Genomic DNA, 115,343 nt, shown 5'->3' with positions numbered 1-115,343 from the left:
CGACGATCAGGGTCGGCACGGACAGCCCGCGGACCTCGTCGGTGAGGTCGAAGTCGACGGCCATCGCGGCGCCGATCTTGTCGAGAAGGCGGGGGAAGTCCTCCGGGCGGGGAGCCAGCCGCTGGTAGGACTCGTACATCGGGGTTTCCTTCATGAACTCGGCGGCCGCCCCGGTGACCTGGCCCTGCTGGGCGAGGATCTCCGCGTGGGTGGCGTTGCGGCGGATCCCGGCCGAGGCGGACACCAGCTTGCCGACCTTGTGCGGGTGGGCGAGGGCCAGGTGCAGGCCGACGCCGCCGCCGAGGGAGTAGCCGACCACGTCCGGCTTCTCCAGACCCAGGTGGTCGATGAGGGCGGCGATGTCGTCGGCCATGGTGCGGATGTCGAACGGCCGGTCCACGTCGGCGGTCCGCCCGTGCCCTTGCAGATCGGGCAGGATGACCCGCCGGTTCGCGGTGAACGCGGGCAGGATCGGCGCGAACATCTCGCCCGATCCGAGCCCGCCGTGCAGCAGCACCAGCGGGCGCCCCTCACCCTGGATCTCGTAGTAGAGGTTGATCCCGTTGACGTCCGCGTAGCTCATTACGGCTCCTCATGTCTTTCCGTGAATTGCTGACATCGGGTAGACCGGGCCGGTCCCGGAAACTCATCGCTGCCGGGCGAAGATATCCGCGATAGGTTCGGGCCGTGAGCGAACTCGTCACCGATGTCCCGATCGAGAAGCGGCTGGAGCGATTCCGGCCCGAACTCGTCGGCTACTGCTACCGGATGCTGGGTTCGGCCTTCGAGGCCGAGGACGCCGTGCAGGAGACGATGATCCGGGCCTGGCGTGCCCGGGACACCTTCGAGGGCCGGTCGTCGTTGCGGTCCTGGGTGTACCGGATCGCCACCAACGTGTGCCTCACCATGGTCGACAGCGCCCAGCGGCGGGTCCGGCCGATGGATCTCGGGCCGGCCGGATCCGGGTATGCCACCCATCCGGGTGACATCCATCCGGAGAAGATCTGGGTGGGCCCGGTCCCCGACGAGCGGATCCTGCCGGAGGGCTCCGACCCGGCCCGGCTGATCGCCGAACGCGAGTCGATCCGGCTGGCGTTCGTCGCCGCGTTGCAGCACCTGCCGCCCCGGCAGCGGGCCGTGCTCCTCCTGCGGGAGGTGCTGGCCTGGTCGGCGCAGGAGGTCGCCGACCTGCTGGAGATGACGGTCGCCGGCGTGAACAGCGCGCTCCAGCGGGCCCGGGCCACGATCTCCGCCGCCACGCCTTCGGCGGGCGACGCCTTCCAGCCCCTCGACGAGGTCCAGCGGGCGCTTCTCGCGCGCTATGTGAAGGCCTTCGAGGCGTACGACCTGAGCGCTCTCACCTCGTTGTTGCACGAGGACGCCACCCTGTCGATGCCGCCGCTGGCGCTGTGGCTGCGCGGCCACGAGGACATCACCGCGTGGATGAGCGGCACCGGCCGCGGCTGCCGCGGGTCGCGCCTGGTCCCGGTGGTGGCCAGCGGCATGCCCGCGTTCGGCCAGTACCGGCCGAGCGAGAGCGGCGCCGGCCACGACCCGTGGGCGCTGATCGTCCTGGAGATCTCAGACGGGCGGATCACCGGGGTCAACAACTTCCTCGACACGGCCCGGCTGTTCCCGCTGTTCGGGCTCCCCGCCCACCTGGACGAGCAGGTCGTCGAGCCCCAGCAGGGCGACCAGCGACCGTAGCGGCGGCCCGGCGCCGTCCACCCGCAGCCGCCGGCCGTGCCGCCGCGCGGTCAGCCGCAGCCGGGCCAGCGCCTCCACCAGCACCACGTCCGGCTCACCCGGCCCGGTGACCTCGCAGACCACGAGGCCACCGGGCCGCCCCCGTAACGAGTCGGCCAGCGCCGCGCAGAGTGGGGGGATCTCCGTACGCGCCAGCCTTGTTCGCACCGGGAACCGGATCACGGAGTCCGCCATGCCGGTTAGGACCGGCCGCGGCTCCGGAACTCATCGGTCAGTGCATCGCCAGTGGGCGGCGCGGCAGGACGGCGGTCGGTGCGGCCGGCACGTCCACGCTGATCGTGCCCTCCACGGCGATGGCGTGCCACAGGCAGAACATGGCCACCGTCCACACCTTGCGCGACCGGTCGGCGCCGCCCGCCCGGTGCTCGGCCAGCAGGCCACGGGCGTACTCCAGGTCCAGGTACTCGGACGCGCCGGAGGTGGCCAGCAGGTGGTCCACCCAGTCGCCGATGGGGCCGCGCAGCCACAGCCGGGTCGGGGTGGGGAAGCCCAGCTTGCGGGCCTCCCGGACGGACTCGGGCACGATGCCCTTCATCGCCTCGCGGAGCGCGTGCTTGGTGGTCGCGGTGCCGTGCGGCAGCTTCAGCTCGGTGGGCAGGCCGGCCGCGGCCGCGTACACCTGCTGGTCCAGGAACGGCACCCGCAGCTCCAGGCTGTGCGCCATCGACATCCGGTCGGCCTTGGCCAGGATGTCGCCGGGCAGCCAGGTGTGCAGGTCGACGTACTGCATCGAGGCCACGTCGTCGACGTCGGCGGTCTCCGCGTACAGCTGGGCGGTGATCGCCGTGTGCGGCTGCGCGGTGAACCGCATCAGCTGCGCCTTCTCCTCCGGGGTGAAGATCCGCGCGTTGCCGTAGTAGCGCTGCTCGATCGGGGTGGTGCCGCGCTCCAGGAAGGAACGGCCCCGCACGCCCTCGGGCAGCACGTCGGCCAGGTGCCGCAGGCCCCGCTTCACCCCGGGCGGCAGCTTGTCCACCCCGGCCAGCGACAGCGGCTCCCGGTAGATGGTGTAGCCGCCGAACAGCTCGTCGGAGCCCTCCCCGGACAGCACCACGGTCACGAACCGTGACGCGGTCCGGGCCAGGAAGTACAGCGGGATCAGCGACGGGTCGGCCACCGGGTCGTCGAGCAGCTGCACGATCCGCGGCAGATGGGCCAGCACGTCCTCGTCGGTCACCACCGTCGGGGTGAGCCGGATGCCGAGCTGGTCGGCGGTGTCCTGGGCGATCTCGATCTCCGAGTAGCCCTGGGCCGCGAACCCGGCGGTGAACGCGTGCAGGTCCGGCTTCTCCCGGGACGCCAGCGCCGCGATCGCCGACGAGTCGACGCCACTGGACAGGAACGTGCCGACCGGCACGTCGGCGTGCAGATGCTTGCGGACGCTGGCCGTCAGCGCGTCCTGGATCGCCTGGTACGCGGCCTCCGGCTGCATCCGCAGCGGCCGCAGCGACGGCTTGAACCAGCGGTGCATGCGGATCCCGCCGCCCGGCGTCCAGACGATCCGGTGACCCGGCGGCAGCCGGCGGATGTGCCGGTGCAGGCTCAGCGGGTCCGGCACGTACTGGAAGGTCAGGTAGTGGGCCAGCGACTCGGTGTCCAGGGCCGCGCCGGCCGGGGGCGCGAACGGGTCCAGGGCCTTGCGCTCGCTGGCCAGGTGCAGGCCGTCGGCGGTCTCCAGCAGGTACAGCGGCTTGATGCCGAACGCGTCGCGGGCCGCGTGCAGGGTGCCGGTGTGGTGGTCGTACGCCACGAACGCGAACATCCCCCGCAGGCGGGGCAGCGCCGCCTCACCCCAGTAGTGGAACGCCGCCGCCAGCACCTCGCTGTCGCCCTCGGTGGCGAACACCGCGCCGTGCGCCCGGATCAGCTCGGCCCGCAGCTCCCGGTAGTTGTAGATCTCCCCGTTGAACACCACGGTCCACCGGTCGGCGTAGCGCAGCGGCTGCACCGAGTGCTCGCGGTCGATGATCGCGAGGCGGTTGAAGCCGAACACGTACCCCTCACCGTGCACGACCTGCGTGTCGTCCGGGCCGCGGTGGTGCATCGTCGCGAGCGCGGCGGAGAACGCCGTCAGGAACGTGCCGTCCAGCGGCCCGGCGCCCGGCCGGCTGCTGACGAAAGCGCTCAGGCCACACATCGAGGAACCTCCTTGGAGAAGCGAGGAGCCGACGGTAGGCCGCGACCTGTGAAGAACCTGTGCGGAAGCTGCCAGGAACCCGCACGGCACGAATCCGGGATCCGATCTTCATCGGTTTCTCGCATTTCTTGGCCGCGTGGACCCGCTGCATCACAATGCGAACCGTGACAGCGCGCATCCTGGTGGCCGACGACGACCCGAAACACGCCCAGCTGATCCGCCTCTACCTGGAGCGGGAGGGTCATCAGGTGCTGACCGTCGGTGATGGCCGGGCGGCGCTGGAACAGGCCCGGGCCCGCCGTCCGGACCTGCTGGTGCTGGACTGGATGATGCCCGAGGTGGACGGCCTCGACGTGTGCCGGATCCTGCGCGCCGACCCGGACCCGGCTCTCGCCGACGTGGCGATCCTGCTGGTCACCGCCCGTTCCGGGGAGAACGACATGCTGCTCGGCCTGGACATCGGCGCCGACGACTACCTGAGCAAGCCGGTCAGCCCGCGCGAGCTGACCGCCCGCATCCGGGCGCTGCTGCGCCGCACCCGCGGCGCCGAGGCCACCGAGGTGCTGCGCGTCGGCGAGCTCGAGGTGGACACCCCCCGCTTCGAGGTCCGCGTCGCCGGCGCCCCGGTGCGGCTGACCGCCAAGGAGTTCGGCATCCTCGAACTGCTGGCCCGCGAACCCGGCCGGGTCTTCACCCGCGGGCAGATCCTGGACAAGACGTTCGGCTTCGAGAACGAGGTCTCCGAGCGCACCGTCGACGCGCACGTGGTCAACCTGCGCCGCAAGATCGAGGTCAACCCGGCCGAGCCCCGGTACGTGCAGACCGTCTACGGCCGCGGCTACCGGATGGCCGAGCAGTGAGTTTCCGCCTGCGGATCTTCCTGCTGGTGCTGGTGGTGGCCGGCACCGCGATCGGGGCGACCGCCTGGCTCACCCTGAGCCTCACCTCCCGCGCCGTGACGAACGCCGAGGAGGCCCGCGACCGGCACCAGGCCGAGATCGTCGACGAGATCCGCCGGTACGGCATCGTGCACGGACAGTGGACCGGCATCGACCAGGTCGTCGGGCGCCTCGCCGCCGGCACCGGCCTGCACATCCGGGTGGAGACCCGCGACACCGAGGTGCTCGTCGACTCCGACACCCTGGAGAACCGGACATCCGGGCCGGTGCAGCGGCTGCCCGCCAACGTCGAGCCGGTGCCGGTCCTGACCGACGACATCGTCCGGGCCGCCGACCGGATCGGCTCGGTGACGCTCAGCAAGAGGGAAATGGCGGCGCTCGGGCCACAGGCGTACCGGATCCCGCCGCTGCCGAGACTGCCGGCGAACCTGCTCGGCCCGGAACCCGCCGGCAGTACCCCGGAGGTGCGGGCGCTGTTCCAGGTGGCCCGGTACAGGGCCGCGCTGGAGGCCGCCCACTGCATGGCCGAGAGCACCGGCACGATCGGCGTCATCGACAGCGATCAGCCGCCCTACCTCAGCGAACAGCGGCTCACCGCGTCCCCGTCGTGTGCGGCGGCCGGGAGCACCCGGATCGGCGGCAACCGGGAGTGGCTCAACGAGGCGTGGTCACTGCTGGCCGGGTGCCGCCTCGCCGCGTCCAACTACGACCAGTGCCTCATCGAGGGGTTCGCCGGTGCGGCCGCGAGTTCGTCGGTCGTACCGGTGCGGGTCTTCTTCGGCGTGCGGCAGGGCACCGAGCTGGACGGATTGCAGCGGCCCGGTGTGTTCGGCGCCGTCGCCCTGCTGCTGGCCGCCGCCGCCGGCACCGCCTGGATAGCCCGTCGGGTCAGCCGGCCGGTGCGGCTGCTCACCGGCGCCTCCCTGCAACTGGCCGCCGGCCGCCTCGACGTGCGGGTGCCCGCCCGCGGCCAGGACGAACTGGCCCGGCTGTCCGGCGCGTTCAACGCCATGGCCGAGGCGTTGCAGCGCAGTGAGGAACGCCAGCGGCGGCTGGTCGCCGACGTCGCGCACGAGCTGCGGACACCGCTGTCGAACCTGCGCGGCTACCTGGAGGGCCTCGCCGACGGGGTGGTCGAGCCGTCCCCGGAGCTGTTCGCCTCCCTGCACGAGGAGACGCTGCTCCAGCGGCGCATCCTCGACGACCTGCAGATGCTGGCGCTCGCCGAGGCGGGCGCCCTCGGCTACGACCCGGTCCCGGTGGACCTGCCCGAACTGGTCGAGGCCGCCGTCACCGCGCACCGGGCGGTGGCGCAGAACGCCGGCGTCGAACTGGTCGCCGACGTCCCCGGGCCGCTGGAGGTGTTCGTCGACCCGGACCGCACCCGCCAGGTGCTCAGCAACCTGCTCACCAACGCCATCCGCTACACCGACGCCGGCGGCCGGGTCGAGATGCGGGTCACCCGCGACGGCCCCGAGGCGGTCCTGACCGTCCGCGACACCGGCGTCGGCATGAGCGCCGACGAGGTGTCCCGCGTCTTCGACCGGTTCTGGCGCGCCGACCCGGCCCGGCAGCGCGCCACCGGCGGCTCCGGGCTCGGCCTGACCATCGTCCGCCGGATCGTCGCCGACCAGGGCGGCGAGGTCACCGCGAGCAGCGAGCCCGGGCTGGGGACCACCTTCACCGTACGGCTGCCGGCGGTCACCGGGATCAGTGTGGACCCACCGCCGTCACCGTGATCGCCGCGGTGCCGGCCTCGTCCGAGGCGGCCAGGTCGACGGTGGCGTCGATGCCCCAGTCGTGGTCGCCCTCCGGGTCCTCGAACACCTGCCGCACCGTCCACACCGCCGGGCCCTGCTCGATGTGCAGGAACGCCGGACCGCGCGCGGCCGGGCCGGTGCCCAGCTCGTCGTACTCCTCGTAGTAGTCCTGGATCGCCTGCTGCCAGCGCTCCGACGTCCAGCCGGTCTCCGCGTCCATCTCGCCGAGCAGATCCCAGCGGCGCAGCGCTGCCAGCTCCACCCGCCGGAACATGGCGTTGCGCACCAGCACCCGGAAGGCGCGGGAGTTGCGGGTGACCGCCGGCGGCTTGTCGTCGATCCGCACCTCCTCGGGCTCGGCGCCCGGGTTCTGCAGTCGCGCCCACTCGTCCAGCAGACTCGAGTCGACCTGCCGGACCAGCTCGCCCAGCCACTCGATCAGGTCGGTCAGCTCCTCGGTGCGGGCGTCCTCCGGCACCGTCTGCCGCAGCGCCCGGTACGCGTCCGCCAGGTACCGCAGCACCAGGCCCTCCGACCGGGACAGGCCGTAGAACGAGATGTACTCGGTGAACGTCATGGCCCGCTCGTACATGTCCCGGACCACCGACTTGGGCCGCAGCTCGTAGTCGGCCACCCACGGATGCCCGCGCCGGTACGTCTCGTACGCCGCCTCCAGGAGCTCCCGAAGCGGCATCGGCCAGGACACCTCCTCGAGCAGCTCCATCCGCTGCTCGTACTCGATGCCCTCGGCCTTCATGGCGTTGACCGCCTCGCCGCGCGCCTTCTGCCGCTGCGCCGACACCACCTGCCGCGGATCCTCCAGCGTCGACTCGATCACCGACACCACGTCCAGCGGGTACTCCGGCGCCTCCCGGTCCAGCAGCTCCAGGCAGGCCAGCGCGAACGGCGACAGCGCCTGGTTCAGCGCGAAGTCCAGCTGGAGATCCTCGACAAGGCGATAGGAGCCCTCATCGGTACGCTCGATGACGCCCCCGGCGATCAGGGCCCGGGCGATCCCGATCGTCCGCCGGATCAACTTCCGCTGCGACGGCCGCTCCTCGTGGTTCTCCGTCAGAAGATGCTTCAGAGCGGGGTACGGGTCACCGCCGCGGTTCATCACGTTCAGCAGCATCGCGTGGCTGACCTGGAACGACGAGGTCAGCGGCTCCGGCTCGGCCTCCACCAGCCGGTCGAAGGTGGGCCGGCCCCAGCCGATCTGCCCCTCCGGCGGCTTCTTGCGCACCACCTTGCGCCGCTTCTTCGGGTCGTCACCGGCCTTCGCCAGCGCCCGCTCGTTGTCGATCACGTGCTCCGGCGCCTGCACGATCACCGTGCCCATGGTGTCGAACCCGGCCCGGCCCGCCCGGCCCGCGATCTGGTGGAACTCGCGCGCCTTCAGCAGACGGGTCTTCACGCCGTCGTACTTCGACAGGCCGGTGAACAGCACCGTACGGATCGGGACGTTGATGCCGACGCCCAGCGTGTCGGTGCCGCAGATGACCTTCAGCAGGCCGGCCTGGGCCAGCGTCTCCACCAGGCGGCGGTACTTCGGCAGCATCCCGGCGTGGTGCACGCCGATCCCGTGCCGGACCAGCCGCGACAGGGTTCGCCCGAAACCGGCGGTGAACCGGAAGTTGCCGATCGCCGTGGCGATCGCGTCCTTCTCCGCCCGCGTGCACATGTTGATGCTCATCAGCGACTGCGCCCGCTCCAGCGCCGCCGCCTGGGTGAAGTGCACGATGTAGACCGGCGACTGTTTGGTCGACAGCAGTTCCTCGATCGTCTCGTGCAGCGGCGTCATCGCGTACTCGAAGGTCAGCGGAACCGGCCGCTCCGCGTTCGCCACCACGGCGGTCTCCCGCCCGGTACGCCGGGTCAGGTCCTCCACGAACCGTGTGGTGTCGCCGAGCGTCGCCGACATCAGGACGAACTGCGCCTGCGGCAGCTCCAGCAGCGGCACCTGCCAGGCCCAGCCCCGGTCCGGCTCGGCGTAGAAGTGGAACTCGTCCATCACCACCTGGCCGACGTCGGCGTCCGCGCCCTCCCGCAACGCCAGGTTCGCCAGGATCTCCGCGGTGCAGGCGATGATCGGGGCGTCCGCGTTCACACTCGCGTCACCGGTCAGCATGCCCACGTTCTGCGCGCCGAACGTCGCGCACAGGGCGAAGAACTTCTCACTCACCAGCGCCTTGATCGGCGCCGTGTAGAAGGTCGTCCGGTTGCTCGCCAGCGCCGCGAAATGCGCGCCGGTCGCCACCAGGCTCTTCCCCGAGCCGGTCGGCGTGTTCAGGATGACGTTCGCGCCGGTCGCGATCTCGATCAGCGCCTCCTCCTGGTGCGGGTACAGGGTCAGGCCCTGCTCCGTCACCCACGATTGAAAGGCGTCGAAGACGGCGTCAGGTTCGGAGGATCCCGGGATGCGATCGGTCAGCGTCATGATCGGTCAAGTGTGTCAGCTCGCCCCGAACGCGGCGTACAGGGGACCGGACACCACCCCGGGTTTCCGGTTGCGATCGGGTTGTAGAGTCGGCGGGCGTGACGCTTCCGATCTCCGACGGGGACCGCGAACGGGTGGCCGATGAACTGCAGCAGGCTTGCGGTGACGGGCGGATCACCCTCGAGGAGTTCAGCGTACGGGTGAGCGCGGCCTGGGCGGCCGGGACCGACGTCGAGCTGTCCCGTGCCACCGAAGGGCTCGCCCCGGTGCCGGTCGTCGGTGCGGCCCGCACCGTCGACAAGGTCGTCACCATTCTCAGCCAGCGCAGACGGCGCGGCCGATGGCGGCTGCGGTCCGGTCGGCTGGGAAGTTTCACCCTGTTCGGCTCGACCCACCTCGACCTGCGCGACGTCGTCACCGGCGCCGACGTCATCGAGATCGACGGCGTGTGCCTGTTCGGCGAGCTGAAGGTCACCGTCCCGGAGGGCGTCGAGGTCGATCTCGACGGCGCCAGCGTCCTCAGCTCCGAGGAGGTTCGGCTCGCGGCCGTGCCCCGGCTGCCCGGCACCCCGGAGATCCGGGTCCGGGTGAACGCCTGGTTCAGCTCCGTCGAGATCCGCTCCCGAGGTCCGGCCAAGGACTCCTTCTGGTCCCGCCTGCGCGGCGACTGACCACGCGCCCGGCCGCCCGTGGGGGCGTTCAGCGGGTGAGGGCCTCCAGGTGGGTCTCGGGGCCCGGGAAGATCAGGCCGGTGTGGCCGTCGTCCCAGCGGACCTCGTACGGGGGTGTGCCGTCCTGGTGCCGCAGTTCGGTGATGATGCCGGCCTTGTTGCCGTCGCCGACGTGCTTGCCCTTCACCACGATGCGGTCACCCACGTGCGCGATCATCGTCGCCTCCCTTCGATGGCCTTCCAGCAGGATGCACCCGCCGGAGGTCGCGGGCACCGGGTTGGGCGGAATTCGTCACCACATGCGCAGGGAGCCCGGCCCTGTCGGGACCCTGTTGGCGAATCCGCCTCGCCGCCGTCAGGCGGCGAGGCGGATGATGCGGACGGTCCGACGCCCAGAGAGTTCTCTGTCATCGAGAGGGTCTGCTGGGACTGGCATGATCTTGTGGCTTCAGGACGACGGTCGTCTTGAGGAGGAAGGAAGCATGGGAACGTTCGGCACCGGCCCGTTCTCCAGCGATGGCGCCCTGGACTTCCTGGAAGAACTTGCCGAACGGCCCCCTAGGCAGCGGGCGGAAGCGCTGGAGCGCATGTTCCTGCTGGTGAAGGAACGGCCGGACCTGCTAGGGCAGGAATTCTTCGCGAACGAAGTCGTGGCTGCTGCGGCGATCGTTGCGGCGACCCTGCCTGGCGGACGACAGTTTGACGAGCGCCTCAACACCTTGGTTGAGAACGACATTGCTTCCGATGGCCGGTTGAGCGCGCCTGTACCGGAGTTGGCCAGTGTCGCGCTCGAAGCCCTCATGTTCGTTAGTGGTCCTCAAGGCCCGTGGCTTCAGGGTTGGAAGAACGACACGGACGCCGGTGAGGCGCGCGACACGATCGCCGCGCTGTCGCAGGTGCTTTCTCTTGGTGGCGGCAAGCTGGACGACCTTGACGTCATCTGGAACGAAGCCGCCGATTACGGCGCTGACGGTGAGGTACCGGACGGCACCCCGTCAGGCATTGAGCAGCTTGCGTCTTTGCTGCGCGTCCATAACTGTGCGATGGGAGGCGGCCTGGGCTTCGCTCTGGAGGTCAACGAGCCGTTTCGTGTCAGACGCGCGATCAACGCCATGCGTTACTTCGAGCTCGCTGAGACTGCCGAGTTTCTGGAAAACGTGCTGGACCGCAGCCTGAACGGTGAATCTCCCGAGTCGTTGCCGTCCGACGACGACTTCTATGACCTCATTGACGATGAGACCGTGAGAAGGGCATTCAAGGCAAAAGTGGCTCAGATTCCGGCTGACTTCGGTCGCGGCTAGGGCGCCGAAGTCCGGGCAAGCTGGCCGGGCGCAGGGCTGCGAAGTGGGACATGCGGGTCCGTCCGTGAGGTCGGCCGTCGAGCCAGGCTCCGATGCGGTTGAGGTTGATCGCAGCGCCGGCCAGCTGGTGTTGCGGGGAGGTCTTGGCCAGGCTGCGGTAGCGCGACCGGCGGAGGTTGAAGCTGCGGACACCCTGCGAGATGGTGGCCTCGATGCCGGCCCGGGGTTGGTAGCGGCGTTTCCACTCGGCGGTGGACTGGTCAGCTCGGGCCGACTGGAGCGCTTCGTGCTCCTCCCGTGGGCGCAGGGTGAGGTTGCGGGAACGGGAAGTGGTGCACTGACTGCGGACCGGGCAGGGCTCGCACTGGGTCTTCAGGAATCGGATCCGGCTGACGGGTGTTCCTCGCTGGCTGGTTGCCTCTCGCCAGTTCGTCGTGGTCTGGCCGCCGGGACAGGTGGCGGTGCGGGTGTCCCAGTCGATGGTGAAGGCGGACGGGTTGAACCCGCTGTCGGCTCTGCGCGCCGTGGATGCTTGCACCGGCCCGATGAGCGTGACGTCGTGGTCACGGCGCGCGGACACCAGATGCGGCGCGTTGACGTAGCCGGCGTCGGCCAGATGCACCGAGGGCAACAGGTCCCGTTGGGCAAGGTCGCGGTGAACCTCAGCGATCATGCTGGTGTCCGGGGTCGTTGCGACGGTGGTGGCCACGTGCGTGATCAGGTGGACCTCGCCGGAGTCGCAGGTTTCGGTGAGGTGGACCTTGTAGCCGGACCAGGAGGTGTCCCGCTTGACGGCGTTGCGCGCATCGGTGTCGTAGGGGCTGGCCAGGCGCACCGCACCCGGCGGGCAGTCTTTCGGGTGCCGCCACACGATCCGCTCCTGCCCGTCGTCGGTGGAGGCGATGGCGTACTCCTGGACCCAGGTCTGCCGCAGAACCTCTACGGCCTCCACCTGGCGCAGGTGCGCCGGTGCGTCGCGGGCGAACACCGCCGTCATCAGTCGGGAGCCGTCTGCACCGACCTGCTCGGCAAGCGCGATCCGCTTGCGGGTTCCCGGTGCGGGCAGGTGGTACTGCTCAGGGCGGTCGCTGTAGCGGTCGAACCACCCGGCGTCTGCCAGCGCCGCCACCCAGGTCGGCGCCAGCACCGAGAGCGCGTTCAACGCTGCCCGCATGGTCTCGATGCAGCGCTCCAGCCGGTTGACCTCGCGTACCGCCGTGATGACGTGGGTCGAGTCGGTGCGCTGCTTCCCTCTGGCCTTCACCAGGCCGGACGCTCGGGCCGCGTCGACGACAGCAGTGAACACGGCCTGCTCCAGGCCGCCGTTGATCAGCCGGGAGCGGAACTCCGAGAGCACCGAGTAGTCGAAGCCCGGGTCGGTCAGCTCCAGGCCGAGGGCGTACTTCCAGTCGATGCGAGCCCGTACAGCGTCCGCGGCCTGCCGGTCCGCCAGGCCTTCCGCAAACTGCAACACCGACACCAAGGCCAACCGGGCAGGAGACAGCGCCGGTTTGCCCCGCGAAGGGAAGGCATCGCGGAACATGTCGTCAGTGAAGATCGGCCCCAAGGCGTCTCGAACCCGCATCGCGGCAGTCCCGGACGGGAACGCGGTCCGGGCCACCCGAGCAGTCAGCTCCGGAACCTCACACAGGCCCATCGAACGCAGCGACACCCCAACCTCCACGACGAACGCCCCAGCATGATCAGGAGAGATCATGCCGGGGCGAGCATCTACTTCGGAATTCGCCAACAGAGTCCTGTCGGGGCCGGGCTCCTCGCCGAGGGGTGGGACGGGTGGGTCAGATGAGCCAGCGGTTCTTGCGGACGAAGGGGAGCTTCGCCCACCAGCGGCCGAGGCCCCAGGTGTGCCCGGCGTAGGCCAGCGCCAGCACCACGGCGACGACACCGTAGACGACGTGGTAGTCGACCAGCGGGTTGCTCGAGCGGGTGGCCTCACCGGCGGCGGTCTCCTGGGCGAGCGGCCACTCGGCCAGCCACATGAAGGCCATCATCAGGCCGGCCGAGACGGCGGCGATCCGCAGGCCGATGCCGAGGATCAGAGCGGCCCCGACCCCGAGCAGGCCCAGCATGAACATCCAGTCGGCCCAGGCGGCGCCGGCGATGGTGTGGAAGAAGTCCTGGAACGGTCCGACCTCGACGCCGGAGAGGAAGCCCTTGGTGGGCGAGCCGCCGTTGATCCAGGCGCGCTCGGCCGGCGTCGCGTAGCCGAGCCCGAAAGTCTTGTCCAGAAAGGCCCACAGGAAGACGAAGCCGGTGGCGATGCGGAGGACCGCCAGCGCCCGCGCGGCGCCGTGGGTGAGCATCGAGCCGGGTGCTTCGGCGTGTTCCAGCGGGGCTGTAGTGGCGCGACCGATGGTGGCCATCTGGTCCTCCTTGAGACGTTGTCTGCACCTATGACTCTCCTCCGCCCTCGATGTCGCCGCCGGTGCCGAACATCCCCTTCCACGGCCGCGGAGGGCCCGCCCGTTTCGGGACGTTCGGCCCGTCGGCCGGGACGGGCCGGAAGGCGGGCGATCCGAGGACCATCGCCCACTATCGGGGTGTACGGGGACGGAGCACGATCGGGGGCCTAACACACCCGGGAGGTGTCCTCGTGGCCATCGTGGTGACGCTCATCGTCCTGCTGTTCGTGGTCCTGATCCTGGCCGGGCCGCTGCTGGAGTCGATCATCGACCGGATCTGGCCGCCCGGCGGCCACCGGCGGCACGGCGCCGCCCGCCACTGAAGACGGCAACGGGACGCGCCCCGAGGGGCGCGTCCCGTTGCGTATCGAGCGGCGTCAGACGGCGACCGGCTCACGGGCCGGCACCGGGATGACCACGACCGGGCAGCAGGCCATGCGTACGCAGGACTCGCTCACCGAGCCCAGGACGGTGTGCCGCACCCGGCTGTGGCCGTGACTGCCCAGGACCAGCATGTCGGCGCCACGGGCGGCGGCGGACAGCACCTCGGCGGGGGAGCCCTCGACGGCCTCGCCGGTCACCGGCAGGTGCGAGCCGCGTTCCCGGACCAGTTCCCGGATCTCGGCGTCGATCATCCAGACGGCGCGTTCCCGCTCCTCGGCGGGGGATTCGGCCGGGGCCGGGCCGTAGTCGAGCCCGTCCCAGGACCAGGCGGTCACCGCCCGAACGGCGCCCCCGCGTGCGGCGGCCTCGGTGGCGGCCCAGCGCAGGGCTCGGCGGCCGCCTTCGGAGCCGTCGACGCCCACCACGATCAGATATCCGGTGCTCATCATTGCCTCCTCGGTGGGATTCCTTGCCCCGGATACGCCGGTCTACGCACGGCGTACCCCGGTAATTTGATCTTGAAGGTGACGTGGAGCCGGCGGTCAGGCGGCCTGCCGGTCGAGGTAGACCGGGCTGTCGGCGTGGCGCAGCAGCTGGAGGCCGGTGGAGCCGAGCAGGGTGCCGGCGAGGGTGCCGTGACCACGGCTTCCGACGACGACCAGCTGGGCGCCGTGCGAGACGCCGGACAGCACGGCCGCGGCGCTGTCGTACGAGAGCAGCGCCTCCACCTGGACGCTGGGGAACAGCTCCCGCCACGGGGCGAGCTGCTCCTCCAGGCGCAGGCGCTCGGCGGCGTCCTCCTCGGGGGTGAGCACGTTCGCCGCGGCGATGCCCATGAAGAGCGTCAGCACCGGCAGGCAGGTGCGGATCACGGCGAGCGGGGCGCCCCGGGCGGCGGCCAGTTCGAAGGCGGTCCGCAGGGCGTGTTCGGACTGCGCGGAGTCGTCGAAACCGACCGCGACCGGGCCGTCGGTGACGTCGCCGCGGCCGCGGACCACGACGACCGGGACCCCGGCGTGCATGGCGACCCGCTGGCTGACCGAGCCGAGCACGAGGCTGGCGAAGCCACCCCGGCCGCGGCTGCCGAGCACCAGCAGGTCGGCGTCGCCCGCCTGGGACAGCAGGCGGGCGGCCGGGTTGCCGACCAGGATGTCGATCTTGACGGGCAGGTCCGGGACGACCTCGCGGGCCAGCGCGGCGCCGGTGCGCGCCACCCCCTCGGCGATCCGCCGGGACGCCGCGAAGTCGCCGCCGTCGAGGTCGTAGCGGGCCTCGCCGTGTTGCCAGTCGATGACGTGGGTGACCCGGAGAGTGGCCGCACGCCGTGCGGCCTCCCGGGCCGCCCAGCGGATCGCCGCCAGGCTCGACGAGGTGCCGTCGGTGGCGACGACGATGGTTGCGGTCCGCATGGCTCCTCCTCGGTGGGTTCCTTCCTCTCCATCCCACTCCGGTCGGCCGACGCCGGTCAGGGGAATCGGTCCCCTCCGGCCGGGACCTTCGCTGCAACCGAACGGCGTCGTGAACGCGTCTCCCGTACGAGGGGCGCCCGGTGTGTCGAAACGGATCTTTCGGGCTTCACCTGCTGATCATTGCTTTGAGTGACGAGGATGTTACGTAGGGAGGTGGTAACCGATGATGATTCTCCTGGTGGCGACACTCGGTCTGATCGCCGCCGCGATTCTCGCCCTGTGGCCCTCACCGGGTGACCGTGCCCACCGGACACCGGCCGCCGCGATCGCGGAACCCGCGGAGACCGCCAGGCCGACCTGCCTCGAGGGCGTCCTCGCCGCCCAGCTGGTAGGCGGTGACATCACCCGCCCGCAGTACCTGCGGGCCATCGAACGGCTGGCCGCCCGGGACGAGGAGCGGCACCCGCTCGCCGTTCCGCGGGACGACCGCCTGGCATGAGACCGGGGTCCCGGGGTATCGAAGAACCGGCCGCCACTGCCGGAGTCCAGCCGCTCAGCGAGCGCGGCGGTCCGGTGGTCCCGGGCGCTGAGCGAGCCGGAGAAGGGCGGGCGGGATGGCGGAGATCATGCTGATCCGGCACGGGCAGACCGAGTGGAGCGCCGACGGCAGGCACACGTCGTACACCGATCTGCCGTTGACCGCGGAGGGCGAGCGGCAGGCGCTCGCCGCCGGGGAACGGATCGCCGGGCGGAATTTCGCCGCGGTGCTCGCCAGCCCACGGCAGCGGGCGCTGCGCACCGCCGAACTGGCCGGGCTCACCGTGACCGAGGTGATCGACGATCTGGCCGAGTGGGACTACGGCGAGTACGAGGGCGTCACCACGGCCGGCATCCGGGCCCGGCGGCCGGGGTGGTCGCTGTGGACCGACGGATGCCCGGGCGGCGAGTCCCCGGACCGGGTCGGCGCGCGGCTGGACCGGGTTCTGGCCCGCGCCGGCGAGTTCGGCGGCGACGTGGCCCTGGTGGCACACGGGCACTGTCTGCGGGTGGCCGGCGCCCGCTGGATCGGGCTGCCGCCGGCCGGCGGCGGGCTGCTGCGCCTGGACACCGGCACGATCTCGGTCCTCGGGTTCGAACACGACGCCGACCCGGTGCTGCTCTCCTGGAACGCGGGCCGCTGACCCCGGCTCACCGGGCCGTGATCAGGCGGGCCATCTCGGTGCGGGAACGGACCCCCAGGCGGGCGAAGACGTTGCGCAGATGGTGGTCCACCGTCCGCGGGCTCAGGTGCAGCTCCTGCGCCACCTCCCGGTTGGTGGCGCCGCCGGCCACCAGCGACGCGATCCGTTCCTGCTGGGCGGTCAGCGCCGGGCCGGTGGGCGCCGGCGCCTCCACCCGTTCACCGGCGGCGCGCAGCTCGCGTACGCTCTGCGCCGCCCACGGCCCGGCGTCCATCAGGCGGAACGTCTCGGCGGCCCGGCGCAGATGGGTGCGTGCCGCCACGTGCCGCCGCTGCCGGCGCAGCAGCCGGCCGTAGAGCAGCTCGGTGTGCGCTCGCGGGAAACCGGCCTCCCCGTCGTGGGCGAGCGCCGCGTCGAAGTGCCCGGCCGCGGCCTCGCCGTCGTCGGCCCGCAGCGCCCGGCACCGGTCCCGCAGCGCCAGCCAGCCCGGCTGCCCGGTCCGCCCCGACCAGCGGTCGAAGGCCACCGCGACCGGCTCCACCGGCTCCCGCAGGCCGATCTGCGCGGCCGCCTCCAGCAGGTGCGGCACCACCGCCACCCGCAGCAGCGCCGACCCCGGCCCGGGCGGTCCGGTCACCACGGCCAGCAGCCGTTCGGCGGCCGCCGGGCACCTGCCGTCGACCAGGTCGAGCAGGGCCAGCGCCCACTCGCACAGCGGCCGGGACGGGCCGTCACCGACCGCCGCGATCCGGGTCAGCGCCGTTTCCCGGTCACCGACCAGGGCGGCCAGCACCGCCAGCACGGCCAGATGGGCGCCGGCCAGGACCGGCTGCCCGGTGCCGCGGGCCACCGCCGCGCCGTCCAGGGCGGCCTCGTTCGCGGCCGGGTAGTCGCCGGCCGCCATCCCGGAGAGCGCCGCCAGCTCCAGCGCCTGCGGAACCAGCACGGCCGCCCCGGCCTCGCGGGCCAGCACCGCCGCGCGCCCGGCCAGCGCACCGGCCCGGCGCGGGTCGCCGACCAGGATGCCGGCGGTCGCGGCGCGCAGCAGCGGGCCCGGTTCGGCGACCCGGTCGGCCAGCGCCACCGCCTCCCGCAGGCGTACGAACGCGCCCGGCTCGTCACCGTCGGCGATCCGTGCCAGCCCGGCGACATGGTGGAAGGCCAGTGCCACGGCGGGCGGCTCGTCACCGCGCTGCCCGGCGGCGACCCGGCGGGCCAGCGCCGAGTAGCGGCTCTGCTCCCCGGACCGGCAGGCCGACTCACCGGCCAGGGCGAGCGCCTCCAGGGCCGTGCCCGGATCGGTCTCGGCCAGTTCGGCGGCCACGTCCAGCAGCACGTCCCGGGCGCCCGGCCGGCCCTCCGGCAGGCTCATCTCGGCGGTCAGACCGCGGGCCCGGACCCGGGCGCCGCCGCCGGCCGGCGGGATCCGGCGGATCAGCTGGCCGGCCTCGTGCGGGCGGCCGGCCAGCCACGCCGAGCGGGCCGCGTCCAGCAGCAGGCCGGCCCTTCCGGCGGGGGTGGGGGAGAGCGCCGCGGCGTACCGGCGGGCCTCGGCGGCCACCGCCGGATCCGCCGAGCGGGCCGCCTCGGCCAGTTCGCTCGCCAGCCGGTCGTCCGGCCCGGAGGCGGCAGCGGCACGATGCAGCAGCGCGGGCAGGGTCGCGCCACGCGCCTGGAGAACCCCGGCCACCGCGGCGTGGACGGTCCGCCTCCGGGCCGCGGGCATTTCCGTGTACGCCACCGCGCGCATCAACGGACTCCGGAACCGCACGCCCGCCGCCGTGACGCTGACCAGCCCCGCCCGCTCGGCCGGCGCGAAGTCCCCGAGCGCCGGCCCGGTCGCCTCGCCGGACGGGAACGCGGCGGCCAGCAACGTGTCCGGGGAGGCGTCCGGGGCCGCGGCCGCGAGGTGCAGCAGGTGGCGGGTCCGGGGCGGCAGAGCGTTCAGTTCGGCGGCGAGGCGGCGGCGCAGCGGGCTGTCCGGGGGCAGCGACTCCGGCGGCGGGGCGTACCCGCGGCGCTGTTGCGGGGTGAGGGCGGCGGCCAGGTCGACCAGGGCGGCCGGGTTGCCGGCGGCCAGCTCGGTCAGCGTGCCGGCGACGTCCTCGGCCAGGTCGGGGGCGTGACCGGCGAGGATCGCGCGGGACTCCACCGGGTCCAGCGGGGTGAGGCGGTGCACCGGCGGGCCGGGCGGTTCGGCGCCGGCCGGGAACGACCAGAGCATGGCGACGCGCTCCGGGCCGAGGCGGCGGGCGGCGAACGTGAGCGCCTGCCAGGATGCCCGGTCCAGCAGGTGGGCGTCGTCGATCAGGCACAGCAGGGGGCGGGTGCGCGTCGCCGTACGCAGAAGGGCGAGGGTGGCGAGTCCGAGGGTGACCGGATCGCCGGGGCCGGCGCCGCAGAGAGCGTGCGCCAGCGCTTCGCGCGGCGTGGGAGCGAGCTCGGCGAGCCGGTCGCCGATTCCGGTGAGCAGGCCGCGCAGGCCGGCGTACGCGTATTCGCGCTCGTCGGGATGACCGCACGCGGTGAGGACCGTCCAGCCGGGTTCGGACGTGAACGTGCCCAGCAGGGTGGACCGGCCCTCGCCGGGCGCGCCGGAGACGACGAGGACGCCGCCCCGGCCGGACGCGGCGGCCGACAGGAGGCGGCCGATCTCGGTGTGCGCGGCCGGCCGAACTTTCTGCACTGCCGGTGCATCAAACATGCGGCGAGTGTTCCGTGCCGGGGGTCCGTGCGGAAGACCATTTCGGCTGATGAAATTTCCGGGATGTTGCCGGGCGATGACGCGACGCAGGTGATTTCGCCGATGCGCGACCGTCGGTGAGCTGTTGAAACTGACGCTCGTCGATCAGATCCCCCAGTTAGGAGAGTCGACGTGCACCAGAGAACCGTTCCCGGCCGGGCACGCCGGGCGCTGCTCACCGCGGCGGCCACGGTAGCCCTCGTCGTCGGTCCGGGCGCCGCTGTGGCCCAGGCCGCCGACAACCCGTACGAGCGGGGCCCCGCGCCCACGCTCTCCGCGCTCCAGGCCTCCCGCGGGCCGTACGCGGTCAGCCAGACCTCCGTCTCCAGCCTGTCCGTGACCGGTTTCGGCGGCGGCGAGATCTACTATCCGACCACGACCGCCGACGGCACCTTCGGAGCCATCGCCATCTCGCCCGGCTTCACCGCCTACTGGTCGAGCATCTCCTGGCTCGGACCCCGTCTGGCCTCGCACGGCTTCGTGGTCATCGGCATCGAGACCAACACCACCGCCGACCAGCCCGCCTCCCGCGGCACACAACTGCTGGCCGCGCTCGACTACCTGACCCAGCGCAGCTCGGTGCGCTCCCGTATCGACGCCAGCCGGCTCGCCGTGGCCGGGCACTCGATGGGCGGCGGCGGCAGCCTCGAGGCGGCCAGCGACCGGCCGTCCCTGCAGGCCGCCGTGCCGCTGGCCCCGTGGAACACGGACAAGACCTGGAGCGAGCTGCGGGTGCCGACGCTCATCATCGGTGGGGAGAGCGACAGCATCGCGTCCGTGTCGAGCCACTCGATCCCGTTCTACAACAGCATCCCGGCCTCGGCGGAGAAGGCGTACCTGGAGCTCAACAACGCCAGCCACTTCTTCCCGCAGAGCACCAACACGCCGACCGCGGTGCAGATGGTCTCCTGGCTGAAACGGTTCGTCGACGACGACACCCGCTACACCCAGTTCATCTGCCCCGGCCCGAGCAGCACGTCCATCTCCGACTACCGCAGTTCCTGCCCGATCGGCTGATCGTCCGGCCCGGTGGGAGCGGAGCCGCCGGCTCCGCTCCCACCGGGTTTCTCCACGCGTGCACACACCCACCCGGCTGCCGGATTATGCTCACGCGGCTCGCCCGCACCGACCGCCGCTGTGGAGGACGCCCTGACCGCCGATCCCGTCCGCGACCGGCTCCGTGCACTGGCGTGCAATCCCGCACTCCCGGCCGAGACGCTGCTCCTGCTGGCCGGTGACGAACGGGTCGGCCCGCGGCACGTCACCGCCCGCCGGGAATGGACCGACGAGGCGTTCGACGCGCTCGCCACCCACCCCGACCCGGCCGTCCGTGAAGCCCTCGCCCAGAGCCCCGGCGCGACCGGCGAACAGCGCGCCCGGCTCGCCGGCGACCTCAGCATCGAGGTGCTGCACGCCCTCCTGGAAGGCCCGCGCACCCGCTGGGCCGCTCCGCTTCCGCACTGGGTCCACCGCCGGCTCGCCGAACACCCCGAGCGGCTGGTACGGGACATGCTGACCTTCCTGCCCGGCACACCCCCCGACGTGCTGAACCGGCTCACCCGCGACCCGTACCCCCGGATCGCCGAAGCCGCCCGGGAACTGCTCGAACGCAAACCGTTCCAGGAACCGACGATGGGTCGTGAACAGGCCGTCGCCTACGCCTCCGGCGACTCGCCGTGGAACCGGGCCCAGGCCGCCGCCGACCCGGAACTGCCGGAAACGTGGGTGCGGCGGCTGGCGGCCGATCCGTCGCCGCGGGTCCGGCTCGCCGTGTCCGTGCGGCCGGAACTCGACGAGGACGAGCGGGCGGCCATCGACTGCCCGGTTCCGGCGGACGCCCCGGTACCGGGGTGGGTGGTCGCCGCCGGGCCCTCCGAGCTGCGGCGCTGCGCCCTTTCGCGGCATCCCCTGCTCCGGCGCGGCGCCGCCGGACATCCGGACCTGCCCGGCGATCTGATCGCCCCGCTGGCGGGGGACGGGGATCCTCTCGTGCGGTTGGCGCTCTGCTCGCATCAGGCGGCGGCGCCCGGTGAGCTGGTGCTCCGCACCTACCTGGAAACCGGCGAGGAGGAGTTGCTCGCGCACCCGGCGTTCCCGCGCACCGGCCTGGCCGCCCACGCGACCCCCTCCGGACAGGCCGGTCCGGCCGCACATGCGAACCCCCCTTCGGGGCGGGACGGTCCGGCCGGCTACGTGGACGACCCTTCCGGGCGGGACGGTCCGGCCGCGTATGCGGACCCCCTTCCGGGGCGGGACGGTCTGGCCGGCTACGTGGACCACGCTTCCGCACGGGTCAGGGCCCTGGCGCGCCTCGACCCGGAGGCGCCGGCCGCTCTGATCGACCGGCTCAGCCTCGATCCCGATCCGTACGTCCGCGCCTTCCTGGCCGACGACCCGCGCCTGTCAGCGGCCCGGGTCGTCGAGCTGCTGGCGGACCCGGAGATCCACGGGCGGGCCGCCGCCAACCCCAACCTCCCGCACTCCCAGATCCTCCGCATCCTCGCCGAGGCCGACCTCTGACCTCTGACCTCCGGCCGCCCGGCGGCTCCCGCGTCCGCGCTGCCGCCGCCCCCGTGCCGCCGCCCCCGTGCCGCCGGTCCCGTGCCGCCGGTCCCGTGCCGCCGGTGGGTCCGTACCGTGATCGGTGTTTCCGACTCTTCGGTTAGTAGGTCTCGGCGGCCGGCCAGCGGTCACCGAAGGTGATGGCGAAGGCGTTCAGTACAGGCTTCCAGCGGATCGTCCATCGGGCGCGGCCGGTCCCGGTCGGGTCCAGGCTGCGGGTCACAAGGTACAGGCACTTCAGCGCGGCCTGCTCGCTCGGGAAATGTCCCCGAGCACGCACGGCCCGCCGGTAGCGGGCGTTCAGCGACTCGATCGCATTCGTGGAGCAGATCACTTTCCGGATCTCGATGTCGTAGTCGAGGAAGGGGATGAACTCGTTCCAGGCGTTACGCCACAGCCGGATCATCGCCCGGTATTTGCTGCCCCATTTCTCTTCCAGGTCGTCCAGGGCAGCCGCTGCCGCGACGGCGTTGACGGCGGTGTAGATCGGCCGGATGTCTCGCTTGATCGCATCGGCGTCGGTTCGCGATGTCAGCCGGAACGTATTCCTGATCAGGTGGATGATGCAGGTCTGCACAATGGCCTGGGGCCAGACCGCTTCGACGGTGTCCGGTAGGCCTTTCAGCCCGTCGCAGACAACGAAGAACACGTCGGCGACGCCGCGGTTCTTCAGATCGACCAGGACGCTGAGCCAGAACCTGGCGCCCTCACCGCCGGTGCCGGCCCACAGGCCCAGGACGTCCTTGCGGCCTTCAACGGTGACGCCGATGGCCGCGTAGACCGGCCGGTTCGCGACCTGGCCGTCCCTGACCTTGACCATGATGGCGTCAATGAACACGGCCGCGTACACGCGGTCCAGTGGCCGCGACGACCATTCCGTCATCTCCGCGACGACCTTGTCGGTGATCCGCGAGATCGTTTCCTTCGATACCGACGCGCCGTAGATCTCGGCGAAATGCGCGGAGATCTCCCCCGTCGTCATGCCTTTCGCATACAGCGACAGCACGATCTCGTCGACCTCGGTCAACCGTCGCTGCCGTTTCTTGACGATCTGCGGCTCGAACGTTCCCTCCCGGTCCCGCGGAACGTCGATCCGGACTTCACCGGCGGCGTCCGAGATCACCGTCTTGCCGCGGCTGCCGTTGCGCACATTCGTCGACTCACGGCCCGGCTCGGCCTGGTTCTTCTCGTGACCGAGATGGTCGGTCATCTCCTCGTTCAGCGCGGTCTCGAGCACGTTCTTGGTGAACAGCTTCAACAGCCCGTTCGGTCCGGTCAGCTCCAGCCCGCGGGCCTTTGCCTCGGCCACCATCGCCGCCGCGGCAGCCTGCTCCGGCGACAGTTGCCGCCCGTCACCCTCACTCTTCTTCCGTGGACTCACAACATTCGATGTCATCACTCACAGTGCCCATCCCGCCGGACCTCAGCCCGGCGTGTCGGGCCGGAAACACCGCTCCTGGCACAGTCCCCCGCCGGTCCCGCCGCCGATCTTGGACGCTTCGCCACCGAATCCGGTCGGCGATCGTCCAAGATCGCGGCCGTTCGGGGCCTTTGCCGGTGCGGCTGTCTGCTGCTCGGGCGGTTGGTGCTCATCGCGTTGCTCCCGTCCGCGATCTTGGACGTTTTGCCACCGAATCTGGTGGGTGATCGTCCAAGATCGCGGCCGTTGGGGGCCTTTGCCGGTGCGGCTGTCTGCTGCTCGGGCGGTTGGTGCTCATCGCGTTGCTCCCGTCCGCGATCTTGGACGCTTCGCCACCGAATCCGGTCGGCGATCGTCCAAGATCGCGGCCGTTCGGGGCCTTTGCCGGTGCGGGCTGTCTGCTGCTCGGGCGGTTGGTGCACATCGCGTTGCTCCCGTCCGCGATCTTGGACGTTTTGCCACCGAATCCGGTGGGTGATCGTCCTAGATCGCGGCCGTTGGGGGCCTTTGCTGGTGTGGCTGTCTGCTGCTCGGGCGGCTGTCTGCTGCGCGGGCGGCTGGTCATGATTGCGTTGCTTCCGCCCGCGATCTTGGATGTTTTGCCACCGGAATCGGTGGGTGATCGTCCAAGATCGGCTGGTTCGGTGGTGGAGGAGGTGCGGTGAGCGCCGTGCGGGTGAGGGTGGGTTGGTTGCGGTGGAGGGTGGGTTGGTCTCGGTGGAGGGTGGGTTGGTTGTGGGGGAGGGCGGGTGCCGGCGGTGGGGGCGGCTGGGTGATGGTTCGGGGGTGCGTTCGGGGAGGGGGAATCAGGCGGGGACGGGAGTGAGGGCCGGGGACGGGGTGCGGGTGTCGAGGCGGAAGCTGAGCAGGGTCAGGAGCAGTCCGGCGAGGGACAGGGCGACACCCATCCATGCGGACGCCAGGTAGCCCCAGCCCGCGGCGATGACCGCACCACCGAGGGCGGCGCCGGTGGCGTTGGCGATGTTCAGGGAGGACTGGTTGACCGCGGCGCCCATCAGCTGGGCGCCCGGGGCCACCGCGATGAGGCGGGACTGCAGCGCCGGGACGATGAAGAGGCTTGCCGCGCCGACCAGGAAGGCGGCCGGGAACAGGCCGGCCGGGTGCACCGCGGTCAGGCCGAACATGGTGACCGAGCCGATCAGGCCGGCGAACCCGATCAGGACGGCGCGCCGCAGATCGCGGTCGGCGGCGACCCCGCCGAGGGCGATGCCGACGGTCATCCCCAGGCCCATGCAGGCGAGGACCCACGGGACGGCCGCCTCGGACAGGCCGGCCACGTGCGTGGTGATCGGTGCGACGTAGCTGTTCACCGCGAAGAATCCGCTGGTTCCGACGGCGACGGCCGCGGCGACCAGCCACACCTGCGGGTTGCGGAAGGCACGCAACTCGGCGCGGGGCGAACTGCCGGGGTCGGCCGCCACGGTGGGCACGGTGATCAGGACGGCGAGCAGGCTGAGGGCGAAGACGGCGGCGACGGCGAGGTACGCGGCCCGCCAACCGTGGTTCTGCCCGAGCACGGTGATCAGCGGGACGCCGGCGAGGTTGGCCGCGGTCAGCCCGCCGATCACGATGGAGACCCCGCGTCCCTGGTTTCCGGGTCCCAGGATGGCGGCGGCGAGCAGACCGGCCGCCCCGAAGTAGGCGCCGTGTGCCAGGGCCGCGCCGAACCGGGCGGCCAGGACCAGCTCGAACGTGGGCGCCAGCGCGGACGCCGTGGTGAAGACGACGAAGACGGCGAGCAGGCCGAGCACCAGCCGCCGGCGGGGCTGCCGGGCGGTGATCACGGCGATCGTCGGCGCGCCCACGACGACGCCGAGCGCGTAGATCGTGATCATCCAGCCGGTGTGGGCCAGTGCGTCCGGGACCGAGGCGGCGTACGACTCGGGCATCAGGTCGCGTGCCATGTCGGGTAGCAGTCCCATGGCCACGAACTCGGTCAGGCCGAGTCCGAAACCGCCCAGGGACAGGGCGAGCAGGGCCGCCCAGCGGCGGCCGTCGGTCAGTGTCTCCACGTCCGGAGACTCTAGAACGTTCTAGTTCTCCAGCGAATAGAACGTTCTAGTGATCACAACGTAGGATGCCGCCATGCAGTCAGCGGAGCGGCGGACTACCCTCGCCGACGTCGCGGCCGAGGCCGGGGTGTCGGTGGCACTGGTGTCGATCGTGATGCGCGGCGCGCCCGGGGCCGGGGCCGCCACCCGGGAGCGGGTGCTGGAGGTGGCGCGCCGGCTCGGATACCAGCCGGACAGCCGGGCCCGGCTGTTGCGCAGCGGTCGCAGCCGGCTGCTCGGGGTCGTCTTCGACGTGCGGCACCCGTTCCATCACGACCTGCTCACCGGGCTCTACGACGCGGCCGGCAAGGCCGGATACCAACTCACCCTGAGCGCGGTGACACCACGGCGCGGCGAGCGTACGGCCGTCGGCGACCTGCTGCAGGACCGGTGCGAGGCGCTGGTGCTGTTCGGCGGCCAGTTACGGGCCTCCGAGCTGGCGTCGATCGCGGCCCGCCTCCCGGTGGTGGCGATGATGCGCGCGGCCCGGCGGCGCGACGTCGACGTGGTGCACAACGACGACGCGCTCGGCTCCCACCAGGCCGTCGATCACCTGGTCGGGCTCGGGCACCGGCGGATCGCCCACGTCGACGGCGGGGAGTGGCACGGGTCGGCCGAGCGGCGGGCCGGCTACCAGGAGGCGATGCGGCGGCACGGGCTGGCCGAGCACATCCGGGTGGTGTCCGGCGGGGCCGGGGAGGAGGACGGCGCACGGGCCGCGGAGCGGCTGCTGGGGGACCCGCCGACCGCGGTGACCGTCTTCAACGACCTGAGCGCGACCGGGCTGCTCGACGTCCTGCGCCGCAACGGGCTCGGCGTGCCCGGGGACATCAGCGTGGTGGGTTACGACGACACCGGCCTGAGCCGGCTCGCACACATCGACCTCACCACCATCGGCCAGGACATCGACACCATGGCGGCGGGCGCGATCGAGCGCGCGGTAGCCCGAATCGAGGGCACCCCGGTCGGCCCACGCGAGATGGTCGTCCCGCCCCGCCTGATGGTCCGCGGCACGACGGGCGCACCCCGGCCGGCTCCCAGTGCTGTCGCCCCCGCGTCGAAACAGCCCTGACGGCCGGCCGGACCACCGAGCTCAGCCCGGCGGGCGCGGCAAAGGCGGGAGTGTCGCCTGGCTCGCGGGAGCTTCCGGGGACGGGGTGGTTTTTCGGGGGCGGCCCGCCGCGTACGAGATCCGGGTCTGAGAAGGAACGACCCGCGCCCAGGGTGAGTGCGGCGCGGGTGTCCGAGTTCGACCGTGCCGGCGCCGCAACGACGGGGGGACGGGCGGCGCCGGCACGGAGTTCTGGGGTGTCAGGAGGTGGGCTTGAGCACCGAGCAGGTCTCGACGGCCTTCTTCGCGGTGGCGTCGGTGGTGTCGACCTTGGCGGGGTCGGTGACGCCGTTCTCCTTGAGACAGTTCTCGTAGGCGGCGTTGGCGTTGCCGCCACCCGGAGCAGTGCCGCCGCCCTGGTTGCCGCGGCCGGCGCCCATGCTCGGGCGGACCGAGGCGCACGCCTCCTGTGCTTTCTGCCAGGTCGCGTCGTCGACGCCCTCGGGCTTGCCGAAGCCGCCACCGCCGGGGAAGCCGCCGCCGCGCTGGCCGGCGCTGCCGGAGGGGCGCGGCTGGCCGGACGGGCGGACGCCGTCGGGTGCGCCGGAGGGACGGACGCCGTCGGGTGCGCCGGACGGGCGGACGCCGCCGCCGGGGCCGCCGGACGGCATCGTGATGGTGACGCCGTTCTCGTTCAGACAGCTGATGTACGCGGCGAACGCGTTGTTGCCGCCACCGCCGTTCTGCCCGGTGGTGCCGCTGTCGGTGCTCGCCTCTTCCGAGCCGCCGCAGGCCGCCGTGAACAGCATGGCCACCGAGACCGCGAAGATGGCCGCGACGCGCTTCGAACTGATCACCGGACTCCTTAGGTAGATGTCAACGGGCGGGAACGTGTGAAGAAAAGCCGCCGCACCTGTGCGGAAGGTCGGACGACCCTAGGAATTACCTAAGAACGTGCTCCGAGCGAACTCCCAGGTGGGACCGAGCCCGCGGCGAGGACCGGTGGTCACACTCGGCGACCATGGGTGTTGCACTGGCCGGTCGCCGGCGTTTGATCCGGCTCGGCGTGGTGGTCGTCGTGCTCGCACTTGTCGCCTTCGGCGTGGTGCGGGCGCTGACGGCCGGCGCCGCGCGGGAGGAGTCGAAGGCGGCCGAGACCGTCGAGGTGGACAGGGGTGAGGTGACCACCGAGGTCGCCACCACCGGCACGTTGCGGCCGGCGCAGACGCGCAGCCTGTCGTTCGCGGTGTCGGGGACGGTGGAGACGGTCAAGGTGCGGGCCGGCACGACGGTGACCGCCGGGCAGGTGCTGGCGACCGTCGACGACACGGACGCGGCCGAGGCGGTCGACGACGCGCAGGACGCCCTCGACGACGCGCGGGCTGCGCTGACGAAGGCGTCCTCCACCTCCACCTCCACCGGCTGCGACGTGGCGGCGGCCTATACCACCGCTTCCGCCTCGCCTTCGGCCTCGGTCTCCGCTTCCCCGTCGGCCACCGCGACCACGTCGCCCACGCCGACCAGGACCAAGACCACAAAACCGAGCCCCACCGGTACGAAGAGCGCCGCCGCCTGCTCCTCGCGGGGCGGGTCCTCCGGTGGCGACTCGATCCTGAGCGCCCAGCAGCGGGTGAACGCGGCCGAGGTGAACCTGGAGGAGGCCGAGGAGGCCCTGGACGGCGCCACCATCACCGCCCCGATCGCCGGGAAGATCATCTCGGTGGGCGGCAAGGTGGGCAGCAGCGCCAAGTCCGGGTCCACCTTCGTCACCCTGGCCGACGTCTACGACATGCAGATCAGCGCCGACTTCCCGGAGGCCGACGCGGACCGTCTGGCGGTCGCCCAGAAGGCGGTGATCACTCTCGCCGACCGGGCCGGCGAGACGTTCGACGCGACGGTGGTGCAGGTCGACCCGGTCGGCACCAGCGACGGCACGCTCACCCGTTTCGGCGTCGTGCTCTCCTTCGACGACGCCCCGGACGAGCTGCTGGTCGGGCAGAGCGCCAACGTACGGGTGACCACCGGCAGCAAGGACGATGTGCTGCGGGTGCCCAGTACCGCGGTGCACGACGTGTCCGGGGAGGACGGCACGGTGCTCAGGGACGGGACCGCCACGCAGGTGAAGCTGGGCCTGCGGGGGGACCGGTACACGGAGATCGTGTCCGGTCTCACCGCGGGCGAGCCGGTGGCCCGTTCCTGGTAGGTTCCTCCCTTCCCGCTCATAGGTTCTTCAAAGAAAACGCTGATAGTTCTATGCGGTGCTTTCCGATACCCGAGGTTCCGTGACCACGCTCGACCCCGCGGCACGGCCCGCCCGTGTCCTGGTCGTCGACGACGAGCCGAACATCTCCGCGCTGCTCAGCGCGACGTTGCGGCTGGTCGCCTTCGATGTGCGGGTGGCCGAGTCGGGTAACGCCGCCCTGATCGCGGTGCAGGATTTCGAGCCGGATCTGATCGTCCTCGACGTGATGCTTCCGGACGTGGACGGGATAGAGGTGGCCCAGCGTCTGCGGGCCGCCGGGCATCGGGTCCCGGTCCTGTTCCTGACCGCCAGGGACACGGTGGAGGATCGCATCCTGGGGCTGTCGGCCGGCGCGGACGACTACGTCACCAAGCCGTTCAGTCTCGAGGAGGTCGTGCTACGGATACGCGCGATCCTGCGCCGCAGCCAGCCGGAGGAACCGCAGGAGGACACCGGCGTGCTGCGGTACGCGGACCTGGAAATGGACGAGGACGCCCACGAGGTACGCCGGTCGGGCCGTCTGATCGAGTTGTCCCCGACCGAGTTCAACCTGCTGCGCTACCTGATGATCAACGCGGGCCGGGTGGTCAGCAAGGCGCAGATCCTGGACCGGGTGTGGAAGTACGACTTCGGGGGCGACGGCCGCATCGTGGAGTCCTACGTCTACTACCTGCGGCGGAAGATCGACCGGAGCGATCCGCCGCTGATCCACACCGTGCGGGGCGTGGGGTACGCCCTACGGCTGCCCCGCGACGACGGGTGACCCCCTGGCGCTTCTGGACCCTCAAATCCAGGCTGGTCCTGGTCGTCGGTGTGCTGTCCGCGATCGCCGTGGTGGTCGCCAACATCACCGGCCTGCTGCTGATCCGCGAGTACCAGCAGGACCGGATCGACGAGCAGCTGATCGGCATCAGCCGGCCGCTGTCCGACGCCAACCCGCTGCGTTTCGGGCCCCGCCCCGGCCGGTTCCGGGGCCTCGGCCCCGACCAGATCATGTACTTCTACAACGCCGACGGGACCCTGGACCCCACCAACAGCTCGTCCACCGACGAGAAGCGTCCCGAGGTGGCGCCGTTCGCCGAGGTCACGGAGCGGGCCGCGGCCGGACGGCCGTACACCGTCGCGACGGCCGCCGGATCGGACTGGCGGATGATGGCCGTCGCCGCCGGTGACACCGGCGAGTACGTGCTGATCGGCTCGTCGCTGCTGGAGGTGGAGCAGACCACCGAGCAGTGGATGCTGATCGACGCCGGGGTGATGCTGCTGGTGCTGACGGCGCTCGGGTTCGGGGCCGCGTTCGTGGTGCGGATCGGGTTGCGGCCGCTCACCGAGATGGAGGCGGTGGCCGCGGACATCTCCGGCGGCAACCTGTCCGGCCGGATCCCGGACACCGACCCGCACACCGAGCCGGGCCGCCTGGGCCTGGCCCTGAACGCCATGCTCACCCGGATCGAGGGTGAGGTCAGCGCGCGTACCGCCTCGGAGCAGCGGCTGCGCCAGTTCGTCGCGGACGCCTCGCACGAACTGCGCACCCCGCTCACGTCGATCCGCGGCTGGGCCGAGCTGTACCGGCGGGGCGGGGCGCCGCCCGGCCCGCAACTGGACGAGACGATGGGCCGGATCGAGGCCGAGTCGGCCCGGATGGCGGTGCTGGTCGAGGACCTGCTCGGGCTGGCCCGGATGGACCAGCGGCGCACCCTCGACCTGCGCCGGGTGGACCTGCTGGAGATCGCCGCCGACACCATCCGGGACGCGCACGCCCGGATGCCGGACCGGCAGGTGCTGCTCGCCGGGCTCACCGACGACGAGGACACCTTCGAGCCGCCCACCGTCCTGGGCGACGACCACGGGCTGCGGCAGGTGGTCACCAACCTGGTGGCCAACGCGCTCAACCACACCCCGTCCGAGGCTGTCGTCACGGTACGTGTCGGACTGGCCACATCCGAGGACGGCTTCCGGGTGGCGGTCCTGGAGGTGTGCGACAACGGGCCGGGGGTGCCGCCGGAGCACGTGGACCGCATCTTCGAGCGGCTCTACCGGGCCGACTCCAGCCGTTCCCGCTCCATGGGCGGCGGTTCCGGGCTGGGCCTGGCGATCGTGGCGGCCATCGTGGAGGGGCACGGCGGCGCCGTGGACTACCGCGAGACGCCGGGCGGCGGGGCCACCTTCCGGGTGGAACTCCCGGCGGTCGGTGACTCGGCGTGAGGTTTTGAGCTGGTTCCCAGGTTTCGCCGAAGCTCCTCATAGCCCACGGCCGCAGAGTGTGCAGCCATGAAGGTACGCCTGAGCCGCCACCCGTCGTTGGTGGTCAACGCCGTCATCGGCGTAGTGCTCGTCGCCGGGGCCTACACGGTGTACGAGACATTTTCCGGAACCGGCGACGGGGGTACGGCCGCGACGGCCGCCGAGCGCACGGTCAACGTCCAGCAGGGCACGGTCACCAAGACCGCGACCGCGGACGGGACCCTGGAGAGCGCCAGCACCGCGAGTGCCACGTTCGAGACCAGCGGCACGGTCACCGCGATCAGCGTGAAGGTCGGTGACAAGGTCAAGAAGGGCCAGGTGCTGGCCAAGGTCGACCCGGCCGCCGCGCAGCGCGCCCTGGACGCCGCCGAGGCCGACCTGGACGCGGCCCAGGACTCCCTGGACCGGGCCGAGGCCGCCGGCTCGGACACCACCGAGGCCGCCAACCAGGTCACCGAGGCGAACCTGGCCGTCAACGAGGCCGAGGCCGGCGTCGACGGCACGGTGCTGTCCGCCCCGATGGCCGGCACGGTCACCGCCGTCAACGGCACGCTCGGCGGCTCGGCCTCCGGCAGCTCGTCCTCCTCCAGCGGCTCCTCCGGTGGCGGCTCGCAGGGCGGCGGCTCCTCCTCCAGCAGCTCGTCGTCCTCGTCGTCGAGCGGGTTCATCGAGATCGCCGACCTCACGAAGATGCAGGTCGCGGCGAGCTTCGCCGAGGCGGACGCGACAAGCCTCAAGGAGAAGCAGGTCGCCACGGTCACGTGGAACGCGCTCAGCGGCGTCTCGCAGAGCGCCAGGGTCGCGGCCGTCGACCCGTCGGCCACCACCTCGAACAGCGTGGTGACCTACGGCGTGACGCTGACCCTGGACAGGGTGCCGGCCGGCGCGAAGGTCGGCCAGACCGTCTCGGTGTCGGTCACCACCGGCTCCAAGGAGAACGTCGTGCTGGTCAACGCGGCCGCGATCACCACGGTCGGCAACCGGCACACCGTCACGGTGGTCGCGAACGGCGTCCAGGAGACCCGGTCGGTGGAGATCGGCCTGGAGGGCGACTCGGCCACCGAGATCACCTCCGGCCTGGCCGCCGGCGAGCAGGTCGTCGTCAAGACCACCTCGACCAGCACCAGCGGCGGCCAGCAGGGCGGCGGCTTCCCGGGCGGCGGCGGCTTCACCGGTGGCGGCGGCGGTCCTCAGGGTGGCGGCGGGAGGCCGCAGTGAGCCGGCCGGTCCTGCAGGTCACCGACCTGAAGAAGATCTACGGTCTGGGTGAGGCGACCGTGCACGCGCTGCGCGGGGTGTCCCTCACCGTCGAGCGCGGCGACTACGTGGCGATCATGGGCTCGTCCGGCTCCGGCAAGTCGACCCTGATGAACATCCTGGGCGCGCTGGACATCCCCAGCTCGGGGCAGTACCTGCTGGACGGCGTGGACGTCAGCCGGCTCTCCGACGGCCAGCTGGCGCTGGCCCGGAACCGCCTGATCGGCTTCATCTTCCAGGCGTTCAACCTGATCCCGCGGACCAGCGCGGTGGCCAACGTCGAGCTGCCGCTGGCGTACGCCGGGGTCAGGCCGAAGGAGCGCCGCCGCCGGGCCATGGCGGCGCTCGAGGTGGTCGGGCTCGCCGACCGGGCCGGCCACGAGCCGAACCAGCTCTCCGGTGGCCAGCAGCAGCGTGTCGCGGTGGCCCGGGCCCTGGTCACCGAGCCGGCCCTGCTGCTCGCCGACGAGCCGACCGGCAACCTGGACTCCAAGTCCACCGACGACGTGCTCCAGGTCTTCGACGACCTGAGCGCGGCCGGCCGGACCATTGTGATCATCACGCACGAGAAGGAGGTCGGCGACCGCGCCAAGCGGCTGATCCGCCTGGTCGACGGTGGCATCGTCACCGACACACGGCAGTCCCCGCTGCACCTGCCCCCGGTCGGCGCCGCCCGGGTGGCACAGGGCCGGGCGATGGTGGCCGGGCGGCACACGCGATGAACTTCTTCGAGGTCATTCGCTTCTCCCTGCGCGGCCTGAGCGCCAACAAGCTGCGCTCCGCGCTCACCATGCTCGGCATCCTGATCGGTGTCGCCGCGGTGATCCTGCTGGTCGCGGTCGGCAACGGCTCGGCCAAGGCGATCAGTGACCGGATCGAGGCGCTGGGCACCAACACGATCACCGTGATGAGCGCCGGCCGCGGCGGGTCGAGCAGCACGTCGCTGACCAAGGACATGGCCGACGCGCTGATCGACGAGGAGATGGCGCCGGACGTCAAGTCGGTGTCGCCGGTGGTCAGCTCGTCGTCGGCGACCATGACGTACGAGGGGACCGACCACTCGGTGGCCACCTTCGTCGGCACCACCCCGGCCTGGTTCACCGCCTCCACCACCCCGGTCGGGCGTGGCTCCGCCTTCACCTCCGACGACGTCGACCAGGGCCGGCGGGTCGTGGTGATCGGCAAGACCGTCGCCGAGGAGCTCTTCCCCGGCGTCGACCCGCTCGACAAGCAGGTCACCGTCGGCGGGGCGCTGTTCACCGTCGTCGGGGTGCTGGAGGACAAGAGCTCCACCGGCTTCGACGACGCCAACGACACGGCGGTCGCCCCGCTCACCGCGGTGCAGCAGGTACTCACCGGGTACGGCGCGCTGACCTCGATCATCGTCGAGGCGGCCGACCCGGACAGGGTGGACGCCGTACAGGGGCAGGTCTCCACGATCCTCAACCAGAAACTGGACGTGGACTCGTCGTCGACCAGCACGCCGTACCGGATCCAGAACGCGTCGTCGCTGCTGGAGACGCAGAGCGAGACCGCGGCCACGTTCACCACCCTGCTCGGGGCGGTGGCCGCGATCAGTCTTCTGGTCGGCGGCATCGGCATCACCAACATCATGCTGGTGACGGTCACCGAGCGGACCCGGGAGATCGGCATCCGCAAGGCGCTCGGCGCGCCCCGGCGGGTGATCCTGACCCAGTTCCTGATCGAGGCGAGCCTGTTGAGTGTGCTCGGCGGCGCCCTCGGGGTGGCCGCCGCGCTGATCGGCTCCCAGTTCGAGATCGTCGGGGTGAAACCGGTGATCGTGCCCAGTTCGATCGGGTACGCCGTGGGCGTCTCCATCGCGATCGGGCTGTTCTTCGGCGGGCTGCCCGCCGCCCGCGCCGCCCGCCTGCGTCCCATCGACGCGCTGCGCTACGAGTGAGGACCCTGCTGTGACAACGATGAACGACGAGACCGCGGTCATTGCGAAGGTGCCCGGCAACGAGGGCCTCTCCGCGGAGCTGGCCGCCGCGGCGCCCAGGAAGTGGTGGAACAGGGGCACCGTCGGCCTCGGGGTGGCGGCGCTGTTGATGGGCGGCTTCCTCGGCGGGGTGCAGGCCCAGAAGCAGTGGGGCCCGTCGTCGGCGAGCACGGCCAGCGGCTTCCCCAGCGGAGGCGGCGGAATGCGCGGCAGTGGCGGCTTCCCCAGTGGCGGGTTCGGTCAGCAGCCGCAGAGCACCACGAGCGAGGCGGCGAGCAGCGGCACGACAGGCAAGGTCAAGCTGGTCAACGGCAAGACCATCTACGTGGAGACCGAGGACGGCACGGTGGTCACGGTCAAGACCGACGGCTCGACGACGATCAGTACGGCCAGCAAGGGCAAGCTGAGCGACGTCAAGGCCGGGCAGTCGGTGACCGTCCAGGGCGAGGCCGCCGACGACGGCACGGTGACCGCGAAATCGGTCACCGCGACCAAGTGAAGTTGAACATATTGATGATGGTGTGAACCGCTCCCTAGGCTGAGCCCTTCGATGCTGGGGGTGATGCCTGAGGTGGTTCCCGCTCTGCACGGCCGGGAGGAACTACTCGCGGCCGTCGACGCCCGGCTCGCGGCCGGTGGCGGGGTGGTCCTCTACGGACCGCCCGGCATCGGCCGGACCGCGCTGCTCGACACCGTCGCCGATCAGGCCGCCGCGCGCGGGGAACTCGTGCTCCGCCTGCGCCCGGCCCGCGGCGAACGAGCGCTCGCCTACGCCGGGGTGGCCGACCTCGTCCGCCAGGTCCCGGCGGAGGCGGTCGCCGCACTGGCGCCCGCGCCACGGCACGCTCTCATCGCGCTCCGCCAGGGCCGGCCGTCCCGCACCGGCGTGCCGGCCCTGGCCCGGCGCCTGGTCATGCCCGAGCTGCTGGCCCACTGCGCCCGTACCTCCCCGTTGCTGCTGGTCCTCGACGACGCCCAGTGGCTCGACCCGGAGTCCGCCGAGCTGATCGGCTACGCCATGCGCCGCCGCCCCGGGCCCCGGGTCCGGATGCTCGCGGCCGAACGCCGGCCCGGCCGGAGCCGCGCCGCCCGGCTGTGCCCCGCCCCGGTCGCCGAGCTGGAGGTGCCGCCGCTCTCGCCGGACGACCTCACCGCGCTGCTCGAAGCCCACGGGCTGCCCTGCCGTGCCGCCAGCCAGCTGCACCAGGCCAGCGCCGGCAACCCGTTCCTGGCCCTCGCACTGGGCGGTGCGGTCGCGGCCGGGCCCACCTGGCGCCCGGCGTCGCTGCCCGAGCCGGTCCGGGAGCTGGCCCGCGAACGGCTCGCCGAACTGCCCGCCGAGACCCGGGACACCCTGCTGGTGGCGGCGCTGGCCACCGAACCGACGGTCACCCTGCTGCTGCGCGCCGGGCGCGACGACGCGGTCCGGGAACTGCGGGCGGCCGCCGACGCCGGGATCGTCGAACTCTCCGGCGAACGGATCCGGTTCACCCCGCCGCTGCTCGCGCGGGTGCTCGCCGACGAGACCCCGGCCGCCGAACGCGGGCGGGTGCACGCGGATCTCGCCGCGGCGGCGTACGACCCGGTGGAGGCCCTGCGGCAGCAGGCCCTGCGGACCGCCCGGCCGGACCCCGACGTGGCAGCCGATCTGGCCGCCGCGGCCCGCCGCTGCGCGGAACGCGGCGCCGAGCGCACCGCCGCCGAGCTGTACCTGCTCGCCGCCGACCGCTGCCCGCCGGACCGCTCCGCCGACCGCCTCGACTGGCTGGTCACCGCCGCCCGCACCGCCATCACCGGGGGCGTGCCACTGGTCGCCGGGCGGGCCGCCGAGGCGGTCCTGGCCGCCGACGCGCCGCCCGCCCACCGGGTGCGGGCCCGTCTCGTGCTGCTCGACCTGGCCGGGCAGGCGCTGGCCGACATGGGCGAGACCTTCGCGGCGGCGCTCGCCGAAGCCGGCGACGACCCGGCGCTGGCCGCCCCGGTCCGGCTGCGGCTCACCTGGACCGCGCTGCTCACCGGCGACCTGGAGGGCGGGGTCGCCGAGGCCCGCGAGGCGGAACGCGCGGCCCGTCTCGCCGGCGACCCGACCACCGAGTCGATGGCGCTCACCGCGCTCGCCCAGATCCAGCGGGTCCAGGGCGAGCCCCGCTGGCGCGACACCCTGGAACGGGCGCTGCGGCTGCCCGCCACCCCGGCCCCGGACTGGCTGCACTACGGCCCGCACTACTTCGCCGCGCGCTTCGCGCTCTTCGACGACCGGCTCGACGAGGCCCGCGCCGACCTGCTCAACCTGCTCGCGGTGGCCGAGCACGACCGGATCGGCGAGGCCCGGGTCGAGGTGCTCCGCAGCCTCTCCGAGGTGGCCACCCGGGCGGGCCGGTGCCAGGAGGCATTGCGGTACGCCCATCGCGCGGTCCGGGCGGCCCAGGAGGCGGGCCTGAGTCCCGGCCCGACGTGGTACACCGCCGCGGTGGCCGAACTGGCCGGCGGCAGCCTGGAGGCGGCCGCCGGATTCGCCCGCCGGGGCATCCGCGCCTCCCGCCAGGAGGGCGACGGCCTCTACCTGCGGCGCAACCTGCACGCCCTGGGCCAGGCCGAGGTCCGCTCCGGCGACACCCGGGCCGGGGTGGCCACCCTGCGCCGGCTGCGCGACTCCGAGGCCGAGGCGGGCAGCGCCGACCCGATGATCGTGCGCTGGCGGGCCGACCTGGCCGCCGCGCTGGCGTCGGTCGGCGAGCACGCCGAGGCCGCCACCACCCTGGCGCTGGCCCGGCAGGCGGCCGAGGGGCTGGGCAGCAGCCCGGCGCTGGCCGGCTACCTGGACCGGGCGGCCGCCATCGTCAGCTCCGAATCCGGGCAGGCCGACCTGGCCGCCGACCTGGCGACCGCCGCGGCCCGGCACTTCGAGCGGCTGCGGCAGCCGGTCGAACAGGCGCACGCCCTGCTGGTGGCCGGCGGGGCGGAACGGCGGCGGCGCCGGTACGCGGCCGCCCGGCAGGCGGTCGGGGCGGCGCACAAACTGTTCCGGACCACCGGTGCCCGGCCGTGGGCGCGCGAGGCGGAACTGGCGCTGGCCCGGACCGAGGGGACCCCGGACCAGGGGCTCACCTCGACCGAACTGCGGATCGCCGGGATGGTGCGGGACGGGGCCAGCAACCGGGAGATCGCCACCCGGCTCTACCTGAGCGTCAAGACCGTGGAGGCGACGCTCACCCGGGTCTACCGCAAGCTCGGCGTACGGTCCCGGACCCAGCTCTTGACGGTCCTCGCGGTGGGGGAGATCACCAACCCCTCCTGACCTGCGCATCAGTAGCGGAGAGTGATGCGGGTTACCGGGTTCCGGTGGTGGCCGTCACTTTCGTCTTCCGGGTTTTACCTGGTGGATTTGGGGATGACGCGCGAGCGGAGGATTGTTGTATCCGGAAGCGACGAGGCTTTCTCCGTCACTATCCGTCGAGGAGTTGCCATGCAGTTCATTCGTGACGCCCGGACCACCATCCTCAACCGACTCGCCGAGCGCCGCGCCCACCGCCGGCTCGCCGAAGAGCTCGCGACCTTCCGCACCGCCGCCGAGCGCACCGAACTGGACCTGATGCTCGGCCGGCACAGCGCCGAGGAGACCGCCGAGATCCACGCGATCCTCAGCCGCCAGGACGCCGAACGCCGCTACGCCTCCGCGGTGCACGCCGCCGGAGTCCCGGGCCGCTAGGACCGGCTCGACGGGCAGGTCCCGACCGTCCCGGGACCGCCCACGTGAAACCCCGGGCGCGCTGGTCGCGCCCGGGGTTCTCGCATCTCCGCGGAACCCTGCGGGCCCTCGGATCCGGCTGATGCGTAGGATCCTCGCGTTGTGCGGCCATCCCCGCTCAGCGACCGGTCGCACCTCCGCACCGCCCAGAAGGCGGCGCGACCCGGCCGGCAGATCCGCCGGACGCCCCGATACCCCACCCCACGATCCGGACGCCGGCGGATCCGCGCATCACCCCGCCGGGAACAGGGCCTTCTCGACCAGCGGCGTGACCGCGGCGGCGTACGTCCGGGTCAGGTGGCTCTTGTCGCGGTAGACCAGGGTGTCGCCGATGACCGGTGGGCACACCGTGGTGCACGGCCACGGTGTCGGGTCGGTTACCCGGATCCCGGCGGCCCGGGCCTTCTCGGCGACCAGGGCGCGGCGGTTCGGCTCGTAGATCGCCTTCGCCACCGGCCGCACGCAGGCCCGCGTCCTGCGGGCGTGACCGGCCAGACAGACGGGGGCGATCCCGGCCGGCCACGGGGTGTCCTGGAGCAGCACCGCCGGGATGCCGGCCAGCTTCCGGAACGACAGCTCCCAATGTCGCGCCCACAACACGTCGTCGGCGCGGCCCTCGGCCGGGACCAGCTGTCCGGACTCGTCGTAGAAGCCGCCGTTGTCCAGGTCGTTGGAGGCGACCACCACCATCTGCGGGCGCTCCCGGGCGATCCGGGCGAAGACCGCGTCCCGCCACTGCACGCATTCGGTGTACGGGCGCTTCAGCACCACGTTGTAGACCAGCACCTGCGGGATCTGGCAGGCCGACTTGGTCAGCGCCACCAGCCGCCAGTGCTGATTGCGGGCCGCGTTGTCGACCGCCGCGAACCAGTGCCCGGCCCGGGAGTCGCCGATCAGGAACACGGTCCGTTTCGCGGGCCGGTCACCGTAGACGCAACCGCGGACCTCGACGTCGAGGAAATCCACATGGCAGCCGTCGGCGTCGTGGGCCGGCTCCTGGCGTGGGCTGGTGACCGGGGGAGTGAGATTGGACGGCATCCGGCCCCGGCGCGCCGACTCGTCGATCAGCGCGGTGAGGCGGGCCTGCGGGTCCCGGGCGGCGGCGAGTTCGGCGGCCAGGCCGGGTGCGGGCGGCCCGTACAGGACGGCCGGCGTGAACCTTCCACCGACCGCCGCCACCGTGACGGTGAGCAGGGAGAACGCCAGACCCGCGACCAGACCGGTACGGGCCCGGGCCCGCAACCGCGGATGCGACCGCAGCGGGTTCTCCACCAGGTGGTAGGTGGCCAGGGCGAGCATTAGGGAACCGGCGGCCAGCGCGTACGGGTGCTCCGGCCACGCCACCGCACCGATGATCAGGATCGGCCAGTGCCACAGGTACCAGCCGTACGAGAGCTTGCCGATCTCCCGCAACGGCCGGATCCCCAGCAGCGACCCGGCGCCCCAGCGCGTCCCCCGCAGCCCGGCCGCGATCACGACCGCCGTGCCCAGCACCGGGAGCAGCGCGGCGTACCCCGGAAAGGAGGTCTCCTCGGTGAAGGCCAGCGCCAGCGAACCGGCGACCAGGACGGACAGGGCGGCCACCAGGAGCCGGCGGCTGCGCGCGGTGATCAGGATCAGCAACGGCCAGACGAGATAGAACTGCTCCTCGACGGCGAGCGACCAGAGATGCCGCAACGGCGACGGCTCCGCGGCGGCGGCCATGTAGTCGATGCCCTGGCCGGCGAGCCGCCAGTTGATCCCGTAGAAGGTGCTGTACAGCGCGTCCACGGTGATCTCGTGGAACCGGGTGGCCGGCAGCAGGAAAAGCGCCGCCCGGCGGGGACCGGGCGGCGCTCTCTCACCTCGTCACTTCAGCTTGACGTTGAAGATCGGGTTGGCGGCCAGCTTCTTGAACGAGGCCAGGCCTGCCGGGGTGCTGTCGATGCTGATGTCGCGGTTGCCCTCGTCGTCGGCCTTGGTGTCGAAGTGGACGATGGCCTTGATCGCGGGACGCTTGGTCAGCTCCGGCACCACGCTGTTGTAGACGGCGGACTTGTCGGTGTTCTTGCCGATCCGGTGGTAGCCACCCCACTCGGCGACCATGATCGGCTTGTTCTTGTGCTTGGTGGTCGCCCACTCGTAGAAGCCGGTGCCGCCGCCCGTGGGCTTACGGTCGAGCAGGTCGGCGAACGTGCCGTAGTGGTAGTAGCCCTTCTCGACCGAGACGTAGGAGTCCAGGCCGATCCAGTCGACGACGTCGTCGCCGGGGTAGAGGTCCTTCCACCAGGACTGGGCCATCCACTTCTCGTTGCCCATGTAGGCCATCACGTTCACCACGTTGCCGGCGCCCTGCTTGCGGAGACGCTCGATGGTGTGCCGGTACATGGCGGCGTAGTCCTTGGCCTCCCAGCCGGAGCCGGCGGTGGCCTTGACGTCGTTCTCCGGCTCGTGGTGGAGGGCGAGGAAGACCGGCTTGTCGTACGCCTTGATCCGCTTGGCGAACGCGTCGATCCGGGCGTCCTGCTCACCCTTGGCGACCTTGGCCCAGGTGGAGCCGTACGCGATCTTCCAGTTCAGCAGCAGCACCCGCGGGTTCGCCGCGTCCTCGGTCATGGCGATCTCGGCCTTGGTCGGGAACGCCTCGTCACCCTTGTGGTAGGTGTGGAAGATCGTCGCGGTCCGCCCGGACAGCTTCTCCCAGTTCTTGTGCTCCGCGTCACGGGGGTTGCTGGTGAACCCGCCGGCCGCGCCACCCCACAGCACGCCACAGGACGGCACCAGCTTGGCGCCGGTGACACAGTCCTTGGCCGTGACCGGCGGCGTGGACACGGCCGCGGATTCGGTGGCGATGATCAGCTTCGGACCGCCGCCGGCCTTGTTCTCGGCCGACTGGAAACGGACGGCGCCGTCGGTCAGCGCCGAGGACAGCGCGAGCGAGTAGGTGCCCGAGCCGGTGATCTCGGCGTTCAGGTTGAAGCCGACCCGCGTGTCCGTCGGGTACGGGGTGACCGACGCGATGGCCGGGCCCAGCTTCGGCGCGTTCGCGCCGGTCGTCTTGGCCTCGGTCCACGAGTCGCTGATCACACGGGACACGGTGAGCTTGCCGGACGGCTTGTTCTCCGGGGTCAGGAACAGCGTCGCGCTCTTGATCTTGGTGCCGGCCGGGACGGTGAACTTCAGGAAGGCGGTCTTCGTCTCGTTGCCGATCTTGCCGACGGCAAGCTTCTCCTCCGACCCGAACACCGTGGACGTGCGGGTGCTCGAGATGTACGTGTCGTCGGCGGCCTGGATCGTGAGTTCGGAGCCGGCCGCGGACGCGGCGTTCGGCGTCACGACAACGGCGGCGGTTCCCGCGAATACGGCGGTCAGAGCTGTCAGAGACGTCGGCAGCTTGGCGCGTCGCAAAATGCCTCCCCTGGTTGTCCGGCACGTCGTGGGCCGGGCATGGCGCCCGGTGCGTCAGCTACCGGGCATGGCGCCCGGCGGGTTGGCGGCCGGGCTTGGCGTCCGGCGCGTCGTGGGCCGGGTATGCCGCCCGCCGCTTCGCGGGTCGGGCATGTGAAACAGATTCCAGGCCGGGGGTTGTGCGCCGGTGCCCGTGCCGGTGCCGGCAGGTTGCGGGTTCGCCGGCCCTTCGCCAGGCCCTCGCCGGCCCTTCGCCAGGCCCTCGCCGGCCCTTCGCCAGGCCCTCGCCGGCCCTTCGCCAGGCCCTCGCCGGCCCTTCGCCAGGCCCTCATCGGCCTCGAACGGGGTTCGCCGGCCCTTCACGCCGGCCCCGAACGGGCGAACCGCTTGCACCGGACGCCCCGGGCCGGTAGCCAGAGGGAATGAACTTGATCATCGACGGCCACAACGACCTGCCGATGCGCCTGCGTGAGTGGCACGGATCGGCCGTGGCCGGGCTGGAGAAGGAACGACCACCGCTGCACACCGACCTGCCACGGCTGCGGGCCGGCGGGGTGGGCGGCCAGTTCTGGTCCGTCTACGTGCCGTCCGATTTGTCCGAGCCGGAGGCGGTCACCAGCACCCTCGAACAGATCGACCTGGTACACCGGATGGTCGCCGCCTACCCGGACGACCTCGCGATCGCCTACACGTCAGCGGACGTGCAACGGGCCATGACCAGCGGGCGGATCGCCTCGCTGATCGGCGTCGAGGGTGGGCACTGCCTCGGTGGTTCGCTCGGCGTGCTGCGCTCGCTGGCCCGCCTCGGCATCCGCTACGTGACCCTCACCCACAATCACCACACGTCGTGGGCGGACTCGGCCACCCAGGCCCCGGTACACGGCGGCCTGACGGCCGAAGGGCGAGCGATCGTACGGGAGATGCAGCGCCTGGGCGTGCTCGTCGACCTGTCGCACGTCTCCGCGGACACCATGCGCGACGCCCTCGACGAGGCGGTCGCACCGGTGATCTTCAGCCACTCCGGCGCCCGGGCCGTCACCGACCACCCCCGCAACGTCCCCGACGACGTGCTGTCCCGCCTGCCCGCCAACGGCGGCGTAATCCAGCTCACCTTCGTCTCGTTCTTCGTCTCCGCGGCCGCCCGCGACTGGGCGCGGGCCGCCGACGCCGAATGGGAGCGCCTCGGCCTGCCGCCGTTGGCCGAGGACTGGCCGCGCGGACCGCACCCGGACGAGGATCCGGCCCGGGTACCCACGTCGCCGATCACCGACTACGCCGACGAACCGGCCTTCCACGCGTGGCTGGCGGCCAACCCGAAGCCCGCCGCCACCGTCGCCCAGGTGGCCGACCATGTCGAACACGCCCGCGAGGTGGCCGGCGTCGACCACATCGGCATCGGCGGCGACTTCGACGGAACCCTGGAGGTCCCCACCGGACTGTCCGACGTCTCCGCCTACCCTCGCCTGCTCGCCGAACTGCGCGATCGAGGCTGGTCCGACCTCGACCTGGAGAAACTCGCCAACCGCAACATCCTCCGCGCACTGCGCGACGCGGAGGAGCACGCGACCGACCCACTCTGGCCCTGCTGACACTCGCGCCTCCGAGCCGTCACCCCCTCCCCGGTACGCCCGGAGCACACCGAACCGCCCTTCCACCCGCCATTGCCTTGCCGAGCGTGTCCGTTCCGAGGTGCACTGTGGTCGATCTTTCCCGGCTGCCCCTGGGCGCTGTCTCAACGGCCCTGAGACAGCGCCCAGGGGCAGACAGACAAGATCAGCCGGTGTCCGGCAGCCCAGCCAGGCCCGCACGCCGCCGAGCCGCCGGGGGTGTGGTCGGGCGTAGCGGGGCCGGACGGGCGCCGGGGGAGCGAGACCCGTCCGGTCGGCCGGTTACGGCGCCAGCAGGGAACGCAGGCGCTTCGCCTCCTGGACCAGGCGGGACGAGCCTGGTCGGGCCGCCTCCGCGGCGAGACCGGGGATCTCGTCGCGGGCGCCGATCGTGACGGCCACCTGGGTCGCCAGCTCCAGCAGGTCGGGCAGCGACCGGGGTTTGGCCGCCAACAACTCGGGCAGCGCCGCGGTGAGCAGCTCCCAGACGGCCACCGAGGCGCCGGCCCGGTGGGCGTCGGCCAGTCCGGGGACGACCCGGCTCAGCTTGACCGTGCCGTCCGAACAGAGATCGCCCAGCACGGCCCCGACCGAGCCGGCGAAGGTCGCGCCGCTCCCGGTGGTGGTGGGGCCCTCGGCGGAGGTGCAGGCCGCGTTGGCTGGGCCCCCGGCGGAGGTGCAGGCCGCGTTGGCTGGGCCCTCGGCGGCGGTGTCGGCCGCGTTGGTCGGGCCCCCGGCGGTGGAGGCCGTGGCGGCCGCGAGGGTCAGGAAGGCGTCGACGGCGGCGGCGCGGTCGGGCTCCTGCTTGGCTCCGAACGTGTAGGCCAGCGCCGTGACCAGGGCCGGGCCGATCGGGCCGGTACCGTCGGCCAGCAGGGGCAGCAGCCGGCCTGGACCCTTCTGGTCCTGGTCGGCCATCGACGCCACCTCGCCCAGCGCCCAGGCCGCGGCCGCCTCCCGGTGGTGCGGCAGGACCATGGCCAGCACCTCCTCGACGCCCTTGAAGTCGTCCGGCATGTAGACCGGGTACTTCAACGGGTCGAGCGTCAGCAGCTGCCGCTCCAGGCGCAGGCCGCCGTCGCGGGCCGGGCGCAGCCGGGCCGCCAGCCGACGGGGCACCGGGGCGTCCCAGGTGTAGCTGCCGTTGGCCTTCCGGTCGCCGAACTGGGTGAAGGGCTCGCTGACCGGATCGGGCAGGCCGCCGGAGGCCAGCCACTGGGCGAACTGCCGCCCGGCGGCGGAGGCCAGCTCAGCGGCGCCGGCGGTCACCTCGGCCGGGACGGGCGCGCGGGGCAGCCGCAGCAGCGCCTGCTCCAGGTCGAAGGGCCACGGCTGCCAGCCCTCCGCGTCGGCCCGGGACAGCCGCTCCAGCAGGACCGCCGGGTCGAGGCTGCCGTTCACCCGGGTCGGGGTGGCGACCAGCATGGGCATCATCGATCCGTTGAGGTGCACGGCGACCTCGGCGGCGCGCAGGGCCAGCACGCCGTCGGGCCGGTCGGACAGCTTGGAGTCGACGCCCCCGCGGCGGCCCTCCTGCCAGGCGACCCGCACGGCGCTGTGCAGCCGCTGGTGGGTGCTGTCGTGGCGGGGCGCGTCGATCACCATCCGGATGGCGGTGGCCAGGCAGACGAACGGCGAGCCGGAGTTCCATCGGCTCTCGGAGAACCAGCCCGGATACCGTTCCATCACCGGGCGGAGGGCTGTCGCCAGCGCGCCCCGCCCGTCGCGGGCGTGCAGCGTGACGAGCGCGGCGAGGACCCGCTCCCAGCGGACGCCGGACTGCTCGTGCAGCAGCGCCACGACCTCCTCGGCGAGCTCGGCGGCGGTCGCGATGGGCGGCGGCATCAGCACGGGCTCGGCCGGCGGCGGCGGCGACGGCACACCGGTGGACCCGGCCATCGGGGCGGCGCTGCCGAACAGCTCCGCGGCACGGGCCGGAAGGTCACCGGCGAGGACCTGGGCCGCGTCCGCCAGCCGGGTGAGCAGCTCCGGGCCGAGGCGTGGCACCTGCTTGCCGATCAGGGTCAGCGCCCGCTCCTGAATGTCGAGGGCCGGGTGGCCGAACGCGACGCCGATCGTCTCGAACACCTCGCCGGCCCGGCCCGGCTCCCGCCGGGCCACCTTCTCCAGCCAGGAGATCTGTGCCTTGACTAGCGTCTTCTCCCTACGCAGGAGAGCCGTGGCGCTGGTGTCGAGCAGTGTCTCCAGATCGAGGCGCCCGGCGCCGTCCAGGGTGCGCAGAGCCCGCTGGGACAGCGCCGCCACCGGGCCGGCCCCCTCGGCGAGCATGCGCGCGTGGTCGAGCGCGTGCCCGGCGATCTCGTCGACCGTCGGCGCCAGCTCGTCGTGCAGCAGCACGAACGGGCGCAGCGCGTTGGGCTTGTCGCCCCGGACCAGCCGGTCGACGACCGCGGTCAGGATGTCCTTGCGCTCCAGCCGGCCCTCGGCGACCAGCGACACGACCGCGGCGGGGAAGTGATGGGCGGGGCTCGGCGGGCCCTCCGGCTCACCCCACGAGGAGTGGGTGATGTCGGCGCCGAGGCCGTCCATCTCGAAGACGGCGGGCAGGAGGAGATCGAGGTACGGGTCCTCCCGCATCCGCACGTTCAGCGGGGGACGCTTCTGGCCCCGGTCACCGTAGGACCGGAGAAGGCTGAGCAGCCAGCCGTGCACGATGCCCTCGGTGACCGGCGGCTCGACCCCGCCGGCCCGCATGACCGAGGTGGTGAACGCCCACTCCCCGTTGTCCCAGTTGTTGCGGGTCGGCAGCCGCCGGGACAGCCGGGCGCCCAGGTCGCCGAGCCAGTCCAGCTCACGGGCCAGCGCGACCGCCAGGAACCGGTCGACCGGGATCATCCGCCACATGGCCCGCAGCTCGCGGCGCATCAGCAGGGTCGCGGCCTTGGCGGCGGTGGGCGCCGTGCCGATGACGGCCAGTGCATACCCCGGAGCGGGGTTGGTGTCCGAGCGCCACCACACACTCGGGTCGGCGCCCTTGATGCCGGCCTCGACCGCTTTGCCGAAGGCGAGCCGGTCCTCCTCGCTCGCGTGCAACAGCAGCCGCGCCACTCCGGCGTGGTCGCCGCAGCGGGCCCGCCGGTCGAGCATCTCCCAGTCGAGCCTCATGCCGTGGCCTCGACGGAGTCCTGGTCGGCGGTCTCGCCGGCGAGGACCATCCGGACGGCGAGGGCGTGCTTGCACGGGCCGCGGTCGCCACGGTGCTTGGCCCACCACGGGCAGGTGCAGGAGGTGGCGTCCCGGACGTGGTAGGTCTCGGTGCCGCTGAGCACCACCGACACCTCCGGGCCTGGGGTGACCGCCCCGGCGGCGACCAGGGCGCGGGCGCCGGCCAGGCGGGGGTTCATCTTCTCCACGACGTCGGCCGAGTAGGGCAGCGTGCGGTGGAAATAGCCCGCCTCGGCCACGTCGTAGCCGACCCGCCCGGACGTGCCGAGCTGGGTGAGCGCGTCACGGACCCGGCGGGCGTCCAGCCCGGAGGCTCCGGCGAGCGCGTCCACGTCGATCGTCGGGTCCCAGGAGAGCAGGGCGCTGATCAGGTCGGCGTCGTCGGCCGCCTCGTCACTGGCGAGCGAGTCGAGGACGGCGCCCTCGCCGGAGAAGCCCCGGTACGGCTCCGGCGACAGGGTCAGCGACAGCCGCAGCGACGGCATGCTCAGCTCCCAGGTGCTGGCGACCGGACCGCTGCCCGCCGCGACGGCCGGACCGTAGACGGCGAGGCGTGTCGCATACCGGAGGAAGGGTTTGAGGGCGGCGAGGCGCCCGGCGCCCGGCAGGCAGACCGCGCCCGGCGTGGGCCGGGACGTGAAGCGCAGCGAGCGCCCGGCCGGAACCGCCCAGAGCACCGACTTGTCGGTGGCCGGGAGCCGGTTGAGCAGGATCCGCGCCTCGGCGACGCCGATCTCGGCCCGTGGGTCGAAGCGGGCGGTCAGCGCCTGCGCCTCGGCGAAGCCGCGCAGCCAGCGCGACGGCAGCGGCACCTTCCGCTCCACCAGCTCGCCGTCGAAGGTGGTGACGGTGAGGTCGTCGGGGCCGACCGCCACGTGCATCGGGTCGGCCCGGCCGACCCGGGTGAGCGCCCGCTGCAGGGGCAGGTTGACGTCCACATTGGTGGTGCCGTGCGCGACGATGTCGCCGTCGAGGCCGGCGGGCAGCACGTCCATCCGGGCGTAGACGCCGCAACAGCCGGAGAACGACTCGAACCGCAGCCGGTCGGAGCCGGCCGTGACGACCGGGTCGAGGCTGGCCGGCGGCAGGGGCCGGAAGTATCGGGTCCGGGCGACCTCGGCGACCGCCAGCAGGCCGGTGGCCGCGGCGCCGGGATCGGTGAGGAAGCCGGTGAAGAAGCGGGGGTGCGCCGCCGGGCCACCGGAAGTCTGCAGGGTGAGCCCGTCGTCGAGGGTCGACGAGCCGAGGTACGAGTACGCCGCGGAAACCATGCCGCAGAACCTAGATGCCGGGTACGACATTTTCGAAGGGGCCGAAACGGCGCGGCCGGTTCATCGGAGTGAGAAGGGGGACACCCGGGTACACCGGCCCTGGACGGGGACTAACCTCGCGGGCAGGGTGACGACCCGGCCGGTTCGCGGGTGCCGGGCACCGGTTCGTGCCACGATTTCTGCGTCGTCCAGGTTCGGAGTGGGAGAGATGAGCGAACGCGTTTCCGACAGCGCCGAGTGGCAGAGCCTCCAGGGGCTCGCCGAGAAGTTCTCGGCGGTGCATCTGCGTGACCTGTTCGGCAGCGACCCGCAGCGCGGCGAGCGCTACGCCGCCGAGGTCGCCGGGCTGTATGTCGACTACAGCAAGAATCTGGTCACCGACGAGGTGCTGAGCGCCCTGTTCGCGCTGGCCCGGCGGGCGAGGCTGGGTGAGCGGGTCACCGCGATGTTCTCCGGCGAGCACATCAACATCACCGAGGACCGCGCCGTCCTGCACACCGCGCTGCGGCTGCCGCGCGACGCCGCGCTCGTGGTCGACGGCCAGAACGTGGTGGCCGACGTGCACGAGGTGCTGGACCGGATGGGCGCCTTCGCGGAGAAGGTCCGTTCCGGGGAGTGGAAGGGCTCCACCGGCCAGCGCATCAGGACCGTGGTGAACATCGGCATCGGCGGCTCCGACCTGGGCCCCGTGATGGCGTACGAGGCGCTGAAGGACTACGCGCAGCGCGACATCGAGTGCCGGTTCGTCTCCAACATCGACCCCACCGACCTGTTCGAGAAGACCCGCGACCTGGACCCGGCCACCACCCTGTTCATCGTGGTGTCCAAGACCTTTACCACCCAGGAGACGCTGACCAACGCCAAAGAGGCGCGATCCTGGCTGCTCACGGGCCTCGCATCAGGAGACGAGGCGGTCGCCAAGCACTTCGTGGCGGTCAGCACCAACGCCGCGAAGGTCGCCGACTTCGGCATCGACACGGCGAACATGTTCGGCTTCTGGGACTGGGTCGGTGGGCGCTACTCGCTGCCGTCCGCGGTCGGCCTCTCCGTCATGATCGCGATCGGCCGGGAGCGTTTCGCCGAGATGCTCTCCGGCTACCACGCCGTCGACGAGCACTTCCGCAGCGCCCCGCTGGAGGAGAACGTTCCGGCCCTGCTCGGCCTGCTCAACGTCTGGTACGACACGTTCCTCGGCGCCCAGTCGCACGCCGTGCTGCCCTACGCGCAATATCTGCACCGGTTCGCCGCCTACCTCCAGCAGCTCACCATGGAGAGCAACGGCAAGTCGGTGCGCCTGTCCGGCGAGCCGGTCACCTTCCAGACCGGCGAGGTGTTCTGGGGCGAGCCCGGCACCAACGGCCAGCACGCCTTCTACCAGCTGATCCACCAGGGCACCAAGCTGATCCCGGCGGACTTCATCGGCTTCAGCGTGCCGAACCACGACATCGGTGAGATGCACGACCTGTTCATGTCGAACTTCCTGGCCCAGACCGGCGCGCTGGCCTTCGGGCGGACCCTGGAGCAGGTGCGGGCCGAGGGCACCGACCCGAAGGTGGCGCAGCACCGGGTGATGCAGGGCAACCACCCGACCACCACGATCCTGGCGGAGAAGCTGACGCCGGCGACGTTCGGGCAGCTGGTGGCGCTCTACGAGCACATCACCTTCACGCAGGGCGTGATCTGGGAGATCAACTCGTTCGACCAGTGGGGTGTCGAGCTCGGCAAGGTGATGGCCAACCAGCTGGCGCCGAAGCTGACCTCCTCCGCCGCGCCCGCCGACGACGCCGACTCGTCGACGAACACGCTGATCAAGCGGTACAGGACGCAGCGCGGCCGCTGACTTTTGTCGTACCCCGCTTCTAGGCTCAGGGTCGTGGACGTGAACACGGCCCTGAGCCTTCGGATGACCAGCCTTCTTCTCGGCCCGCGCTCCCAGCCCGGCGTGCTGGGGGTCGCGGAGTGGTTCGGCGCCATGCAGGCGCAGGATCTCAACAGCGTCCTCTGGTCGCTCGGCGCCCGCCTGCCCGGCCTCACCCTGCCGGAGGTGGTGGCGGCGACCGAGCGGGGCGACGTCGTGCGGACCTGGCCGATGCGCGGCACGGTTCATCTCGTCCCCTCGGCCGACGCCCACTGGATGCTCGAGCTGACCGGGGTGCGCATGCTGGCCGGCGCGGCCAAGCGACGCGAGCAGATCGGCCTCAGCGGCGACGACGCCGAGCGGGCGGTGGAGATTCTCGGGTCGGCGCTGGCGGGCGGCGGCCGGCAGACGCGGTCCTGGTGCCTGACGGCTCTCCGGGAGGGCGGGATCGAGGTCTCCGGTCAGCGCGGCTACCACCTGTTGTGGTTCGCGGCCCAGCGCGGCGTGACGGCCATCGCGCCCAACGAGGGGGCCGAGCAGACGTTCGTGCTGCTCGACGACTGGGCGACGAAGCGCAACGACCCGTCCCGGGAGGAGGCGCTGGCGATCCTGGCCCACCGCTACTTCCGGTCGCACGGTCCCACCACGATCAAGGACTTCGCCGGCTGGACCGGGTTGACGATGACCGACGCGCGGGCCGGGGTGGCGGCCGCCGGGCTGACGGCGGTCGACGTCGAGGGTGTGGCGATGTGGGCCGATCCGGCGGTGCTCGACGCCGGGCCGGTGACCGGTTGGTGGGCGCTGCCCGGATTCGACGAGTACCTGTTGGGTTACAAGGACCGGTCCATGATGGCCACCGCCGACCAGCTGGCCCGGGTGGTGCCGGGCGGCAACGGCGTCTTCCAGTCCACGCTGGTGTGTGACGGCCGGGTGATGGCCACCTGGAAACGAACGCTGGGGAAGACGGCGGTCACCGTGACGGTGCAGCCGATGGCCGAGTTCGACCTCGACCAGGCGCGGACGGCCCTGGAGCCGTTCGCCGCGTTCGTTGGCCTGCCACTCAAAATTACTGTTAAGAACCCTTGATATTTACGTTTGTGAACTCCACGATGTGCTCACACGCTCGTACGTCGCCGAGGAGTTCATATGAGGCTGCGCCGGAAGATGCTGGCCGTGGTCGTCGGAGCGGGGGTGGTGCTGGGCTCGGCGGTGGCCTTCACCGCCACCGGCAACGCGGCCGTCACCTGCTCCACGACCGTGTGGGCGGAGGGCAACACCTACACCGCGGGCGCCCAGGTCACCTACCAGTCCGCCCTGTACCAAGCGCTGGTCACCCACACGGCGCACGTCGGCGCGGGGTGGAACCCGGCCGCGACCCCGTCGCTGTGGAAGTCGCTGGGCGCCTGCACGGGCGGCGGCACACCGTCGCCGTCGCCCTCCTCGTCTTCGGCGAGCCCGTCGCCGTCGGTCTCGGTGAGCCCCTCCACGTCCCCGTCGACCCCCACCGGGTGCGGGCTGCGCGGCCGCCCGGCCGGCAAGGTCCTCCAGGGCTACTGGGAGAACTGGGACGGCGCCTCCAACGGCGTCCACCCCGGCCTCGGCTGGATCCCGGTCAACGACAGCCGGATCACCCAGCACGGCTACAACGTGCTGATGGCCGCCTTCCCGGTGATCCGCTCGGACGGCACCGTCCTCTGGGAGAACGGGATGGACGCCGGGGTCAAGGTCCCGACCGTCGCCGAGATCTGTGCGGCCAAGGCCCAGGGCGCCACTGTCCTGATGTCCATCGGCGGTGCGACCGCCGGCATCGACCTGAGCTCCAGCGCCGTCGCCGACCGGTTCGTGGCGACCATCGTGCCGATCCTGAGGCAGTACAACTTCGACGGCATCGACATCGACATCGAGACCGGGCTCACCGGCAGCGGCAGCATCACCACGCTGTCCACCTCGCAGGCGAACCTGATCCGCATCATCGACGGGGTGCTGGCGGCCATGCCGTCGAACTTCGGCCTCACCATGGCGCCGGAGACGGCGTACGTGACCGGCGGCAGCGTCACCTACGGCTCGATCTGGGGCTCGTACCTGCCGATCATCAAGAAGTACCTGGACAACGGCCGGCTGTGGTGGCTCAACCAGCAGTACTACAACGGCAGCATGTACGGCTGCGCCGGTGACTCCTACTCGGCCGGCACCGTGCAGGGCTTCACCGTCCAGACCCAGTGCCTCGCCAGCGGCCTCACCATCCAGGGCACGACCATCCGGATCCCGGTCGACAAGCAGGTCCCCGGGCTGCCCGCCCAGACCGGCGCCGGTGGCGGTTACATGACGCCGGCCCTGGTGTCCCAGGCGTACAACAGCGTCCCGGGCCTCAAGGGCCTGATGACGTGGTCGATCAACTGGGACGGGTCGAAGGGCTGGACCTTCGGCGACAACGTCAAGGCCCTCCAGGGTCGCTGACTCCCTCCGCCACCCTTCCCGGACCGTCCCCGGGAAGGGTGGCACCATATTGTTGACATGCGGGAAAGGGCTTTCTAGCGTTCGGATTCCATCGATAAGGAGGAATCCGATGAAGCGGCGTTCCGTGATCTCCCTACCCGCTGTGGCGCTCGCCGCCCCGCATGTCGCCGAGGCCGAGGCGCGGGCGGCGGCCGGTTTCGAGGGCCCGTCCGTGATCACCGGCAACCTTCCGGTCTTCCACGAGCGCCTCAAGGACGAGCTGACCTTCCCCCTCGCCTTGTCCCGCCACAGCCACCACGACTTCCGGTCCTGGAAGCGCCGCGCCCGCGCCCAGTTCGAGACGCTGCTCTGCGAACCCGCCGACCACACCCCCTTCCGGCCCGAGGTCGTCGACGAGCAGCCCGCGACCGGGTACCGCCGCCGCCAGCTGATCTTCAACGTCACCCGGAACAGCCGCGTCCGCGCCACCATGCTGATCCCCGACGGCGACGGCCCGTTCCCGGCCGCTCTGCTGCTGCACGACCACGGCGCGAGGTTCGACATCGGCAAGGAGAAGCTGATCGAACCCTGGTACGACGACATCCGCCGGGCCTCCGCCCAGGCCTGGGCCGGCCGCTACTTCAGCGGCCGCTTCGTCGGCGACCACCTCGCCTCCCGCGGCTACGCCGTCCTCGCCGTCGATGCCCTCGGCTGGGGCGACCGCGGTGGCCTCACCTACGAGGGCCAGCAGGCGCTGGCGAGCAACCTCTACAACCTCGGCTCGTCGCCGGCCGGTCTGATGGCCCGCGAGGACGCCCGCGCCGCCGCCCTGCTGGCCACCCTGCCCGAGGTCGACCCGCGCCGGATCGCCGCGGTCGGCTTCTCCATGGGCGGTTACCGCGCGTGGCAGGTGGCCGCACTCTCCGACCACATCGCGGCGACCGTCTCCGCCTGCTGGATGACCGGCCTCAAGGAGATGATGGTGCCCGGCAACAACACGCTGCGCGGCCAGTCGGCGTTCTACATGCTGCATCCCGGCCTCTACCGCCACCTCGACATCCCCGACGTGGCCAGCCTCGCCGCCCCGCGCCCGATGTACCTGACCGACGGCGAACTCGACCCCCTCTTCACCCCCGAGGGCATCGCGATCGCCTACGCCAAGATGGCCGCCGTCTGGTCCTCCCAGCGCGCCGGATCCCGCCTGCGCACGAGGACGTGGCCCGGCCTCGGCCACGTCTTCACCGCCGAGATGCAGGACGCCGCCTTCACCTGGCTCGGCGAACACCTCTAGACCAACTTCCAGCCCTCTCCGGTACGAGTGACGCCGTCCCGTTCCTTTCAGGACAGCCCTGCCCTGCCGCGCGAGCTTCCTGCCCACTCCGGCCTGTGCCGCGCCCGCCGGGCGTAGATCGGTGGTCCGGCTGGCGCCCAGCGCTGTTCAGGACGGTCCGAACAGCTCTCACGGCCAGCCGGATCTCGGATCTCTCACCGTCGGCTGGGCGCCAGGGAAGGACGGTGGTGGGTGGGGCGCGGGCCCAGACGCTGGCCGGGGACCTCGATGTAGCGGTGGGTGAGCCACGAGATCCCCAGGACCGTGGCCAGATAGGAGGCCGCCAGCAGGGGATCGGGCACACGGGAACGGAGGATCGGGCCGGCCAGGTCGAGCAGCACGAAGTGCACCAGGTAGACCGAATAGCTGAGCACGCCGATCCGGGCCAGCCACTGGGGCGTACGCCGATGTCGTAGCAGCATGCCCGCCGCGAAGGCGCCGGCGAAGGTCAGGAGAGTGAGCACCGAGCGGGTCACGTAACGCGGGGTGAGCGCGTGCAGGGCGGCCAGCTCGCCGAGCCAGACGGTCAGCAGCGCGGCCGCCACCACGGCGATCACCACGGCCGCACGCCGCCACGACGTGCGGCCGTGGTCGGCGCGGTGGATCACCGAGCCGGTGAACATCACGGCCACGATCAGCAGGCCGTCGCGGGCGTGCGCCGGGTCCATGTCGAACAGCATCAGGCCGAGTGCCAGCGCGCCCAGCAGCAGGCCGCCCGCGACCTCCGCCCAGCGGCGGCGGGACAGCACCCCGGCCAGCCCGGCCGCCAGGACCACCGCGCCGGCCACCGGGATCTCGCCCAGCCGCAGCGGGACCACCGGGGCCGTCGCCGCGCCGAGTACGGCCAGGATCACCGGGGGGAGGAGGGAACGCTGCGCCCGTACCGTGAAAAGGGTTGTCACGAGAAGGTAGAAGGCCATCTCGAAGGAGAGCGTCCAGAACACCGGCGTGACCAACGGCACACCCAGGAGGAACGGCAGCATGGTCGCGTGACCCACGGCCGTGGACCAGGCGTCCGCGGGCGGATGGGCGATCACCATGACCGCCATCACGGCCAGGTAGAGCGGCAGCAGCCGGCGGGCCCGGCTCAGCCAGAACACGCGCAGGTCGCCGTGCCGCTCCAGCGAGGCCGGAATGATGTAGCCGCTGACCAGGAAGAACAGCATCACCCCGGCGGTGCCGGCGTGCAGCCACTCACCGGTGACCGCGCGCAGATCGGTGAAGACGAAGCGGGTCAGATGCGCATAGACCACCAGCAGTACGGCGACGGCCCGCAGTCCGTCGAGCCACGCCAGCCTTGGTGCGGTCATCGAAGGCCTTCCTCAAGAATCCCCGACCTTATCCGTGAGGAGGAGGCGGATCTCCCGCGGAGCAGGCCAGGGGTAGCCCGTCCGCCGGTATTCGCATGGGTCAGGTGGTCGTATGTACAGTGATGGCTGTGGTGGAGACGGTGCGGTACACCTACCGGCCGCGGCCCGGCCACACGGCGCAGGCCGCACTGCTCGATGAGTGGAGCCGCCGGCCCGCATCTCGAAGAAGGCGGCCCGGCAGAACACCCACGACGCCCGCGCCTGGGCCATGCGCGTCGTCGACCAGCACGCGCTGATCGCCGTCGAGGACTTCAAACGCCCGCCTACACCACGATGACCTGCTCCGGGTGCGGCGAGAGAGCCAATCACCGCCTCGGACCGGGTGTACGGACTTTCGAGTGCACGGCCTGCGGCTACACCGCAGACCGTGACCTCAACGCCGCGAGGACGATCCTCGCCACGGCCGAACGCGACCGTGCCAGTGCCGACGACGTCAGACATCAGATCGCCTCCTTCCGAGGTGGATCAGGTGCAGTCTGAGCTGGAAAATCCCCCGGATTCATCCATGGGGGATGTCGTTGACGGGAAAAGATAGTTGACTGACCAGCATGTCGATTTGGAGCAGTGAACTCGCGGGCAGCCTGCATCACGACACGATCGAGTCGCGGCTGCTGCGGGACAACCCGCTCGGCGATCCGCACGTGCGGCCGCTGTGGGTCTACACCCCTCCCGGCTACGAGCAGGGTGACCAGCGGTATCCCAGCATCTACGTGATCCAGGGCTACTCGGGCCAGGTCACCATGTGGGGGAACCGGCAGCCGTTCCGGGAGCCGTTCATCGAGACCGCCGACCGGGTGTTCGCCGAGGGGCGCGCGCCGGGATGCGTCCTCGTCTACGTGGACGCGTGGACGGCCTACGGCGGCTCACAGTTCGTCGACTCGCCGGGCACCGGGAATTACCACTCGTACCTGTGCGACGAGGTGGTGCCGTATGTCGATGCCCACTACCGGACCCTTCCGGACCGTGAGTCGCGGGCCATCACCGGCAAGTCGTCCGGCGGCTTCGGCGCGATGATCACCCCGATGCTGCGGCCCGACCTGTTCGGCGCCCTGGCCACCCACGCCGGCGACGCCCTGTACGAGTACTGCTACCTCCCCGACTTCGGCAAGAGCGTCCGCTACCTGCGCGACTACGACGGCGACATCCTCGCCTGGTGGAAGGACTTCCAGTCGCGGGTGTCGTTCACCAAGGAGGAGGACATGTCGCTCTGCCTCCTGCTGGGCTGCACCGCGGCGTTCTCCGCCGACCCGGACGGCACCCCGCGGCTGCCGTTCGACTCCCGGACCGGGCAGATCAAACCGGAGCTGTGGGAACGCTGGCTGGCGTGGGACCCGATCCGGATGATCGACCGGTACGCCGACGAACTGCGCTCCCTGCGCGCCGTCTGGATCGACGCCGGCACCCGCGACGAATGGTTCCTGGACCTGGGCGCCGAGGCGTTCCGCGACGGTCTGCGGCGGATCGGCGTACCGGAGGAGAAGATCGCGTTCGAGCTGTTCCCGGCCAAGCACGGCGGCATCGACTTCCGCTACCCGATGGCCGTCGAGTGGCTGGCGAACCGCCTGCTCAGGTGACGCCTTTCCCGCAGGCGCGGATACCGTGTGCGCGCAGCGTCCGCAGGCAGTCGTCGAGGGCCCGGCGGTCACCGACCGCGACCGGGGTGCCGCCGGACCAGCCGGCGTGCAGCGCGAGCAGCACCGCGTGGCGCAACTCGATCCCGGGCAGCGCGTGCCACAGCGCGGTGACCGTCGAGTCGAGGGTGTTCTCCCGGTCGGACCCGAGATAGACCGCCTGCCCGGTGTCGTCGCCGGCCAGGCGCACCGGGCCGGGGTCGGCCGGCACGCCCCGGACGAGCGGCCACAGCTCGTCCACCAGTGCGGTGAGGTCGGCGTCGGCCCGGAAGTCCCGGCCCGGCGGCCGTACCGGGACGAGCGGCGGCTCGTCCGAGCGGAACGGCTCCGCGCAGGCGGCACAGCGGCCGAGCAGGTGACCGGCCTGCCGGGCCATCTCGCCGCGCCGCTCCGCGCCGTGCACCACGTTGGCGAACGGGCCGTCGGCGTGCCGCGACCGCACCTCCCGCTTGACCCGGCGGGCCGCCTCGAACGCGTCCGGCCCGCGGAGGTGCAGAACCTCGGACGGCTCGCCGGTCAGATAGCGGTCCAGGAAGGCGAGGGCCAGGGGGTGGCCGGCGTCGTGGTACTCCGGCCACAGGTGGCGGACGTCGGCGGGTGACAGCGTGACCCGGTGGCGGCAGACGATCCACAGTCCCGCCCGGGTGATCGCCCGCTCCACCGACCCGCTCAGCCCAAGCCGCAGACAGTCCGGCTTGAGCAGCAGAAAGGCCCTGGGGTGATCCACCAGGTAAACCCTAGGGAACCGGCGCAATGTGGGTTCCGGAGGGATCCGGAACCCACATTCACGGCTCAGCCGGCCAGGTGACCCCAGCGGTCGGCCAGCTCGTCCCAGGCGCCCTGGTCCTCGACCTGCCCGCCGATCAGCACGACCACCCGGTCGGCCTGGGCCAGAGCCGCCCGTTTCGACGTCGAGCCGACCACGGTCACCCCGTGCGAGCGCAGCGCCTCCCACAGCGAGAGCTCCGTCGTCACGTCCAGCGCGGACGAGACGTCGTCGGCGATCAGCAGCTCGGTCCGTGGCGCCAGGGCCCGGGCCAGGGCCAGCCGTTGCAGCTGGCCACCGGAGAGCCGGGTGCCCTTGTGCCCGATCAGCAGCTGGAGGCCACCACCGGCGGCCGCCAGGTCGTGCTCCAGCTGCGCCACCGACACCGCGTCGGCCGCGTCCACCTCGTGCCCGAGCTGGATGTTGTCGGCCACCGTCCCGGACAGCACCCGCGGCAGCTGGGCCACGTAGCCCACCTGGTTGGGCCGCAGGAACACGTGCGGCTCACCGACCGGCTCGTCGTTCCACCGCAGCTCGCCGGTGTGGTGCACGATCCCGGCCAGGGCCCGCAGCAGCGACGACTTGCCGGAGCCGACCGGGCCGACCACCAGCACCAGCTCGCCGCGGCGCACGGTCAGATCGACATCCCGTACGCCCAGCGCGCCGTTCTCGTGCACCGCGCTGAAGCCGGACAGCTCCAGAGTGCGCAGCGGGTTGCGCGGCGCCGTCGGGGGCGACGGCGCTGTCCCGGCGGAGATGTCCACCCCGGGGATCTCCGCCGTGTACTCGGAGACGCCCGTCATGGCGGCGGTCCGCCGGGTCCATACCTTCGCCGACGGGTAGTGCGACACCAGCGACGCCGTGGTCCACGCGAACCAGCGGGCCGAGCCGAGCACCGACACCGCGATCAGCGCCGCCGCCGAGGTGATGTGGCCGTTCAGGTAGAGCGCCCACGCCGCGATCGGCAGCAGACCGCTCGCGACCGACGGCGTGGACCGCGCCCACACCTGGATCGCGATCTCCCGCCGCTGCAGGTCGCTGCGGACCCCGTCGAGCCCGGCCAGGTGCGTGAGCACCGGCTCGGTCGCGCCGGCCAGCTTGACCGTGCGCGCCGCGGACAGCGACGACACCAGCGAGGTGGCGAACGCCGCCCGGGCCGCCACGGTCCTGCGGGCCGCCCGTTCCAGCCGCGGCCCGAACAGGGTCGCGGCCAGTCCGGAGAGGATCATCGTCCCGGCGAAGAGCAGCCCCGGTACGAACGACTGGGAGAACACCGTCATCGACACCAGCGCGAAGATCGCCACCGAGTTGTCGATCACGTTGTCGGCGAGCATGACCACCCGCTCGGTGTCGCCGCCCTGGGCCACCACCTCGGCCGGGGTGTGCTTGCTGACCCGGCGCGGGCCGATCTGGCCGTGCACCAGGCGCAGGCTGATCCGCAGCATCTGCCGTACCCACCACTCCGGGAACCAGGCCCCGGTGTAGTAGAGCGTCGGGATCAGCACCAGCAGCGCCGCCGCGAGCCCGAACGCCGGGTAGAGCGGGTTGCCGACACCGTCGACCACGTTGGACCACAGCAGCGGCAGGATCGCCCCGTCGAACCCGAGCAGCACCAGGAACACGAAGAAGCCGCACGCGGCCAGCCCGTACCGTTTGTCGTTCAGCGCCAGCCGGACGATCTCCCGCATGGTGCGGACGGGCGGCGGCTCGGGCAGCGCCGGCGGATCCACCGTGGGCAGCGGATTGGCCAGGGCGTCCGGGCCGAGTTCCTCCCGCATCGCGGCGTCCCAGTCGCGTTCGGCGAGCAGCACCCCGCCGGCGGCCGGCTGGGCCGCCGGGACCGACAGGTTGCTGCTGGCCATCAGCTCGGCGAAGCGGCGTGACTCGCGCAGCGGTCCGGCCTCCAGGACCTGACCGTCGGCGAGCACCACCACCTCGTCGCACCGCTGCACCGAGGAGAGCCGGTGCGCCACGATCACACCGATCCGGCCATGCAACAGCCGGTCGGTGGCCCGCTGCACCCAGGACTCGGTGACCGGGTCCATCCGGGCGGTGGCCTCGTCGAGGATCACCACCTGCGGGTCGCGGACCAGGATCCGGGCGAACGCCACCAGCTGCTCCTGGCCGGCCGAGAGCTTGTAGCCGCCCTCGCCCAGCTTGGTGTCCAGGCCGTCGGGCAACCCCTCGGCCCAGGCGGTCAGGCCCAGCTCGTCGAGCGCCGCGCCGGCCCGGGGCAGCAGCTCCCGGTCGAACAGGGCGATGTTCTCCGCCAGGGTGCCGGCCAGGATCTCGGTGCGCTGCGGGACGATCGCGGTCCACCGGCGCAGACCCTCCACGCCGATGTCGTTGATGTCGACGCCGCCCAGGAAGACCGTGCCGCGGGGCACGTCCACGGCCCGGGTCAGCACCTTGGCCAGGGTGGACTTGCCGGAGCCGGTGCGGCCGATCAGCGCGTACGACCGGCCGCGGGCGAAGGTGACGCTCACGTCGCGCAGCGCCGGTGGCCGGCCGCTGTCGGCCTCGCCGTACCGGAAGGTGAGGTTGCGGACGACCAGGTCGCCCTCGACCGGCGGGACACCCTCGACCGGCTCCTGCGGCACCTGGGTCAGCAACTGCACCCGGCCCCAGGCGCCGAGCGCGTTCTGCATCTCGGGCACCATCCGGGTCAGGTGCTCCAGGGTGCCGCCGAAACCGAGCGCCAGCAGCCACACCGCGGTCAGGCGGGCGGCGTCGATCTGTCCCGCGTACAGCGCCCAGGCGCCGGCCACCACCAGGAAGGCGATCAGCGAGCGGGTGATCGAGCCGGCCGCCATGGTGACCCGGGCGGAGGACCGCCACACCCGGCGGCCGCGGCGCAGCACCTCGGCCGAGCGCTGGGCGAAGAGGCGCAGCACGTACGGCGCGGCCAGGCTGGTGCGCACGTCGTCCTGCCCGTGGATGGCCTCCTCCATCACCGCGGCCAGGTCGGACCAGGCCTCCTCCTCGGCGATGCGGATCGGGCCGATCCGCTGGATCGGCTTGTTCATCACCGTGAACAGCAGAAGGCTGACCAGGATCATCGCGATCGCGGCCGGCCACCAGACGAAGAACGTGGTCAGCACCGAGAGGGAGGCCACCGCCACGGACTGGGCCAGGCGCACGCCGCTGCCGCGCAGCTCGGCGCCGACCTGGTAGACGTCCGAGTCGATGCGGTCGAGCAGCTCGCCGACCGGGGTGTTCTCCAGGGTGGGGATGTCCTGGCCGAAGGCGACCCGGTTGAGGCGGCGGCGGGCGCGGGCCGCCCAGTCGGCGGTCAGGCGGGCCGCCAGCAGGCCGACGACGACGTCGCTGAACACGGAGGCGACGAGCGCGGCTGCCAGCACGGTGAAGAGCGGGCCGGACCGGTCGACGAGGACCGGGCCGGCCAGGGCTAACGCACAGGCCGAACCGGACGCGCCGAGCACGATCAGGAAGCCGACGAGAGCGGTGCGACTTCGGCTTGTGGCCCACAGGTCGCGGAACAGGCGCATGAAGAGTCCTCGGAACGATAGGGGTAGGCGGCGGTGCTCCCATCCTGCTCGGCGGGGAGACTGTGGCTCAACGGGTTTATTCCCGGCATTCCGCCCGCGCTGTCACGGTCGACTCAGGACACTCCGGCCGGCCCCGAGCGCTGTCTCACGGCCGTTGAGACAGCTCTGACAGCCGGCCGCGAAGATCCAGCTGGCTGCCAGGGCTGTCTCGCGGCGGTTGAGACAGCCCTAGGAGCCGGCCGGGTTCAGACGGCGCCGGCGGCGAGCAGGGCCGCGGTCGGGACGGCGAGGACGCCGTCGGGGCCGCGGTAGGGGGCGGTGCGCCGCTCGAACTCCTGGCGGACGCGGATGGCGGTCGGCTCGTCCTGGGCGGCCAGGATCAGGCCGGTCAAACCGATGCCGGCGGCCGGGCCGGACCACCAGGCGCCGGCGTCGATGCGCATGGTCCAGGAGATCGTCGTGCAGGTCACGCCGGTCAGGCCGGCTCCCGACAGCAGGGCGGTCAGGCCCGCCTCGTCGCGGCGGAAGTCCAGAGCCGGGTCGAGGCGGGGCAGACCGTCCGGGCGGACCGCCCCGGCGGCGTCGAAGATCTCGTCCCAGAGGCGCTGGGCCTCGGGTTTCGGATGCGGCCAGATCGTCACGGCGATCCGGCCGCCGGGACGCACCACACGCCGCATCCCGGCGACGGCGGCCGCCGGGTCGCCGACGTGGTTGATCACGAAGTTGGCGACCGCGGCGTCGAACGTGCCGTCCGGGAACGGCAGCTCGGGCAGGATCGCCTGCCGGACCTCCGCGCCGGGCACCCGTTTCGCCGCCAGCTCCACCATGCTCGGCTCGGCGTCGACGGCGGTGACCCGTGCCCCGCGCTCGTCGGCCAGCCCGGCGACCGTGCCCGAACCGGTGCCCACGTCCAGCAGCCGGAGCCCGGCCAGGTCACGGTCACCGGCGGCCACGGACAGGAGGGCGGGGGCGGTGTGGCCGCACAGGTGGGCCATGGTCTCGTTGAAGATCTCGGCCCGGCCCGCCCACATGGAGCGTTCGTAGGCGTCGAAGGAGGCGGTCGTCACGAGGCGGACCGCAGGGTCAGCAGGGTGATCTCGCTCGGGGCGAAGATGCGGAACGGCGGGCCCCAGAAGCCGGTGCCCCGGCTGGTGTAGAGCTGGGTCCGCTCGGAGTGACGCGACAGGCCCTGCAAGGCCGGCTGGTCGGTGCGGACGAGGTAGTGGAACGGCCACATCTGGCCGCCGTGGGTGTGGCCGGACAGCTGGAGGTCGATGCCGTGGGCGACCGCGTCCTTGATCTGCTGCGGCTGGTGGGCCAGCAGCAGGACGGGCAGCGACGGGTCGGCGCCGGACAGGGCGGCCTCGTGGTCGGTGCGGTGGCCGGGCAGGCCGGAGCCGCCGGCCGTGCGGTCGTCGACGCCCGCCACGACCAGCGAGTCGCCGTCGCGGGTGACCACGACGTGCCGGTTGTGCAGGGTCTCCCAGCCCAGGTTCTCCATGTGCTCGACCCAGCCCAGGGCGCCGCTGTGGTACTCGTGGTTGCCGGTCACGTAGACCCGCGCGTGGCGGGCGCGGACGTCGGCCAGCGGGGCGGCCATCTCGAGCCGCTGCTCGACGGTGCCGTCGGCGATGTCGCCGGTGTGCGCCACGATGTCCGCGTCCAGCGAGTTGATCACCTCGGTGACGCCGCGGGACCAGGCGGCCCGGTCGATCGGCCCGTAGTGGGTGTCGGTGATCAGCACCACGCGCAGCCCGTCGAGGCCGCGGCCCAGCCGGGGCAGCGTCACCTCGACCTCGCGCACCCGGGAGACACGCATCGCCTCGCGGTGGCCCCAGAGCAGCAGACCGGTGGAGATCACCAGCACCAGGCCGGTGACCACCCGGGAGCGCAGCGGGTCGGCGACCCCGGCGGCGAGCAGGACCAGCTCGAACAACTGCCCGAGCACCGACCAGGTGAACAGCACCCAGATCACGCCGAGCAGTGTGTCGGCGATCCGCGCGGCCCGGTCGTCGTGACCGCCGTGACCCCGGAACATCAGCCACGGGAACAGCGCGACGACGGCCACGAACAGCATCGTGCCGGCCGCGGCGACCACCCCCGGCCAGTCGTTGCCGGACCAGAACAGGGTCACCAGCGGAACGCCGAACAGCAGCCCCAGCACCACGAACAGGATCACGCCGAACCGGGCCACCCGTGGGCCACGCCTGCGCGGCTCGGTCTCGACCGCCTCATCCACCGACATGAGGGCAAGCATGCCACCCGGGTACGACAGGACCTGAGAACAGGCTCAGGCGAGGGTGACGATCAGGTCGGCCCGGTCCCGGGTCGCCGTGATCAGCCCGGCGTTGCGCTCGTCGGTGCCGGTCGCCCACGCCACCGCGGCGTCCGGGGTCTTGCCGAACCGGATGTGCCGGTCGATCAGCCGGCGCAGGCGAACGCCGTCGTCCAGGTCGGTGTACCAGACCTCGGTCAGCAGGGTCCGCACCGGCGTCCAGCGGGGCTCGTCGAGCAGCAGGTAGTTGCCCTCGGTCACGATCAGGCGGGCGGACCGGGGGACGCCGATGCTGCCGGCGATCGGCTGCTCCAGGACCCGCTCGAACCCGGGCGCGTAGATCATCTCGTCCCGGTCCTCGTGCAGGCGCCGCAGCAGGCCGGCGTAGCCGTACGCGTCGAAGGTGTCCGGGGCGCCCTTGCGATCGCGCAGGCCGAGCCGGTCCAGCTCCACGTCGGCGAGGTGGAAGCCGTCCATCGGCACGTGCGCCACCCACCCGGGGGCCGCCAGGGCCGCGACCAGCTCGGTCGCGAGGGTGGTCTTGCCGGCGGCGGGCGGCCCGGTGATGCCCAGGACCGCGCGCCGCCCGTCACCGGCCAGGCTCCGGGCCCGTGCCACGAGGGCGGGGAAGGTCGGCGTCATGGCCCGACCGTACCGGTCCGTCTTCCGGTCGGATCTCCGACTGAGCCGACCCGGCGGACCGTCCTGCCGGAGAGTGTGTCGGAGGGACGAACCGACTACACGGGGGTTTAGTTGATCATGTTCCGGTCCCGTCAGGCTGTCGTCGCGGCCGTTTTGGGGCTGGTGTCCAGCGGGAGCCCGATGCGGGCCGCCGAACCGGAACCGACGGTCCCGGCGCACGCGAGGGTGGAGGTCTTCGCCCGCGGGCTGGACAGCCCGCGGGGCCTGGCGTTCGGGCCGCGGGGCGAGCTCTACATCGCGGAGGGCGGTCGCGGCGGCCCCGGGCCCTGCCGGGCCGATGCCGGGGGACGCGTCTGTTCCGGCAGGTCGGGGGCCATCACGGTGGCCGGGTTCGGGCGGCAGTGGCGGGTCGAGGCGGGACTGCCGTCGCTGGCCTCCCCGGCCGGGGCGTACGCGCTCGGCCCCTCGGACGTCACGGTCACGGCGGAGGGCGACCCGGTGCACACCGTCCGGCTGGGCGGCGCCCCGGTGCTGCGGTCCGCGCCCGAGCGGGCCGGGACGGCGCGGCTCAACCGGCGCGGGGCGGTGCTGGCCGACCTCGGCGCCCAGCAGACCCCGGCCGACCCGGTCGCGGTGCTCGCCACCGGGCAGGGCTACCTGGTCGTGGACGCCGCCGGCGACGCCCTGATCCGGGTCGGCCGGCGGGGCCGGGTGCAGACGATCGCCACGTTGCCGCAGCGCACACCGGCCACCGAGGCCACCTCGGTGGCGGAGGGGCCGGACGGCGCCTACTACGTCGGTGAGCGGGCCGGCCGGGAGGGCCGGATCTGGCGGATCGAGCCCGGCCGGGCCCCGCGGGTGTACGCCTCCGGCCTCCGCGGCGTGATCGACCTGGCCTGGTCGCCGTCCGGTGACCTGTACGTCCTGGACGGCACCGACCTGCTGCGCCTGGGCAGGCGGGGAACGCGGACGGTGGTCACGGCGGGCCTGACCGCCCCGGGCGGTCTGGCCCTGCGTGGCCGCTTCGCCTACGTGTCCACCTGCGCCACGTGCGGCGGCGCCGGCGCAGTCCTCCGCATCCGGCTGTAGGCCCGGGCCACCGATCTCCGCCCGGCGCTCGCGGCAAAGGCCGGAGTGGGCAGGAGATCGCGGCGGTGAGCGTACGAATGAATGGTCGTCAAGAAAGCTGGTTGAGGCCCAGGCGGAGGCCGGTGACGCCGGCCGGGGAGAGCGGCCGTGCCGTGGCCCGGGCCAGGTCGGAGCGGATGCCGCCCGGAAGCTCGTCGCCGAGCGCGCAGAGCGCCGGGAAGAGGTCGAGCACCTGCCGGTGGCTGAGCGCGCCGACGCCGATGAGCAGGCCGTTCAGGGCGGTGGTGCTGCGGGCGAGGTCGTCACAGAGCTCCCGGCGCCAGGCCGGGTCGTGGATGTGGTCGGGGAATTCCCGGGCGATCCGGTTGCCGGAGGGTGCGCGCAGCCCGGCGATCCCGGTCTGCCGGAAGCGGGCGACCGGGGGAGCGAGCCGGCAGGCGATGCCGAGGCGGCGGGCCAGCTGGGGCACGGTGAGCACTTCGAGGCCGGAGGCGCACCGCTCGCAGAGGCGTTCGTAGGTGGTGGAGTGGATGACCGAAGCCGGGCGCTGGCAGGCTCCGTCGAGCCCGCAGATCGGGTCGAGGATCACCTCGGTGAGGGTGCCCTCGTTGTCGAATCGGCCGACGGCGAAGTAGGTCGCCGGGGCGGTGCGGTAGTGGGCCAGTGCGGCGCGGGCGCTGACGTAGCCGTCGGGTTCGACGCCGATGCGTGGCACACCGCTCTCGGTGTGCAGCTGAATGAGGCGGAACATGGTGCGCGCTCCCGGGGTTAGAGCGGTTTCGGTGTCGTCCTCCGATACGTCTCCGGCGCGATAAAGGTTCACCTGTCACCGTGAGTAGCCGATAGGTGACTGTGTTCGCGCTGGCTAGCGGATCGGAAGGCCTCGAAGGTTACTCGCTGTAGTGTTGGATGGCTAGTGACCAGGCACTGTGCGAACGGGGGAGTGGGGAAGATCCCGCACATTGGTAAGGTTCCCGGCCGGACCATCTGGAAGTAATTGGGGGAGATGCGGTGACCGCTTCGGTGGCCCAGGCCTGGACCACGCTGCCCGCGCTGATGTACCACTCGGTCTCCGCCGTCGGTGGTCCGCTGCGCGACCTCGCGGTGCCGCCGGAGCGGCTGGCCGAGCAGCTGGCCGCGCTCAGCGCCGCCGGGTACCGGCTGGTCGGCCTCACCGAGGCGCTCGACGAGCTGGAGGCCGGCAGCACCGAGAAGATGGTGGCGGTCACCTTCGACGACGGCTACCGGGACTTCCTCACCGCGGGTGTGCCCGCCCTGCAGGCGGCCGGCGCCGGCGCCACCCTGTACGCGTCGGTCGGCCACCTCGGCGGTCACGCCGGCTGGCTGGGCCAGTGGTCGCCCGACTTCGGCCCGATGCTCACCTGGTCCGAGCTGGAGGAGGTCGCCTCCACCGGCATCGAGATCGGCAACCACAGCCTCGTCCACCACCCGCTCGACGTGCTCTCCGGGGCGCAGCTGCGCGAGGAGGTGGTCAGCAGCCACGACCAGCTCGAACAGCGGTTGCAGCGCAAGGTGCGGTCGTTCGCCTACCCGCACGGCTACAACAGCGACCGGGTCCGCCGGGTGGTCGAGTCGTCCGGGCACGACAACGCCACCGAGGTGGGCCGCCGCCTGCACACCCCGTCGGAGCGACGGTTCGCCGTGCCCCGTTTCCAGCCCACCCCCGACCACACCGGCGCCGACCTGGTCGCACTGGTCGAGGGTGGTGGCCCCAGGCTGGTCTCGCAGATCAAGCAGCTGGCCCAGCCGGGCTGGCGGCTGGTGCGCAGGATGGCCCGCAGGGCCGGCCGGAACCTGACGTGACGGCCGGGCACCGCAGCCAGGGGGAGCAGGGCATGACCCGCCGGGGCCTGCTCGGGCTGGGCGCCCTCGGCGCCGTGTCCGCGGCCGGCGTCTTCGGCATGTGGAAGGCCGCCTCCGGTGAGGCCACGAACACCGTCTCCGGTACGCCGACGGCCACCGGCCCGGTCGAACCGGCGCCGCCGTCCGCCACGCCGAGCCCGTTCGCGGCCGCCGGCGACCTCACGAAGCTGGGTGGCGCGGTCCCGTTCACGGCCGGGAAGGCGCTGCTCGGGTCGTACCTGGGCCTGAAGGGGATGAGCTACCCCGAGGCGGTCAGGTACCGCCGCAAGCAGCTCGGCCGCGACCACCGGATCGCGCAGGTCTTCTACGCCTGGCAGGACCGGCTGCCCACCTCGATCGAGGGCATGCCGAAGAAGGCCGTCCCGATGGTGTCCTGGCGTGGCCCCAAGTACGACAAGATCCTCAGCGGCGACTCCGACGACCTGATCGCCGCCGCCGCCCGCCGGATCAAGGAGCTGGACCGGCCGACCCTGCTGCGCTGGGGCTGGGAGATGAACGGCCGCTGGTTCGAGTGGGGCGGCTTCCAGAACAAGCGGAACCCCGAGGGATACGTCAAGTGCTTCCGCTACCTGCGGGAGATCTTCGACGATCAGGGCGCCGGCAACGTCTCCTGGGTGTGGAGCCCGAACTGGAACTCCAGCCCGGACGAGGACTGGAACCGGATGGAGGCGTACTACCCGGGCGACGAGTTCGTCGACTGGGTGGGCGTCTCCGGCTACAACCTCCACCAGGAGAGCCCGGCAACCCTCTTCGACCCCGTCTACCAGCGGTACGCGTCCCGCAAACCGCTGATGATCACCGAGATCGGCGCGAAGGACCACGGCGGCACCAGCAAGGCCGACTGGATCACCGACTTCTCCGAGTACGTGGCCCAGCGCCCGGCGATCGGCGCGTCGGTGTGGTTCGACACCGACACCCACCCGAACTACCCGGAGGCTTGGCGGTTCGACACGGATCCGCAGTCGACGGCGGCGTACCGGGCGATGGCCACCAGCCCCCGGTTCAGCGCTTGAACAGCTCCGTGTAGACCTCCGACGACCCGGTGTTCGGCAGGCACTTCGGGTCGTCCGGGCGCAGGATCGCCGACTGGGAGAAGTCGCCGTCGCAGCGCTGGAAGTACGCCTCGTACGCCAGGTACGGGGCGTGCTCGGCGAACCAGGCGTGCATCCAGCGGATGAACTCGGGGTTGTCCTTACCGGCGTCGGCGGTCGGCATGACGCCCCACTCGCCCACCGAGAACTGCTTGCCGTGGTCGCGGGCGAAGTCGAAGAGCCAGTTCAGGCCCTCCGGAGCGGCCGCGGTCCGGTCGAAGTCGGCCAACGCCGGCGACCACGGGTGGTGGTCGTAGTTGTCGATCCCGATGATGTCGACGTACTCGTCACCCGGGTAGCAGTTGGTGCTCAGCCCGCCGCACAGATCCGCCGGGGTGTTGTGCGCGTTGATCGTCCAGTCCAGCACGACCTGGGGGTTGGCCGAGCGCAGCGCGCCGGCGGCCTTGCGGTAGCAGGCGATGTAGTCGGTCGCGTTCAGGCCCCGCCAGGCCATCGTCGGCTCGTTCATCTCCCAGCCCAGGCGGACGATCGAGTCGCCCCGGCCGTGCCGCACCATGAGCGCGCCGAAATCCCGCCAGTTCTGGTCGTGTTTTCCGGCCGCGCAGTCGGCGACCAGGTTCTCGCCCCGGTCGGGGACCAGCGCCTGGGAGATCACCAGAACGCCGTCGAAGTCGGCGAAGTACTCGAAGGTCCAGCCGGAGCCGCTGGTCATCGAGTCGTAGCTGGTCCGGTCGGTATAGGTGTGCGCCACCTTGCAGTCGCGGCCCCGGGTCGAGCAGAACTCCCTGACCGAGGCGCTGTTCAGGACCGGGAAGCCGTTGACGCCGGACAGGCCGTAGGGCCCGGGCCAGGCGCCGGGCACGCGGGGCAGGGCGATCTGGGCCCGGGCCGAGCGGGGGTCGGCGTCGATCCCATGGGGAGCCGGACTTTTCGTGGGCGCCGGCGTCGCCGAGCTTTCCGGATCGACCTTCATGATGATCGCGAGGGCGAGAACGGCCACCCCGGCCGCGGCCAGCCAGAGGCGGCCGCGCCGGAGCGCGGTGGGGGGAACGTCCGGCATACAGGCGAGTCCTAAGCGGCGGCGGCGATGATCAGCGTACGGAAGGCGGCCGTCTCGCCGCCGCGGAAGAGGTCGACCGTGACCCGCTCGTCGGCCGGGACGGTGAGCCGTCCGGTCCAGTTGCCGTCGGTGTCCGGGGTGATGTCGTGCCTGCTGAGCTCCTCGCCGGAGGTGCCGGTCACCACCATGGTGTACGGCCCGGCGGAGGCGCTCAGCCCGGCCGCGGTGACCTGCACCGGCCGGTTGCCGGCCGGGTCCACCGCCCCGGGCGGAGCCGCCGACAGCGAGGTGACCGCGAGGTCGTAGGTCTGCTCCGAGTCGGCGAACGACCAGATCCCGACGCCGGCCAGCATCACGGCGGCCAGGCCCAGCGGCAGCACGTCCCGGATCAGGCGCTGCTTCGAGATCGCCCGCCGCTGCCCACCGCCGGCCGTGGCGGGGGACGCCGCCACGGTGGCGCCGGTGTGGGTCCGGTAGACCGACACGCCGATGGCGATCAGCGTGCCCATCGCGCACACCAGCATCCAGCTCGTCCGGTTCAGGTTGCCGCCGGCGCCCCACAGCAGCAGGCCGCCGAGCACCAGCACCGCCAGGCTCAGCGCCGGCACGAGGATGGTCCGCTCGACGACGCCGATGTCACGGCGGCCGGGCCGGAACAGGGCGTCGTTGATCGCCAGGCCGGGCAGCACGAAGGCGAGCAGCAGGCCGCCCGGCACGGAGAGGGCGAGCGGGCCGAACTCGACGGCGAGCGCGGACACGACCGTCAGGCCGGCGAGGACACCGGCGCGTACCGGGTTCACGAGGGTCCCATCTGATAGATCCGTACGGTGCCGTTGTCGTAGAGCCGGGAGATCGAGTTGACCTGGTCGAACTTGCCGAGCTGGGTCTCGCTCAGCGGCTCGGTGATCCGGCCGGCCATCGGGTCGTCCTGGAAGTACGCGTCGTTCGACGGCAGCATGTCGCCCAGCCGCTCGTCGACGACCAGGTAGTTGACCGCCAGCTCCTGCGCCCGCTGGTCCTCGGCCGAGGTCCACGACGTGGCGTAGAACAGCTCGCCCACCTCACGGACCGGGTCGATCCGACCGTACGTCGAGGAGAGCGCCACCGCCGTGATGTCGCCGCCGACCCGGGCCTCCCGGGGCAGGGTGCGCTCCTGCCAGCGGGCCGCGTCCACGCCGAACGCGTCGACCGACCGCTCGTACGCGGCGGCCAGGTACGGACCCGGCAGGAGCGCGGACACCGGCGGCCACCCGCCGGTACGCGCGCCGATCATCAGCAGCGTGATCAGCGCCGTGCCGATGTACACCTGACCGGCCAGCCGGCGGCCGGTGGTGACCGCGACACCCGGCGGCGGCACCGACAGCCAGCGGCGGCCGTCGGCGTCCTTGGCCGGGATGATCTGCACGGCGTACACGATCGCGATGGCCGCGATGATCGACATCGGGATGTAGGTGAAGGTGGAGAGCCGGCCGGCGATCTCCGGGCCGTTGGTGCCCAGGAACCGGGCGCCGTTGCCGGCGAAGAACACCGCGCCGCCGGCCAGCGCGGCCCACCGCCAGGTGTCCCGGTCCTTGCGCAGGATCATGTCCCGGGCCACCGCCAGGAAGAGCACGAGCAGACCGAGCAGACCCATTCCCTGTACGGCGAGCTGCACCAGCGGCACCGGTTTGGTGGCGCCGGCCTCCTCGCTGGCGGCGCCGCCGAACATCTGGTTCAGCGAGGCGGCGAGCCGCTCCACCGGCGCTTCCAGATAGGCGATGACGTCCTGCGCGACGAAGCCGATCCAGCAGCACACCACGGCCAGCGCGACGGCCGGCAGGATCAGCGCCTCCCAGGGCCGTGGCCGCTCCAGCGCCAGCTCGGCGAGCGCGAGCAGCAGCAGCGTCGCGACCAGGGCGAACGCGGTGACGTGGTGGCTCACCGTGGTCATCGAGATGCCCACCACGGCGAGCGCGAAGAATTTACGGCCGCCGCCGGTGCGCCAGCGACGGTACGCCCAGACCGCCAGCATGAAGAACGGCAGCGCGGCCGTCTGGTACAGGAACATCGAGTTGAAGAACAGGTAGTGCATGGCCGTCGCGTAGGTCACGCAGGCCACACCGGCCATCGCCGGCGAGTTGCTGGCGCGCAGCACCGTGGCGAAGAGCAGGCCCACGAAGATCAGGTGGGCGACGCCGGCCACGATGGTGCCGGCCGCGGTCACCGGCAGGCCGGTGAGCAGCGCCAGCCCGGCGCCCATCTCGGCCAGGCCGGGGAAGTGCACGGCCGGTGGCAGCGCGTTGTTCTGCCGGAACAGGTCACCGGACTCGGTGATCAGGGTGGTGGCCAGCCAGTGCTGCAACTCGTCGGGGAAGCGGAACTGGTCCGGGCTGTACATCCACTTCAGCATGTACTGGTTCAGTGCCAGGCCCATCACCAGGACGAACGACTCGGCGACCCCGGCCAGCCGGCTGAGCAGCCGGAACACGACCGGGGAGAAGACGATGATCTGGCCCGCCCAGTAGGCGGACATGGCCCAGGGGGCTTCGGCGCGGCCACCGGCGTACGCCAGGGCCATCAGCACCACACCGAGGGTGGAGACGGCGATGACCCAGGGGGCCCAGCCGAAGTCGAGGGCGGTACGCGGTTCGGGTTTCGCCTCGGCCGGGAGCCGGATGATGACCGTCTCGTCGTGGGCGACCTTCTTGTCGACGACGACCCGGCCGGCGACCTTCTTCTTCGGCGCCTGCGGCAGCCGGATGATGACGGTGTCGTCGCCGGCCGCCCGCTTGCGGGCGGTGCTCAGCGCGTTCGGGCCGGGGCTCTTCGGCTTGGGCCCGCCGGGCAGCCGGATGACGACCGTGTCGTCGCCGGCCGGCCGCTTCCTGGCGGCGCCGGGGGTGGTGGCCCTCTTCGGCGCCTGCGGCAGCCGGATGATCACGGTGTCGTCGCCGGCGGGCCGCTTCTTCGACGGCCCGGTGGCGCGGATCACCACGGTGTCGTCGGCGGAGGGCGTCTTGGGCGGCCTGATCACGACGGTGTCGTCGCCCGACGATTTCGCCGGTTCCGCGACATTCTGGGTGGCCTCTTCACTCCCGTCCCGTTCCTCCGGCGCGAGCCGGGTGATCACGACGGTCTCGTCGGGTCGCGAATCCGCGGTCTTCGCGGTCGCTTCCTCCGGCGCCCGTTTCCGGTCGGACGTCGGCTGGTCCCCCATGTAAAGAGCCTCCACAGTGTTGACGAGGCCTCCGTCGCCCCAGGTCAGGGGCCACGGAAGCCTACGCCGCGTTGATCGTTTAGCGGGTTCCCCGGAGCTTCTGCCGGGCGGCGCGCCGGCCCCGGAGGTACGCACGCGGTCCGGCAATCATGCCTCGCCGGTTGGCCGTCAGCAGCTCTCGCGGGAAATCGTCCTGCAGAGTCGACACCCGCAGGCTGTCCGAGCCGGTCAGGTCACGCAGCGCGGTGGGCGCCAGCCTGATCAGCGACCAGAGCAGTCCCGGGCGGCCGAGGAGCAGGCCGGTGTACGCGGCGGTCAGTCCCGTGCCGTACCCGACCATCTGCTTGTGCAGGCCCTCGAAGTCCCGCCGGTGGTAGTGGTGGGTCACCGCCGTGGGCTGGTAGACGATCGTCCCGCCGGCCAGCAGCACCTGGGTGAACGCCAGGGTGTCCTCCGAGCCCATGGCCGGGGTGCCGGCGCCGAGCGCGTTGTCCCAGCCGCCGATCCGCTCGATCACGCCGGGACGGAAGGTCATGTTCGCCCCGGTGCCGAACGGCGGCAGCGGGTAGAGCGGGCTCTGCCGGTGCGCGGTGTGCGGGCCGAAGACGTCCGGCCGGAAACCGCGGCCCTTGCTGTGCCCGCCGAACTGCTCGAACCAGATCTGCGCGCGGGTCTCCAGCTCGGCCGGGACGATCACGCCGGAGACCACGTCGGCCTCGGGGTTCTCGACCAGCGCCCGGGCCACCTCGGCCAGCCAGTACCGGTCGGCCAGCTCGTCGTCGTCGATCCAGGCGACGATCTCGCCCCGGGTCGCGGCCTCGGCCGTGTTGCGGGCGAACGACAGGCCGGGCTTCGGCTCCAGCAGGTAGTCGACCGGGCCACGGCGGGCGGCCGACCGGGCCACCTCGGCGGTCGCGTCGGTCGCCGGGGCGTTGTCCACCACCAGGATCCGGGCCGGCATGTAGTGCTGGGTGAGCAGGCTGTCCAGGCAGCGGGCCAGCGCGCCGGGCCGCTCCCGGGTGCAGACCACCACGGTGATGTCCGGGGCGGCGGCCAGCACGGCACGGCGGCTCGCCAGGAAGGCGGGCTCGCTCGCCGGGACGAGCCCGTTCGCCGGCACCGGGGCGCCGTCGAGGCGCGGGCGCACCACGTCGCCCAGCTCCCGGTCGATGGCCGCGGCCAGGTCGCCGGGGGTGAGGCCGTGCTGCGGAACGTCCACCAGGACGGTGCCGAGCGGCTCGGTGAAGAGCCGGACCAGGGCCCAGGCCTGCTGGACCCGGCGGCCGTCGGGCGACACCGCGCCGACCGGCGGCAGGGGCTCCGACAGGTCCAGGTCGAGGACGACGGCGGGCAGGATGCCGCTCTCCTCGTCGAGCCGCGGAGCGGCGGGGACGGTCGCGGTCACGGGGTGGCCTCCACCGGGGTACGGCGGCTGGGCCGCTTGGAGCTGACGGTCTCGACGACGCCACCGAATCCGGCGGCGGCCACTCCGGCGACGACGCCGCCGGAGCGCAGGAAGTTGTCGGCGCCCTTGCCGGTCAGGCCGGCGCCGAAGTAGCGGAACATCGCCTTGGGCAGGGCCCACAGGTAGTCGCGCTCGGCGCCGAGCGCGTCGTTCTCGTGCAGGCCGGCCATCTGGACCTTGCCGCGGCCCTCGGCGTAGCACCGGCGCACGAAGAACGTGAAGCTGGCCCGCTCGACCGGGACCTCGTGCTGGATGATCGCGCTCGGCACGTACATCCAGCGGCCGCCGTCCACCTGGCTCATGCGCAGGCAGAGGTCGGTGTCCTCGGGCCGGTTGCGGGAGCCGAGCTTGCCGAAGCCGACCCGGAAGCCGCCGGCGGCCTCGAAGACGTCCTTGCGGACGATCATGTTGGCCGACCACACGTTGCGGATGGGCGCGGTCTCGGTGGGCATGCCGGCGTACGAGCCACCGACCGCCCACAGGAACTCGGCCGGCATCCAGCGCGGGGCCGGGCCCTCCCAGGCGGGCTGGATCGCGCCGCCGGTGCCGACCACGGTGGGGTCGGCGAACGGCTCGATCTGCCGGGCCAGCCAGTTCGGGTCGGCGATGATGTCGTCGTCCAGGAAGGCGACCAGCGGGGTCCGGGCGTGGAACGCCCCGGTGTTGCGGTTGCCGGAGACGCCCTGGGCGTACGCGTTCTGCAGCACCGTGACGCCGGGCAGCTCGCGCTGGATCCGCTCGTACATCGCGGGGTTGTGGTCGACCACCACGACGATCTCGTCGGGGGTGTGCGTCTGGGCACGTGCCGAGGCCAGGGTGCGAGTCAGGTAGTCCCACCGCACCTCGGAGTAGGTGGGAATGACGATCGTCGTGGCGTGGGTGTGGTTCACGAGGGGAGTGCTCCTGTGGGCGGGAGGGGCGCTCAGGTCAGTCGTCGAGCTGAGTCGTGCTGCGGAGCTTGTTGATGTCCTGGGTCTGCACGTTGCCGAGGTCGTCCAGCATCCGGGCCCGGGCGGCGCTCAGGTCCTGGGTGGGCTGGGTGCCGAGGTCGTCCAGCGCGCGGCTGCGGATCTTGTTGATGTCGTCGGAGCGGCGGGCGCCGACGTCCTCGCGGCGGGCCGCCCGGTTGAGGTGGCTCGCGTCGCGGCGCGGGTCGGCCGGGTGCCGGGTGGCGACCGGGTGCGCGGGTGCGGCCGGCGCGGGCGGGTTGACGACCTGGCCGAGACCGCGTGACTGCGCGGTGGCGGCCGGCGGCGCGACGTGCTGGAGGCCCTCGACGAACGGGCGGAGGCCGGCGCCACGGCGGCGGCGCATCCGGCCGTACTCGCTGAAGATGGTGCGGAGCACGCGGAACCCGTCGCGGAAGGTGTTCAGGTTGCTCTCGCCGAAGATCCGCTCGTGCTCGGTGCTGCCGACCTCGCCGACCTTCAGCTTCTCGGCGACCGCGCGGATGTTGATCATCGTCTCGATCTCGAAGCCGTCACCCCACAGCTTGCTGCCGTCGGATGGGCGGGGCAGCGAGACGTCCGGCAGGTCGAGGGCCGGCACGACCGAGCGCCAGAAGGCGTTGTAGCCGTAGCAGAGGTCGGTGAAGTGCGTCCGGAACAGGACGTTCACCACCAGGTTGAGGCCGTCGTTGCCGAGCTTGCGGAGCTTGGTGATGTCGTGGCTGTGCCCGCCGTGGCTGAAGCGGGACCCCTTCACGAAGTGGTCGCCGTTGATCAGCTTGTCGACGAAGAGCGGGATCTCCGCCGGGTCGGTCGAGCCATCGGCGTCGATCATCACGATGATGTCGCCGGTGCACGCGGCGAAGCCGCACGCCAGGGCGTTGCCTTTGCCGATCCGGGTCTGCTGAACGATCACCGCGTCCGGGCGCAGCTCGCGAGCCACCTCCACGGTCCGGTCCTTGGAGCCGCCATCGACGATGATCACTTCACTGATCATCGTCGGCAGCTTCGCGAACACGTGCGGCAGGTTCCGCTCCTCATTCAGGGTGGGAATCACGACGCTCACGGTCGGTGATTGCGGACGGTTACTGTCGGTGTTCGTGTTCAAGTGCGAAAGCTCCATGTCGGTCCCTTCCGGGGGGCGGCTAATGCGACTTTGTTGCGCGAATTCCTGAAGAGATCGCACTGCCGCTCGCTGCAGGAAATCAACCTAGCAAGGGATTACGTAGCGTCAACAGACTGCGAGAAAGGTTCAAGTCACAGGTGACCTGAAGTTGACAGTCGCAGTATGGCTGGAGCAAGTACTAGCAGGTGGCCACACGCGATCAAGGCCACATTCGTTACGTAGCGTAACGGGCATTGGTCATATCTGTGGATCAGTCCGGAGAGTCTCTGGCAAATGGATAAAGCCCCAGTTGATCACCGCAAATCGGGACAAGATCGACCAGGAGCGGGTTTGCTATTTGCTTACTTTCCGGACCTGTCTGTTTACGCACTGTGTAACTACCCCGTTGGCTCGGTGACTCTCTGACAGCGGGCCGTGAGCGTTACGGTTGATCCAGGGGGGACAGTCACCGGCCACCCGTAGCCTCCGGGGCTGTCCGCCGTTGGTGAGGCGATGGTGATTCAAACCGGACTCTGCGTCTGTGGGCACTCGATTCGGGCGCACGAGCACTACCGATCCGGGTCGGAATGCGCGCTTTGCGACCCCGGCCTCTGTCCCCGTTTCCGGCCGGCTCTGCGCTGGTGGCGCCGCATCCTGGGGCCTCGCTGACCGGTTGACCGTTCGGCCGATGGGGGATCCTCCACCCCGTCGCCGGTACGGCCGACCGGTGATCGTCCGGTTCGGCGGAATTCGATGGCCGCCGCTCGGCCGGATCGCTGATTTTCGATGACCCTGGGTATCGGATCGGGCATCTGTGACCAAGTTGACCGCCCGCAAATTCCTAGTGGATCTGTAGGCTTAGTGTCACTTTGAGCCGAGGAGGAGATCCCATGTCACTTCCCGACTTCCTGATCGCCGGTGTGCCCAAGGCGGGCACCACCGCGCTGCACGCCGCACTGGCCGGGCACCCGCAGCTGTTCCTGCCGCAGGTGAAGGAGCCGAAGTTCTTCCTCTCCGACGGGCCGCCGCCCACCGTGGGCGGGCCGGGCGACGTGCAGACCTACCAGGAACACGTGTGGCGCCGGCCGGACTACGAGAGGCTGTTCGACCCGGCGCCGCCCGGTGTCCTCAAGGGCGAGGCCACCCCCTTCTACCTGTACGACCTGGCCGCCCACGACCGCATCAAGGCGCTGATCCCGGATGTGCGACTGATCATCCTGCTGCGCGATCCGGTCGACCGGGCCCACTCCAACTGGACCCACCTGTGGGTGGCCGGCCTCGAGGAGGAGGCCGACTTCCTGGCCGCCTGCCACGCCGAGCAGGCCCGTAAGGCGGCGCACTGGGCCGACTTCTGGCACTACATCGGCCTGGGCCTGTACGGCCGTCAGCTCCAGCACCTCTACCAGCGCTTCTCCCGTGACCAGGTGCTGCTCCTGCGCTACCGGGACCTGAAGGACGAACCGGCCGAGACGCTGGACCGGGTCTGCGCCTTCCTCGGCGTGCGCACCGGGGTGCTCACCGCGATCCCGCGGGAGAACGTGAACCGCCACTACGTCGAGGACAACCGCGTGAACCGGGCGATCCGCGGCCTGCTGCGGTCGGGCGGCAACTTCGGCCACCGCTTCCCGGTGCCGCTGCGCCTGGCCGCCCGGGGGCCGCTGCTCACCCTGCTGCACCGCAAGCGGGGCAACCGGCCGGTCACCACCCCGGCGGAGCGGGCCGCGCTGCTGCCCTACTTCGCCGACGACATCGCCCTGTTGCAGGACGTCACCGGCGAGAGCTACGACGACTGGCTGAGCCTGGACCGACACGCCCGCGCCCGGTAAAGCCCACATTTCCCATAGATCATGCAAACTTGACGCGTTGCCGCCGACCTCAGGGAGCCGCCTTGACCACCGGAATCACCGCCCTGCCCCTGCCCGGATGGGAGGACTCCACCGTGGTGGTGGAACCGCCGGGCACCGAGCCGGGCGCCTGGTCCGGCGCCCCCAGCACGGTCCTCGCGGACGGATACGTCTACCTCGCCTACCGCCTGCGGCTCCCGATCGGCGAGGGCCGCGGGATCGCCAACGTGGTGGCACGCTCGGCCGACGGCCTGCACTTCACCGTGGTCGCGGAGATCGGCAAGGACCGCTTCGGCGCCGAGTCGCTGGAGCGGCCCGCCCTGGTCCGTACCCCCGAGGGTAGGTGGCGGCTCTACGTCAGCGCCGCCACCCCGGGCACCAAGCACTGGCGTGTCGACCTCCTCGAGGCCGGCACTCCGGAGGGGCTGGCCACCGCGCCCGCCCGCACCGTCCTGGCCGGCGACGAGACCGCCGGCGTCAAGGACCCGGTGCTGCACCACGACGAGCGCGGCTGGCACCTGTGGGCGTCGGTCCACCCCCTGGAGAGCTGGGCCGACGCCGACCGGATGACCACCGAGTACGCCACCAGCCCGGACGGCGTGCACTGGACCTGGGTGCGTAACGCGCTGGCCGGCCGGCCGGGGGAGTGGGACGCCCGGGGAGTCCGGGTCTCGTCGGTGGTGGTCGACGGCGACGAGATCACGGTCGCCTACGACGGGCGGGCCACGGCCGGCGAGAACTGGGAGGAGCGCACCGGGGTGGCCCGCGGCCGGCGCCTGGCGGACGGCACTTTCGGGCAGCTCACCGCGGAGGACCGGCCGCCGGTGGGCAGTCCGCACGAGCCGCACGGGTTGCGCTACCTCAGCCTGGTGGCGCTGCCGGACGGGCGGCAGCGGCTCTACTACGAGGCGACCAGGGCCGACGGGGCGCACGATCTGCGTACCGAACTGGCCTGACGCGCATCGCGCACGGTAATCGTCCGCGGACGGACCGGCACCCATCGCGGGGCCGGTCCGGGACCCCTCCGGCTATACGAAGAGTGACGACCGGCACATTCCTTTCCGCCCCGAAAGCACCCTGCCTCCACATAGGAGGCGCTATTTGGGAGCGTTTCCAGGAAACGGCGAATAACGATGCCGTTAACCGTCCCCGAAAATCGTGGTTCCGGCCATTCGACCGCACTGGGCGGAAGTGGCGTTTGTGCCCGGATAGCCAGGGGTATCCGGCAGTCCCGAGCGGGAGGGGCCCGGTCGGAGGCGGAGGTGCGATGCGGACGCTGGGTGGCCGCTACCGGTTGGTGAACCGCATCGGGCTGGGCGGCATGTCGGAGGTCTGGCGCGGCCACGACCACGTCCTCGACCGACCGGTCGCCGTCAAGATCATGGCGCCCGCGGTGGAGGGCACCCTCGGCGAGGCCGGCGTCGCCCTGATCCGGGCCGAGGCCCGCTCGGCCGCGCGGCTCGCCCATCCCAACGTCGCCGGGGTGCACGACTTCGGCACCTCACCGGCAGCCGGGCGCGACGTCCCGTACATCGTGATGGAGCTGGTCGAGGGCGAGACCCTCAGCGCGCATCTGGCCGCCGGGCGCCTCGACTGGCACATCGGCGTGCGCGTCTGCGCCGAGGTCGCGGCCGCCCTGGCCGCCGCGCACGCCGAGAACGTCGTGCACCGCGACATCAAACCGGCCAACATCATGCTCACCCCGGCCGGTGCGAAGGTCCTCGACTTCGGCATCGCCGCGGTCGCCGGCTCACCCGACCCGGACCCGGACGGCCCGGTCATGGGCACCCCCGCCTACATCGCCCCGGAACGCTTCGAGGGCGGGCCGGCCACCCCCGCCGCCGACATGTTCGCCCTCGGCACGCTGCTCCACCACTGTTTGGCCGGGCGCCTGCCGTGGACCGCCCGCACGCACACCGAGATGGTCCTCGCCCAGCGGTTCACCGACCCGGAGCCCCTCCCGCGCATCGACGGCCTCCCACCCGAGGTGCTCGATCTCTGCTCCCGCTGCCTGGCCCGCGACCCCGCCGAACGCCCGACCGCACTGATGGCCGCCCTGCTGCTGGCCGAGTCGGTGGACGCCCGTGTCTACGTCCCACTGCGCGACCTCACCCCGGACGTCTCGCCCTGGGACGAGCGCGCCGCCTCCGCTCCCACCTCCGCCCACCACGTCGGCCGCCACCGCGCCTGAGCACCCGAACCCCGCGGATCTTGGAAGTTTCGCCACCGATCCCGGTGGTGGGACGCTCACGATCGGCGCGGTTCGGATCCGCGGAGGCGGGAGTGGCGGTAGCCGTACACGAAGTAGATGAGCAGGCCGACGGCCATCCAGCCGACGAACCGGATCCAGGTGTCCAGCGGCAGGTCGGCCATCAGGTAGACGGCGAAGGCGATGCCGATCAGCGGCAGCACCGGCACCCACGGGACCCGGTACGGGCGGGGCATGTCCGGCCGGGTCCGGCGCAGCACGATCACGCCGATGTTGACCAGGACGAAGGCGAACAGCGTGCCGATGTTGACCAGCTCGACGATGGTGCCCAGCGGGACGAACGCCGCCAGGATCGAGATCGACACACCCAGGATGATCGTCAGCCGCGCCGGAGTCCCGTACCTCTGATTGACCGCGGCCAGGCGCCGGGGCAGCAGGCCGTCGCGGCACATGGCGAAGAAGATCCGGGTCTGGCCGTAGAAGATCACCAGGACCACGCTGGTGATCGCGACCACCGCCCCGAGCGCCAGGACCGCGGCCGCCCAGTTCAGCCCGGCCCCCTGGTCGAGGGCGGCGGCGAGCGGGGCGTCGCTGGCCGACATCTGCTCGGGGGTGGCGATGCCGATCGCGCCGATCACGGTCAGCACGTAGAAGACGGTGCAGACGACCAGCGACCCGATGATGGCCAGCGGCAGGTCGCGCGCCGGGTTGCGGGCCTCCTCGCTGCCGGTCGACACGGCGTCGAACCCGATGTACGCGAAGAAGATGATCGCCGCGGCCGAGGTGATCCCGTCCACGCCGTGCGGCGCGAACGGGGTGAAGTTGCCGGTCCCGAAGTTCGCGAACGCCACCACGATGAAGAACGTCAGCACCAGCAGCTTGATCACGACCATCACGAGGTTCACCCGGAGGCTCTCGGTGACCCCGCGGACCAGCAGGAACGTGATCGCCAGGACGACTACCACGGCCGGCAGGTTGAAGATCCCGCCGTCCTCCGGTGACGCCGCGATCGCCGTCGGCAGGCTCCACCCGAAGGCCGCGTCGAGGAACGCGTTGAGGTTGCCGCCCCAGCCGAGCGCGATCGCGGCCACCGACACCCCGTACTCCAGGATCAGGTCCCAGCCGATGATCCAGGCGACCACCTCGCCCAGGGTGGCGTAGGCGTAGGTGTAGGCGCTGCCGGAGACCGGGATGCTCGACGCCAGCTCGGCGTAGGACAGCGCGGAGAACGCGCACGCCACCGCGGCCAGCACGAACGACAGCACGACGGCCGGGCCGGCGATCCTCGAGCCCTCGCCGATGACCACGAAGATGCCGGTGCCGATGATCGCCCCGACGCCCATCGCGGTGAGATGGCGGACGCTCACCGCCTTCTTGAGCCGGGTGCCCTCCTCGGTGGTGCCGCTGATCAGCGATCCCACGTCACGGGTGGCGAACATGCCGTGCCTGGCCATGGTTGCCTCCTCCCCGGCGGCCCCCGCCGCCGTCGCCCGCCACGGTCGTCCAGGGATCGGCACGCCGCAAGGTCAGATTGACACATCGGACCGCGGACCGGCGCGATGCGCCGAAACCCCCTCCTCCGGTTGCGGATTCTGCGGTTCATGCCGTGGAAAACCCCTTCGGCGTACGCGTTGTGCGCCGTGATCGCGGTCTTGCGCGGCAGCCTGCGAGGGCAGCCGCGAGGGTTGTACGGTGGGGCGAACGGGCAGTTCGCCAGGCTCGGAGGGCACGATGGGCGAGGCCGTGATGACCACGCGGCGACAGGCCGACGGCGCGCTCGTGGTCGAGGTGCGCGGCAGCCTCGACGCGGCCACGGTCGACGGGCTGCGGGGCGTGCTGCTCGAGACCCTCCAACGTGACCGTCCCCGGCTGATGATCGTGGACCTGACGTTCGTCACGTTCATGGACTCGATGGGCATCGGCATGCTGGTCGCCGGCTACGAGGCGGCCCGTGATCTGGGCGCCCGTTTCGTGCTGCGCAACCCGAACGAGTTCGTCCACCGGCAGCTGCGGATCACCGGGCTGACCGGCCTGTTCGGTCTGCCCGCCGAGCCGGTCCAGCCCTACCGCATCTGACCGGGCGCGCACGGTGCCCTCCTCCCGAAGGTCCCTTCCGGCAGCCTGGGGAGGAGGGCGAGCCGGGGACTCAGCAGTCTTCGGCGACGTAGCCGATCAGGTGGGCGAGCGCCGCGTTCCAGTTGATGGTGAGCTCGTTGGTGGACCAGGACTGGATGTCGTCGATGAAGCAGAACTGGCCGGTGCAGCCCTTGAGCAGGTTCTGCGCGACCGGGTCCTGGATCGACGAGTTGGGCCCGCCGGCCAGGGTGCCGGCCGGCGGGTGCGGCAGCGACGGGTCGAGCTGTGCGGCGTACCAGCGGCTGTGCTGGTTCTTCGCGTTGACCTCGCCGTAGCCGGTGACGTAGGACATGTTCAGGGCGTTGCGGCCGAACAGGTAGTCCAGGCCGGTCAGCAGGCCGTCGCGGTACCGGTCCTTCCCGGTGATCCGGTGGGCCGCGGCGATCACCACCAGGTTGTTGGCGATGATGCTGCTGGAGCCCCAGTCCCAGACGTTGTTCGTGGGCGCGTAGCCGACGCCGTACGGGTGCTGCCTCTGGACCGCGAGGTACTCCTCGGCGCCGTTGACGACCTGGGCCTTCACCGTGGACAGGCCGGGCAGCCGGTTCGGGGTGAGGGCGAGATCCATCTTCGCGGCGGCCGCGGTGACCGCCCAGTCGAACGCCACCGGGCCGAACACGTCGGCGGTGTGCTCCGGCGACGCGAGGACGTCGGTCGCGTACCGCTTCTCACCGGTGGTCAGGTACAGCTCGGCGGCCGCCCAGTAGAACTCGTCGGTCACCTTGTCGTCGTTGTAGGGGCCGCCGCCGGTGCCGTCGGACGCGGGGGCGTATAGGGCCGGGTTCGCCTTGGCGGCGTCGTAGGCGGTGCGCGCGGCGGCGAGCGCCCGGGCCGCGAAGGCCGCGTCGAACGGCTTGTAGAGGCGGGCCGCCTGGGCGGCGGTGGCGGCCACGTTCAGGGTCGCCGCGGTGGAGACCGGGTGCAGCTCACGGGGCTGCGGGTCGAGGTGCGGCAGCAGCGGCAGGCCGGTCCACGCCTGGTCGTGGATCTTGTGGTGGACCAGGCCGGCGTTCGGCTTTCCGGCCGGGACCTGCATGCTGAGCAGGAACTCCAGCTCCCAGCGGGCCTCGTCGAGGATGTCCGGGACGCGGTTCCCGCTCTCCGGGATGGTCAGGTTCACCTTGCGGGAGCCCTTGTTGTGCTCGTACTCCGACAGCAGCTCCCAGACCGAGATGCCGCCGTTGACGACGTACTTGCCGTGGTCGCCGGCGTCGTACCAGCCGCCGCGCACGTCCAGCGTGTAGTCGCAGACTCCGGGCTGGCAGGGCACCGCGCCGTCACCCTGGTTCGGGGCGGCGCCGACGTGACCGGCCGGGCGGGCGTACCCCGGTCGCAGGTCGTCACGGATCTCGATGCCGGAGCGCTGGGTGTAGTACAACTTGAGCGCGTCGGTGCGCAGCTGGTCGTACGCCCCGGGTCTGATGTCGAAGGGCCGTGAGGTCTCGCCGTCGGCGGTGAGGGTGAGCCCGGTGGCGTTCTTCCGGAATTTTCCGAAGTCGATCGTGTGCACGTTCTGCCCGGAGGACACGTCGGTGCCGCGGGGCGTCGTGGTTCCGCGGGCGACGACGGTGCCGGCGCCGGTGCGCAGCTCCCAGGGCAGCGCGGTCGTCGAGGCCGTGACCAGGGTGGCGCCCTTCGGGCCGTCCGGCAGGTAGGCGACCTGGTTGACCCGCACGCGCGGCCCGGTGTCCGGCTCGTAGACCTCCGGCGGCACGCCGCCGACCAGCGAGACGTCGTCCACACAGAACCGCCACGGGTCCGGGCTGCCGCCGACCTGGAAGGCGACCTGGCCCTGCGCGGTGCTGGTGCTCGCGGTGAACGTGTACTCGTAGTGGGTGAGGCCGCCGAGGACCGGTGACTGCTCGAAGTAGGTGTCGTAGGGGCTGACCGACAGGCCGGTGATGGCCCGGACCACGTGGCCGGCCGGGTCGCCGGAGGCGTCGAAGCTGAACCGGTACGTCTCCCCGGCGACCAGATCGATGTCGTTCTGCCCGATCGCGGCGTCCCAGCGGTTGGTGGTGCCGCCCGGGACGTCGACGCAGGCCCGGCCGTCGACCAGCTCGATGGTCATGCCGCCGTTGGCCCAGAAGGGGTCGGCGCCGTTGTCGAAACCGCCGTTGACGACCTGTTCGACTTCTTCGGCGTAGGCCGGTGCCGCGGCGCCGGCGATCATGAGTGCGGTGATTGCCGCTATCGTGCGGGAGCGCTCCCATAGATGCATGGACACATATTGGTTGCGTATGTGTTACGGCGTCAACGCCCCTGGTCACGGATCCATGCGTCGATCAGTCCGCCGAAGTGCGCCAGGAACTTCTCGTGCTCGTGCACCGGGTACATGGCGCGGACGGTCTCGCGCAGCAGCGACCGGAACTCGTCGGAGTCGACCCAGTCGTACACGATGCCGTCGATGGTTCCGAGGTGCTTGCCACAGAATTCCTGATATTTCTCTATTTCAAAGTACTCATCGGTGAGTTCCCGATAACCTTCCAGCTTTTCGGTGTACGTCTGGTCCGGATCGTCCGCGATCGCGAAGTATCCGGCCGTGTTCATGTCGAGCCGCGGCCGCCGACCGGTCACCACGCAGTAGACCGTCCACCGCACCAGCGCCGTCATGGCCCACGGGAAGTAGTAGTGCAGCGAGGTCAGCGACACGTCCGGGCAGGCGTTGGCGTAGTCGATCGGGTGCACGTCGCCGCCGCGCACCAGCGACTCGCAACTGTTGAACTCCCACCGGAAGAACGCGTTGATCAGCCGGGAGATCGTCACCACCTCGTCGCCGGCGGCCGCCGACAGGAAGTCGTGGTCCACCTCGTAGCGGGCGTGCATCGGCTGCTCCGGGCGGAACCTCATCACCATCGTCTCCGGGCCGATGCTCAGGCTCCGGGCGAAGACGTCGTAGCCCTCCACCGACGCCTGCAGGTGCATGAGCCGCTCGCCGGACGCGTCGTACGCCGAGTGCAGCTCCTCCTGATCGCGGATCTTCGACACCCCGACCCAGGCGCCCCCGTCGTACGGCTTCATCCACATCGGGTAACCGATCCCGGCCGCCGTCGCCTCCAGGTCGAACGGCCGGTTGTAGCGGGCCGCCGTGTAGGCCCACCGGGAGTTCTCCAGGGGGTTCTTGTACGGCACCAGGACCGTCTCCGGCACCTTCAGCCCGAGCCGCATCATGGCGCAGTAGGCCGCGTGCTTCTCCATCGACTGGAAGGTGAACGGGCTGTTCAACAGGTAGACGTCGTCCATCAGCGCGATCTTCTTGAGCCACTCCCGCGGGTGGTAGTACCAGTACGCCAGACGGTCGATGACCAGGTCGTGCCGTGGCTTGTCGCGCAGGTTGAACGGCTCGATCGTGACGCGTACCGGCCGGGCCCGGTGGGTGCGCCCGTCCGCCGCGGTGACCAGCCCGAGCCGCCGCATCAGCGACTCGTAGGCGCGTGGCCAGTCGTCCTCGGTGCCCAGCAGCATTCCGATGGTGTGCTCGACGTCGGCCACGTCGTCTCCCCTTCTTCTCGAGTCAGTCCGGCCACACCCGTCGCAGGAGATCGGTCAGGTGCGGGTGCAGAGCGTCACGCCATCCGGTCCACGTATGGGCGTCCGGATTCTCCGCGAACGCCACGGGATACCCCTGTTTCCGCAAGAAATCCGCCATGTCCTGGTTGTTGGCCAGATTCTCCTCAGCGGCGCCGCAGGTCAGCGTCACCGGCACGGCCGGGCCGGTGGACGCGGCACGCATCCGGCCGGTGAACCGGACCACCCGCCCCCATCTCGGAAAGCCGGACTCCTGCCGGTCGTACCGGGGCTGGAAATAGCTGCCCGACTGCAGGAACAGGCCCGCGAAACCATCCGGACGCGAGCGCTGGGCGTGCAGCATGGCCAGCGCGCCGAGACTCACCCCGGCGCCGATCACCGGGCCGGCGTCGAGAGCGGCCCTGATCCGCGGCAGGACCCGGCAGCCGAGCAGCGCGGCATAGCCGGGATCGGCGGAGAACCACTCCTCCCGCCGTCGAGCCGGCAGCAGCACCAGGTGAAAGGGCACCGGAGAAGTCGCCGCGAACCGGCCCAGCGCACCCAGCCGGTCGTAGTCGGCGCCGTCGTGCGCCACCAGCACCCGCCCGGCCGCCGCCCGCCCGGCTGTTCTGTCCGGCGACCACACCCGCGCCGCTCCCAGGACCGGAAGCCGCAACCGCCGCCACACCCCGGGCCCCGCCGGCGCGGTCAGCCACTCCGGCTCGGTGTAGCCGGGGCAGCGCAGCTCCAGCGGCCCCTCCTCGCTGCGGCTGCCGTCCGTGTGGACCAGCTCCAGCCGGTACTCCAGCCGCCACAGCGGCGGCCGCTCCCGGCACAGCTCCCAGGTCTTCAGCTCGGGACGATAGGCCAGATCGGCGCGGAACGCCGAGGAGAGCACCCGCACCCCGGCCAGCCGCCGCCGCGGGTCGCGATAGCGGAACCGCAGCAGGGCGCCGTCACACCACGCCCCGCCGGCACCCTCCATGAACGCACACTAGCGCCGCGTGACGTCACCCGCTCGGCGTTGCTCACGGTGATCGGTGGTCCCGCTTTCCCAACCCCGTTCTCCGGTACGGGCTACAGGTCCGACCGTGCCCGCAGCGGCGTGCCGAGGGTGCTGGTCGGCCGCCTGGGCCTGACCGATGTCGACGGTGGGCCGCTCTGCGCCCGGGTCCGCCCACCGGTGATCACCTGGACCGTGGAGTGACGTCGGCTCGCCGCCGCCTGGACCGTGGAGTGACGCTGGTTACGCCGCGCGTGCCGGGGGCGTCTCCGGGGCCCGGAAGTGTCAGAGGGGCGGCCTAGAGTCGGCGGCATGAGCGAGGTGGTCCGCGCGGGCGCGGCCGGGGTTCGGGTCCTGCACGGGCTCCTCCGGCCGGATGGGGCGCTGGCCCTCTGGGGTGAGGACGGCACGGCCGCGGGTCACGGCGCCGCCGGGCGCGGGGCGGCGCCGGAGCATCCGTTCGCGGTGCCGTCCGCCGAGCTGCCGGCCGGTGACGGCGGCACGGCCACGATGGTGCTGCCCTCGACCGGCGCCGGGCCGCTGGCCTCGCCGCATCTCGGGCTGCCACCACGCCGGGGCACACCACGGGCCCGGCAGTGGCGGGTGCCGCTGGCGGTGGTGCCGTTCCTCGACGTCGATCTGGTGGCCGAGTTCGAGGGCCGGGCCGCGCCCTCGGTGGAGTGGCTGGTCGAGCTGTGCGGGTTCGCGGCGAGCCTGGTCCGGCGGGGGCGGGTGCTCCCGGTCGTCCGGATCGAGGGCCCACGTCCCTCGGCCCGCTGGCAGCCGGTGCTGTCCGGCGCCGACGCGGTCCGCCGTTCCGCGCTGCTCAACCGGATGCCACCGGCCTGCCGTGCCGAGCGGCCGGAGACCGGCGGCGACCCCTTCGCGGTGGCGCTGGAGCGGCTGGTGGACGGGCTCGTGCGGACCCGGCTGGCCGAGGCCGGGGTCACCCTGGCCGACTACGGCTGGCTCGCCGCACTGACCGGGGAGCCGGAGTTCGACGCCACCCCGGCGCTCGCCGACGAGCTGGCCGGGCGGCTCGGCGCCTGGTTCGAGCAGGCCGCGCGCGGCGCCGAGGTGCGGGTCTGCTTCCGGTTGAGCGATCCCCGCGAGCACGAGCCGGTGATGCCCGACGAGGTGCCGCTGCCGGAGGACGCGTGGCGTCTCGAGTTCCTGCTCCAGGCGGTCGACGAGCCGAGCGTGCTGGTGCCGGCCGCCCAGGTCTGGCGGGACCGGTCGGCCCCGCTGCGCCGCTGGACCTCGCAGCCGCAGGAGCGGCTGCTCGCCGGCCTGGGCCGGGCCGCCCGGCTCTACCCCGACCTGGCCGAGGCGCTGCGCGGTGTCCACCCGGGCGAGATGCTGCTCGACACCGAGGGCGCCCACCGCTTCCTGAGTCACGCCGCGGTGCTGGAGGAGGCGGGTTACGGCATTCTCCTGCCCGCCTGGTGGCGCCGCCGGCCGAGCCTCGGGCTGTCCCTGGAGGTGCGCGGCCGCGACCCGGTCTCGCAGGTGCTGCGCGACCGTGCGGTCGGGCTGCGGGAGCTGGTCGACTACCGCTGGGGCCTGGCGCTCGGCGGCCGCACCCTCACCGAGGACGACCTGGCCGACCTGGCGAAGGCCAAGGTGCCGCTGGTCCGGCTCCGCGGCCGGTGGGTCTTCCTGGACCCGGCGCGGCTGGCCGCCGGGCTGGCGTTCCTGAAACGGGGCGGCGGGCGGATGACCGCGGGCGACGCGCTGCGGGTGATGCGCCTGCTGCCGCCCGAGGATCTGCCGCTGCCGGTGACCGACGCGCGCGGCGAGGGCTGGCTGGCCGACCTGCTCACCGGCCGGCTCGACCAGCGGCTCGAGGTGCTCGATCCGCCGGACGGTCTGGTGGGGACGCTCCGGCCGTACCAGGTGCGCGGTTTCTCCTGGCTGGCCTTCCTCGACTCGCTGGGGCTCGGCGCCTGCCTGGCCGACGACATGGGCCTCGGCAAGACCGTGCAGCTGCTGGCGCTGCTGCTGCACCACCGGGCGGGGCCGGCGCTGCTGATCTGCCCGCTGTCGGTGCTGGGCAACTGGCAGCGTGAGGCGGCCCGGTTCGCGCCCGGTCTGCGGGTGCGGGTGCTGCACGGCGCCGACCGGGAGGAGCCGGCCGTCCTGGCCGCCGGGGCCGACATCGTGCTCACCACCTACGCGACAGCCGTCCGCGACGCCGACGCGCTGGCCGCCGTCTCGTGGGATCGGGTGGTGCTCGACGAGGCACAGCACATCAAGAACAGCGGGGGAGCGACGGCCCGCGCCGTGCGCCGCTTCCCGGCCCGCAACCGGATCGCGCTGACCGGCACCCCGGTGGAGAACCGGCTGGCCGAGCTCTGGTCGATTCTCGACTTCGCCAATCCGGGCCTGCTGGCGTCGGCGCACACGTTCCGGGCCCGGTTCGCGGTCCCCATCGAGCGCTACGCGGACGAGGACGCCGCGGCCCGCCTGCGCCAGGCGACCCGGCCGTTCCTGCTCCGGCGGACCAAGGCGGATCACGGCATCGCCGCCGACCTGCCCACCAAACGGCACGTCCGGCACCTCTGCGGGATGACCACCGAACAGGTCAGCCTCTACCGCGCGGTCCTCGACGACCTGCTGGAGCGGCTCGCCGAACCTGGCGAGAAGTGGCGCAAGGGCCTGGTGCTGGCCGCCATGACGAAACTCAAACAGGCGTGTGTGCACCCGGCGCTGCTGCTCAAGGACAACTCGCCGCTGGCCGGCCGTTCCGGCAAGGTCGACCGGCTGGAGGAGATCGTCGACCACGCGCTCGGCGCCGGCGAGAGCCTGCTGTGCTTCACCCAGTTCGCCCGGTTCGGCGCGATGCTCACCCCGCATCTGGCGGCCCGGTTCGGGGTGCCGGTGCGCTACCTGCACGGCGGCACGCCGCGGGGCGCCCGGGACGCCATGGTCGCCGAGTTCCAGCGGGCCGACCGGCCGGGAGTGTTCGTGCTGTCGCTGAAGGCGGGCGGCACCGGGCTCAACCTGACCGCCGCCAACCACGTGGTGCATGTGGACCGTTGGTGGAACCCGGCGACCGAGACCCAGGCGTCCGACCGCGCGTTCCGCATCGGCCAGCGACGTGACGTCCATGTGCACACGCTGGTCTGCCTCGGCACCCTGGAGGAGCGGATCGACCGTGTGCTGGCCGACAAGGGAGTCCTGGCCGAGCGCGTGGTCGGGGCCGGCGAGGGGTGGTTGAGCGCGCTCTCCACTCAGGACCTGCGCGACCTGTTCGCCCTGGCCCCGGAGGCGATCGTTGACTGAGCTCAGGTGTGGTGACCCGGTCGTCCTTACTCCGGAGGCGTTCGTGACCGACCTCAGGTGTGGCGACCTGGTCGTCCTTACTCCGGAGGAGTTCGTGACCGACCTCAGGTGTGGCGACCTGGTCGTCCTTACTCCGGAGGAGTTCGTGACCGACCTCAGGTGTGGCTTTCCGTCGCGGGTGGAGGTGTTCGGTGGCTGAGTTTCCGTTGGCCTTCCTCGGCATGTTCGAGGCCCTGCGGATGGGGCCGACCTTCGCTCGTGGGCGCCGTGACGAGCGGGCCGGGCACGTGCGCAGCCTCACCGTCTCCGGCAGCCTGGTCGTCGCACTGGTTCGCGGGCCGGACGATCCGGTCGCCTTCCGGGCCCGGATCGCGGTCCGTGCCTTCGGAGCGTCCGAGTGGGCACGGGTGGAGACGGCGCTGGTCGCCGAGGCGCGGTTCGTGGCCGATCTCCTCGACGGGCGGATGCCCGGCGGGATCGAGGCCGTCTTCGCCGAGACCGGGCTGAGCCTGTTGCCGCTGTCGCTCGACGAGGTGGCGATGGACTGCACGTGCGAGCGCTGGCCGATGCCGTGCGCCCACCTGGCCGCCACCTGCTATGCCCTGGCCCGCGCCTTCGAGGCCGATCCGTTCGAGGTGTTCACCTGGCGGGGCCGGCCACGCGACGAACTCCTGATGCGCTTGCGGCGGCTGCGCGAGGCGGCGGCCGTCGACGCGATCGGTCCCGGCGCGGCCGCGCGCGAAGGCTCGGCAGGTCTCGCCGGGGCGGGCGCTCCCGTCCCGGCCGGCGGTGCGGCGGGCGCGGCCAGCGGTGCGGCGGGCATCTTCGACCCGGTCGGCGGTGCGGCCGGTTCCGGTTCGGACGGTGGTGCGGCGAGTGGCTTCGGCTCGGCCGCCAGTCGGGCGAAGGGTTCCGATGTGGCCGGAAGTGCGGCGGCGGTCTGGGCCGCGGCCGCCGATCCGGTTGCCTTCTGGGGGCGGACAGATCCTGGCGAAGCCGGATCGGTGGCTGAGCCGAGTGGGCGAGAGCCGGGCGGGCATGGATCTGGTGGGCCTGGGCCGGGTGGGCGTGGGCCGGGTGGGCCTGGGCCGGGTGGGCGTGGGCCGGATAGGACCGGGGCGGGTGGGCGTGGGTTCGATGGGCCCGGGGCGAGTGGGCGAGGGGTGAGTGGAGCGGGGACAGGAGAGCGGGATGGTGGCCTGCGGCCGGATGCTCTTCTCGATCAGTTGGATGCTCCGGGGCTTGCCCATCATGGCCGCGCGATTGTCGAGGTGCTGCGTCCCGCCTACCGTGCACTGCCTGATGGAGACGGTGCCGATTTTGTTACCTTATGACCGTTTTATCGTCATCGGCGCGACGTTTCAGAACCGCCGCCAAGTGAGCGTGCGGGCTGCCTCGAAAACAGCATTTCCGCTGGTCAGCTGTTCTTTTTGAGCTAAACGCAATCGTTCCGTTACTGCCTTTACGGCCACTCTCCGGGTCGGCCAAACGGCCGACATTCCGGTAAACGCCAGATTCCTCTCGGGGCCCCATGATGAGCTACGGACGTCATGGCGATTTGTCCTGAAAAGGTGTGACAATGAAAAACGCAAAGCGGATGTTGGCTCTAGCGGGCATGACCCTGGCGGCCGGTGCGATGCTCGGAATCGCGCCCGCCCAGGCGGCGCCCGGCGCCGACCAGTCGCCCAGCTCCAAGACCGTGACGAGCGGCTGGGGCGTGGACTGGAACGTGGGCTGGGACGACGATTATGTCGTCGGTGTCTACAACAACCCGTGGGCGTGCCGCAACGCAGGTGCCTGGGTCTCCCGGGCCGGCGCGTGGGGGAACTTCGACTGCGTACCGGCGTGGGATGTCCGTTGGGGCCGGATCTGGGTCCTCCAGGTCCAGAGGGACTACTGGTCCTGGAACCGCTGGAACGGATGGCAAGGCAACTGGCCGTACCGCCCGAACTACCTGTACGGGAACACTTACAACATCGGGGTCGGCGGCTACGACAACCCGTTCCGTAACCGCGTCGGGTTCAGGTACGGCCACGGTGTGAACGGGCTCGGCTGGGGCGCCGGCCTGAACGGGTTCAGGTACGGCAACGGCCTCGGCTATGGCAACGGCGTCGGGTACGGGTACGACGTGGACGTGGACGTGGATGTCGACAGGGTCGGCCCGTGGTACAAGGCTGGCAAGATCGACAAGTCGGTTAAGTCTGACAAGGTCTACAAGTCGAACAAGTACGACAAGCAAGACAAGGCATACAAGGCACACAAGGCACACGACAAGCACATGAGCCCGCTGGGTGCACTGAACCTCAAGGACCAGCACAAGATCAAGTGATCACGCGAACGGGCCGCACCATCTCGAGGTGCGGCCCGTTCGGCGTACCCTCACCAGGCGACCGGCGCGTAGTCCTTCAAGAAGCAGCCGTACACGTCCTCGCCACGCTCACCGCGGATGATGGGGTCGTACACCCGGGCCGCGCCGTCGACCAGGTCGAGCGGGGCGTGGAAGCCCTCCTCGTGCAGCCGCATCTTCGTCGGATGCGGGCGCTCGTCGGTGATCCAGCCGGTGTCGACGCTGGTCATCAGAATCCCGTCGGCGAACAGGTCGTCCGCGCTGGTCCGGGTCAGCATGTTCAGCGCGGCCTTCGCCATGTTGGTGTGCGGATGCCCGGCGCCCTTGTAGCCGCGGGCGAAGATCCCCTCCATGGCGGAGACGTTCACCACGTACCGCCTCGGGAACTTCGACGCCGTCATCGCCGGGCGCAGCCTGCTCACCAGGATGAACGGCGCCGTCACGTTGCAGAGCTGCACCTCCAGCAACTCCAGCGGGTCGACCTCGTGCACCCGGTCGCTCCAGCTGTTCGTCGGCGTGGTGTCCGGCACCAGGCCGCCCGCGTCGATCGCCACCGAGCGGGCCGTCAGCGCCATCTCGGTGATCTGCTGAGGCGTCAACTCGGTCACGCCGGAGGTCAGAGCGGCCGCCGGGGACGCGCCCGCTGTGCCGAAATACTCCAGCTCCGGCAGGCTCCCGCCGGGCAGTGCCTCGGCCTCGGCGGCGGCGATCGCCGCATAGGAGCCGGCCGTACGCCGTACCGTCTGGGCCGCGTTGTTGATCAGAATGTCCAGCGGCCCGCGTGACGCCACCGACTCGGCCAGACCCACCACCTGGGCCGGGTCCCGCAGATCGATGCCCACCACCCGAAGCCGGTGCAGCCAGTCCGCGCTGTCCGGCATCGCCGTGAAACGGCGGACCGCGTCATGCGGGAACCGCGTCGTGATCGTCAGATCCGCGCCGTCGCGCAGCAGGCGCAGCGCGATGTACATGCCGATCTTGGCCCGCCCGCCGGTGAGCAGCGCCGTCCGCCCGGTCAGGTCGGCACGGGCGTCCCGCTTCGCGTGGTTCGTCTCCGCGCACTGCGGGCAGAGCTGGTGATAGAACGCGTCCACCACGGTGAACCGCTGCTTGCAGACGTAACAGCCGCGCGCCTGCTTCAGCACACCCGCCGTGGCGCCGCGCACCGTGCTGCGCAGCGGAATGCCCGCCGTCTCGTCGTCGATCCGCCCCGGCGCCCCGGTGGCCGTCGCCTCCGTCACCGCCCGGTCGCTGGCCAGCACCGCCTGCCGGCGATCGCGCCGCCGCTGCAACTTCACCGTCTTGAACAGTCCGGCGGTCGCCCGCCGCACGGTCACCGCGTCCGGGTGGTCCGGCGACAACGCCTCCACCTCGGCCAGGACCGCGAGACACACCGCGAGCCGGTCCGGATCCACACTGACGGCGCCCGGGTCTCCGGTCATTCCTACGTCCCCCTCTGGTTCCTACCCGCACGCACTGTACTTACCGGCGCTCCTATCGGCCGACGGTGGCATCCATGCGAGCACTCTTCGGTCAGTGGTACGGCGTTCACCGCCCGCGGCAGACACCCGCCGTTCGTTTCGCGCCGTGGTTGATTTGTCCGGCTGGCCCTCAGAGGTGTATCAACGGCGTTGAGACACCTCTCACGACCAGCTCGGCAAGATCAGGCCGTTTGCCGGCCGGGAACTGCCCGTGGGTCAGGACGGACTCGATGCGGAACCAGGCTCCGGCTCCTCGGCGACAGCCTCCCGAGCGGGCCGCGCCGGGCCCGGGTGGTCGGCCAGCGAAGCCGGACGGCGGGTCTGCCGATCGTACGGATGCTCGCCCGAACCGGCGACCCAGGCCGGGCCCGCGTTCGCCGGACGGCGTCCGACCCCGCCGTTGTCGGAGAGGTGATCCGCCAGCGTGGCCGGGCGCCCGGCCCCGCGAAGCCGGTCGTCGAGCGTCTCCGGCCGGCGTCCCACCGGCTGACCGTCCTCACTCCACACAGCGGCCGGCAGGTCGTCGAGCGTCCGCGGCCGGCGACCCTGCCTGGGGATTACCGGGCTGACCGGCTCCGTGATGACCGCGGGAGTCTCGCTGACCGTTTCTGTGACGGCTGCGGGGGTCTCGCCGGCCGGCTCGGCGATGATCGCTGCGCTGCCGTTCGCCGTGACGGGTTCGAGGGTCACCGGTTCCGCTGCCGGTTCGTCGGTCACCTCGGCGTCCCCGGCCTCCGCGGCCGGGAGATCGTCGAGCACTGCATCCTGATCAGCGAAAGTCGCGGCCGCCTCATCCGTCACCGCGCCTCCATCGGCTGTCGTTTCCGCGGTTGTCACGCTCGGCCGGGCGGGTTCGACGTCCGTGTACTCCTCGACCAGCGCGGTCGGCTCATCGAACTGTTCGTCGGCGTGCGGCACGGTAGCGGTGGGCTGCTCCGGGGTGATGGTCGTTTCGGTCCCCTCCGCGACGGCGGGTTCAGCCTGTGCAGGAATCGCCTCGTCGCTGACCACGCCTGCTGCGACGTCGGACCCGTCGCTGTGGCGGACCGCCTCTGCCTCGTCGATCTCCTCGGCGATCGGTTCCGTCGCAGACCGGGGTTCGTCTGTCGGTTCCGCCGCCGATTCGGGTTCAGTGACCTGTTCCGTCGTCGGCTCGGGTTCGGTGATCGGATCCGCGACGGTCAGCGGCTCGTGGTCCGCCTGCGGGCTCTCCGTCACGGGTTCGGGCGTCTGCTGACCAGCAACGTCGGCCGCTGTGGGCTCCGCGAGGCGGTCTTCGGACGTCGCCCGTTCGGTCTCCGCCGCGGGGGGCTCGGCGTTCGTGGGAACGGCGCCTTCCTCAGCTTCCCGGTTCGCGTCGGTGGCTTCGGGCCGCACGACTCCCGCCCCCACAGCATCGGGGAGATCCCGGGGCCTCGACGCGGTGTCGTCCGTTTCACGTGAATATTCGGTGCTATCCCGGTCTGTAGCCGGGGCGGTGGCGTTGGCGGCTTGCGCGGGTTCAGTCGAGAGACCGGCCTTGGTATCCCGGCCGGGCTCGTCGTCGGGGTTCTGACCGGGCTCTCCGGCATCCCAGCCAAGGTCTCCGGCAGCCCGGCTGGGGTCTCCGGCGTTCCAACTGGGGTCTTCGGCGTTCCAACTGGGGTCTTCGGAGGAAGGGCTCGTCGAGGCCGTGTCCGGGCCGCCGGCGGGGGGCGGGGTGGTGACCTCGGTGTCCGGAGTTCCGCTCGACGTGGTGGTCAGCCACTCGTCGAGGGCTTCCGGGCGGCGTGCACCGGTCGTGGGCAGGTCGCCGAGAGACTGCGGGCGAGAGGTGGCCAGCCAGTCGTCGAGAGTCTGCGGTCGTCGCTGCCCGGTCCTGTCAGCGAGTGGGTGAGGAAGCGTGGCATCCGGCCGGGACGTGGACCCGTAGCCATCCATGCCCGAACTACCCGAAGCGGCACCGAACTCGGCGGCACCGCTGGTCTCCACCACCCCGGAAGCCGCGGCGGCTTCGGCCGTAGCCGAGGCCTGGACGGCGATGTCGCCGGGTGTCGTGGGCGTGGTGTGGCCGGTGGGGGCACCGCTCGGTTCGGTGGGGCGGACCAGCCAGGAGAAGGACTCGGAACCCGGCGCGGCGAGGTTGGCCAGCCTCGGATCGGCACGCCACGAGAACGGGTCCAGTGCCGGGGCCTCGGTGGCGGTGACGGGTGCCGTCGCGCTCTGGAGGGGAGCGACGTCCGGGGTCTGGGCGAACGTTTCGGTCGTCGGCTCGGTCGCCGCCTCGCCGAACACCGGTGTCTCGTCCTGAATGTCCGACTCGGCCGAGACCGTCTCCTCGGTGGATTCCTCCATCGAGGTCGGCAGCTGAATGACCTGGGTCGCCGAGATGTCGGCCTCGTCGGCCTCGTCGGCCTCGTCCGGCTCGTTGGGCTCGTCGGCCTCGTCCGGCTCGTTGGGCTGGGTGGGCTGGGTGGGCAGGTGCGTGGCCGAGACCCCGAACTCGTCGAAGGTCGGTTCCAGGACGGGGACCTCGACGTTCGCGGCCTCCGCTCCGGCGGCCAGGGTTGCCTCGACCTCGGCCCAGATGGCGTCGGAGTCGACCGGCTCGAGAGCGGCGCCGTCGTCGAGGGAGGGTGCCAGCTCGGCGGGTTCCAGTTCGCCGGACGCGATGCGGGAGAGGTCCGCGGACAGCGGGTCGGTCGGAGTGAGGGCGTCCTCGACGGCCGCGAAGGTGATCGGCTCCTCGGTCAGCTCGGGCGACTCGCCGCCGCCGCTGAGGACCGGGAGATCCTCGACCCCGTGCAGGTCATCCCCGGTCGATGCCGCGGCGCCACCATCGGCGATCGAGCCCTCCGCCGGCTCGGCCGGGCCACCGACGACCGCGGCGCCGTCGAACGAGTGGGCGCCGTCGAACGAGTGGGCGTCGTCGACCGAGGCGTCGGCGGACAAGAAGGCGTCGCTGGCCGAAAGGGCGCCATCGGCCACGGGGTCGCCGAGCAAGAGGGCGTCGTCTACCGAGGCGTCGGCGGACGAGAGGGCATCGGCGGACGAGAAAATGTCGCCGGGCGAAGCGGACGGGAAGGCGTCGCCGGGCGAAGCGGACGAGAAGGCGTCGCCGGGCGAAGGTGCGTCGTCGACCGCGGGGTCATCGGATGAGAGGGCGTCGTTGACCGCGGGGCCGTCGAACGAGAAGGCGCCCTCGGCCGCGGGGCCGGCGGACGAGAGGGCGTCGACCGCGGCGTCGTCGGGCGAAAGGGCATCGTCGACCGTGGGGCCGCCGAGCGAGTGGGCGCCCTCGACCACGGGGTCGCCGGAGGAAGGGCCCCCGCCGACCGCGGCGCCGTCGAACGAGTGGGCGTCGTCGACCGAGGCGGCAGCGGACAAAAAGGCATCATCGGGTGAAACGGCGTCATCGACCACAGTGCCGTCGGACGAAACGGCGTCACCGATTACAGCGCCGTCGGACGGAGGGGCGTCGTCGGCCACAGCGCCGTCGGGCGGAGACACGTCGTCGACCGCGGCGCCGTCGGACGGCGGAGTGCCGCCCGCCGGACCGTCGGCGGGCGGGGCGGACGGTTCCGCGTTCGGGGACGATTCGCCGGGCGTACCGGTGATGGTGGAAAGGGCGACGGTCGTCGAGCCCGGCAGCGGGAAGTCGAAGGGCGCGGTCCCGTTCTCCTTCTCGGAGATGTATTCGAGGAACGCCTCGTAGTCGAGGACCATGCCCTCGGGCGAGGCGGCAGCGGGCAGCGCCGCCTGCGCGGGCGCGGCTGGCAGCGCCCGGCTGACCACGGTGCCGTCGAGGGCCGGCGGCCGGTAGGCATGACGCCCGGTAGGTTCCTCCTCGCCCGCGTATTCGGCGAGCCCGGCCCGTTCCTGGAGACGCCGCAGCGGTCCCGGCGCCCACCACGAGGCGTCGCCGAGCAGGGCGAGCACGGACGGCACGAGCAGCACCCGGACGACGGTGGCGTCCAGCACCAGGGCGATGATCATGCCGACGCCGATGAAGCGCATGGTGCTGACCGACGACAGTGAGAACGCGCCGGTGACGACGATGAGCAGCAGGGCGGCCGCGCTGATCACCCGGCCGGTACGGGTGAGGCCGATGGTGACCGCCTCGTCGGTGGTGGCGCCGCGCAGCCGGGCCTCGACCATCCGGGAGAGCAGGAACACCTCGTAGTCGGTGGAGAGGCCGAACACGACGGCGGCCATCAGTACGACGATGCCGGCTTCCAGCGAGGTCGGTGTGACGTCGAGCAGGGACGCCCCGTGCCCCTCCTGGAAGATCAACACGAGGACGCCGAACGTGGCGGTGAGGCTGAGCGCGCTCATCACGACCGCCTTGATCGGCAGCAGGATCGAGCCGAAGGCCAGGAACATCAGCACGAGCGTCGCGCCGACCAGCAGGGCGATCATGACGGGCAGCTCGTCCGCGATGGCGGCGAGGCTGTCGACGTTGCGGGCCGTGACGCCGCCGACGAGTGTCTCGGCGCCGGCCGGTGCGGGGAGGGCGCGCAGGTCCTCGACGGCCTGCCGGGCCTCGGTGCTGAACGAGTCGGTGCTGTCGAGGTCGGCGGTGAGCACCACGACGTCCTCGCCGTTGCCGCCGGTCGCGGTCACCTCGGTGACGCCGGCGACCTTTCCGGCCGCGTCGGTGAAGGCCTCGACGTCCGGTTTCGCACCGTTCGCGGATCGGACGACGACCTGTACGCCGTCCGCGCTGAACTGCGGATAGTCGGCCTTGAGCGTCTCCACCGCGACCCGGGACGGGTCCCCGGCGGGCAGCTGACGCTCGTCGTTCTCGCCGAAGCGGGCGTCCGTGATCGGCCACGCCAGGACCAGAAGGGCGATCAGGATGGGTACGGCGACGAGCACCGGCCGGCGCAGCACCCATTGGGCGAGCCGTTGCCAGCCGCCGGTGCCGGTGCGGGCCGCGAACGGAAGGCGCACCGGGAGCCAGTCGACGCGCGGCCCGAGGACGGCGAGCAGCGCCGGCAGCAGGGTGAGCGACAGCAGCATGGCGAGGAAGACGGCGGCGAGCCCGCCGTACGCGAGGCTCTTGAGGAAGCCCTGCGGGAACAGCAGCAGCCCGGCGAGGGCGGTCATCAGCAGGGTGGCGGAGAACACCACGGTACGGCCGGCGGTGGCCACGGTCCGGCGGACGGCCTCGGCGGTGGGGTGGTCGGCCTGCTCCTCACGGAACCGGCCGACCATGAACAGCCCGTAGTCGATCGCCATGCCGAGACCGAGGAGGCTGGCCACGTTGACGGCGAACGAGTTGACCTCGTGGTTGAGCGCGACCAGGTGCAGCACGCCCAGCGAGCCGAGGACCGCGCAGCCGCCGACCAGCACCGGCAGCGAGGCGGCGACCAGCGAGCCGAAGATGACCAGCAGCAGGATGAGGACGATGGGCAGCGACACCATCTCGGCGAAGGCCAGGTCCTCGGTCGAGCGCTCGGACGAGGCGTGCGCGAGCGGGATGCCGCCGCCGAGCTGCACGTGCGCCCCGGGCACCGCGAACGAGTCCTCGATCTCGGCGTACGACTCCATCTTCGCGGCGTCGTCGGAGCCGACCAGGCTGACCACCGCGACGCCGCTGGACTTGTCCTCGGCGGCGAAGGCCGGCGCCTTCTGGTCCCAGTACGACGTCTGGGTGGTGACGGCCGACTTCGGCAGCGCGGCGAGCCGGTCCTTGATCCGTTTGCCGAGCGTGGGGTCGTCGATCGTGCCCTGGTCCGGCGTGTAGATGGCGATGACGTCGCCGCTCTGGCCCTTCGTGGCGGCGGCGACCACCTCGGCGGCGCGGGCCGACTCACTGCTCGGGTCGTTGTACCCGCCCTCGGTGAGCTGACCGAACACGCCGAAGCCCCACACACCCGCGCCGAGCACCGCGACGAGCGCGACGATCAGCACCGGCCAACGGAGGCGGGCGACCCGCGATCCCCAGCCCGCGAACACAGGGTTCCCCTTTCGAATGTAGAGAGTTTCCGCAGGTCAGCTCAGTGTTGCGGCCTGCAGGGACACTCCGCCGCACTTGTCGTCGAAGGTTGCGCCGGTGATCCACTCGACCGAGATCTTGCCAGTTCCGGAGGCTTGATAGGAGATGACATAGGCAGCGGTCGTCATCGTCGGCTCTCGATTCTCGAGGATGTCGGTGACCGGCTCGCCGCCGGTGGACAGTTTGATACGGATGTCGCCGCGGGCGCGGATCGCCCCGACGTACACGGTCAGGACGTTGCGGCCGGTCCCGGCCGGCGCCGTGACGGTGAAGCCGTTGCCGGCGCCGCAGGTGTTGATTCCGCTGGTCACGCCGGAGGTCTTGGCCATCGGCTCGCCGCCGCGCCAGGTGAACCGCTGCGGGCTGGAGGTGTGCCGGACCCGGGGCGCGGTGGGCGTGCCCTCCAGGATGGCGAACTCCCCGCCGGCGTCGCGTTCCAGCGAGAACCGGCCCTGTTCGCCCCAGTGCACCCAGTCGATCGTGCCTTCGGCGGCCAGGTCGACAATTCCGGCGACCGGCACCCGCTCGATCGAGATCGCGTCGACCGGCACCACCGACGGCGGCAGGCTCGCGCTGGGCAGCGGGATCGGGATCTGGTCGGCGGTCGTGGTGGGCACGGCGATCGGATCCGGTTCACCGGACTGCCCGCCGCTGTTCGCGCGGGCGTGCATGAACAGCCCGAACACCACGACGGCGAGGACGCCGGCCAGGATCACCGCGGCCGGTTCGAGGTACTCCCGCCGCGCTCCGGGATCGAGCAGAGGCAAGGATCCTCCAGTGCGGCGTCGGGACAGGGGCGCTAAACGATCTCATCCCGTGCGGCCGGGGTGAAGAGGGGGAGGCGGGAGGGGACCTTACGGTTGATCATCCCCATCGGCGATTCGGGGGAGGTTCCGCGTTGTCTCTGTCACATCGTTGAGTAGCGTGTCCGGAGTCTCCGACACCTAGGGGTTTTGCGAATGAGTGACAACAAGCGCCGAAGCCAGGCCATCGCCGGTGTGCTGTGCGGCGCGCTCGTCGTCGCGGTGCTGGTAGGGGTGTTCTTCGTGGTCCGTGACGGCAGCAGCGAGGCGCCGGTCGCGTCGCAGCCCACGGCGACGACCCAGCCGGCCGCGCCCGTGCCGCCCTCGGCCGAGCCTTCGGCCGCGGCCTCCACCGCGGCGGCCGGCGGTTCGGCCGCTCTCTCCCAGGAGCCCGACGTGCAGCCCGGCACCGGTGCGGTGACCGCGCTGACCGTCAAGGAGCTGGTGCCGGGGACCGGTGAGAAGGTCAAGGCCGGTCAGACCATCACGGTCAACTACAAGGTGATCAACTACCTCACCGGCGAGCAGATCGACTCGTCGTGGAAGAACGGCGTTTCCGAGCCGTTCTCCGCCCAGATCGGCGTCGGCCAGCTGATCCCGGGCTGGGACCAGGCCGTCCCCGGGCAGAAGGTGGGCAGCCGGATCCAGCTGGACGTGCCGGCTGCCCTCGCCTACGGCCCGGAGCAGGGCGACCTGCGGTTCGTCGTGGACATCGTGTCCGCCGAGTGAGCTGAGAAGCGCCGAGTGAGCCAAGCACCGAGTGAGCCAAGCACCGAGTGAGCTACAGCTCGGTGACGATCACCTCGAGCTGACGGGCCCGCCCGGCCGGGCCGGGACGCTCCTCGACCGTGAACTTCAGGTCGCGCAGTGCGGTGACCAGCTCGTCCACCGAGTCCGGGGCGGCCGCGTCGGTGGCCAGCGCGCGGACCAGGCGGCCCTTGGTGGCCTTGTTGAAGTGGGACACCACGGACCGCCTGGCCACACCGTCGACGATCCGTTCGTGCAGCACCTTGACGACCGCGGCGTTCTCCGCCGGGGCCCACATCGCGGCGTACGCGCCGGAGCGCAGGTCCAGCACCGGCGTTCCGGCGGCCGCCTGGTCCAGGGCCGGGCGCAGAGCCTTCTTCCAGTACGCGGTGAGCCCGCCGACGGCGGGCAGGGTCACACCGACCGAACAGCGGTAGGCCGGGATCCGGTCGCCGAGGCGGACCGCGCCCCAGAGGCCGGAGAAGACGACCGCGGAGTCCTCGATCCAGGTCCGCGCCTCGGCGGAGAGATCACCCGGATTCAGGGCCTCGTACAGGACACCGGTGTAGATCTCGGACGCCGGGCCCGCGGGTGACTGGAGAAGAGCGGCGTTCCGGGCGATCTCGTCCCGCTGCCCCACGCTGAGCCCCAGCACCGCCAGACTGTCCGCGATCGACCGCTCGCTGCCGCGCGCACAGAGCGCCACCAGCTTCTTCAGCACCCGGGTCCGGGCGGCGGTCAGCGACGGCAGCCACAGCGACGACGGGTCGACCGGCACACCGGCCGTGGCCGGGGTCTTGCCTTCGGAGGGCGGGAGCAGCATCAGCACGGGCCGAACATTAGCCGGGCCGGTCGGCGACGGCGTCCGCGACCGACGGGTACACGCCGATCAGCCGGGTCAGCCCGACCGTGTCGAGCAGCCGTTCCAGGAACTCGCTCGGCCCGGCCAGCCGCAGCCAGCCGCCGCAGGCGCGGGCCCGGCTGTGGCCCAGTACGAAGGTGCTGAGCCCGATCGAGTCACAGAAGCCGACGCCCGCGACGTCGACCACGACCCGCGGCTCGGGGCGGTCGAGCGCCTCGTCCAGCCGGGCGGCCAGGAGCGGGGCGCCGTCCATGTCCAGGGTGCCGTGCACCGTGACGACGACGGCGACGGTCGATTCGCTCAGGGAGACGTCCACCCACGCCTGATGCCCAGAACCGTCCCGCCCGTCACCTCTCGACGGTCACGGTCGTTTTCACGCTGGCCCGGTCGATGTCGCTGACCCGGATGGTGAAGGTGATCTCGTAGGTGCCGGGCAGCGGGAACGACATCGACCCGAGAGCCTGGTTCCCGTCCGGCAGCGGGGCGAACGGCTGCGGCACCGCCTCCAGGGCCGGATCCAGCAGCCGGGCCGTGACCTGCCACTCCTCGGCCCGCATCGGCGAGCCGTCCGGCGCGTAGAGGTATGCGTGCACCGTGTTGTACTCGCCCAGCTCCACCGGGTAGATGTTGAACTGGACCGCGTACAGGTCGCTGGTCAGCGTCTCGGACTTGCCGGCGCCGGTGATCTGCCTGTCCTTGGCGGCCGCGATCCGCCCGGTGTCCACCTGCACCAGCACCGAGCTCAGTCCCAGGATCAGCACGGTCGCCACCACCTCGACGCCGACCAGCCGCCGCAGCCCGGTCCCGCCCGAGCCGCGCAGCACCAGGCGGCGGGCGCCGGCCGCGACCGCCAGCACCACGGCCAGGATGCCGATTTTGGCGCTCAGCAGCCGGCCGTAGTCGGTCTCCCACAGCGCGCTCACCCGGCCCACCTGGATGACCGACTGCGCGGCCCCCGCGAGGACCAGCCACAACACCGAGAGTGCGGCCCACCGCGACCACACCGGCAGGATCACGCCGAGCACCCGCCGCTCGGTCCGGCGCAGCAGGAAGACGGTCAGTGTGACCAGCCCGCCGATCCAGACCGCCATGGCGGCCATGTGCACCACTCCGGCGCCCACGGTCACCGCCGGCAGCGGTGCGGCGATGGCGTGCCCGGTCAGCGGCCACGTCGCGAGACCGGCCACGGACAACCCGAGCACGGCGTACGCCCGCGCCTTCCGTGACGTGACCCGCGGCTGCGGCCTCGGCGCGGGCGCCGGTTCGGGTGCGGGCGCTCCTGCGCCGACCAGGACCGGCTGGGGCGCGGTCCGCGGCGCGGTCACGGTCCGTCGTGGTTTCCGGAGGAGAGGAGGCAGGAGTACGGCGAGAGCGCCCACGATCGCGAGCCGTGCCAGCAGCAGCAACCCGAACCGGCTGGTCGCCACCTCACCCAGTTCGGTGGCGGTGACCTGCCAGAGCGCGGCCCCGGAACTCTGCTGTGCCTGGGTGCCGAGCGCGCCCGCGGTGGCCAGCGCGGTGAGCCCCAGGCCGATCCGGATCGTCAGCAGGGCCCCGCGCCGGGACCGGGTCCGCGGCCACAGGAACGCCAGGAACAGCGCGGGCCCGGCGATCAGCGTGATCCCTCCGTACCCCATGGTTTTGAAGATCGGAATCGCGGCGGTGACCGACGGATGCGCCCCGGCCGACTCCACCGGCGCCTCGGGCCGTGCCGAAGGCGCGCCGACCGAGAAGGTGATCGCGCCGCCGACCGGGTGGCTGTCCGCGGAGATGACCCGGAAGCTGATCAGGTACGTGCCGAGCGGGTGTTCCGCCTTACGGATCGGGATCCGCACCACCGAGCCCTCGACGGTGACCTTGCCGGAGATCCGCTCGCCGTCCGGGGCGATCACCTGAACCCGGCCCTCGACCGGGGTGACCGGCTCGCTGAAGGTGACGGTGACCTCGGTGGGCGCCGCGTTGTTCAGGCTGCCCGGCGCGGGAGACGCCCCGACCGGCGCGGCGTGCGCGGCGGCCGGCGACGCCGGCAGCGCGAGGGTGCCGGTCAGCAGGACGAGCAGGAACAGTAAGACCCGGGTCACATGAGGTAGTTCGGATCGGCGTGGGGAAAGGTTCAAGCAGGGCGTGTCGATACGATCCGTGGCAGCGCCCAGAACCGTTCTCGAGGGAGCCGCCGTCATGTCCCACCATCCCCGTGCCGGAAAGCCGGCCGAGCCGGCCGACCTGATCGACGTTCCCAAGGTCATCTCGCGTTACTACACCGAGCACCCGGATCCCGCACAGCCGGGGCAGGGTGTCGCCTTCGGGACGTCCGGGCACCGTGGGTCCAGCCTGCGGACCGCGTTCACCGAGGACCACATCGCGGCGACCAGCCAGGCGATCGTGGAGTACCGGCGCGAGCAGGGCACCACCGGCCCGCTGTTCCTGGGCCGCGACACGCACGCGCTGAGCGAGCCCGCGATGATCACCGCGCTGGAGGTGTTCGCGGCCAACGAGGTGACGGTCCTGATCGACAGCCGCGACGGCTACACGCCGACGCCCGCGCTGTCGCACGCCATCCTCACCCACAACCGGTCGGCGCGGGCCAGGGCGGACGGGGTCGTGGTGACGCCGTCGCACAACCCGCCGGACGACGGCGGGTTCAAGTACAACCCGCCGGACGGTGGCCCGGCCGGCACCGACGCCACCAGGTGGATCCAGGACCGGGCCAACGCCCTGATCGCGGCGGGGCTCAAGGACGTGCGGCGGGTCACCGCGGCCGCGGCACGGGCCTCGGAGAGCGTTCAGGGGTACGACTACCTCGGCACGTACGTGGACGACCTCCCGTCGGTGATCGACATCGACGCGATCCGGAACGCGGGGGTGCGGATCGGGGCGGATCCGCTCGGTGGGGCCAGCGTGGCCTACTGGGGCGCCATCGCCGAGCGGCACCGGCTCGACCTGACCGTGGTGAACCCGGTGGTCGACCCGCGGTTCGGCTTCATGACGCTGGACTGGGACGGCAGGATCCGGATGGACTGCTCGTCGCCGTACGCGATGGCCTCGCTGATCGCTCAGCGGGACCGCTTCCAGATCGCCACCGGCAACGACGCCGACGCCGACCGGCACGGCATCGTCACCCCCGACGGCGGCCTGATGAACCCCAACCACTACCTCGCGGTGGCCATCGCCTACCTCTACTCGTCGCGGGACGGCTGGCCGTCCGGGGCCGGCATCGGCAAGACCCTGGTGTCCTCGTCGATGATCGACCGGGTCGCCGCCGACCTGGGCCGCCGCCTCGACGAGGTGCCGGTGGGCTTCAAGTGGTTCGTGCCCGGCCTGCTCGACGGGTCGATCGGCTTCGGCGGCGAGGAGAGCGCCGGCGCGTCGTTCCTGCGCCGTGACGGCGGACCGTGGAGCACCGACAAGGACGGCCTCATCCTGGACCTGCTGGCCTCCGAGATCCTCGCGGTGACCGGTCAGACGCCGAGCGAGCGCTACCGGGAGCTGACCGCGCGGTTCGGCGAGCCGGCCTACGCCCGGATCGACGCCCCCGCCACCCGCGACGAGAAGGCGATCCTCGCGAAGCTGTCGCCGTCGCAGGTCACCGCGTCCACGCTGGCCGGCGAGCCGATCACCGCGGTGCTGACCGACGCGCCGGCCAACGGCGCGGCGATCGGCGGCCTCAAGGTGGTCACCGAGTCCGGCTGGTTCGCGGCCCGGCCGTCCGGCACCGAGGACGTCTACAAGATCTACGCCGAGTCCTTCCAGGGTCCCGACCACCTGGCCCGCGTCCAGGAGGAGGCCCGCGCTGTGGTGTCGGCCGCACTGGCCGGCTGAATTCCACTCAGATCCGGGGCTTCCGCGCCGACTGGTAGACCGCAAGGAGATGCCTACCGGGCAGGAGCCGAGACCTCCGATGAGCGAACCCGAGAACGCCGGCGGCGTCCCCCGGCCACGGTCCGGCGGGCTGGCGCCCGTGCTGGTCTCCGCCGGGGCCATTCTCGTCGTCGTCGCGTGGTTGCTCGTCCGCGACGACGACGAGCTGTTTCTCGGCTACGTCGGCGGCCCGATCGCGATGGCCGCCGGCGCGTACGCCTGCCTGCGGATCGCCCGGGACCGGCTGCCGCGGCCGGTACACCGGTTCTGGCGGCGGATGACGCTGGTCGGTGTCTTCCTGCTGGTCGCCGCGCTGGTCGCCATGCTCCGGGCCAACAACGACACCGGCATGTCCCTGCACGTCGCCGTCCCGACGCTGGCCGGCCTCGGTCTCCTGATGTTCACCTTCCTGGCCCTGCCCGGCCGCCAGAAGAACCCGGCCGCCCTGCTGCGCGCCGTGCTCGACGGTTTGACGGTGGCCGTCGCGAGCGCCCTCATCTTCTGGTACGTCGTGTTCGACCTGGCCCCCGCGGGCACCTCGCCGGCCGCCCGGCTGGTGGCCGCGGTCGTCGGCGTCGGCGGGGTGCTGCTGCTGGTGATCGTCGGCAAGGCCGCCGCCGCCCCGGACACCGCCGTCGACGGCACCGCGCTGCGGGTCCTCACCGCCGCCCCGGTCGCCTGCGTGGTCACCACCATCCTGATGATCGCCGGGGACGACCGGTCCCGGATGGCGTTGTCGGTGCTGGTCCTGCCGATCGTCGGCGCGGCCCTCGCCGTCAGCGCCTACCTCCAGCGGCGGGCCCTCGACCGGCCGGCCGGGCAGCCCGTGCCGGCCTCGAACCGGTCGCTGTTCAACCTGCTCCCGTTCGTCGCGGTCGCCGCCACGGCCGGCCTGGTGATCAGCGTCAGCGCCCAGGACATGAGCGGCCGGCAGCGCACCGTGATCATCGGCGCGCTCCTGATCGCCGGCTGTGTCGTCGCCCGTCAGCTGCTCAGCCTGCGGGAGAACACCCTCGCGCTGCGCGGCATCCGCCGTCAGCAGGACGAGCTGGAGCGCCTCGCGCTCAGCGACAACCTGACCGGCCTGCCCAACCGGGCCCGGTTCACGGTGGCGCTCGCCGAACGCATCGAGGACGACCATCCGGCCGCCGCGCTGCTGATCGACGTCGACGACTTCAAGATGATCAACGACACGCTCGGCCCGGCCGCCGGTGACCAGCTGCTGTTCCAGGTGGCGCAGCGGCTGCGCGCCCAGTGCACGGACGGCGAGATGCCGGTCCGGCTCGGCGGTGACGAGTTCGCCGTACTGCTGCCCACCGACGACCCGGCCGCCGCCGAGGCCGCCGCCGGGCGCGCCCTCCAGGCCCTCGCCGACCCGTTCACCGTCGGCGAGCAGCACCTGCTGGTGCACGCCAGCGCCGGCATCGCGATCGCCGAGACCGGCGCCACCGCCGACGAGGTGCTGCGCAACGCCGACATCGCGATGTACGCCGCCAAGGAGGCCGGCAAGGCGTCCTGGGCCCGGTTCGAGCCGCGGATGCGGCAGGACATGGTCAACCACGCCATGCTCGCCGGTGAACTGCGCAACGGCATCGCCCGTGGCGAGCTCCGGCTGCTCTACCAGCCCATCTACGACCTGGTCACCGGCCGCCTGCACGGCGCCGAGGCGCTGGTGCGCTGGCAGCACCCGGAACGCGGCTTCGTCTCGCCCGCCGACTTCATCCCGGTCGCCGAACGGACCGGCCTCATCGTGCCGCTCGGCGCCTGGGTGCTGCGGGAGGCGTGCTCACAGCTGGCCCGCTGGCGCGCCACCTACGGGGACCGCACGGTCGAGTCCGTCAACGTCAACGTGGCGGTCCGCCAGCTGCGCGAGGTCGGCTTCGTCGACGAGGTCGCGGCCGTGCTCAGCGAGACCGGTCTCAGCCCGCGCAACCTGATCATCGAGGTCACCGAGTCGTCGGTGGTCGACGGCTGGCAGGTGCGGGAGACCCTCCGGGCACTGCACGAGATGGGCGTACCCCTGGCTCTCGACGACTTCGGCACCGGCCAGTCGTCGCTCAGCCTGCTGCGCGCCTTCCCGGTCGACGTCCTGAAACTGGACAAGTCGTTCGTCGACGGCATCGCCGAGGGCGCCGACCGGGGCCGGCTCGCGGTCGCCGCCGCGGTCGCCCAGCTCGCCGAGCACCTCCAGCTCAAGGCGGTCGCCGAGGGCATCGAGAACCAGGAGCAGCTGAACCGGCTGCGGGACATGGGCTACCGGTACGGGCAGGGCTTCTTCATGTCCCGGCCGGTGCCCGCCGACGACTACGCCGCGCTGATGGCCGCCGACCCGGTCCGCGCCTGAACGGCGAAATCGGCTGGACCTCAATCGGGGTCCAGGTAATACCGTGCAGTCCATGACCGTCGTCACGGGGCACGTCCGGACCTTCTACCAGCTGCTCTTCAACACGCTGCTGGTGTCGGTCATCAACTTCACCGTCTGGTTCGCCGTCACCTTCTGGGTGTACCTCGAGACGAGGTCGGTCTTCGCGACCGGCGTCATCTCCGGCATCTTCCTGGTGCTGACCGCGCTCACCGGAATCTGGTTCGGCAGCCTGGTCGACGGTCACCGCAAGAAGACCGCGCTCCAGGGCTCGGCCCTGGCCTCCCTCGTGTTCTACGGCGCCGCCTTCGCCGTCCACCTGTCCGTGCCCGAACAGGCGTGGACGGATCCGGCCGACGCGCGGCTCTGGGCGTTCGTGCTGCTGCTGATGTTCGGCGTGATCGCCGGCAACATCCGCACCATCGCGCTGCCCACCCTGGTCACGCTGCTGATCGACGCCGACAAGCGGGACCGCGCCAACGGCCTGGTCGGCACCGTCTCCGGCACCAGCTTCCTGGTCACCTCGGTGATCAGCGGCGTGCTGGTGGCCTTCGACGGCATGTTCTCGGTGCTGGTCCTGGCCCTGGCGGTGCTCGCGCTGTCCCTGGTCCACCTCACGTTCGTACGCATCCCGGAACGGGAGCCGGAGCACAGCGAGGCCGCCCGGCCCGGCGTCGACCTGCGCGGCACGATCCGGATCATCGCCGGGGTGCCGGGCCTGACCGCGCTCATCCTGTTCAGCACGTTCAACAACTTCCTGGGCGGCGTGTTCATGGCCCTCGCCGACGCGTACGGGCTGTCGCTCGTGTCGGTGCAGACGTGGGGCCTGCTGTGGGGCGTGATCAGCACCGGCTTCATCCTCGGTGGGCTGCTCGTGTCGCGTACCGGTCTGGGGTCTCGCCCGGTCCGGCTCCTGCTGCTGCTCAACGTGGTCCTGTGGGCGATCATCGTGGTCTTCCCGATCTGGGCGTCGATCATCCCGATGGCCGTCGGCATGTACGTGTACATGCTGCTCATGCCGTATGCGGAGGCCACCGAGCAGACCATCCTCCAGCGGGTCGTCCCCTACGAGCGGCAGGGCCGGGTCTTCGGCCTCGCCCAGAGCGCCGAACAGGCGGCGTCCCCGCTGACCGCCTTCCTGATCTCCCCCGTCACCCAGTTCGTGTTCATCCCGTTCATGAGCGACGGCGGCGCCGGCGCGGACGCCATCGGCTCCTGGTTCGGCACCGGCGCCGACCGCGGCATGGCCCTGGTCTTCATCCTCACCGGCCTGATCGGCGTGGTCGCCACGACACTGGCCCTGGCCAGCCGCCCCTACCGGGCACTGAGCCGCCGCGTCGCCGAGGACGCACCGGCCACCGAACCGGCCGCGGCGCCCGCCTGACCCGTTTCCCTCAGGCCGGGCGGGGCGCGGTCGATCAAATGTCGGACAACAGCCGGGCCGAGGAGAGGAACCCCCATGGGATGGCCGCGTGCCACGGCGCCCGCCTGGCCCGTGTACGCCGGCGTACTGGGGCTGTCGGCGGCCGCGGTCACGTCCTACGCGCTGACCGGCCCCGGCCCTCGGACCGTCGTCTTCGCGCTGGTCACCACCGTCCCGGTCGTCGTCTACCTGCTCGCCCTCTCGGCCCGGCACCTGACCGACCGCCTGCCGTGGCTGATCGCCACGACCGGCATGGCCCTGCTGACCGTCGCCACGCTGCGCTGGCCGGACTGGATCTCCGGCCACCACCTCGGCCGGGCCGAAGGCGCCGCCGCCGACCTTTCGATCGCCTCCGCGCACCTGCTCTTCCTGATCGGCACGGGCATCGGGCTGCGCCGGCACGGCCGCAAGGACCCCGGTGGCCTCATCGACGCCGCACTGATCGGCCTCTGCGCCGCCGGGCCGCTCTGGGAATGGCTGATCCGCCCGAACGTCGTCCCGGACGCCACCCTGCTCGGCAAGACGCTGCTGCTCTCCGACCTGCTGCTGCTCTCCGCGGTGGTCGGCTGCCTGATCCGGATCGGTGTCACCGCCCCGAAGGCCCGGGGCCCGGTCGCCTTCCTGATGGCCGCCGGGATCCTCACCATGGCCGCCGAACTCGTCGCGGTGCTCACTGTGCACGGCAGCCACGTCTGGACCGCCCAGCTGATGATGCTGGCGTACCTGTGCGTGGCCGCCGGTCCGGCGCTGCCGACCGGCCCGCACATCACCCAGCCTGCGCCCGGCCCGGCCACCGTGGGACACCCGCCGCTCGGCTGGCTCGGCGCCGCCCTCTGCGCCAACCCGATGATCGCCGCCGTCCAGGCCGCGCAGGGTGACAGGCCGGCCAGCGTGGTACTGCCGGTCGCCACGATGCTGGTGGTGCCGGTGGTGGTGCTGCGGTTGCGGCTGCTCTCCGCACAACGGTCCCGGGCCGCGCGCACCCTCGCCTACCAAGCCCACCACGACGGGCTCACCGGCCTCTACAACCGGCGGCACATCGTCGACCGGATCGACGAGGAGATCTCCGCTCTCGGCGACGGCTCGCTCGCCGAGGTCACCCTGCTGCTCTGCGACCTCGACGGGTTCAAACCGGTCAACGACCGGATGGGCCATCAGGCCGGCGACATCGTGCTCCAGGAGGTCGCCCGGCGGCTCACCGCCGCGGTGCGCGAGCAGGACCTGGTCGGCCGGATCGGCGGCGACGAGTTCCTGATCCTGCTGCGCGGCGAGTACCCGGGCGGCGGCACGACGGTCGCCGACCGGATCATCGAGTCACTGCGGGCGCCGATCGAGGTGGCCGGCACGCCCGTACGCGTCGGGGTCTCGATCGGAACGGCCGCCGCGCGAGCCGGCGCCGTCGTCGACCGGGAGGCCCTGATCGCGCGGGCCGACGCCGCCATGTACGAGATGAAGGCTCAGCGGCGCTTGACCGCGACCGCGGCATAGCCCATCGCCGCCAGATCCGGATCCACCCCGGCCGGCAGCTCGGCGAACGGCCACAGGTGCACCAGACCCGGTTCCTCCAGCGGCCAGTCCCCGAAGAACGCCCGGATCGTCTCCGGGTCCCGGGGCGTGAACGGCGAGTTCGCCCGTTGGTAGATCGCCGAGATCTTGGCCATGTGTTCGGGCCGGGCGTCCGAGGCGGCGTGCGAGACCGCCAGCACGCTGCCCGGGGCCAGAGCGTCCCGGATCGCGGCGACCGGGACGTGCGGGTCTTCGCCGTCCGGGATCAGGTGCAGCAGGAACATCATCAGGACGCCGGCCGGCTCGTCGAGGTCGATCAGCTTCCGCAGGCCCGGGTCGGACAGGATCGCCGCCGGATCGCGCAGGTCGCCCTGGACCATCGTGGTGTTCGCCGAGCTGAGCAGGGCCTGACCGTGGCGGCAGACCACCTCGTCGCGGTCGACGTAGACCACCCGCACCGACGGGTCGATCTCCTGGGCGATCTGGTGCACATTCTCCCTGGTGGGCAGGCCCGACCCGATGTCGATGATCTGGCGGATCCCGCGCTCGACGATCATGTGCCGCACCACGCGCTTGATCAGCTCACGGCCGGAGCGGGCCGCGTCGCGCATCTCCGGCGCCACTGACAGGACCGCGTCGGCGGCCGCGCGGTCGACGGCGAAATTGTCCTTGCCGCCCAGGTAGTAGTCGTACATGCGGGCGGCGTTCGGCACGGTCACGTCGATGCCGGGGGGCACAGTCATGTCCAGTGAGGATAATCGAGCCCGGCCGATCCGCATCGGCCGGGCTCGCACAATGGGATCAGGCGTCGACCTCGGGGCGGCCCTCCGCGGCCCACAGCGTGTGGAACGAGCCCGGCTTGTCCACCCGGTGGTAGGTGTGGGCGCCGAAGAAGTCCCGCTGGCCCTGGATCAGGGCGGCCGGCAGGCGCTCGGCGCGCAGGCTGTCGTAGTAGGCCAGCGCCGAGGAGAAGCCGGGCGCCGGGATGCCCTGCTGGGCGGCGGTCACCGCGACCCGGCGCCACGCGTCCTGGGCGCCGGCCACCGCGTCCTGGAAGTACTGGTCCACGAGCAGGGTCGGCAGCGCCGGATTCTTGTCGTACGCCTGCTTGATGAAGTCCAGGAACTTGGCGCGGATGATGCAGCCGGCCCGCCAGATCTTCGCCATGGCGCCCGGGTCGATGTCCCAGCCGTACTCCTTGCTGGCGGCCTGGATCTGCTGGAAGCCCTGCGCGTACGCCACGATCTTGGAGGCGAACAGCGCCTGCTCGACGTCCGCCACCAGGTCACCGGCGTGCGAACCGGCCGACGCCGACGGGCCCGGCAGACCCGCGCTCACCGCCGCCTCACGCTCCTGCACGCCACCGGAGATGGCGCGGGCGAACACCGACTCGGCGATACCGGACACCGGGACGCCCAGGTCCAGGGCGGCCTGCACGGTCCAGCGGCCGGTGCCCTTCTGCTCGGCGCGGTCCAGCACGACGTCCACGAACGGCTTACCGGTGGCGGCGTCCACCTGCTTGAGCACCTCGGCGGTGATCTCGATCAGGTAGGAGCCCAGCCGGCCCTCGTTCCAGCTCGTGAAGATGCCGGCGATCTCGGCGGGGGAGTGGCCGCCCACCTGGCGCAGCAGGTCGTACGCCTCCGCGATCAGCTGCATGTCGGCGTACTCGATGCCGTTGTGCACCATCTTCACGAAGTGGCCGGCGCCGTCCGGGCCGACGTGCACGCAGCACGGCTCCCCGTCCACCTTCGCGGAGATGTCCTCCAGCAGCGGGCCGAGAGCGTCGTACGACTCCTTCGGGCCGCCCGGCATGATGCTCGGGCCGTGCAGCGCGCCCTCCTCGCCACCGGAGACGCCGGCGCCCACGAAGTGCAGCCCCTTCGCCTTCAGCGCGGCCTCGCGGCGACGGGTGTCCGCGTAGTGCGCGTTGCCCGCGTCGATCAGCATGTCGCCCTCTTCCAGCAGCGGGGCGAACTCGTCGATCACGGCGTCGGTGGCCGGGCCGGCCTTGACCATGATGACCACACGGCGCGGGCGCTCCAGGCTCGCCACGAACTGCTCGGCGGTCTCGGCCGGCAGGAAGCTGCCCTCGTGACCGAACTCCTCGACAAGCTCCTTGGTACGGCCGTAGGACCGGTTGTGCAACGCCACGGTGTGTCCGTGCCGGGCGAAGTTACGGGCCAGGTTCCGGCCCATCACCGCCAGGCCGGTGACTCCGATCTGCGCCTTCTGCGACATCGTGCTACGTCCTTCCTCATTACCCGCCCATTACGGGCCCCGCGGTCATTCTTACGGGTTCGGAAGCCCGGCGGTTCGATCCCGTCCACGTGGTGAACACCGGTGCGGTTACCTCAAGTGCCCGCAGCGCCTACCGATCGCATCTGACGTGACCCGGAACCTCGGAATGGTGGCCTACATCAGCGCCGCGACCGCACTGACGGCCGCGATGCCGGTGGTGTCCGAGGGTGGCCGCGACCTGATCCTGCTGGCGATCTCGGTGCTCGCCGCGATCCCGGTCATCCGCCTCGTCGGCCGGGTGCCGGCCGGCGACCGGCGCCCGTTCGTGCTGATGGCGTTCGCCCTCTGCTGGCTGGTGGTCGACAACGTCATTCTGCTGAGCGGCCGGAACGCCGCCGTCGGGGACCTGATCGTCCTGGTCAGTAACCTGCACATGCTGGCCGCCGCCGTCGCCCTGGTGCTGCGCCGAGGCCGAGCCGACATCGGCGGCCTGCTCGACGCCGGCGTGCTGGCCGTCGTCGTCGCCGCCCTCACCTGGACCATCGTGCTGGAACCCAGCCTGGAACGGGCCGGCGTCCCGCTGGCCAAGCAGGCCAACCTCCTGGCCACGGTTCTGATGATCTCCGGCATCCTCGGCACCCTGATCCGGGTGCTGCGCACCAGCGAGCGGTTCTCCACCCCGCTGGCCCTGTTCATCCTGTCCGTCCTGGGCAACCTGGCCGGCGCGGTCGGCGGAATCCTCGCCACCGGTACCGTCACCGCCCAGTCCACCGTCCTCCGCGAGACGATCTTCGTGGTCGCCTACGCGCTGGTCGGTCTCGCCGCCATCCATCCCCGCGCGGCCGACCTGGCCAACCCCTGCCCGGTGCCGCCCGCCCGCCTCTTCGTCGGCCGGGTCATCGTCCTCGGCGGTGCGATCGCGGTCATCCCCACCGTCTCCGGCATCCGCGAGATCCTCGGCCTGCACGGCGACGCCGCCCTGCTCACCGTCGGCAACCTGCTGATCATCGCGCTGGTCGGCGTCCGGGTCGCCCGGATCAGCCTGCAACGCGAGCAGGCCGAACGGCGGCTGCTCCACCAGGCCACCCACGACCTGCTCACCGGCCTGCCGAACCGGGCCGAACTGTGGAACCGCCTGAACGCCGCGCTGCGCCGCGAACAGGAGGCCGGTCACCCGTCGGTGGTGCTGCTGTTCTGCGACCTCAACGGCTTCAAACAGGTCAACGACCGGCTCGGCCACCTGGCCGGAGACCGGCTGCTGACCGAGGTCGGCGCCCGCCTCGGCGGCCTCGGCGTGTTCGCGGCCCGCTACGGCGGCGACGAGTTCGTCCTGCTCGGCGAGGACGCCGAACGGCTCACCACCCTGGTCCGGGCGGCCCTGACCGAGCCGATCGTCGTTGCCGGAGAGCCGATCCGGGTCAGCGCCAGCATCGGCGCCGTCCACTCCGACGCCCGAACCTGCGCCGACGACCTGATCCGGCGCGCCGACCAGGCCATGTACCTGCACAAAGCCACCCGGCGGGCGGCCTGAACGATTGTTTCCGATGCGTGGGCGGGGCGAACGCGGGGGAGATCGGTGCGGCGGTACGCTTCCTGCCATGCCGATCCGGACCCCGCCGACATTTGGGCTGTCGCGGGCATGAGGCGCGGAGAGATCTGGACCATCGGTGACCGCGCCGATCTGCGCTACCGCGTCCTCGTCCTCTCCGGCGACAGCCACAACGAGCGCGGCAACGAGTGGGCCTTCTGCGCGCCGATCGTCCGGCAGCGGGGCGTCACCGAACTACCGCCGTACGCGGTCGCCCTCACCGAACAGGACCCGATCACCGGCGTGGTCGTCGTCAACCGCATGCGCCGCCTGCCGGCCGCCACCGGCGCCGAACGAATCGGCATGGTGACCGGCGCCAGCATGGCCCGCCTGGCCGAGGCGATGCGGGATCTGTTCGAGCTTTAGACCCCTTTTCCCGGTACGGCGTAAAGCGCGCGGTTCCTGATGATATCCCTCCGCCTTCACCCAAGTCGGCCGGTTTAGTAGGTTCTACGCTGCGTTAATTGCCAATGCCCGCCCTGATGGCTCCTCGGGCCGCCAAGTAGACCTTTTAAGCGACTGGTCTCTGCCTTCACGGGTTGGTCGTACGCAATTCGGCCATCTTCGCGGCTCCGCCATCTTCGCGGCTCCGCCATCTTCGCGGGTCGGCCGTTCCTGGGTCGGCCGTTCCTGGGTCGGCTGTCTTCGCGGGTCGGCTGCCTTCGTCGGTGGCCAGCCGCTGCCCCGATCGAGGGGTTGCCGCCGTTGCCGGCCGCCCGCTGTTGTTGCTTGGCGGTCATCGTTGGTCGGCGATCATCGGGTGCCGCCGCCGTTGCCGGCCGCCTCGCTGCTGCCCGGCGGCCACCACTATTCGGCGATGCTCCGCCGCCTGGCCGCGCTGGGCTTGACTGTGCTGGGCTTGACCGCACTGGGTCTGGGCGCGTTTCGTTGGTCGTTGGACCGCTACGAATCAGCCCGCCGCCCTGACCCGCGCGCTGAGTGCGTCATCGTTCCTGCGTGATTGCGCTGGGCTACGCGATGCGCGGTGAGCTGACGGAACTCGATGAACAATTATCCCTGCGCTGTTGCATGTCTGTCGTTGCGTCGTCGATGACGTCTGTTCTTCATATTTCCTTCGATCCGGAATTGGCATGATCGACTTCTTGGTCGGGCTTACAGTTCTTCTTCCGGACGTAGGAAAATATAGGTATGCGGCAGCAGCAGCTATTCCCCCCGAAGGTGATCGCAGCGATGCGCGTTCCGAGCAAACGGCGTAATCATTCGCCAGTCGCCGATCAATTCCGCCGCGACCATGAACGTCACCGCGAATGGGGCCTACGCCAGCGCAACGCCCAACGTTTGCGCCGCGCCCAACTCCGATGCGGCCAGTCCACTGCCACTGCCACTGCCACTGCCACTGCCGCGCCCGCGCCCGCCTCCGCGCCCGCGCCCGCCTCCGCGCCCGCGCCCGCCTCCGCGCCCGCGCC

Annotated in this window: 89 protein-coding genes and 1 pseudogene (1 of these 90 running past the window's edge); 48 read left to right on the top strand and 42 right to left on the bottom strand. The window is 71.7% G+C overall.

Annotation, left to right across the window (positions count from 1 at the left end; all coding sequences use genetic code 11):
* Positions 1 to 583 carry the 5' portion of an alpha/beta fold hydrolase gene (locus KZ829_RS16490; protein ID WP_220144798.1) on the bottom strand. The gene continues 209 nt to the left of window position 1, outside the view, so 583 of the gene's 792 nt are visible here — the first part of the coding sequence; it begins with the start codon at positions 581 to 583; its stop codon lies off the left edge, out of view.
* A 104-nt stretch (positions 584 to 687) separates the two neighbouring features.
* On the opposite strand from KZ829_RS16490, the gene KZ829_RS16485 reads away from it, so the two are divergent.
* Complete coding sequence (locus KZ829_RS16485; protein WP_220144797.1) at positions 688 to 1,707, top strand: sigma-70 family RNA polymerase sigma factor; 1,020 nt, start codon at positions 688 to 690, stop codon at positions 1,705 to 1,707.
* Between the two features lie 18 nt (positions 1,708 to 1,725).
* On the opposite strand, the pseudogene KZ829_RS43005 reads toward KZ829_RS16485, so the two are convergent.
* Both KZ829_RS43005 and asnB read right to left on the bottom strand, forming a co-directional pair.
* A pseudogene (locus tag KZ829_RS43005) lies at positions 1,726 to 1,941 on the bottom strand (hypothetical protein); the annotation flags it as partial.
* 37 nt (positions 1,942 to 1,978) lie between these two features.
* Positions 1,979 to 3,904, bottom strand: coding sequence for an asparagine synthase (glutamine-hydrolyzing) (gene asnB / locus KZ829_RS16480; protein WP_220144796.1), 1,926 nt, complete (start codon positions 3,902 to 3,904; stop codon positions 1,979 to 1,981).
* Between the two features lie 155 nt (positions 3,905 to 4,059).
* On the opposite strand from asnB, the gene KZ829_RS16475 reads away from it, so the two are divergent.
* Positions 4,060 to 4,764 carry a response regulator transcription factor gene (locus tag KZ829_RS16475; RefSeq protein ID WP_220144795.1) on the top strand — a complete coding sequence of 235 codons (705 nt, stop codon included), beginning with the start codon at positions 4,060 to 4,062 and terminating at the stop codon, positions 4,762 to 4,764.
* The gene (locus KZ829_RS16470; protein ID WP_220144794.1) at positions 4,761 to 6,542 is read left to right on the top strand and encodes a sensor histidine kinase; all 1,782 of its coding nucleotides are present in this window, start codon (positions 4,761 to 4,763) and stop codon (positions 6,540 to 6,542) included. The genes KZ829_RS16475 and KZ829_RS16470 overlap by 4 nt, the downstream gene beginning before the upstream one ends.
* On the opposite strand, the gene KZ829_RS16465 is transcribed toward KZ829_RS16470, so the two are convergent.
* A complete protein-coding gene (locus KZ829_RS16465) occupies positions 6,514 to 9,000 on the bottom strand; it encodes a DEAD/DEAH box helicase (protein WP_220144793.1) in 2,487 nt (828 codons plus the stop codon). The two genes, KZ829_RS16470 and KZ829_RS16465, sit on opposite strands and share 29 nt — an antisense overlap.
* A gap of 98 nt (positions 9,001 to 9,098) precedes the next feature.
* Here KZ829_RS16465 and KZ829_RS16460 point away from each other — a divergent pair, with 98 nt between their 5' ends.
* Positions 9,099 to 9,671: a DUF1707 SHOCT-like domain-containing protein gene (locus KZ829_RS16460; protein WP_220144792.1), complete on the top strand. Its 573-nt coding sequence runs from the start codon at positions 9,099 to 9,101 to the stop codon at positions 9,669 to 9,671.
* 28 nt (positions 9,672 to 9,699) lie between these two features.
* On the opposite strand, the gene KZ829_RS16455 is transcribed toward KZ829_RS16460, so the two are convergent.
* The gene (locus KZ829_RS16455; RefSeq protein ID WP_220144791.1) at positions 9,700 to 9,888 is read right to left on the bottom strand and encodes a DUF1918 domain-containing protein; all 189 of its coding nucleotides are present in this window, start codon (positions 9,886 to 9,888) and stop codon (positions 9,700 to 9,702) included.
* Positions 9,889 to 10,153: 265 nt separating this feature from the next.
* Here KZ829_RS16455 and KZ829_RS16450 point away from each other — a divergent pair, with 265 nt between their 5' ends.
* Positions 10,154 to 10,972, top strand: coding sequence for a DUF4259 domain-containing protein (locus tag KZ829_RS16450; protein ID WP_220144790.1), 819 nt, complete (start codon positions 10,154 to 10,156; stop codon positions 10,970 to 10,972).
* Here KZ829_RS16450 and KZ829_RS16445 read toward each other — a convergent pair.
* Both KZ829_RS16445 and KZ829_RS16440 read right to left on the bottom strand, forming a co-directional pair.
* Positions 10,926 to 12,644, bottom strand: a complete 1,719-nt coding sequence (locus tag KZ829_RS16445; RefSeq protein WP_308285516.1) for an IS1182 family transposase — start codon at positions 12,642 to 12,644, stop codon at positions 10,926 to 10,928. The two genes, KZ829_RS16450 and KZ829_RS16445, sit on opposite strands and share 47 nt — an antisense overlap.
* A 127-nt stretch (positions 12,645 to 12,771) precedes the next feature.
* Entirely contained in the window at positions 12,772 to 13,296 is a 525-nt protein-coding gene (locus KZ829_RS16440; protein ID WP_239141056.1) for a DoxX family membrane protein, read from the bottom strand.
* Positions 13,297 to 13,586: 290 nt separating this feature from the next.
* On the opposite strand from KZ829_RS16440, the gene KZ829_RS43980 reads away from it, so the two are divergent.
* Positions 13,587 to 13,718, top strand: coding sequence for a hypothetical protein (locus KZ829_RS43980; RefSeq protein ID WP_281428152.1), 132 nt, complete (start codon positions 13,587 to 13,589; stop codon positions 13,716 to 13,718).
* Positions 13,719 to 13,772: 54 nt separating this feature from the next.
* Here the strand turns inward: KZ829_RS43980 and KZ829_RS16435 are convergent, their stop codons facing one another.
* Together KZ829_RS16435 and KZ829_RS16430 are read right to left on the bottom strand one after the other, a co-directional pair.
* Positions 13,773 to 14,225: a universal stress protein gene (locus KZ829_RS16435; RefSeq protein WP_220144788.1), complete on the bottom strand. Its 453-nt coding sequence runs from the start codon at positions 14,223 to 14,225 to the stop codon at positions 13,773 to 13,775.
* 96 nt (positions 14,226 to 14,321) lie between these two features.
* Positions 14,322 to 15,188, bottom strand: a complete 867-nt coding sequence (locus KZ829_RS16430) for a universal stress protein (RefSeq protein ID WP_220144787.1) — start codon at positions 15,186 to 15,188, stop codon at positions 14,322 to 14,324.
* Positions 15,189 to 15,411: 223 nt separating this feature from the next.
* Here KZ829_RS16430 and KZ829_RS16425 point away from each other — a divergent pair, with 223 nt between their 5' ends.
* Both KZ829_RS16425 and KZ829_RS16420 read left to right on the top strand, forming a co-directional pair.
* The gene (locus KZ829_RS16425; RefSeq protein WP_220144786.1) at positions 15,412 to 15,687 is read left to right on the top strand and encodes a hypothetical protein; all 276 of its coding nucleotides are present in this window, start codon (positions 15,412 to 15,414) and stop codon (positions 15,685 to 15,687) included.
* Positions 15,688 to 15,802: 115 nt separating this feature from the next.
* The gene (locus KZ829_RS16420) at positions 15,803 to 16,369 is read left to right on the top strand and encodes a histidine phosphatase family protein (RefSeq protein WP_220144785.1); all 567 of its coding nucleotides are present in this window, start codon (positions 15,803 to 15,805) and stop codon (positions 16,367 to 16,369) included.
* 7 nt (positions 16,370 to 16,376) lie between these two features.
* Here the strand turns inward: KZ829_RS16420 and KZ829_RS16415 are convergent, their stop codons facing one another.
* Positions 16,377 to 19,055 carry a LuxR C-terminal-related transcriptional regulator gene (locus KZ829_RS16415; protein WP_220144784.1) on the bottom strand — a complete coding sequence of 893 codons (2,679 nt, stop codon included), beginning with the start codon at positions 19,053 to 19,055 and terminating at the stop codon, positions 16,377 to 16,379.
* Between the two features lie 189 nt (positions 19,056 to 19,244).
* Between KZ829_RS16415 and KZ829_RS16410 the strand changes: the two genes are divergently transcribed.
* Both KZ829_RS16410 and KZ829_RS16405 read left to right on the top strand, forming a co-directional pair.
* Positions 19,245 to 20,129: an alpha/beta hydrolase family protein gene (locus KZ829_RS16410; protein WP_220144783.1), complete on the top strand. Its 885-nt coding sequence runs from the start codon at positions 19,245 to 19,247 to the stop codon at positions 20,127 to 20,129.
* Positions 20,130 to 20,249: 120 nt separating this feature from the next.
* On the top strand, positions 20,250 to 21,632 hold the full coding sequence (locus KZ829_RS16405) for a hypothetical protein (RefSeq protein ID WP_220144782.1): 1,383 nt from the start codon (positions 20,250 to 20,252) through the stop codon (positions 21,630 to 21,632).
* A gap of 142 nt (positions 21,633 to 21,774) precedes the next feature.
* Here the strand turns inward: KZ829_RS16405 and KZ829_RS16400 are convergent, their stop codons facing one another.
* Positions 21,775 to 23,070, bottom strand: a complete 1,296-nt coding sequence (locus KZ829_RS16400; RefSeq protein ID WP_281428151.1) for an IS256 family transposase — start codon at positions 23,068 to 23,070, stop codon at positions 21,775 to 21,777.
* Positions 23,071 to 23,900: 830 nt separating this feature from the next.
* Positions 23,901 to 25,127 (bottom strand): MFS transporter, encoded by a 1,227-nt coding sequence (locus tag KZ829_RS16395; protein ID WP_220144781.1) that lies wholly within the window; start codon positions 25,125 to 25,127, stop codon positions 23,901 to 23,903.
* A gap of 73 nt (positions 25,128 to 25,200) precedes the next feature.
* Here KZ829_RS16395 and KZ829_RS16390 point away from each other — a divergent pair, with 73 nt between their 5' ends.
* Positions 25,201 to 26,238, top strand: a complete 1,038-nt coding sequence (locus tag KZ829_RS16390) for a LacI family DNA-binding transcriptional regulator (protein ID WP_220144780.1) — start codon at positions 25,201 to 25,203, stop codon at positions 26,236 to 26,238.
* Positions 26,239 to 26,477: 239 nt separating this feature from the next.
* Here the strand turns inward: KZ829_RS16390 and KZ829_RS16385 are convergent, their stop codons facing one another.
* The gene (locus KZ829_RS16385) at positions 26,478 to 27,074 is read right to left on the bottom strand and encodes a hypothetical protein (RefSeq protein WP_308285515.1); all 597 of its coding nucleotides are present in this window, start codon (positions 27,072 to 27,074) and stop codon (positions 26,478 to 26,480) included.
* A 164-nt stretch (positions 27,075 to 27,238) separates the two neighbouring features.
* On the opposite strand from KZ829_RS16385, the gene KZ829_RS16380 reads away from it, so the two are divergent.
* The 9 genes from KZ829_RS16380 (at position 27,239) to KZ829_RS16340 (ending at position 37,629) form a co-directional block, all read left to right on the top strand.
* Complete coding sequence (locus KZ829_RS16380) at positions 27,239 to 28,420, top strand: efflux RND transporter periplasmic adaptor subunit (RefSeq protein WP_220144779.1); 1,182 nt, start codon at positions 27,239 to 27,241, stop codon at positions 28,418 to 28,420.
* A 79-nt stretch (positions 28,421 to 28,499) separates the two neighbouring features.
* Positions 28,500 to 29,222, top strand: coding sequence for a response regulator transcription factor (locus tag KZ829_RS16375; RefSeq protein ID WP_220144778.1), 723 nt, complete (start codon positions 28,500 to 28,502; stop codon positions 29,220 to 29,222).
* Complete coding sequence (locus KZ829_RS16370; RefSeq protein WP_220144777.1) at positions 29,219 to 30,664, top strand: sensor histidine kinase; 1,446 nt, start codon at positions 29,219 to 29,221, stop codon at positions 30,662 to 30,664. The genes KZ829_RS16375 and KZ829_RS16370 overlap by 4 nt, the downstream gene beginning before the upstream one ends.
* Positions 30,665 to 30,730: 66 nt before the next feature.
* Complete coding sequence (locus tag KZ829_RS16365) at positions 30,731 to 31,921, top strand: efflux RND transporter periplasmic adaptor subunit (RefSeq protein ID WP_220144776.1); 1,191 nt, start codon at positions 30,731 to 30,733, stop codon at positions 31,919 to 31,921.
* A complete protein-coding gene (locus KZ829_RS16360) occupies positions 31,918 to 32,682 on the top strand; it encodes an ABC transporter ATP-binding protein (protein ID WP_220144775.1) in 765 nt (254 codons plus the stop codon). Before KZ829_RS16365 ends, KZ829_RS16360 begins: the two co-directional genes overlap by 4 nt.
* Positions 32,679 to 33,881 carry an ABC transporter permease gene (locus KZ829_RS16355; RefSeq protein WP_220144774.1) on the top strand — a complete coding sequence of 401 codons (1,203 nt, stop codon included), beginning with the start codon at positions 32,679 to 32,681 and terminating at the stop codon, positions 33,879 to 33,881. Before KZ829_RS16360 ends, KZ829_RS16355 begins: the two co-directional genes overlap by 4 nt.
* Positions 33,882 to 33,900: 19 nt before the next feature.
* Entirely contained in the window at positions 33,901 to 34,419 is a 519-nt protein-coding gene (locus KZ829_RS16350) for a hypothetical protein (RefSeq protein ID WP_220144991.1), read from the top strand.
* A 63-nt stretch (positions 34,420 to 34,482) separates the two neighbouring features.
* Positions 34,483 to 37,218 carry a helix-turn-helix transcriptional regulator gene (locus KZ829_RS16345; protein WP_220144773.1) on the top strand — a complete coding sequence of 912 codons (2,736 nt, stop codon included), beginning with the start codon at positions 34,483 to 34,485 and terminating at the stop codon, positions 37,216 to 37,218.
* Positions 37,219 to 37,386: 168 nt separating this feature from the next.
* Positions 37,387 to 37,629 carry a hypothetical protein gene (locus tag KZ829_RS16340; RefSeq protein ID WP_183219006.1) on the top strand — a complete coding sequence of 81 codons (243 nt, stop codon included), beginning with the start codon at positions 37,387 to 37,389 and terminating at the stop codon, positions 37,627 to 37,629.
* A gap of 270 nt (positions 37,630 to 37,899) precedes the next feature.
* Here KZ829_RS16340 and KZ829_RS16335 read toward each other — a convergent pair whose 3' ends face one another.
* Entirely contained in the window at positions 37,900 to 39,438 is a 1,539-nt protein-coding gene (locus KZ829_RS16335; protein ID WP_220144772.1) for an acyltransferase family protein, read from the bottom strand.
* Positions 39,439 to 39,516: 78 nt separating this feature from the next.
* Positions 39,517 to 41,055, bottom strand: coding sequence for a CBM96 family carbohydrate-binding protein (locus tag KZ829_RS16330; protein WP_220144771.1), 1,539 nt, complete (start codon positions 41,053 to 41,055; stop codon positions 39,517 to 39,519).
* Positions 41,056 to 41,477: 422 nt separating this feature from the next.
* Between KZ829_RS16330 and KZ829_RS16325 the strand changes: the two genes are divergently transcribed.
* Complete coding sequence (locus KZ829_RS16325) at positions 41,478 to 42,644, top strand: dipeptidase (protein WP_220144770.1); 1,167 nt, start codon at positions 41,478 to 41,480, stop codon at positions 42,642 to 42,644.
* 300 nt (positions 42,645 to 42,944) lie between these two features.
* On the opposite strand, the gene KZ829_RS16320 is transcribed toward KZ829_RS16325, so the two are convergent.
* Together KZ829_RS16320 and KZ829_RS16315 are read right to left on the bottom strand one after the other, a co-directional pair.
* Positions 42,945 to 45,788, bottom strand: coding sequence for a DUF6493 family protein (locus KZ829_RS16320; RefSeq protein ID WP_220144769.1), 2,844 nt, complete (start codon positions 45,786 to 45,788; stop codon positions 42,945 to 42,947).
* On the bottom strand, positions 45,785 to 47,119 hold the full coding sequence (locus KZ829_RS16315) for an SWIM zinc finger family protein (protein WP_220144768.1): 1,335 nt from the start codon (positions 47,117 to 47,119) through the stop codon (positions 45,785 to 45,787). The genes KZ829_RS16320 and KZ829_RS16315 overlap by 4 nt, the downstream gene beginning before the upstream one ends.
* A gap of 208 nt (positions 47,120 to 47,327) precedes the next feature.
* Here KZ829_RS16315 and pgi point away from each other — a divergent pair, with 208 nt between their 5' ends.
* From pgi to KZ829_RS16295, 4 genes are all read left to right on the top strand, one after another.
* Positions 47,328 to 48,959: a glucose-6-phosphate isomerase gene (gene pgi / locus KZ829_RS16310; RefSeq protein WP_220144767.1), complete on the top strand. Its 1,632-nt coding sequence runs from the start codon at positions 47,328 to 47,330 to the stop codon at positions 48,957 to 48,959.
* 33 nt (positions 48,960 to 48,992) lie between these two features.
* Positions 48,993 to 50,063 carry a winged helix DNA-binding domain-containing protein gene (locus tag KZ829_RS16305; protein WP_308285514.1) on the top strand — a complete coding sequence of 357 codons (1,071 nt, stop codon included), beginning with the start codon at positions 48,993 to 48,995 and terminating at the stop codon, positions 50,061 to 50,063.
* A gap of 60 nt (positions 50,064 to 50,123) precedes the next feature.
* Positions 50,124 to 51,434 (top strand): carbohydrate-binding protein, encoded by a 1,311-nt coding sequence (locus tag KZ829_RS16300; RefSeq protein WP_220144766.1) that lies wholly within the window; start codon positions 50,124 to 50,126, stop codon positions 51,432 to 51,434.
* A gap of 109 nt (positions 51,435 to 51,543) precedes the next feature.
* Positions 51,544 to 52,704 (top strand): dienelactone hydrolase family protein, encoded by a 1,161-nt coding sequence (locus KZ829_RS16295; RefSeq protein WP_220144765.1) that lies wholly within the window; start codon positions 51,544 to 51,546, stop codon positions 52,702 to 52,704.
* Between the two features lie 194 nt (positions 52,705 to 52,898).
* Here the strand turns inward: KZ829_RS16295 and KZ829_RS16290 are convergent, their stop codons facing one another.
* Positions 52,899 to 54,053, bottom strand: a complete 1,155-nt coding sequence (locus KZ829_RS16290; protein WP_220144764.1) for an acyltransferase family protein — start codon at positions 54,051 to 54,053, stop codon at positions 52,899 to 52,901.
* A gap of 199 nt (positions 54,054 to 54,252) precedes the next feature.
* On the opposite strand from KZ829_RS16290, the gene KZ829_RS16285 reads away from it, so the two are divergent.
* The 3 genes from KZ829_RS16285 to KZ829_RS16275 all read left to right on the top strand — a co-directional run bounded on the left by KZ829_RS16285 (position 54,253) and on the right by KZ829_RS16275 (position 55,687).
* The gene (locus KZ829_RS16285; RefSeq protein WP_220144763.1) at positions 54,253 to 54,390 is read left to right on the top strand and encodes a hypothetical protein; all 138 of its coding nucleotides are present in this window, start codon (positions 54,253 to 54,255) and stop codon (positions 54,388 to 54,390) included.
* On the top strand, positions 54,387 to 54,593 hold the full coding sequence (locus KZ829_RS44890) for a zinc ribbon domain-containing protein (RefSeq protein ID WP_220144762.1): 207 nt from the start codon (positions 54,387 to 54,389) through the stop codon (positions 54,591 to 54,593). Before KZ829_RS16285 ends, KZ829_RS44890 begins: the two co-directional genes overlap by 4 nt.
* A 68-nt stretch (positions 54,594 to 54,661) precedes the next feature.
* Positions 54,662 to 55,687: an alpha/beta hydrolase gene (locus KZ829_RS16275; RefSeq protein WP_220144761.1), complete on the top strand. Its 1,026-nt coding sequence runs from the start codon at positions 54,662 to 54,664 to the stop codon at positions 55,685 to 55,687.
* Here KZ829_RS16275 and KZ829_RS16270 read toward each other — a convergent pair.
* The 5 genes from KZ829_RS16270 to KZ829_RS16250 form a co-directional block, all read right to left on the bottom strand.
* The gene (locus KZ829_RS16270; protein WP_220144760.1) at positions 55,680 to 56,471 is read right to left on the bottom strand and encodes a nucleoside-diphosphate kinase; all 792 of its coding nucleotides are present in this window, start codon (positions 56,469 to 56,471) and stop codon (positions 55,680 to 55,682) included. The two genes, KZ829_RS16275 and KZ829_RS16270, sit on opposite strands and share 8 nt — an antisense overlap.
* Before the next feature lie 65 nt (positions 56,472 to 56,536).
* A complete protein-coding gene (locus KZ829_RS16265) occupies positions 56,537 to 60,019 on the bottom strand; it encodes an ATP-binding cassette domain-containing protein (protein WP_220144759.1) in 3,483 nt (1,160 codons plus the stop codon).
* A 245-nt stretch (positions 60,020 to 60,264) separates the two neighbouring features.
* On the bottom strand, positions 60,265 to 61,086 hold the full coding sequence (locus KZ829_RS16260; protein ID WP_220144758.1) for a class I SAM-dependent methyltransferase: 822 nt from the start codon (positions 61,084 to 61,086) through the stop codon (positions 60,265 to 60,267).
* Positions 61,083 to 62,264, bottom strand: a complete 1,182-nt coding sequence (locus KZ829_RS16255) for a metallophosphoesterase (protein WP_246635742.1) — start codon at positions 62,262 to 62,264, stop codon at positions 61,083 to 61,085. The genes KZ829_RS16260 and KZ829_RS16255 overlap by 4 nt, the downstream gene beginning before the upstream one ends.
* Positions 62,265 to 62,309: 45 nt before the next feature.
* Positions 62,310 to 62,936 carry a nucleoside/nucleotide kinase family protein gene (locus KZ829_RS16250; RefSeq protein ID WP_220144756.1) on the bottom strand — a complete coding sequence of 209 codons (627 nt, stop codon included), beginning with the start codon at positions 62,934 to 62,936 and terminating at the stop codon, positions 62,310 to 62,312.
* A gap of 117 nt (positions 62,937 to 63,053) precedes the next feature.
* On the opposite strand from KZ829_RS16250, the gene KZ829_RS16245 reads away from it, so the two are divergent.
* Complete coding sequence (locus KZ829_RS16245) at positions 63,054 to 64,025, top strand: ScyD/ScyE family protein (RefSeq protein WP_246635741.1); 972 nt, start codon at positions 63,054 to 63,056, stop codon at positions 64,023 to 64,025.
* An 88-nt stretch (positions 64,026 to 64,113) separates the two neighbouring features.
* On the opposite strand, the gene KZ829_RS16240 is transcribed toward KZ829_RS16245, so the two are convergent.
* Positions 64,114 to 64,776, bottom strand: coding sequence for a hypothetical protein (locus KZ829_RS16240; protein ID WP_220144755.1), 663 nt, complete (start codon positions 64,774 to 64,776; stop codon positions 64,114 to 64,116).
* 260 nt (positions 64,777 to 65,036) lie between these two features.
* On the opposite strand from KZ829_RS16240, the gene KZ829_RS16235 reads away from it, so the two are divergent.
* Positions 65,037 to 65,849: a polysaccharide deacetylase family protein gene (locus tag KZ829_RS16235; protein WP_220144754.1), complete on the top strand. Its 813-nt coding sequence runs from the start codon at positions 65,037 to 65,039 to the stop codon at positions 65,847 to 65,849.
* 32 nt (positions 65,850 to 65,881) lie between these two features.
* Entirely contained in the window at positions 65,882 to 66,922 is a 1,041-nt protein-coding gene (locus tag KZ829_RS16230) for a glycoside hydrolase family 26 protein (RefSeq protein WP_220144753.1), read from the top strand.
* On the opposite strand, the gene KZ829_RS16225 is transcribed toward KZ829_RS16230, so the two are convergent.
* From KZ829_RS16225 to KZ829_RS16200, 6 genes are all read right to left on the bottom strand, one after another.
* Entirely contained in the window at positions 66,912 to 68,021 is a 1,110-nt protein-coding gene (locus KZ829_RS16225) for a glycoside hydrolase family 26 protein (protein WP_220144752.1), read from the bottom strand. The genes KZ829_RS16230 and KZ829_RS16225 overlap by 11 nt on opposite strands.
* Positions 68,022 to 68,032: 11 nt before the next feature.
* Positions 68,033 to 68,821: a DUF1616 domain-containing protein gene (locus tag KZ829_RS16220; protein WP_220144751.1), complete on the bottom strand. Its 789-nt coding sequence runs from the start codon at positions 68,819 to 68,821 to the stop codon at positions 68,033 to 68,035.
* Positions 68,818 to 71,217, bottom strand: coding sequence for a putative glycosyltransferase family protein (locus KZ829_RS16215; protein WP_220144750.1), 2,400 nt, complete (start codon positions 71,215 to 71,217; stop codon positions 68,818 to 68,820). Before KZ829_RS16215 ends, KZ829_RS16220 begins: the two co-directional genes overlap by 4 nt.
* A gap of 79 nt (positions 71,218 to 71,296) precedes the next feature.
* Complete coding sequence (locus KZ829_RS16210) at positions 71,297 to 72,622, bottom strand: glycosyltransferase family 2 protein (protein ID WP_220144749.1); 1,326 nt, start codon at positions 72,620 to 72,622, stop codon at positions 71,297 to 71,299.
* A complete protein-coding gene (locus KZ829_RS16205) occupies positions 72,619 to 73,572 on the bottom strand; it encodes a glycosyltransferase family 2 protein (RefSeq protein WP_204299863.1) in 954 nt (317 codons plus the stop codon). The genes KZ829_RS16210 and KZ829_RS16205 overlap by 4 nt, the downstream gene beginning before the upstream one ends.
* Before the next feature lie 37 nt (positions 73,573 to 73,609).
* Positions 73,610 to 74,752: a glycosyltransferase family 2 protein gene (locus tag KZ829_RS16200; protein ID WP_220144988.1), complete on the bottom strand. Its 1,143-nt coding sequence runs from the start codon at positions 74,750 to 74,752 to the stop codon at positions 73,610 to 73,612.
* A gap of 872 nt (positions 74,753 to 75,624) precedes the next feature.
* Between KZ829_RS16200 and KZ829_RS16195 the strand changes: the two genes are divergently transcribed.
* From KZ829_RS16195 to KZ829_RS16185, 3 genes are all read left to right on the top strand, one after another.
* The gene (locus tag KZ829_RS16195) at positions 75,625 to 76,560 is read left to right on the top strand and encodes a sulfotransferase family protein (RefSeq protein ID WP_220144748.1); all 936 of its coding nucleotides are present in this window, start codon (positions 75,625 to 75,627) and stop codon (positions 76,558 to 76,560) included.
* 62 nt (positions 76,561 to 76,622) lie between these two features.
* The gene (locus KZ829_RS16190) at positions 76,623 to 77,534 is read left to right on the top strand and encodes a hypothetical protein (RefSeq protein WP_220144747.1); all 912 of its coding nucleotides are present in this window, start codon (positions 76,623 to 76,625) and stop codon (positions 77,532 to 77,534) included.
* Between the two features lie 311 nt (positions 77,535 to 77,845).
* Positions 77,846 to 78,769 (top strand): serine/threonine-protein kinase, encoded by a 924-nt coding sequence (locus KZ829_RS16185; RefSeq protein WP_220144746.1) that lies wholly within the window; start codon positions 77,846 to 77,848, stop codon positions 78,767 to 78,769.
* 56 nt (positions 78,770 to 78,825) lie between these two features.
* On the opposite strand, the gene KZ829_RS16180 is transcribed toward KZ829_RS16185, so the two are convergent.
* Positions 78,826 to 80,241, bottom strand: coding sequence for an amino acid permease (locus KZ829_RS16180; RefSeq protein WP_220144745.1), 1,416 nt, complete (start codon positions 80,239 to 80,241; stop codon positions 78,826 to 78,828).
* Positions 80,242 to 80,533: 292 nt separating this feature from the next.
* Between KZ829_RS16180 and KZ829_RS16175 the strand changes: the two genes are divergently transcribed.
* Positions 80,534 to 80,863, top strand: coding sequence for an STAS domain-containing protein (locus tag KZ829_RS16175; RefSeq protein ID WP_246635740.1), 330 nt, complete (start codon positions 80,534 to 80,536; stop codon positions 80,861 to 80,863).
* Positions 80,864 to 80,933: 70 nt separating this feature from the next.
* On the opposite strand, the gene KZ829_RS16170 is transcribed toward KZ829_RS16175, so the two are convergent.
* From KZ829_RS16170 to KZ829_RS16160, 3 genes are read right to left on the bottom strand one after another with little or no spacing between them, the layout of a single operon-like run.
* The gene (locus tag KZ829_RS16170; RefSeq protein ID WP_220144743.1) at positions 80,934 to 83,144 is read right to left on the bottom strand and encodes a glycoside hydrolase family 9 protein; all 2,211 of its coding nucleotides are present in this window, start codon (positions 83,142 to 83,144) and stop codon (positions 80,934 to 80,936) included.
* Positions 83,145 to 83,176: 32 nt separating this feature from the next.
* Positions 83,177 to 84,415, bottom strand: a complete 1,239-nt coding sequence (locus KZ829_RS16165; protein ID WP_220144742.1) for an ATP-grasp domain-containing protein — start codon at positions 84,413 to 84,415, stop codon at positions 83,177 to 83,179.
* Positions 84,416 to 84,437: 22 nt separating this feature from the next.
* Entirely contained in the window at positions 84,438 to 85,415 is a 978-nt protein-coding gene (locus KZ829_RS16160; RefSeq protein WP_220144741.1) for an alpha/beta hydrolase, read from the bottom strand.
* A 120-nt stretch (positions 85,416 to 85,535) separates the two neighbouring features.
* On the opposite strand from KZ829_RS16160, the gene KZ829_RS44530 reads away from it, so the two are divergent.
* The 5 genes from KZ829_RS44530 (at position 85,536) to KZ829_RS16135 (ending at position 91,047) form a co-directional block, all read left to right on the top strand.
* On the top strand, positions 85,536 to 85,637 hold the full coding sequence (locus KZ829_RS44530; protein WP_308285513.1) for a DUF5990 family protein: 102 nt from the start codon (positions 85,536 to 85,538) through the stop codon (positions 85,635 to 85,637).
* Positions 85,638 to 85,745: 108 nt separating this feature from the next.
* Entirely contained in the window at positions 85,746 to 88,718 is a 2,973-nt protein-coding gene (locus KZ829_RS16150) for a DEAD/DEAH box helicase (RefSeq protein ID WP_220144740.1), read from the top strand.
* Positions 88,719 to 88,761: 43 nt separating this feature from the next.
* The gene (locus tag KZ829_RS16145; RefSeq protein ID WP_220144739.1) at positions 88,762 to 88,917 is read left to right on the top strand and encodes a hypothetical protein; all 156 of its coding nucleotides are present in this window, start codon (positions 88,762 to 88,764) and stop codon (positions 88,915 to 88,917) included.
* Positions 88,910 to 90,052 (top strand): SWIM zinc finger family protein, encoded by a 1,143-nt coding sequence (locus KZ829_RS42995; protein WP_246635738.1) that lies wholly within the window; start codon positions 88,910 to 88,912, stop codon positions 90,050 to 90,052. The genes KZ829_RS16145 and KZ829_RS42995 overlap by 8 nt, the downstream gene beginning before the upstream one ends.
* Positions 90,053 to 90,297: 245 nt before the next feature.
* Positions 90,298 to 91,047 carry an invasion associated locus B family protein gene (locus KZ829_RS16135; protein WP_220144738.1) on the top strand — a complete coding sequence of 250 codons (750 nt, stop codon included), beginning with the start codon at positions 90,298 to 90,300 and terminating at the stop codon, positions 91,045 to 91,047.
* Between the two features lie 50 nt (positions 91,048 to 91,097).
* Here the strand turns inward: KZ829_RS16135 and KZ829_RS16130 are convergent, their stop codons facing one another.
* The 3 genes from KZ829_RS16130 to KZ829_RS16120 form a co-directional block, all read right to left on the bottom strand.
* Complete coding sequence (locus KZ829_RS16130; RefSeq protein WP_220144737.1) at positions 91,098 to 92,507, bottom strand: SDR family NAD(P)-dependent oxidoreductase; 1,410 nt, start codon at positions 92,505 to 92,507, stop codon at positions 91,098 to 91,100.
* 255 nt (positions 92,508 to 92,762) lie between these two features.
* Positions 92,763 to 98,441, bottom strand: coding sequence for an MMPL family transporter (locus KZ829_RS16125; protein ID WP_308285512.1), 5,679 nt, complete (start codon positions 98,439 to 98,441; stop codon positions 92,763 to 92,765).
* An 81-nt stretch (positions 98,442 to 98,522) separates the two neighbouring features.
* Complete coding sequence (locus KZ829_RS16120; protein WP_220144735.1) at positions 98,523 to 99,293, bottom strand: hypothetical protein; 771 nt, start codon at positions 99,291 to 99,293, stop codon at positions 98,523 to 98,525.
* 192 nt (positions 99,294 to 99,485) lie between these two features.
* Between KZ829_RS16120 and KZ829_RS16115 the strand changes: the two genes are divergently transcribed.
* On the top strand, positions 99,486 to 100,058 hold the full coding sequence (locus KZ829_RS16115) for an FKBP-type peptidyl-prolyl cis-trans isomerase (protein WP_220144734.1): 573 nt from the start codon (positions 99,486 to 99,488) through the stop codon (positions 100,056 to 100,058).
* Positions 100,059 to 100,110: 52 nt separating this feature from the next.
* Here KZ829_RS16115 and yaaA read toward each other — a convergent pair whose 3' ends face one another.
* Genes yaaA through KZ829_RS16100 form a run of 3 tightly spaced genes read right to left on the bottom strand, consistent with a single transcriptional unit; the run spans position 100,111 to position 103,019 of the window.
* Positions 100,111 to 100,905 (bottom strand): peroxide stress protein YaaA, encoded by a 795-nt coding sequence (gene yaaA, locus KZ829_RS16110; protein ID WP_220144733.1) that lies wholly within the window; start codon positions 100,903 to 100,905, stop codon positions 100,111 to 100,113.
* Positions 100,906 to 100,915: 10 nt separating this feature from the next.
* The gene (locus tag KZ829_RS16105; protein ID WP_308285511.1) at positions 100,916 to 101,254 is read right to left on the bottom strand and encodes an STAS domain-containing protein; all 339 of its coding nucleotides are present in this window, start codon (positions 101,252 to 101,254) and stop codon (positions 100,916 to 100,918) included.
* Between the two features lie 31 nt (positions 101,255 to 101,285).
* A complete protein-coding gene (locus KZ829_RS16100) occupies positions 101,286 to 103,019 on the bottom strand; it encodes a copper resistance CopC/CopD family protein (protein ID WP_220144732.1) in 1,734 nt (577 codons plus the stop codon).
* Positions 103,020 to 103,116: 97 nt separating this feature from the next.
* On the opposite strand from KZ829_RS16100, the gene pgm reads away from it, so the two are divergent.
* From pgm to KZ829_RS16080, 4 genes are all read left to right on the top strand, one after another.
* Positions 103,117 to 104,757: a phosphoglucomutase (alpha-D-glucose-1,6-bisphosphate-dependent) gene (gene pgm / locus KZ829_RS16095; RefSeq protein ID WP_220144731.1), complete on the top strand. Its 1,641-nt coding sequence runs from the start codon at positions 103,117 to 103,119 to the stop codon at positions 104,755 to 104,757.
* Positions 104,758 to 104,836: 79 nt separating this feature from the next.
* The gene (locus KZ829_RS16090; protein ID WP_220144730.1) at positions 104,837 to 107,140 is read left to right on the top strand and encodes a putative bifunctional diguanylate cyclase/phosphodiesterase; all 2,304 of its coding nucleotides are present in this window, start codon (positions 104,837 to 104,839) and stop codon (positions 107,138 to 107,140) included.
* A gap of 52 nt (positions 107,141 to 107,192) precedes the next feature.
* On the top strand, positions 107,193 to 108,542 hold the full coding sequence (locus KZ829_RS16085) for an MFS transporter (RefSeq protein ID WP_220144729.1): 1,350 nt from the start codon (positions 107,193 to 107,195) through the stop codon (positions 108,540 to 108,542).
* 75 nt (positions 108,543 to 108,617) lie between these two features.
* Entirely contained in the window at positions 108,618 to 110,069 is a 1,452-nt protein-coding gene (locus KZ829_RS16080; protein WP_220144728.1) for a GGDEF domain-containing protein, read from the top strand.
* On the opposite strand, the gene KZ829_RS16075 is transcribed toward KZ829_RS16080, so the two are convergent.
* Both KZ829_RS16075 and gnd read right to left on the bottom strand, forming a co-directional pair.
* The gene (locus KZ829_RS16075; RefSeq protein ID WP_220144727.1) at positions 110,039 to 110,830 is read right to left on the bottom strand and encodes an SAM-dependent methyltransferase; all 792 of its coding nucleotides are present in this window, start codon (positions 110,828 to 110,830) and stop codon (positions 110,039 to 110,041) included. The genes KZ829_RS16080 and KZ829_RS16075 overlap by 31 nt on opposite strands.
* A 58-nt stretch (positions 110,831 to 110,888) precedes the next feature.
* The gene (gnd, locus tag KZ829_RS16070; protein ID WP_220144726.1) at positions 110,889 to 112,328 is read right to left on the bottom strand and encodes an NADP-dependent phosphogluconate dehydrogenase; all 1,440 of its coding nucleotides are present in this window, start codon (positions 112,326 to 112,328) and stop codon (positions 110,889 to 110,891) included.
* A 148-nt stretch (positions 112,329 to 112,476) separates the two neighbouring features.
* On the opposite strand from gnd, the gene KZ829_RS16065 reads away from it, so the two are divergent.
* From KZ829_RS16065 to KZ829_RS16055, 3 genes are all read left to right on the top strand, one after another.
* Complete coding sequence (locus KZ829_RS16065; RefSeq protein WP_220144725.1) at positions 112,477 to 113,859, top strand: GGDEF domain-containing protein; 1,383 nt, start codon at positions 112,477 to 112,479, stop codon at positions 113,857 to 113,859.
* Positions 113,860 to 113,967: 108 nt separating this feature from the next.
* Positions 113,968 to 114,282 carry a type II toxin-antitoxin system PemK/MazF family toxin gene (locus KZ829_RS16060; RefSeq protein ID WP_220144724.1) on the top strand — a complete coding sequence of 105 codons (315 nt, stop codon included), beginning with the start codon at positions 113,968 to 113,970 and terminating at the stop codon, positions 114,280 to 114,282.
* Between the two features lie 591 nt (positions 114,283 to 114,873).
* Positions 114,874 to 115,011, top strand: coding sequence for a hypothetical protein (locus tag KZ829_RS16055; RefSeq protein ID WP_220144723.1), 138 nt, complete (start codon positions 114,874 to 114,876; stop codon positions 115,009 to 115,011).
* Positions 115,012 to 115,343: the final 332 nt, after the last annotated feature.

Source organism: Actinoplanes hulinensis (assembly GCF_019429605.1).
In the GTDB taxonomy this organism is placed as follows: Bacteria; Actinomycetota; Actinomycetes; order Mycobacteriales; family Micromonosporaceae; genus Actinoplanes; species Actinoplanes campanulatus.
The sequence above is the reverse complement of the archived record's forward strand: the minus strand, read 5'-3'. Positions and strand labels throughout refer to the sequence as shown.

What these genes read in the sequence shown, in the direction of transcription:
- asnB (WP_220144796.1), bottom strand. Translation starts at nt 3,904, where the DNA reads ATGTGTGGCCTGAGCGCTTTCGTCAGCAGCCGGCCGGGCGCCGGGCCG.
- KZ829_RS16475 (WP_220144795.1), top strand. Translation starts at nt 4,060, where the DNA reads ATGCGAACCGTGACAGCGCGCATCCTGGTGGCCGACGACGACCCGAAA.
- KZ829_RS16465 (WP_220144793.1), bottom strand. Translation starts at nt 9,000, where the DNA reads ATGACGCTGACCGATCGCATCCCGGGATCCTCCGAACCTGACGCCGTC.
- KZ829_RS16455 (WP_220144791.1), bottom strand. Translation starts at nt 9,888, where the DNA reads ATGATCGCGCACGTGGGTGACCGCATCGTGGTGAAGGGCAAGCACGTC.
- KZ829_RS16450 (WP_220144790.1), top strand. Translation starts at nt 10,154, where the DNA reads ATGGGAACGTTCGGCACCGGCCCGTTCTCCAGCGATGGCGCCCTGGAC.
- KZ829_RS16440 (WP_239141056.1), bottom strand. Translation starts at nt 13,296, where the DNA reads ATGCTCACCCACGGCGCCGCGCGGGCGCTGGCGGTCCTCCGCATCGCC.
- KZ829_RS16435 (WP_220144788.1), bottom strand. Translation starts at nt 14,225, where the DNA reads ATGAGCACCGGATATCTGATCGTGGTGGGCGTCGACGGCTCCGAAGGC.
- KZ829_RS16430 (WP_220144787.1), bottom strand. Translation starts at nt 15,188, where the DNA reads ATGCGGACCGCAACCATCGTCGTCGCCACCGACGGCACCTCGTCGAGC.
- KZ829_RS16425 (WP_220144786.1), top strand. Translation starts at nt 15,412, where the DNA reads ATGATGATTCTCCTGGTGGCGACACTCGGTCTGATCGCCGCCGCGATT.
- KZ829_RS16420 (WP_220144785.1), top strand. Translation starts at nt 15,803, where the DNA reads ATGGCGGAGATCATGCTGATCCGGCACGGGCAGACCGAGTGGAGCGCC.
- KZ829_RS16400 (WP_281428151.1), bottom strand. Translation starts at nt 23,070, where the DNA reads ATGACATCGAATGTTGTGAGTCCACGGAAGAAGAGTGAGGGTGACGGG.
- KZ829_RS16390 (WP_220144780.1), top strand. Translation starts at nt 25,201, where the DNA reads ATGCAGTCAGCGGAGCGGCGGACTACCCTCGCCGACGTCGCGGCCGAG.
- KZ829_RS16380 (WP_220144779.1), top strand. Translation starts at nt 27,239, where the DNA reads ATGGGTGTTGCACTGGCCGGTCGCCGGCGTTTGATCCGGCTCGGCGTG.
- KZ829_RS16365 (WP_220144776.1), top strand. Translation starts at nt 30,731, where the DNA reads ATGAAGGTACGCCTGAGCCGCCACCCGTCGTTGGTGGTCAACGCCGTC.
- KZ829_RS16355 (WP_220144774.1), top strand. Translation starts at nt 32,679, where the DNA reads ATGAACTTCTTCGAGGTCATTCGCTTCTCCCTGCGCGGCCTGAGCGCC.
- KZ829_RS16350 (WP_220144991.1), top strand. Translation starts at nt 33,901, where the DNA reads ATGAACGACGAGACCGCGGTCATTGCGAAGGTGCCCGGCAACGAGGGC.
- KZ829_RS16345 (WP_220144773.1), top strand. Translation starts at nt 34,483, where the DNA reads ATGCCTGAGGTGGTTCCCGCTCTGCACGGCCGGGAGGAACTACTCGCG.
- KZ829_RS16340 (WP_183219006.1), top strand. Translation starts at nt 37,387, where the DNA reads ATGCAGTTCATTCGTGACGCCCGGACCACCATCCTCAACCGACTCGCC.
- KZ829_RS16325 (WP_220144770.1), top strand. Translation starts at nt 41,478, where the DNA reads ATGAACTTGATCATCGACGGCCACAACGACCTGCCGATGCGCCTGCGT.
- KZ829_RS16320 (WP_220144769.1), bottom strand. Translation starts at nt 45,788, where the DNA reads ATGAGGCTCGACTGGGAGATGCTCGACCGGCGGGCCCGCTGCGGCGAC.
- KZ829_RS16315 (WP_220144768.1), bottom strand. Translation starts at nt 47,119, where the DNA reads ATGGTTTCCGCGGCGTACTCGTACCTCGGCTCGTCGACCCTCGACGAC.
- pgi (WP_220144767.1), top strand. Translation starts at nt 47,328, where the DNA reads ATGAGCGAACGCGTTTCCGACAGCGCCGAGTGGCAGAGCCTCCAGGGG.
- KZ829_RS16300 (WP_220144766.1), top strand. Translation starts at nt 50,124, where the DNA reads ATGAGGCTGCGCCGGAAGATGCTGGCCGTGGTCGTCGGAGCGGGGGTG.
- KZ829_RS16295 (WP_220144765.1), top strand. Translation starts at nt 51,544, where the DNA reads ATGAAGCGGCGTTCCGTGATCTCCCTACCCGCTGTGGCGCTCGCCGCC.
- KZ829_RS16290 (WP_220144764.1), bottom strand. Translation starts at nt 54,053, where the DNA reads ATGACCGCACCAAGGCTGGCGTGGCTCGACGGACTGCGGGCCGTCGCC.
- KZ829_RS44890 (WP_220144762.1), top strand. Translation starts at nt 54,387, where the DNA reads ATGACCTGCTCCGGGTGCGGCGAGAGAGCCAATCACCGCCTCGGACCG.
- KZ829_RS16275 (WP_220144761.1), top strand. Translation starts at nt 54,662, where the DNA reads ATGTCGATTTGGAGCAGTGAACTCGCGGGCAGCCTGCATCACGACACG.
- KZ829_RS16265 (WP_220144759.1), bottom strand. Translation starts at nt 60,019, where the DNA reads ATGCGCCTGTTCCGCGACCTGTGGGCCACAAGCCGAAGTCGCACCGCT.
- KZ829_RS16255 (WP_246635742.1), bottom strand. Translation starts at nt 62,264, where the DNA reads ATGTCGGTGGATGAGGCGGTCGAGACCGAGCCGCGCAGGCGTGGCCCA.
- KZ829_RS16250 (WP_220144756.1), bottom strand. Translation starts at nt 62,936, where the DNA reads ATGACGCCGACCTTCCCCGCCCTCGTGGCACGGGCCCGGAGCCTGGCC.
- KZ829_RS16245 (WP_246635741.1), top strand. Translation starts at nt 63,054, where the DNA reads ATGTTCCGGTCCCGTCAGGCTGTCGTCGCGGCCGTTTTGGGGCTGGTG.
- KZ829_RS16240 (WP_220144755.1), bottom strand. Translation starts at nt 64,776, where the DNA reads ATGTTCCGCCTCATTCAGCTGCACACCGAGAGCGGTGTGCCACGCATC.
- KZ829_RS16230 (WP_220144753.1), top strand. Translation starts at nt 65,882, where the DNA reads ATGACCCGCCGGGGCCTGCTCGGGCTGGGCGCCCTCGGCGCCGTGTCC.
- KZ829_RS16225 (WP_220144752.1), bottom strand. Translation starts at nt 68,021, where the DNA reads ATGCCGGACGTTCCCCCCACCGCGCTCCGGCGCGGCCGCCTCTGGCTG.
- KZ829_RS16215 (WP_220144750.1), bottom strand. Translation starts at nt 71,217, where the DNA reads ATGGGGGACCAGCCGACGTCCGACCGGAAACGGGCGCCGGAGGAAGCG.
- KZ829_RS16200 (WP_220144988.1), bottom strand. Translation starts at nt 74,752, where the DNA reads ATGGAGCTTTCGCACTTGAACACGAACACCGACAGTAACCGTCCGCAA.
- KZ829_RS16195 (WP_220144748.1), top strand. Translation starts at nt 75,625, where the DNA reads ATGTCACTTCCCGACTTCCTGATCGCCGGTGTGCCCAAGGCGGGCACC.
- KZ829_RS16185 (WP_220144746.1), top strand. Translation starts at nt 77,846, where the DNA reads ATGCGGACGCTGGGTGGCCGCTACCGGTTGGTGAACCGCATCGGGCTG.
- KZ829_RS16180 (WP_220144745.1), bottom strand. Translation starts at nt 80,241, where the DNA reads ATGGCCAGGCACGGCATGTTCGCCACCCGTGACGTGGGATCGCTGATC.
- KZ829_RS16175 (WP_246635740.1), top strand. Translation starts at nt 80,534, where the DNA reads ATGACCACGCGGCGACAGGCCGACGGCGCGCTCGTGGTCGAGGTGCGC.
- KZ829_RS16170 (WP_220144743.1), bottom strand. Translation starts at nt 83,144, where the DNA reads ATGCATCTATGGGAGCGCTCCCGCACGATAGCGGCAATCACCGCACTC.
- KZ829_RS16160 (WP_220144741.1), bottom strand. Translation starts at nt 85,415, where the DNA reads ATGGAGGGTGCCGGCGGGGCGTGGTGTGACGGCGCCCTGCTGCGGTTC.
- KZ829_RS16150 (WP_220144740.1), top strand. Translation starts at nt 85,746, where the DNA reads ATGAGCGAGGTGGTCCGCGCGGGCGCGGCCGGGGTTCGGGTCCTGCAC.
- KZ829_RS16135 (WP_220144738.1), top strand. Translation starts at nt 90,298, where the DNA reads ATGAAAAACGCAAAGCGGATGTTGGCTCTAGCGGGCATGACCCTGGCG.
- KZ829_RS16130 (WP_220144737.1), bottom strand. Translation starts at nt 92,507, where the DNA reads ATGACCGGAGACCCGGGCGCCGTCAGTGTGGATCCGGACCGGCTCGCG.
- KZ829_RS16115 (WP_220144734.1), top strand. Translation starts at nt 99,486, where the DNA reads ATGAGTGACAACAAGCGCCGAAGCCAGGCCATCGCCGGTGTGCTGTGC.
- pgm (WP_220144731.1), top strand. Translation starts at nt 103,117, where the DNA reads ATGTCCCACCATCCCCGTGCCGGAAAGCCGGCCGAGCCGGCCGACCTG.
- KZ829_RS16090 (WP_220144730.1), top strand. Translation starts at nt 104,837, where the DNA reads ATGAGCGAACCCGAGAACGCCGGCGGCGTCCCCCGGCCACGGTCCGGC.
- KZ829_RS16085 (WP_220144729.1), top strand. Translation starts at nt 107,193, where the DNA reads ATGACCGTCGTCACGGGGCACGTCCGGACCTTCTACCAGCTGCTCTTC.
- KZ829_RS16080 (WP_220144728.1), top strand. Translation starts at nt 108,618, where the DNA reads ATGGGATGGCCGCGTGCCACGGCGCCCGCCTGGCCCGTGTACGCCGGC.
- KZ829_RS16075 (WP_220144727.1), bottom strand. Translation starts at nt 110,830, where the DNA reads ATGACTGTGCCCCCCGGCATCGACGTGACCGTGCCGAACGCCGCCCGC.
- gnd (WP_220144726.1), bottom strand. Translation starts at nt 112,328, where the DNA reads ATGTCGCAGAAGGCGCAGATCGGAGTCACCGGCCTGGCGGTGATGGGC.
- KZ829_RS16060 (WP_220144724.1), top strand. Translation starts at nt 113,968, where the DNA reads ATGAGGCGCGGAGAGATCTGGACCATCGGTGACCGCGCCGATCTGCGC.